The 115,343-nt window shown below is 59.1% G+C and carries 65 protein-coding genes and 5 pseudogenes (2 of these 70 running past the window's edge); 41 read left to right on the top strand and 29 right to left on the bottom strand.

Annotated features, from left to right (window positions below; genetic code table 11):
* From C4S68_RS05825 to C4S68_RS05785, 9 genes are all read left to right on the top strand, one after another.
* Window positions 1–502: the final stretch of an MFS transporter gene (locus tag C4S68_RS05825; protein ID WP_103932224.1), read on the top strand. 815 nt of this gene lie to the left of the window's left edge; only the last 502 of its 1,317 coding nucleotides appear in the window; its start codon lies beyond the left edge, outside the window; it ends in the stop codon at window positions 500–502.
* 200 nt (window positions 503–702) lie between these two features.
* Window positions 703–3,711 carry a sensor histidine kinase gene (locus C4S68_RS05820; protein ID WP_235011387.1) on the top strand — a complete coding sequence of 1,003 codons (3,009 nt, stop codon included), beginning with the start codon at window positions 703–705 and terminating at the stop codon, window positions 3,709–3,711.
* Window positions 3,708–4,331: a response regulator gene (locus C4S68_RS05815; RefSeq protein WP_103931981.1), complete on the top strand. Its 624-nt coding sequence runs from the start codon at window positions 3,708–3,710 to the stop codon at window positions 4,329–4,331. Before C4S68_RS05820 ends, C4S68_RS05815 begins: the two co-directional genes overlap by 4 nt.
* Before the next feature lie 309 nt (window positions 4,332–4,640).
* A complete protein-coding gene (locus C4S68_RS05810) occupies window positions 4,641–8,123 on the top strand; it encodes a TonB-dependent receptor (protein ID WP_103931980.1) in 3,483 nt (1,160 codons plus the stop codon).
* 152 nt (window positions 8,124–8,275) lie between these two features.
* Window positions 8,276–9,040 (top strand): RraA family protein, encoded by a 765-nt coding sequence (locus C4S68_RS05805; protein ID WP_235011386.1) that lies wholly within the window; start codon window positions 8,276–8,278, stop codon window positions 9,038–9,040.
* A 73-nt stretch (window positions 9,041–9,113) separates the two neighbouring features.
* The gene (locus C4S68_RS05800) at window positions 9,114–10,424 is read left to right on the top strand and encodes a selenocysteine synthase (RefSeq protein WP_103931979.1); all 1,311 of its coding nucleotides are present in this window, start codon (window positions 9,114–9,116) and stop codon (window positions 10,422–10,424) included.
* Between the two features lie 53 nt (window positions 10,425–10,477).
* Window positions 10,478–10,960, top strand: a complete 483-nt coding sequence (locus C4S68_RS05795; protein WP_103931978.1) for a RidA family protein — start codon at window positions 10,478–10,480, stop codon at window positions 10,958–10,960.
* Between the two features lie 90 nt (window positions 10,961–11,050).
* Window positions 11,051–12,667 (top strand): PLP-dependent transferase, encoded by a 1,617-nt coding sequence (locus tag C4S68_RS05790; protein WP_103931977.1) that lies wholly within the window; start codon window positions 11,051–11,053, stop codon window positions 12,665–12,667.
* A 124-nt stretch (window positions 12,668–12,791) separates the two neighbouring features.
* A complete protein-coding gene (locus C4S68_RS05785) occupies window positions 12,792–14,168 on the top strand; it encodes an amidohydrolase/deacetylase family metallohydrolase (RefSeq protein WP_235011385.1) in 1,377 nt (458 codons plus the stop codon).
* A gap of 83 nt (window positions 14,169–14,251) precedes the next feature.
* Here the strand turns inward: C4S68_RS05785 and C4S68_RS05780 are convergent, their stop codons facing one another.
* Complete coding sequence (locus C4S68_RS05780; RefSeq protein ID WP_235011413.1) at window positions 14,252–15,319, bottom strand: lactonase family protein; 1,068 nt, start codon at window positions 15,317–15,319, stop codon at window positions 14,252–14,254.
* Between the two features lie 119 nt (window positions 15,320–15,438).
* Complete coding sequence (locus C4S68_RS05775; protein WP_103931974.1) at window positions 15,439–16,989, bottom strand: FAD-binding protein; 1,551 nt, start codon at window positions 16,987–16,989, stop codon at window positions 15,439–15,441.
* A 305-nt stretch (window positions 16,990–17,294) separates the two neighbouring features.
* Between C4S68_RS05775 and C4S68_RS05770 the strand changes: the two genes are divergently transcribed.
* Window positions 17,295–18,407 (top strand): oxidoreductase, encoded by a 1,113-nt coding sequence (locus C4S68_RS05770; RefSeq protein WP_103931973.1) that lies wholly within the window; start codon window positions 17,295–17,297, stop codon window positions 18,405–18,407.
* A 476-nt stretch (window positions 18,408–18,883) separates the two neighbouring features.
* On the opposite strand, the gene C4S68_RS05765 is transcribed toward C4S68_RS05770, so the two are convergent.
* Both C4S68_RS05765 and C4S68_RS05760 read right to left on the bottom strand, forming a co-directional pair.
* Window positions 18,884–19,090, bottom strand: coding sequence for a carboxypeptidase regulatory-like domain-containing protein (locus tag C4S68_RS05765; protein WP_103931972.1), 207 nt, complete (start codon window positions 19,088–19,090; stop codon window positions 18,884–18,886).
* A gap of 183 nt (window positions 19,091–19,273) precedes the next feature.
* Window positions 19,274–23,011 carry a beta strand repeat-containing protein gene (locus C4S68_RS05760; RefSeq protein WP_103931971.1) on the bottom strand — a complete coding sequence of 1,246 codons (3,738 nt, stop codon included), beginning with the start codon at window positions 23,009–23,011 and terminating at the stop codon, window positions 19,274–19,276.
* Window positions 23,012–23,208: 197 nt separating this feature from the next.
* Here C4S68_RS05760 and C4S68_RS05755 point away from each other — a divergent pair, with 197 nt between their 5' ends.
* Both C4S68_RS05755 and C4S68_RS05750 read left to right on the top strand, forming a co-directional pair.
* Complete coding sequence (locus C4S68_RS05755; protein ID WP_146072031.1) at window positions 23,209–26,319, top strand: protein kinase domain-containing protein; 3,111 nt, start codon at window positions 23,209–23,211, stop codon at window positions 26,317–26,319.
* 123 nt (window positions 26,320–26,442) lie between these two features.
* Window positions 26,443–27,021: a sigma-70 family RNA polymerase sigma factor gene (locus C4S68_RS05750; RefSeq protein WP_103931969.1), complete on the top strand. Its 579-nt coding sequence runs from the start codon at window positions 26,443–26,445 to the stop codon at window positions 27,019–27,021.
* A 189-nt stretch (window positions 27,022–27,210) separates the two neighbouring features.
* Here C4S68_RS05750 and C4S68_RS05745 read toward each other — a convergent pair.
* Both C4S68_RS05745 and C4S68_RS05740 read right to left on the bottom strand, forming a co-directional pair.
* Window positions 27,211–27,441: pseudogene (locus tag C4S68_RS05745) on the bottom strand (transposase); the annotation flags it as partial.
* 309 nt (window positions 27,442–27,750) lie between these two features.
* Window positions 27,751–28,656 (bottom strand): hypothetical protein, encoded by a 906-nt coding sequence (locus C4S68_RS05740; RefSeq protein WP_146072030.1) that lies wholly within the window; start codon window positions 28,654–28,656, stop codon window positions 27,751–27,753.
* A 965-nt stretch (window positions 28,657–29,621) separates the two neighbouring features.
* Between C4S68_RS05740 and C4S68_RS05735 the strand changes: the two genes are divergently transcribed.
* The 5 genes and pseudogenes from C4S68_RS05735 (at window position 29,622) to C4S68_RS23850 (ending at window position 37,143) form a co-directional block, all read left to right on the top strand.
* Complete coding sequence (locus C4S68_RS05735) at window positions 29,622–33,038, top strand: carboxypeptidase-like regulatory domain-containing protein (protein WP_160115016.1); 3,417 nt, start codon at window positions 29,622–29,624, stop codon at window positions 33,036–33,038.
* Between the two features lie 84 nt (window positions 33,039–33,122).
* Entirely contained in the window at window positions 33,123–34,481 is a 1,359-nt protein-coding gene (locus tag C4S68_RS05730; RefSeq protein WP_235011384.1) for a glycoside hydrolase family 27 protein, read from the top strand.
* 27 nt (window positions 34,482–34,508) lie between these two features.
* Complete coding sequence (locus tag C4S68_RS05725) at window positions 34,509–35,924, top strand: glycoside hydrolase family 28 protein (protein WP_103931966.1); 1,416 nt, start codon at window positions 34,509–34,511, stop codon at window positions 35,922–35,924.
* A 172-nt stretch (window positions 35,925–36,096) separates the two neighbouring features.
* Window positions 36,097–36,855 (top strand): annotated as a pseudogene (locus C4S68_RS23855) (glycoside hydrolase family 27 protein); the annotation flags it as partial.
* A complete protein-coding gene (locus tag C4S68_RS23850; protein WP_327333379.1) occupies window positions 36,829–37,143 on the top strand; it encodes a hypothetical protein in 315 nt (104 codons plus the stop codon). The pseudogene C4S68_RS23855 and the gene C4S68_RS23850, both read left to right, overlap by 27 nt.
* 505 nt (window positions 37,144–37,648) lie before the next feature.
* On the opposite strand, the pseudogene C4S68_RS23555 reads toward C4S68_RS23850, so the two are convergent.
* From C4S68_RS23555 to C4S68_RS05695, 4 genes and pseudogenes are all read right to left on the bottom strand, one after another.
* Window positions 37,649–38,695, bottom strand: a pseudogene (locus tag C4S68_RS23555) (outer membrane beta-barrel protein); the annotation flags it as partial.
* Window positions 38,696–38,789: 94 nt separating this feature from the next.
* A pseudogene (locus C4S68_RS23915) lies at window positions 38,790–39,611 on the bottom strand (TonB-dependent receptor domain-containing protein); the annotation flags it as partial.
* Window positions 39,612–39,673: 62 nt separating this feature from the next.
* Entirely contained in the window at window positions 39,674–40,219 is a 546-nt protein-coding gene (locus C4S68_RS05700; protein ID WP_103931963.1) for a hypothetical protein, read from the bottom strand.
* Between the two features lie 66 nt (window positions 40,220–40,285).
* Window positions 40,286–41,349: pseudogene (locus C4S68_RS05695) on the bottom strand (IS3 family transposase).
* 127 nt (window positions 41,350–41,476) lie between these two features.
* Between C4S68_RS05695 and C4S68_RS05690 the strand changes: the two are divergent.
* The 6 genes from C4S68_RS05690 to C4S68_RS23355 all read left to right on the top strand — a co-directional run bounded on the left by C4S68_RS05690 (window position 41,477) and on the right by C4S68_RS23355 (window position 48,693).
* On the top strand, window positions 41,477–42,166 hold the full coding sequence (locus C4S68_RS05690; protein ID WP_103931962.1) for a response regulator transcription factor: 690 nt from the start codon (window positions 41,477–41,479) through the stop codon (window positions 42,164–42,166).
* Between the two features lie 36 nt (window positions 42,167–42,202).
* Window positions 42,203–44,023, top strand: coding sequence for a sensor histidine kinase (locus C4S68_RS05685; protein ID WP_103931961.1), 1,821 nt, complete (start codon window positions 42,203–42,205; stop codon window positions 44,021–44,023).
* Between the two features lie 83 nt (window positions 44,024–44,106).
* Window positions 44,107–45,579, top strand: coding sequence for a hypothetical protein (locus tag C4S68_RS05680; RefSeq protein WP_146072028.1), 1,473 nt, complete (start codon window positions 44,107–44,109; stop codon window positions 45,577–45,579).
* A gap of 123 nt (window positions 45,580–45,702) precedes the next feature.
* Entirely contained in the window at window positions 45,703–46,353 is a 651-nt protein-coding gene (locus C4S68_RS23360; protein ID WP_200821478.1) for a cupredoxin domain-containing protein, read from the top strand.
* A 123-nt stretch (window positions 46,354–46,476) separates the two neighbouring features.
* Entirely contained in the window at window positions 46,477–48,153 is a 1,677-nt protein-coding gene (locus C4S68_RS05670; protein ID WP_103931959.1) for a TIGR03118 family protein, read from the top strand.
* Window positions 48,154–48,276: 123 nt separating this feature from the next.
* Entirely contained in the window at window positions 48,277–48,693 is a 417-nt protein-coding gene (locus C4S68_RS23355) for a hypothetical protein (RefSeq protein WP_200821477.1), read from the top strand.
* A gap of 330 nt (window positions 48,694–49,023) precedes the next feature.
* Here the strand turns inward: C4S68_RS23355 and C4S68_RS05660 are convergent, their stop codons facing one another.
* The 3 genes from C4S68_RS05660 to C4S68_RS05650 form a co-directional block, all read right to left on the bottom strand.
* On the bottom strand, window positions 49,024–52,239 hold the full coding sequence (locus C4S68_RS05660) for an arabinofuranosidase catalytic domain-containing protein (protein ID WP_103932219.1): 3,216 nt from the start codon (window positions 52,237–52,239) through the stop codon (window positions 49,024–49,026).
* A gap of 267 nt (window positions 52,240–52,506) precedes the next feature.
* Window positions 52,507–54,531 (bottom strand): beta-L-arabinofuranosidase domain-containing protein, encoded by a 2,025-nt coding sequence (locus C4S68_RS05655; RefSeq protein ID WP_160115013.1) that lies wholly within the window; start codon window positions 54,529–54,531, stop codon window positions 52,507–52,509.
* 418 nt (window positions 54,532–54,949) lie between these two features.
* Complete coding sequence (locus tag C4S68_RS05650) at window positions 54,950–56,287, bottom strand: hypothetical protein (protein WP_146072027.1); 1,338 nt, start codon at window positions 56,285–56,287, stop codon at window positions 54,950–54,952.
* A 548-nt stretch (window positions 56,288–56,835) separates the two neighbouring features.
* Between C4S68_RS05650 and C4S68_RS05645 the strand changes: the two genes are divergently transcribed.
* Window positions 56,836–60,723, top strand: coding sequence for a TonB-dependent receptor (locus C4S68_RS05645; protein WP_103931956.1), 3,888 nt, complete (start codon window positions 56,836–56,838; stop codon window positions 60,721–60,723).
* Between the two features lie 361 nt (window positions 60,724–61,084).
* On the opposite strand, the gene C4S68_RS05640 is transcribed toward C4S68_RS05645, so the two are convergent.
* From C4S68_RS05640 to C4S68_RS05630, 3 genes are all read right to left on the bottom strand, one after another.
* Complete coding sequence (locus tag C4S68_RS05640; RefSeq protein ID WP_103931955.1) at window positions 61,085–61,429, bottom strand: hypothetical protein; 345 nt, start codon at window positions 61,427–61,429, stop codon at window positions 61,085–61,087.
* Window positions 61,430–61,662: 233 nt separating this feature from the next.
* A complete protein-coding gene (locus C4S68_RS05635) occupies window positions 61,663–63,027 on the bottom strand; it encodes an alpha-L-fucosidase (RefSeq protein WP_103931954.1) in 1,365 nt (454 codons plus the stop codon).
* Window positions 63,028–63,056: 29 nt separating this feature from the next.
* Complete coding sequence (locus C4S68_RS05630; protein ID WP_103931953.1) at window positions 63,057–65,153, bottom strand: beta-N-acetylhexosaminidase; 2,097 nt, start codon at window positions 65,151–65,153, stop codon at window positions 63,057–63,059.
* A gap of 198 nt (window positions 65,154–65,351) precedes the next feature.
* Here C4S68_RS05630 and C4S68_RS05625 point away from each other — a divergent pair, with 198 nt between their 5' ends.
* The gene (locus tag C4S68_RS05625) at window positions 65,352–66,305 is read left to right on the top strand and encodes a dihydrodipicolinate synthase family protein (protein WP_103931952.1); all 954 of its coding nucleotides are present in this window, start codon (window positions 65,352–65,354) and stop codon (window positions 66,303–66,305) included.
* 42 nt (window positions 66,306–66,347) lie between these two features.
* Here the strand turns inward: C4S68_RS05625 and C4S68_RS23545 are convergent, their stop codons facing one another.
* Entirely contained in the window at window positions 66,348–66,602 is a 255-nt protein-coding gene (locus C4S68_RS23545) for a hypothetical protein (RefSeq protein ID WP_235011381.1), read from the bottom strand.
* A 357-nt stretch (window positions 66,603–66,959) separates the two neighbouring features.
* On the opposite strand from C4S68_RS23545, the gene C4S68_RS23540 reads away from it, so the two are divergent.
* The 3 genes from C4S68_RS23540 (at window position 66,960) to C4S68_RS05610 (ending at window position 70,067) form a co-directional block, all read left to right on the top strand.
* On the top strand, window positions 66,960–67,925 hold the full coding sequence (locus tag C4S68_RS23540; protein ID WP_235011380.1) for a hypothetical protein: 966 nt from the start codon (window positions 66,960–66,962) through the stop codon (window positions 67,923–67,925).
* A 93-nt stretch (window positions 67,926–68,018) separates the two neighbouring features.
* Window positions 68,019–68,804: a GntR family transcriptional regulator gene (locus C4S68_RS05615; RefSeq protein WP_103932218.1), complete on the top strand. Its 786-nt coding sequence runs from the start codon at window positions 68,019–68,021 to the stop codon at window positions 68,802–68,804.
* 15 nt (window positions 68,805–68,819) lie between these two features.
* Window positions 68,820–70,067: an MFS transporter gene (locus C4S68_RS05610; RefSeq protein ID WP_103931950.1), complete on the top strand. Its 1,248-nt coding sequence runs from the start codon at window positions 68,820–68,822 to the stop codon at window positions 70,065–70,067.
* Here C4S68_RS05610 and C4S68_RS05605 read toward each other — a convergent pair.
* On the bottom strand, window positions 70,031–72,094 hold the full coding sequence (locus C4S68_RS05605) for a hypothetical protein (protein WP_146072026.1): 2,064 nt from the start codon (window positions 72,092–72,094) through the stop codon (window positions 70,031–70,033). The two genes, C4S68_RS05610 and C4S68_RS05605, sit on opposite strands and share 37 nt — an antisense overlap.
* An 812-nt stretch (window positions 72,095–72,906) precedes the next feature.
* Between C4S68_RS05605 and C4S68_RS05600 the strand changes: the two genes are divergently transcribed.
* From C4S68_RS05600 to C4S68_RS05580, 5 genes are all read left to right on the top strand, one after another.
* The gene (locus C4S68_RS05600) at window positions 72,907–76,455 is read left to right on the top strand and encodes a TonB-dependent receptor (RefSeq protein ID WP_160115011.1); all 3,549 of its coding nucleotides are present in this window, start codon (window positions 72,907–72,909) and stop codon (window positions 76,453–76,455) included.
* 93 nt (window positions 76,456–76,548) lie between these two features.
* Window positions 76,549–79,194 carry a beta-mannosidase gene (locus tag C4S68_RS05595; protein ID WP_103931947.1) on the top strand — a complete coding sequence of 882 codons (2,646 nt, stop codon included), beginning with the start codon at window positions 76,549–76,551 and terminating at the stop codon, window positions 79,192–79,194.
* Window positions 79,191–81,800: a glycoside hydrolase family 3 C-terminal domain-containing protein gene (locus C4S68_RS05590; RefSeq protein WP_200821476.1), complete on the top strand. Its 2,610-nt coding sequence runs from the start codon at window positions 79,191–79,193 to the stop codon at window positions 81,798–81,800. Before C4S68_RS05595 ends, C4S68_RS05590 begins: the two co-directional genes overlap by 4 nt.
* 762 nt (window positions 81,801–82,562) lie before the next feature.
* A complete protein-coding gene (locus tag C4S68_RS05585) occupies window positions 82,563–86,111 on the top strand; it encodes an MBG domain-containing protein (RefSeq protein ID WP_103931946.1) in 3,549 nt (1,182 codons plus the stop codon).
* A gap of 125 nt (window positions 86,112–86,236) precedes the next feature.
* A complete protein-coding gene (locus C4S68_RS05580; protein ID WP_200821475.1) occupies window positions 86,237–86,488 on the top strand; it encodes a DNA-3-methyladenine glycosylase in 252 nt (83 codons plus the stop codon).
* Between the two features lie 291 nt (window positions 86,489–86,779).
* Here C4S68_RS05580 and C4S68_RS05575 read toward each other — a convergent pair whose 3' ends face one another.
* Window positions 86,780–87,844 (bottom strand): LacI family DNA-binding transcriptional regulator, encoded by a 1,065-nt coding sequence (locus tag C4S68_RS05575; protein ID WP_235011379.1) that lies wholly within the window; start codon window positions 87,842–87,844, stop codon window positions 86,780–86,782.
* Between the two features lie 309 nt (window positions 87,845–88,153).
* Between C4S68_RS05575 and C4S68_RS05570 the strand changes: the two genes are divergently transcribed.
* From C4S68_RS05570 to C4S68_RS05550, 5 genes are all read left to right on the top strand, one after another.
* Window positions 88,154–91,546, top strand: a complete 3,393-nt coding sequence (locus C4S68_RS05570) for a TonB-dependent receptor (RefSeq protein WP_103931944.1) — start codon at window positions 88,154–88,156, stop codon at window positions 91,544–91,546.
* A 217-nt stretch (window positions 91,547–91,763) separates the two neighbouring features.
* Window positions 91,764–92,756 carry a GRP family sugar transporter gene (locus C4S68_RS05565; RefSeq protein ID WP_103931943.1) on the top strand — a complete coding sequence of 331 codons (993 nt, stop codon included), beginning with the start codon at window positions 91,764–91,766 and terminating at the stop codon, window positions 92,754–92,756.
* A 32-nt stretch (window positions 92,757–92,788) separates the two neighbouring features.
* Complete coding sequence (gene rbsK / locus C4S68_RS05560) at window positions 92,789–93,754, top strand: ribokinase (protein ID WP_235011378.1); 966 nt, start codon at window positions 92,789–92,791, stop codon at window positions 93,752–93,754.
* Window positions 93,755–94,016: 262 nt separating this feature from the next.
* Window positions 94,017–96,080: a formylglycine-generating enzyme family protein gene (locus C4S68_RS05555; protein WP_235011377.1), complete on the top strand. Its 2,064-nt coding sequence runs from the start codon at window positions 94,017–94,019 to the stop codon at window positions 96,078–96,080.
* Between the two features lie 69 nt (window positions 96,081–96,149).
* Window positions 96,150–96,581: an RbsD/FucU family protein gene (locus tag C4S68_RS05550; protein WP_103931940.1), complete on the top strand. Its 432-nt coding sequence runs from the start codon at window positions 96,150–96,152 to the stop codon at window positions 96,579–96,581.
* A 232-nt stretch (window positions 96,582–96,813) separates the two neighbouring features.
* Here C4S68_RS05550 and C4S68_RS05545 read toward each other — a convergent pair whose 3' ends face one another.
* The 3 genes from C4S68_RS05545 to C4S68_RS05535 form a co-directional block, all read right to left on the bottom strand.
* Window positions 96,814–98,220, bottom strand: coding sequence for a glycoside hydrolase family 71 protein (locus C4S68_RS05545; protein ID WP_160115009.1), 1,407 nt, complete (start codon window positions 98,218–98,220; stop codon window positions 96,814–96,816).
* A 78-nt stretch (window positions 98,221–98,298) separates the two neighbouring features.
* Entirely contained in the window at window positions 98,299–100,830 is a 2,532-nt protein-coding gene (locus tag C4S68_RS05540) for a glycoside hydrolase family 31 protein (protein WP_160115008.1), read from the bottom strand.
* A 97-nt stretch (window positions 100,831–100,927) separates the two neighbouring features.
* Entirely contained in the window at window positions 100,928–104,626 is a 3,699-nt protein-coding gene (locus tag C4S68_RS05535) for a carboxypeptidase-like regulatory domain-containing protein (RefSeq protein ID WP_160115007.1), read from the bottom strand.
* A 273-nt stretch (window positions 104,627–104,899) separates the two neighbouring features.
* Between C4S68_RS05535 and C4S68_RS05530 the strand changes: the two genes are divergently transcribed.
* Window positions 104,900–106,171: a hypothetical protein gene (locus C4S68_RS05530; RefSeq protein WP_103931936.1), complete on the top strand. Its 1,272-nt coding sequence runs from the start codon at window positions 104,900–104,902 to the stop codon at window positions 106,169–106,171.
* Between the two features lie 189 nt (window positions 106,172–106,360).
* On the opposite strand, the gene C4S68_RS05525 is transcribed toward C4S68_RS05530, so the two are convergent.
* The 3 genes from C4S68_RS05525 to C4S68_RS05515 form a co-directional block, all read right to left on the bottom strand.
* Window positions 106,361–108,220 (bottom strand): mechanosensitive ion channel family protein, encoded by a 1,860-nt coding sequence (locus C4S68_RS05525; protein ID WP_235011376.1) that lies wholly within the window; start codon window positions 108,218–108,220, stop codon window positions 106,361–106,363.
* 87 nt (window positions 108,221–108,307) lie between these two features.
* Window positions 108,308–109,135 (bottom strand): pyrroline-5-carboxylate reductase, encoded by an 828-nt coding sequence (locus tag C4S68_RS05520; protein ID WP_103931935.1) that lies wholly within the window; start codon window positions 109,133–109,135, stop codon window positions 108,308–108,310.
* A 267-nt stretch (window positions 109,136–109,402) separates the two neighbouring features.
* Complete coding sequence (locus C4S68_RS05515; RefSeq protein ID WP_235011375.1) at window positions 109,403–110,161, bottom strand: sensor histidine kinase; 759 nt, start codon at window positions 110,159–110,161, stop codon at window positions 109,403–109,405.
* Between the two features lie 171 nt (window positions 110,162–110,332).
* On the opposite strand from C4S68_RS05515, the gene C4S68_RS23535 reads away from it, so the two are divergent.
* Window positions 110,333–110,527 carry a hypothetical protein gene (locus tag C4S68_RS23535; RefSeq protein ID WP_235011374.1) on the top strand — a complete coding sequence of 65 codons (195 nt, stop codon included), beginning with the start codon at window positions 110,333–110,335 and terminating at the stop codon, window positions 110,525–110,527.
* A gap of 10 nt (window positions 110,528–110,537) precedes the next feature.
* Here C4S68_RS23535 and C4S68_RS05510 read toward each other — a convergent pair whose 3' ends face one another.
* Together C4S68_RS05510 and C4S68_RS05505 are read right to left on the bottom strand one after the other, a co-directional pair.
* The gene (locus C4S68_RS05510) at window positions 110,538–112,097 is read right to left on the bottom strand and encodes an ATPase domain-containing protein (RefSeq protein WP_103931933.1); all 1,560 of its coding nucleotides are present in this window, start codon (window positions 112,095–112,097) and stop codon (window positions 110,538–110,540) included.
* Between the two features lie 154 nt (window positions 112,098–112,251).
* Window positions 112,252–112,629 (bottom strand): helix-turn-helix domain-containing protein, encoded by a 378-nt coding sequence (locus tag C4S68_RS05505; RefSeq protein ID WP_200821474.1) that lies wholly within the window; start codon window positions 112,627–112,629, stop codon window positions 112,252–112,254.
* A gap of 284 nt (window positions 112,630–112,913) precedes the next feature.
* Here C4S68_RS05505 and C4S68_RS05500 point away from each other — a divergent pair, with 284 nt between their 5' ends.
* Window positions 112,914–114,506, top strand: a complete 1,593-nt coding sequence (locus C4S68_RS05500; protein ID WP_160115006.1) for a sensor domain-containing phosphodiesterase — start codon at window positions 112,914–112,916, stop codon at window positions 114,504–114,506.
* 236 nt (window positions 114,507–114,742) lie between these two features.
* Here C4S68_RS05500 and C4S68_RS05495 read toward each other — a convergent pair whose 3' ends face one another.
* Together C4S68_RS05495 and C4S68_RS05490 are read right to left on the bottom strand one after the other, a co-directional pair.
* Window positions 114,743–115,042: a hypothetical protein gene (locus C4S68_RS05495; RefSeq protein ID WP_146072025.1), complete on the bottom strand. Its 300-nt coding sequence runs from the start codon at window positions 115,040–115,042 to the stop codon at window positions 114,743–114,745.
* A 253-nt stretch (window positions 115,043–115,295) separates the two neighbouring features.
* Window positions 115,296–115,343 carry the end of a hypothetical protein gene (locus C4S68_RS05490; protein ID WP_103931929.1) on the bottom strand. Its footprint extends 174 nt past the window's final position, so 48 of the gene's 222 nt are visible here — the last part of the coding sequence; the start codon falls outside the window, past its right edge — the gene reads right to left on this strand; it ends in the stop codon at window positions 115,296–115,298.

Genomic DNA, 115,343 nt, shown 5'->3' with positions numbered 1-115,343 from the left:
CCTTTACATGGCCCAGGTGCGTGGCTTCAATCTCAAAGCGAGCGCCTACTATTCCATGCTGCCATTCCTATCGATGACGATCTGCTGCCTTGCAGGTGGAACGCTGAGTGATCGCCTGACCAGAAAGTATGGGTTGCGCACAGGCCGCTGCGGCCTGGCATCTGTGGCGATGCTCTTGACGGCCATCTTCCTCCTCATGGGTTCCAAGGTGCAGAGCCCTCAGCTTGCCGGCGTAATCCTCGCCGTCGGTGCGGGAGCGCTGTATCTTTCGCAGAGCTCGTTCTGGTCCGTATCGGTCGACATCGCAGGCAACAGCTCCGGAGTGTTCTCGAGCATGGTGAACATGGGAGGGCAGATTGGAGGAGCGGTGACCGCCTCCCTGACGCCATGGATCGCGCAACGCTTTCACTGGAGCACATCGTTTGCGGTCTCGGCCGCCCTCGCCGTGTTTGGGGCAATCTGCTGGATGACGGTGCATCCGGAACGTCCGCTCGACGCTTGATGTGCCGAGTTGGGGACAAGGTCCTCTTGCCGTACGGTGAAATCTGTGTTTGGCTTGAAGAACTCACAACATTGGGAAAGCATCCCCATTCCGCCGCACGTTTGCAGCTGCCTTCAGGCGGCCCAGCGCAGGCCTGCCTGCATCGATGTGGGCGGCGATTGGGGTGCGTCGTCCTCCGTTTAAGCGGGGCAGCTTTCGCTTTGCTACTCGCCGTGGGTGCGGTCGCTGACGCTGCGTCCCCCGTACGGATTCAGCTCTCCGAGTATCAGAAGCAGGACTGGCAGGTTGAGGACGGGTTGCCTGAAAACGATGTGCGCATGATCGCACAGCGACCGGACGGCGCTCTGCTGTTGGCGACGTCTTCCGGGATTGCGCGCTTTGATGGGCAGCGGTTCCAGAGCCTGCCCATCGAGGTCGCCGGCATCGTGGAGAACGAGGCCGTCAACGCCATTCTCCCAGGAGACAACGGCGAGTTGTGGATCGGTACGGACGGTCGAGGCATCCTGCACCATACGCCCTCCGGAACAGTAAACATCAGCGAGCGCGCGGGCTTCTACAACGAGCGCATCCGCATGTTCTATCGGGACTCGAAGGGGGTGCTCTGGATCGCGACGCAGAATGGCGTGGAGCGCTTCGAGGGCGACCATCTTGAAGCTGTCGCAGGTGCGGGCATGATCTCCGGCGACATCACGACGCCGTTTGCTGAGGATGGGTTCGGCGGCATGTTCTTCGTCACGTCCTCCGGATTGTTTCATTGGCAAGATGGCGTTGTGCAGCGGTACAAGCTGCACCAGCCCGCTTCCGATCTCGCCGTGGCGGTCTATCGGGATCCGCAGCGGCGCATCTGGGTTGGTACGATGAAGCACGTTTTGCAATTGGTTCCCAAACGCGAGGGGAACCGGGAGACGGGCCAGTTCGAAGAGATTATCCGAGCGAATGTGGGAGCTCCGGTTTCGGTCCTTCTCGGAGACAAAGACGGAAATTTGTGGATCGGCACCCGCCGCGATGGCATGTGGCGTTTGTCGCCGGACGGGCTGTCGCGCTGGAACTCGAAGAATGGTCTTCCGGACGATTCGATTCGTGCGCTGTTTCTCGACGATGAGCAGAATCTGTGGATTGGCATGCTCACCGGGGGGTTGAGCCGGTGGCACAAGGGAGCTTTGGCTCCGTATGGCGACGCCGAGGGTTTCCACTCGGTGTACTCCGCGAATGTGCTGGCGGACAGCCGTGGAGATCTATGGTTCGGCACATGGGGCAAGGGTCTCTTTCGGAGCCATCGCGGGACACTTCAATCTTTCGTCATTCCGGGTATGCCGGCGACCACGCCGATTCGTGCACTGGCTGAGGACGGGAAGGGGCAAGTCTGGGTCGGCACGTGGTTCAATGGAGTTTTTCGTTATGATGGCCGCATTTTTCACCATTACCTATTGGGAACGGAATCGCCGGGCAATGCAGTCAGCGCGATCCTCTTCTCGAAGGCCGGAGGCCTCTGGATAGGCACGTACACGGGGCTGTTCTACTTCCCATCGGGGGAGCCCAATGCAAGAGATCGTTCCTACCTGCTTCAGTCGCTGCTGGTCACGTGCCTGATCGAAGACGTCGATGGCTCTGTCCTTGTCGGGACGAGCACGGGGCTGTATCGCATTCGCGATGGCAAGGCGACGGCCATCATGGGACTTCCTCATCCGTACATCCTCTCGTTGACGCGAGACAGCAGCGGCTACATCTGGACGGCAACGAAGGCCGGTGGGCTTGACGCGGTGCGTGGCGACCATGTCGAAGCCGTTCCATCGAACGCAGGCCTGCCGAATCTCTACGTCAACACGGCCATCGAAGACAACGATGGGCATCTCTGGCTCGGAACGTCACGAGGCATCCTGCGAGTTACCCTCTCGGAGCTTCATTCCACCGTCGATGGTCATCGCACGCATCTCTCTGTGGTCACGCTCGGGAAAGCCGATGGAATGCGTTCCAGTGAGTGCGGCGGCCCATCCAAACCAACCTCGGCGCGTCTCCCTGACGGAACGCTGTGGTTTGCGACCACAAAAGGATTCGTTCATACGACGGATATCGCCGAGCAGATCGGCAGCGTCGATTCCACTGCCACTATCGTTGGCTGGTCGCCATCGACTGATGCCGACAACTCCAGCATCATCCCCCTTGGGCCGAACTCGCAAGCTGTCGTTGATGCCAGCCAGCGTGACATTCTCCTCTTCTTCAACGCCAAGCTGTTGTCCAACCCGTCGCAGATCGAATTTCGTTATCGGCTCTCCGGCTACGACGCCGAGTGGACCTACACTCACGCGCGGGTCGCGCGCTATCGACATTTGCCACCGGGCAGCTACCACTTTGAAGTGCAGGCACGGCGCAGCGGGCAGGAGTGGTCATCCCCGATCGCATCGCTCGTGCTCAAGCAGCGGCCATACTTCTATCAAACCTGGTACTTCTACCTGTCGCTGGCCGTGGTTGCGCTGGGCGTCATCGTGCATCTGTTCCGCCGTCGCGTGCAGTTGATCAAGGGCCGCATCGGCATCGTACTTGAAGAGCGCAGCCGCATCGCGCGAGAGTGTCATGACACGCTGATGGCCGGTTTCGCGGCTATTTCGTGGCAGTTGGAAGCTACATCGAAGCTGTTCCTTGACAGCCACTCGGAGTCGACGCCAGCTGCCGAGTCCTGCGAACTGGCGCGCAGCATGGTGGCTCATTGTCAGGCAGAGGCAAGACGTATCATCTGGGACCTGCGTGATTCGGACGAGGTGACGAACGTCCTTTCTCAGGCGCTTGCGAGAACGCTCTCCGCAAATATTGCCGGACCCGGCATCGAGACGACCTTCGATGTGGAGGGCGAGGAGCTACCCCTCGCCCCTGGATGCGTACATCACCTGGTCTGCATCGGGCAGGAGGCCGTGTCGAACGCGATCCGTCATGCTCGCGCATCACGAATCATGATCCACCTCAAGTACGACGAGGATGCGCTCTGCCTTTCCATCTGCGACAACGGTTGTGGCTTTCATCATCTCGAACGTGCTGCCTCCGTTCGAGGGCACTTCGGCATACCCGTGATGAAAGAGCGAGCGCGTAAGATCGGGGGCACACTTCGGCTTCAGACGTCCGCGGGAGCAGGGACTGAGGTGACGGTCAAAGTCTCCTTCAATGCATTGCCGCAACCCATTAGCCAACAGAACGTCATACGGTGGATAGGCATTTGAAACAGATCCGGGTGCTCTTGATCGAAGATCATTTTCTGGCTCGCATGGCGCTGCATTCGGTGTTGTCCGGCCACGCACAGATCTCCATTGTCGGCGAGGCCAGCGATGGCGAGGCAGGCATTGCCATGTATCGCAGCCTGAGGCCGGATGTGGCTGTGCTCGACCTTCGTTTGCCGCGGGTCAGCGGTTTCGAGGTTCTCGCGCAGGTGCGCAAGGAGTTTCCCGGAGCCCGCATCGTCATTCTCTCGAATTACCAGGGGAGCGAGGACATCTACCGCGCTGTGCGTAGCGGCGCGATGGCATATCTCACCAAAGATGCCAGCGGCGAAGAACTGCTGGGCGCGATTCAAAATGTCCATCGTGGTCTGCGCTATCTGCCCCAGGCTGCGCTGGGCCGGCTCGCTGAGCGCATGCCCGCAGTCGACTTGACGCCACGCGAAGCGGAAGTTCTCACGTGCATCACCAAAGGCTGCAGCAATCGCGAGATTGCGGACGAACTCGGCATCGCCGAGAAGACGGTCCGAATTCACGTTAGCTCCGTGTTGGACAAGATGGGCGCGCGCGATCGTACGCAGGCGACGATCTACGCATTGCAGCGCGGTTTGGTCCACCTCGACTAGCTCCAGGAAGAGCTGCGATCAACAACGCCACGGTTGTCGGCGTTATGCCTTCTCGCGTCTGCGAGGCGTCGCGGAAGCGTGACCCCAGCACCATGACTGATGGGTCGTTAGGTCAATTGTCCTAGAAACTGCACCGGCAACAGACCGATGACAGCTTTTCCATTCCGTAATCAGATCGTGACACACACGAAACAGAACTATCTCCAGTCGCCGCACCTCTAGCACAGAGCCATCCGGATCCGGGAAGCACTGCTGCTTCGAGACCAGCTCCACGACTTGGCTTGCCACTATTTGATGAGGAGACCCACCGTGAAGAAGTTGCTTCTATGCTCACTCGCACTCCTGCTGGGCCCACTGGTCGTTCGCGCGCAGGTCGCCAATAACACCGCACTAGTCGGCACCGTCCTGGATCCAGCAGGGAACTACATCGCCGGTGCCCAGGTTGTGGCGGTGGAAGAGACGACAAAGGTCACATACACGGCGACCACGAACAACGAAGGATACTACGCGATCAAGTTCATCGCGCCGGGAACCTATGATCTGACAGTTGACCGTCAGGGATTCAAGAAGGCGAGCACGGTAGGTGTTCCCGTATCGGTCGATCTGTCGGTGCGCACCAACTTCCCGATGACGGTTGGATCGGAGGGCGACACCGTGACCGTATCCGCATCTACTCCCCCGATGTCGACTGATGATGCCAACCTGGGCGAGACCTTTGAGGCCAAGCAGGTGGAAGACCTGCCAGTGCAGGGGCACAATGCGTTGGAAGTCGCGGCCCTGGCGTCGAACGTCATCGTCGGCTCCAAGACGTCGTACTCCGGTAACCCTCCGGGTGTCGACTTCATCGGTGCAGGGCAGCGCGAAACCCAGAACGAGTTGACGCTGGACGGTGTGTCCATCATGAACAACCTGGGCAACGTGACGCCTACCCGACCCAGCACGGACATGATCTCAGAAGTCCAAATGCAGAGCGGCAACTACCCCGCACAGTACGGCTCCTACCTTGGCCTTCACATCAACCTGGTGAGCAAGGCCGGATCGAATCAGTATCACGGGGTGGTCTACGACTACATCAAGAATACTGCGCTCGATGCGCATAACTTCTTCGACACCACAACAACCAAGAAGGCGCCGCTGAACTACAACCAGTGGGGTTTTGCGTTGGGCGGTCCGGTGACGATCCCGAAGCTGTATAACGGCCGCAATAAGACATTCTTCTTTGGAGCTTACGAAAAACTGAATCAGAAGGGGCGGTCGGCTGGCACCTCGACGGTGATGACATCCGCGATGGAGAGCGGTGACTTTTCTGCGCTCGGGACCTACAACCCTGCCACGAACACCTGTACCGGAATCTGCCTCAAAGACCCGGCGACTGGCACCTACTACGCCATTCCCACGAGTGGAGCGAACGCAGGCAAGAGCAACCAGATTCCCGCAAGCGAGCTGAGTACAGGCGCCGCCCTGATTGCGCAAAAGTATGAAGCGTATGTGCCACTGCCGAACGTCTCGGGAATCACCAACAACTTCAGCAACGTGTACTTCCCAAACAATCTCTTCATCGCCCAGACGCTGGAACGCGTGGACGAGAATATCGGCGAGCATATCAAGCTCTTCGGGCGGTTCCACTGGCAGGACCTTACGTATGTGAACGGTAATCAGGTCCCAGTCGCAAACGGATATGGCATTGGCAATAGTCGCAACTACGCCTTCGGCTATACGCAGATCCTCACGGCCTCTTTGGTGAATGACCTCCATGTAGGCCTCAATGAATTCACAACAGACTCGCTGAATTACTGGTACGTCAACGGGTTGAAAGACGCTGGGACGAAGCTCGGCATTCCCGGCTTCAACTATGACACGACAGACAACATGCCGGGCGTTCCCAATGTTCAGCTCAGTTCCGCCTCGGGCATGAACATCGGCAACAACGGGACCAATTGGTTCCAGGACGACCGCTCGATTGACGCTTACGACCAGATCAGCTTTACCCGCGGCAAACATAACATCATGGCGGGCGTGGAGTTCCGCAAGCTGGATACAGGACGAATCGCCACGAATGAGTCTCTCGGCGAGTTCGTCTTCAATGGCTCAGTTACTGGCGATAGCCGCGCGGACTTCGCTCTCGGGCTGCCCGCAAGCGATCTAACACCGGTGACCAGCATCAAGGGGTCTGTTGCTGAGTGGCGCGATGGCTTCTTCGTCCTTGACAACTGGCAGGCAACGTCGAAGCTGACTTTGAATTACGGCCTTCGTTACGAGTTACCCACCGTGCCGTACAGCCTCAACGGCTATACGCGCATCATGAACGCGTCGCAGACGGCGCTGTTGCCGGTGTCGTCGGCGAACTCGCCGGCTACGTGGACTCCCGTCCCTGGACTCAAGCTCGGCAGCCCGACACATGACAACTGGGCGCCTCGGCTGGGCTTCGCGTATCGCGCTCTGCCGAAGACGGTGCTTCGCGGCGGCGTTGGGTTCTATTACAACGCAAATCAGCTGAACAGCTTTACACTCCTGACGAGCAACAACTACCCCTTTGGCGCGAACTTCCAGTACTTCGCGGCAGCCGGCACATCCTCAAACCCCTTCTCCTTCACCAACCCAACGCCGGGGCAGGCGACGGCATCGCCGGTGACTGGAACATGTACGCCCAGCTGTACGTATGGAAGCGCTGTCACCTACGATCCCGCCAACAAGACACAGCGTAGCTATCAGTGGAACCTTTCACTCGGACAGGAGTTGTGGAAGGGGGCGGCGGCTGAGGCGCAGTATGTCGGATCGCACTCACTGGACCTGGACACCAGTTGGTATGACAATTTGCCATCGCAGTTGACGGCAGGGAGTGTCTTCTCTCAACCAACGAAGGTGAATCTCAACTCGGCACAGGGAAGCTGCGGGCAGGCCAACTGTCTTGTTCGTCCCAACCAGCTCTTTGGTTCGATCCGCAATCTGAGGAACTTTGCGTGGGCTCACTACGACGGGCTTAGTCTGATCCTCCGGCAGCGCTCCTTCCATGGTCTTTCGGGGCAGGCAAGTTACACATGGTCACACACGCTGGACATCTCCTCCGATTCCAATGGGGGCGGCAATCTCTCGCAGCAATTCAACGTCGCCGCGGACTATGGCAATGCGAACTGGGACATCCGTCACCGCTTCGTCGGTGTACTTACGTACGATCTCCCATCGTTCCGTGGGGCAAACCTTCTGGTGCGAGAGACCCTCGGTGGCTGGCAGCTCAACGACATCGTCAATCTGCAAACCGGCATGCCATTCAATGTCTCGCTGGGTTACAACAGCGCAGGCTTCGATCAGGGAACAGAACGGCCGAGCTGGGTGCACAAACCGAGTGCGAACTGCAGCCTGAAGAACCTCATTCAGGGAGTGAACGGGACGGCCGCTTCGGGATCGTGCATCGACCTCAGCGCCTATGCGCTGCCGGTTGCTCCCACAACCGTGAACTCATCCAATGTCGTAACTTCGTACAACTATGCCTACGGCAACACGTCGAGGAACACTCTGCATGGTCCGGGGTTCAGCTATGACAATCTCTCGATCTTCAAGAACTTTCCCATCGGCGAAGTGATGAAGTTCCAGTTCCGCGCAGAGGCGTCCAACGTCTTCAACCATCCCAGTGCGGCTAACCCCAACTCCTCAAATGCAAGTCTGAGCGCGGCGTCGCAAACTGGCACCGCGATCAGCGGCGGCAGCGCGGGCACCATCACCAGCGTGCAGACGATTCCGGGCGAGTTTACCGGCGCCCGAACGCTACAGCTGGTGGGCAAGATCATCTTCTAGTCTTGCCGTCCAACGGGAAGCCGCCGGGAATGCCCCGGCGGCTATCTTTCCAAATCTTACGCAAGCCCTCCGCTCTCGTCTGCCGCAGGTTGATCGCAGCGAGCGCGGAGCATGGGGGAAGCTCCCCGAGGCCCTTGAAGATGAAGACGCTCGTGCCACTTCGTCAAGCTCGCAACGTTGTATTGATCGCCGTGATGGGCCTGCCGCTTGCGGTCGCAACACACATTGTCCTGGCTGATACGCCGAGAACTGCAGTGGAGTACAAAGAACATCCATCCGAGATGCTGGAGGCGTACCGCCATGTGGAGGCTGCGTCGGTATCGGATGCGATGGAGCAATTGCTCCACGAAAAGCACTATATGTCGCACCGCATGGAAGCCATCTTCCCCACGAAGTTCGCTGGAGTGGCACTTACAGTCAAGCTCATCAAGCAGGAGAACCAGGATCCCGATGCTCTCGGCGGAATGCTTCAGGCCATTGATAGTGGCGGGCCTGGGGCGGTCTATGTCATGCAGGTGGAGGACGGCGTCGACATCGCGGGCATGGGTGGCTTGATGGGAACAGCGATGTCGGCGCGTGGTTTTGCGGGGGCCGTGGTCGATGGCGGAGTTCGCGATGTCGCACAACTCAAGCGCATTGGATTTCCCGTGTACTCGACGGGCGCTGTGCCTTCGACTTCGGTGGGGCACTATCGCTTCGCCGGCGTCAATGTCCCGGTCGATTGCGGAAGCGTTCAGGTGAACGCCAACGATATCGTCGTGGCCGATCAGGACGGTGTTGTTGTCGTACCGCGCGAGCACGCCGCTGAAGTGTTGATCCGTGCGCAGCAACTCGATTACAGCGAGCACGCCATGTACCCCTTCATCGAAAAAGCCCACTCCATTGTGGACGCAGTAAAGCAGTTCGGAAGGATCTAGATACCGCTCGCTCATCGACCGTAGTGATCGCATTGAGCCAGCACTTCGCAGAGCAGAATTGGAGATGGCAGGGATGTCGAAGTTTGAGCCAACGGGGATATTGACGCGTCGCCGTTTTATCGGATGGTCACAGGCGATGCTTGCGGCTTTCGGACTAAGTCCGCTGTCCGCGCCGACGAAGGCATCGGCGGAGGGCCCCGTGGGCATGGGGAGGGGGCATGCGCCGGCTGCTTCCGGGACAGCAGATGACTACTATGAGAAGCTCGGCGTCGAGAAGATTATCAACGCGGCGGGGACCTACACCTATCTCACCGCGGCCGTTATGCCGCCGCAGGTGCAGCGTGCGGTAGCACAGGCTGCGCTGCATCCTGTGGTGCTGAAGGACTTGCAACGTGCCTCCGGAGAGTACATCGCCAAGCGGCTGCGCTGCGAGGCTGCCTTGGTGACGTCAGGTGCGTCGGCTGCGTTGACGCTGGCGACCGCCGCTTGCATGGCATCCTCTACCGGCGCCGCTCCGGAGCATATTCCATCAGAGGTCTTACCACGGAGCGAGGTCATCGTCCAAAAGTCGCATCGCTATGAGTATGACCACGCGATGCTGCTGTGTGGTGTGCGCATCGTTGAGGTTGTCACGCTTGAAGACTATGAGCGTGCATTCACCCCGAACACGGTCATGACCAATTTCTTCAACTCTGCTGAAGGTGGCCGGATTGATCGAAAGACCTGGCTCGACGTGGCCCACAAGCACAATGTGCCCTGTCACATGGATGCCGCCGCCGACATGCCCCCGATCGAGAACCTGTGGAAGTACACCGGTATGGGATATGACCTTGTGTGCTTCTCCGGAGGGAAGGGAATTCGTGGGCCGCAGAACGCTGGTCTGCTGTTAGGCAAGAAACACCTGATCGGGCTGGCAATGCTTAACGATAGCCCTAACTCTGATGCCGTCGGTCGAGGGATGAAGGTGGCCAAGGAGCAGATAGTTGGGATGGTCGCGGCGGTCGACTGGCTACTGGAGCAGGATGATGCGGCCAATCAGGTCGAATACATGCGCCGCGCCAATGTGATCCTTCAGCTGGTGAAGGACGTGCCGACACTTAGATCGGAGATTTTCATGCCTGAGATCGCTAACCACGTGCCCCACCTGATTCTCTCCTACGATCCCAAGGTAGTTGGCATTACTCCGCTCCAGGTGCAGGAGCGTTTACGCAAAGAACGTCCACAGATTGAGCTCAATCCCGCGACTGGAACCACCGGGCGCCTCGGTACTCACTCCAACGAGAACACCATTGTTATTGGCACTTGGATGCTGCAGCCCGGTGAGGACGAGATCGTCGGTCGTCGGCTACGTGCTGCGTTGACTCAACCTCAACTTCAACTGTGAGCCGGTGGACGGTGCCGGTGGTACTTCAATGATCGTGAAAGGGAGTCTGTCCCATGTCTAAGCAGTCCAGAAGAAGTCTTCTTATGAACGCAGCATCCGCTGCAGTGGCCGTCACTGGTGTGACTGTCGTTGAGCCGGCTGTGGCCCAGACGACAGGGAAGCTTGAGAAGAAATCGTATCCGGTGAAAAAGAACGCTGACAATGCTAGCGCCGCTCCACCGCTGTTTTCCAGTGCCGTTTCTTATGGCAACCTGCTCTTTCTCGCAGGCGTCGGTGCGCACTTCAAGGGAACGATCGAAGAGCACACCAAGCATGTTCTCGACGAGTTGGAGAAGAACCTTATCGGTGCCGGATCCTCTATGGAGAAGGTCCTCAAGGTCAACGTCTACCTGAACGACATTAACGACTGGGAGAAGATGAACACTGTTTACGCGGGACGCTGGGGGAAGGTGCCTCCGGTCCGAACGACGATCGCTCCAGCGGGGGGCATCCCAGGCAACTCACTCGTAGAGATTGATCTGATCGCCTACATCTAGCTTCCGATGTGCCGGTAAGAGTGCCTACCGGTACTGGCCTCATCCGTAAGAACCCATCACCCCATCGCAACGATTGGGAGAGACGAGTTTATGTCTATTTTTCGTAAGGCGCGCTGGTCACGGCGCGAGGTTCTCAAGCAATCGGGGCTCTTGTCCGCCGCCAGCGCCGCTACCGCCATCTCTCCGTTGGCCGCAGGCGCCATGTCGCAGGCTCAGGGCCCGTCTGGCGTAATGCTGCCAGCTCGGAAGGGCACCGAGATGAATAATCTGTTCACGCAGATTGGCGTGCGGCCCATTATCAACGCGCACGGCACGTTCACAATCATCAGTGGGTCGCGATCGTTGCCGCAGGTGAAGCAGGCCATGTACGAGGCGTCCTTCTACTTTGTGCATCTTGACGAGATGATGGACGCGATCGGCAAGGAGCTCGGGCAACTGACCGGGGCGGAGTGGGGAATCGCGACGACCGGTTGCGAAGCTGCGATTGCGCTGGCCACCGTGGCATGCACCGTTGGCACGGACCCCGAGAGGTCGCAGGCTCTGCCATACCGCAGAGAGCGTGACCAGGTCATCATTCCGAAGCACTCACGCAATCCTTATGATTTTGGTGTGCGCATGACCGGTGCGGAGGTCGTGGAGGTAGCTTCTGCCGAGGAGTTGAAGAACAAGATCTCGACGCGTACGGCAATGATCTACATCCTCTCCAGTCCCGCGGCGGAGACGGGGCCGTTGAGCATTCCCAACATCTGTGCGATCGCACGAGAGCACCAGATTCCCGTCTTTGTGGACGCGGCTGCAGAGGAGCCGCTGGTTCCGAACATCCATCTCCGACATGGTGCCACGCTGGTGGGTTACTCCGGCGGCAAGTGCATGCGCGGACCGCAGTCCTCCGGAATGCTGATTGGGCAGAAGGATCTTTGTCGTGCAGCGTACTTCCAGGCCGCGCCGCACCACAACTATGGCCGGGCCTTCAAGTGCAGCAAGGAAGAGGCGATGGGGCTGCTCGCTGCAGTGCGCCAGTGGTACAAACGCGACCACGATGCTGAACAGCGCATGTGGCTTTCATGGCTGCAGTACATCGCAGATCGCGTGAAGGGGCTGCCGTCTGTCACCGCAGAGTACCTGCAGCCTGAGGACCTCTCAAATCGGTCACCTCGTCTTCGCCTGCATTGGGATGCCTCGCAGCTAAAGATTACAGGCACGGAGTTAGTTGCCCGTCTCGATGCAGGAACGCCGCGCATCCTTGTTGACGGAGGCAGTGGGACCAGACCAGATCACATGGCAAGCTCGCTCACCATCATGCCGTACATGATGGATGCCGGTGAAGAGCACATCATCGCGGACGCAATCTTTGAGGCGCTGACGAACCCCGGCCACTATGAAGACCCTGCCATTCCAACCGGAGCACCGGAGCGTGTGCAAGGGAAGTGGGCGGTCTCCATTCAGTACACGCGCGGTGTGGGCGAGCAGCATTTCGCGATAGAGCAGAACGGCAACGAACTCCACGGGACACAATCGGGAGAGATGTACACGGCCGCACTCAAGGGCGCTATTCACGCCGATGAGATCGAACTGAGAAGTCAGATGGCTGTCCCCGGCAACGAGATCAACTGGACCTTCAAAGGGAAGGTAACAGGGAACTCGATGTCTGGTGCGGTCGACCTCGGTGAGTACGGGAAGGCCACCTGGAAGGCTACGAGAGCTTAGGGAAGTAGTTCACCGTCGCGCTGTCTGTGAAGGGCGCGGTCGGTGAGTGATTGCAACGAGGGCGCCGCCGCTTCTGATGGCGAGCGCTCGATGCATACCTGCGCCTCGGCGCACGGATTGGGGGATGATGATGGGACTCTTTCGCAAAGAGTTATGTGTAGCTGGTTTTGCAGCTTGCGCAATGGTTCTAGGTACGTTACCAGGCACAAATGGAATCGCCCAGACACGAGCGGTACCGCAACCGGTCTATGACTTGTTATTGCGAGGAGGGCATGTGCTCGATGATAAAAACCATATCGACTCCTTGATGGATGTTGCGGTCAAGGATGGCAAGATCGCAAGAGTTGCACCGCACATTTCCCCCGCCGATGCACTCAAGACGATCGATGTGAAGGGACTCTATGTGACTCCGGGACTGATCGATATCCATGTCCATGTATATGCGGGGACGGGAGAACGAAACTCCTATGCAGGCGATAACAGTGTGCCTCCAGATGGATTCACCTTCCGAGTCGGCGTGACGACGGTTGTCGATGCGGGATGCTCCGGATGGCGCAATTTTGAGGATTTCAAACAGCGCATTATCGACCGTTCGAAGACACGTGTCTTTGCGATGCTGAATATCGTGGGTTCCGGTATGCGCGGCGATGCCTACGAGCAGAACATGGCTGATATGGATGGAGAGGCGACCGCGACCATGGCGCTGAAGTATCCACAGATAATCGTTGGGATCAAGACGGCGCATTTCGCCGGTCCGCAATGGACTCCCGTGGAGCAGGCCGTTATCGCAGGCACCCACGCAAACATTCCGGTGATGGTGGACTTTGGCGTCGATTGGCCTAGCCGACCCATCTACGATCTAATGACCGAAAAGTTGCGGCCTGGTGATATCTACACGCATATGTATTCGGGATTGAGGCACGAACAAGACCTGACGACGCTCGGTCCGAGCCGTGGAATGATCGCAGGCCGCAAGCGGGGCATCTACTTTGACGTGGGCCATGGTGGCGGGAGCTTCCGTTGGGCGCTTGCGGAGCCGATGATCAAGGACGGCTTCATCCCGGACTCGATCTCGACCGATATTCATGTGACGAGCATGAACGCTGCGATGAAGGACGAGTTGAATGTAGCAGACAAGATCCTTGCATTGGGTGTGCCGCTCAAAGAAGTCGTTGCGGAGATGACTTCGCATCCGGCCCGAGAGATCAAACATGAGGAGCTCGGCAATCTCTCGGAGGGCTCCATTGCCGACATCGCAGTATTGCGTATGGAGAACGGGAAGTTCGGGTTCACTGACATGGACAACAAACGGCTCAATGGCACGAAGAGGCTGGTTTGTGAACTTACGTTGAAGGACGGCAAGATTGTCTATAACCTGAACGGTCTGGGTACCTCGTTATGGAATCAGCCGGCTGGACCGCATGATAGTGTGGCGTCACGCTGGACGACATTCGCGCCACATGCAGCGCCGACAGGGAAGGCGGGCTCCACAGAACACTAGCTTAGGATCGGGCAGACAATAGCGGTTCGAGTTGCCCGGCTTCTACGTTTGTGGCGAGTGTAACCAGCGGGTGGCCACCAGAGTCAGCGATGCTGCATGCTTGGAAGCTGAGGTGCTCCGATCGTATCCAAAGGCTTCATCGTGAAGCAACGCGTGGCCGCCATGGGTGTAATGCTGACAAGATTGCCGAGAGCGCCTGTCGTACTGTCGACGCGGATCCGCGCCACGCCGCAGGAGGTTACGGCAATCAGTGCTTGTCCTTCCGCAGACGCAATCAATTCATGCACCACCGTCGCTGCCATTCTCGTCCTCTGCTTCACGGAAAGCATGCCTGTCGCTGGGGCGATCCTCCACGCGGCGATCTCATCTCCCCTTGACGAGTAAAGAGTGTCGCTGCTGGGATGAATCGCCAATGTCTCGCCGTAGCCTTCGCAGGATTGCACGAATTGATCCCGAATCACACCAGCGTGGGCGTCGTAGTGCAACCCAATGATCGAACTGCTAAGTACGTTGGCGACATAGAGCCGGCGCGAGGAGGGATGCAACGCGAGATGCCGAGGCCCGCTGCCAGCTGGAAGAAGATGCCTGGACAGCGTTCGTAGCCCGGCATCGTATCCAAAGACCGTCAGACGATCGCTACCCATGTCTGCGGTAATCACGTGTCCATTCCGGTCAAATAGAACTGTTTGAGGGCGGGCACTTCCCTGATGTTGCGCGTCCGGCCCGCACCCGGTCTCCTTCACAATGCTGCGTACTGTACCTAGTTGACCGTCAACGCCGATGGGAAGGAGGTTGTAGGCTCCCCCTCCTTGCACGGCAACCACAAGGGCCGTTCCATCGGGAGAGACTGCGAGGTGTCGCGGCATGATGGCCGAGAGCGATAGCCCTTGACATCCCAAAGACCTCAGTTTGCCCGTCGAAGTCTCGACTTGGAAGGTTTCAACAGCACCACGAGGCAGCCCTTCCCACTCGCTCAACTCCTGGAGGACGTAGAGCATGCGTCCATCGGGGTGTAGGGCAAGCGAAACGGGTGCTTTGGTTGCGATTGCCTGTTGCAAAATCCATCGTTGGCCATCCGCGCGATATACATGAATGCCCGGGGATTCTCCCGTAGTACCGAGGAACGCAACGTGTGGAAGGACTGCTGTCATGTCTTGTGAGAGAAGGGCCCCATGTAAGAGGCGCGTGTACCTGCTTGCCGGCAGAGTGAGAGATGCTTGCAAAAACCTTCGGCGGTTCCACGGCTCATGCTCGAACATATCCGCCTCGCCTAGTTTCGTATCGACATCGCATGGTGAAAGATGTTGTTGGGGTCGTACTTCCGCTTGACAGCCTGCAGGAATGGATAGAGTCCTTCGACGCCGTAGTAAAGCTGCGGCCAGTAGGGATAGGCCAACATCTCCTTGTCCGGGTAGTTGATGTAACAGCCTTCGTAGCGTGGTCCTGGAAAGGGCGTCCCAGGATGCAGGGGGTCGGAGTCCGGTCCTGAGTAGAGTTCGGTGTAGAAGTCATTGAGCCATGTGCTGTGGGCCGCATCGTCCTCGGCATCGCTCCAGAAAGTCATAGGTTGCATCTTAATGACCGACGAACGTTGCGCCATTGCCGTGGTGTTTGCGAAGCCTGGGCGATTGATCGCGCCACCATAGGAATCGATCTCCACCATAGAAGCTTTCAGATCGATGCTGCCTGCCGTTCGATGCATGTGCTTGTAGATGCATCGTGCCTCGGCTTCGGTGAACCCGCGCTTCATGTAGACCGATTTGTACTTACCCCGCAACCTTCCTGGTCCTCCGGCTTCGGTTGCCGTTGCATAGAGCCAGCTGGTCCGTCTGACGGTATGCACGCCGAGGCAGACGGCTTCTGTGGGGTCCCGCGGTGTCGCTGCTTTGCCGCCTGAGGGCTGGCCATGTGTTGTCTTCGGTGCGGTGGTCGTCGTCACACCGCCGCATTGCGCGAAGAGATCAAGATAGTCATTCAAGACGGTCAGATCATTGCATGTGCCGTCTGGATTACAGAACTGCACCGACATGCCGAAGCCCGGGTTCGAGTGATGGGCAACGGTGAGTACAGCAAACATACCCCAGGTATCGGGGGCCTGCCCTCGGGTCTCCCAGTAGTCACCAAAGGTCTTCATGATTCGCACGAATCGCTCGACCGTCGTGTCGCTCCAGATGAAGCGGACATGCGCCTCGATCACCTCAGCAGGAGCCTGCGGCAGCTCATCGAAGACATAACTTGTGATTACTCCAAAGTTGCCACCACCACCGCCACGGCAGGCGCGAAACAGGTCGGCATCGCGGTGTGCGCTGGCTGTTCGTGGAACTACCGTGCCTTTCGCGTCGACGGTGAGAATGTCGACCGCTGAGAGCCAGTCGCAGGACAAGCCATGCAGCCGCGACAGCAGACCATAGCCGCCGCCTGTGATGTGGCCGCCAGCTCCTACAGTGCCGCAGGTGCCTGCGGGCAACGTTGCCCCATAGCGCTTGTAGAGTTCGGAGTAAGCGTTCCAAAGCTGCGCCCCGGGACCGATCCTATAGACAGACTCGCCGCTGCGTTTTCCCACCGTCGACATGAGGCTCAGGTCAAGTATGGCACCGGCAGGGTTATTTACAACGAAGTCCTCGTAGCAATGTCCTCCGCTGCGCACAGTAGGGCGTACGCCCTCGCTTACTATGGCCTGCAGTGCGTCCGCAGCGTCGGCAGCGTTTTCACACAAGACAATACGTGCAGCTGCGTTGGCCTCGACTGAGGGCCAGCGGAGGTTCTGGCCTTGTTTGAGCGTCTGATACCGGGAGTCGTGCCTGGAAACTACGATCGCCATCGGGTCCTATCCCATAGAGTCTTCGCCAGTGAGCGGACGAGGAGAGACACGCTACCACGCGGAAGGAGTTATCGATTGAGGCTTCTGTCATCAAGAAAGTCAAACCTTCAGCCGCCGGCATCTCCTGCTGAGGGAGCCTGATCTCATTGGATAGAACGCGGGCCTTTGATGTCATGGGGCCATTGCCCGACGGCCCACTAGGTCATTTGACTTAGTCTGGTCGACATTGAATTTCACCTTGCGGCGTAGCCTCGTAGGGCAGGGTACAGTCGAAACAGAAACGATACCGCTGGATTGAGGGTAGGATGAGCGCAACAGAACGAATAGTCCGAGTCGCGTTGATTGGTTATGGCTTTGCCGGAAAGGTGTATCACGCTCCCCTGATCCGGTCGGTTCCCGGGCTAGCGCTCGCGGTAGTGGGGTCAAGCCGCAGCGAGGCTGTGCATGCCGACATCCCGGACACGCTCGTTTGTACGGCGGAAGACGCAGCGACGCATCCCTCGGTCGATCTGGTTGTAATTGCTACACCCAATGAGAGTCATTTTGCGCTGGCGGCCACGGCGCTCCGCGCGGACAAAGATGTCGTCGTCGATAAACCTTTCACCATCACTCTCGCGGAAGCGCGCTCCCTTGCGGAGATTGCCAGGCAGCATGGCCGCATTCTTTCGGTGTTTCATAATCGCCGATGGGAAAGTGAGGTGCTCGCCGCCAAGGCCATGCTGGAATCAGGGGCGCTTGGGGAGGTCTCACACTACGAGTGCCACATGGACCGCTATCGCCCCGTCGTTCGCGAGCGCTGGCGGGAATCGGCGGGGCCTGGTGCGGGGTTATGGTTCGATCTCGGACCACACTTGATCGACCAGGCGTTGCACCTGTTTGGCCTTCCGCAGTCCGTGAATGCGGGCATCGCGACACTTCGTTCAGCCGGGCAGACGGACGACTGGGCACATGTGCAGTTGAATTACACACGTAACGGCAAAGATCACCTGCGCGTTGTCCTGCATTGCACGTTGCTTGCGGCTGGTGGCGGGCCGCGTTCGATGCTTCATGGCACGCGAGCCAGCTGGATGAAGTATGGCGCCGATGTGCAGGAGCAGCAGTTGAAGGAGGGGATGCTGCCTGACGATCCTCGATTTGGTGTGGATCCCGATGCCGGGATTCTCGTCGATGGCGCTACGGGAACTAGAACCACGATTCCTGTGCCCCGCGGCGAACAGCGCAGGTATTACATTCAAATTCGCGATGCGATCTTGAAGGGACAAGTGCCGCCCATTTCGGTGGGGAATGCAATCGCTGTGATGGCGATCCTCGAGGCGTCATTTGAGTCAGCCGCGCGCGGGCAGGTTCTTCCGCTCCCTCTCACGGCTGCCGAGCTCGCTGAATGGCACGAGGGTGAGCACCGTGATAGGTCCTCTTAGGCAAGAGTTCGTGGTTGGAGTTCTATATAGGTATTCGGCACTGATCGCTTCTCACAATGCAGCAGTTTCACAGTCGAGGAGGGAACCTTGTTTCCTGGCGCATCAATGCGAAGTGGTTCCTGGCGTTTAGGATTGCATCGCGAAAGGTGAAGTTGGCTTCGCTATGAAACTCCAATGAGCTGGGCTTCGTGATCATGTCGATCCTTCCGCGTCCGGGCCGCGAGAACTCAGAGGAGTATGGGGCGTTATTAGTTCGGACCTCTTGAGTGGCCGATGCCGAGACTGCGACACCTTCATCTTTATGCCGTCGACAATATGCGTGACGCCTCCTGATGCACCGGAAGACGCATCGAGGAATGGCGTGAGAGGCGCGATGATGTCTTGATCGAATACGGACAGTTAGCGCAGTTCGTCACTACGAACCGTAACCGCATCGCGGTTGGAGGGGGGATCCGTCGATAGAGTCTCTTCTGTGCCTACAGTCCGTTCTGGCTCACCGTGTCGTTGGCCAGAACGATGTTCAGGCCAACGGTGTCGCCGTTCAGCTTCACTGACACGGTCCTGGTGGCGAAGCCAAGATACGCAAGGATGGTCAGGTCGTAGGTGCCTGTCGAAACTTTCTCGAATGCGAAATTACCCCTCGCATCGGATTGCGTCTGGGCTATGGGCGGGTTGCCTCCCATCGATAGCTGCAGTGAACTCCGGTCACCGCAGCTCCGCTGGAGTCGGCGATATGTTCGCTGAGGGCCGCGCCGTGCTGTGCGAGAGCGTTCTCGGCCGCACGAGCGGTGGGGTCCGGAGTTGACGGTGCCGAATCACCATCGAGCCCGGGTACCCGTCCTCCCTTCCCGCCTCGGAGATTTTCGCTACTGCTGCACTACGCTCACCGAAGGCGAAGCCCCGCTCGCCCCGGGGCCGTCCATGTGAATCAGCTTCGTTGCTGAGATCACGTAGCCCGTTCCACCATCGCTAAACGTGAGCAGTCCGGTCGCGTCCACCGTATACGTGCCTGCGGCCGACTGGTTCCACTGCAGCGTGCCGCCCGAGTCGCTGTTCGCCGTCGTCAGGCCGAACGTCCCTGATCCGATCGTGCCTGCACCTAACGATCCGCCACCCTCCGGGACCACGTTAAGGTTCCCGAAGACATAAGTCCCGCTTCCCGGGGTCGTCGCCGTCTGTGGCTCTACGTAAAGTACCCCCGGCTCCTGTCCAGTCTCTACTGCATACGCCGTGTTCGTGCCGGAGAGATAGAAGATCGGAGGATTGCTACCGACACCCGTGAACGTCATGCGCCCGTTCGAGGCCACGCTATATGTTCCCGAGCCCGTCTGCGAAGAGACCGTCCCCTGCTGGTTCTGGTAGAAGACCACGCTGAGCGTGGTGCCGGAGGTCGTTGCCACCGTCCGTCCCACGATCGCGTTCGACCCCGACACCGCCGCTGACGTTCCCCAAGCTGCAATGTAGTTGTCCGAAGGTGCCGCTCCCCAGAACACCGCGCTGCCGCTGAAGTTGGACGTCGTGAACGAGCTCGTCGTCTGCTGCGCCGCCTTGCCCGCAAGCAGGGAGTAGTTCGCGTGCGAATCTACCGAGACCACATAGAACTTCGTCGCGTTCACCATGTAGATCACGAAGTCATGCGGCCAGATGTTCGCATCCGAGCTCGGCAGCGTGCTGCCTGCACTCAGCGTCAGCGTGGCGCGTCCGTTGGAGGCGTCCGGCGTCCCATAGGTCCCGCTGAACGAGGCCAGCGTATACACGTTCGTCCCGCTGGCGATGTCCTGCTGTCCGCTCGAAACGAGCCCCGCACCGGAGAGCGACATCACGCCCGCCGTCGCCAGTGGTCCGTGGTCCGTTGCACTGTTGCACGCAGAGACTCCCAGCGGGCAGCTCTCGCCCGTCAGCCCGAAGACATAACCTCCGGCCAGCTTCGCGGTCGTGAAGTCCGTGAGCGTCTGCTGCGCGAACTCGCCCGAGAACCGCGAGCCTCCCGTTATGCCGATGCCCGACGTATCGTCGAAGCGAATCAGGTCGCCCGCTGTCGCCACGCCGGAGTTGATGTTGCCTGCGTTGAACGCGATCACCACCGTCTTGCCGGTGCTAAGCGAAAGCGTCATTTGCCCAAGGTTCGTCGAGGGCAGGGCATAGGTTCCGGTCAGGCTCACACTCTCCGCCAGCCCGCCCGAAGCGTCGTTGTAGTCCAGCGTGCCGGAGGTGATGTTGCCCGCGCCGTCTGCGACAAAGCTCCCCGCCAGCGCTGACTTGTACGTATTCCCGTCATTCGTTCCGTCCACCCAGCCCGTCGCGTAGAACGCATAGTGCCCGGAGAGGTAGGAGTCATTCGTTCCCAAGATCGCATACACCGTCAGCGTGTAGTTCTGCGTCGCCGTGTGCGAAGCCGAGTCCTCGACCATCACCGTGAACGTCGTGGAGCCCGTATTCGTGCTCCCCGGCGTGCCCGTGATCTTGCCTGTCGAGGTATTCAGGGTCGCCCATGAGGGCAGCGAACCCGAAGAGATGCTGAAGACGTCCGATCCCGTTCCGCCTGAGGCGCCGATCGACTGCGAGTACGCCGTCCCCACGGTGGCAGCCGAGAGCGACGTCGTCGAAATCGCCAGCGTGCCGTTCACCGTCAGTGTGAATTGTGCCGCGTTCGTGTCCGAGCCGGAGTCCGTCACTGTCAGAGTGAACGTGTACGTGCCGGCTGTTGTCGGTGTGCCGGAGAGCGCGCCCCCGCTCGTTAGGGTCGCCCAGGAGGGCAGTGACGAACCGCTCGCCACCGACCAGCTGTAGCCCGCACCGGTCCCGCCGCTCGCCGCCAGTGTTTGCGAGTATGCCGTGCCCACGTAGCCGCTCGCCAGCGTCGTCGAAGTCGCAATTCCTAACGAAGGATTAATCGTGATCGACAGCGTGCCCGTCGCCGTGTGCGAGGTCGTGTCCGTCGCCTGCACCTGGAACGTTGTCGCTGCGCCGCCCGAAGCCACCGTCGGCGTGCCGCTGAGCACCCCCGCCGTGCTCAACGATAGCCCCGCCGGTGCGCTGCTCCCGCTCGCAATCGCCCAGGTGTATGAACCCGACCCGCCTGTGGCCGTCAGGGTCGTCGAATACGCCGATCCCACCACCGCGCTCGGCAGCGTCGCGGAGGTTACGCTCAGGCTCGCATTTACCGTCAGCGTGTAGCTCTGCGACGCCGTATTCGATGCCGAGTCCTTCACCTGCGCCGTGAAGCTTGCCGAGCCGGAACTTGTAGGCGTTCCAGAGATGACCCCGCCCGACAAGCTGAGCCCCACCGCTGTCAGGCTCGTCGCTCCCGTTGTTACGGACCACGTATACCCTGTGCCCGATCCGCCCGAGGCCGTCAGCGTCTGCGAGTATGCCGAGTTCACCACCGCGCTCGGCAGGGTCGCCGGTGAGATCGTTAGCGCCGCGTAGCTGATCGTCAGCGTGTAGCCTACCGACGCCGTGTTCGAGGCCGAATCCAGTACTTGCATGGTGAAGGGAATCGTCGCCGCAGAGGTCGGCGTGCCCGAGAGCGTGCTGCCGGAGAAGCTCAGTCCGGCGGCCGTCAGCGCCGACGCTCCGGATGTGATGGAGAAGGTGAAGCCCGTGCCCGCCCCGCCCGAGGCCGTGAAGCTCTGGCTGTAGGACTTGCCCACCGTTGCCGCCAGCGCCGTCGTCGACGGGTTAAGCGTCAGCGCCGGGTACACCACCGTCACCGTGAAGCTCTGTGTCGCCGAATCGCCATAGGCGTCCGCCGCTTTCACCGAGAAGCTGAAGCTCCCACCCGCCGTCGGGGTGCCCGTCAGTGCGCCGCCGGTCGAAAGACTCAAGCCCGTCGGCAGCGATCCTGAAGCCAGCGAGTAGGTCAGCGTCCCCGCGCCGCCCGCCGTGGCAATCGTTGCGCTATAGGCCGTGTTGTAGGTCGCATTTGCCAGCGTCGTCGTGGTGAACGTAATCGCTGCGGCCGGCGCGATCGTCAGGCTCAGCGTCTTGGTCGCCGTCAGCGCCGTCGCCGTGCCCGAATCCGTCATCTTGAACGAGAGGCTCGCTGTCCCCGCGCCCGTGGCCGTCGGCGTTCCGGTAATCGTGCCGGTCGATGCCGTGAAGCTCAGCCCTGACGGCAGCGTGCCCGATGTCAGCGCCCACGTGTACGGCGAGAGGCCACCCGAGCCCGCCAGCGCTGCCGAGTACGCCGATCCCACCGTGCCCGAGGCTAGCGTGCTCGTTGTGATCGAAGGCGCCGCCGGAACGGTCAGCGTAACCGTCGCCGACTTCGTCGTGTCGGTCATGGAGGTTGCCGTCACGGTGACAGTCTGCGCTGAGCTCGTCGCCGCCGGAGCCGTGAGCGTTGCCGAGCTGGTCGTCGTCCCCGAGAGCGTGCCTGCGCTCGTCGTCCACGTCACGCCCGCGCTGTTCTTGTCGTTTGTCACTGTCGCCGAGATCGTGATCGCATCGCCGCCATCCACGGTCGTCGCCGATGCCGTGGCGCTGACGCTTACCGTCGCCACAGCTCCGCCTCCGCTGCACCCGGAGAGTGCGATGCTGAGCGCCACAATGAACGAAGTCAGGACAGACCACACCGCTTGACGAATTGATCCACGACGCATGGGACATGCCTCCGGAACACCGGGGCTGTGTCATGCCTCCCATCAGCACACCGGGTTCTGTCTCTTTACGCGAGATCCCGCCGCCAAACCCGCCATCCTTCGCAAGATTTTTCCAGATGCACGTTGACCGGACCCACGGCTGGAAGGAAATTGACACTGCGTCCGCATTGGGTTGAAGTGGAGGCACCCTTCTAGCGGTGACGGAAATTCCCATGGAGTTCAAGGCGGAGGAGTGGAACCGGGTTAAGGAGTTGTTCCTGGCGGCTCTCGTGCATGAGCAGCCGGGCGACCGCATCGCGTGGCTCAGGCGCGAAGAGCCCAGCCCCAGCGTTCGCGAAGCCGTGGAGCGCCTCCTCGACGCCCACGAGGAGGCTGACATCCTCTTCCGGCTCGATGGCGCGCTCGATCACCCTTCGGCTGCCGAACTGGGCCATCTTGCCGCGGGAACCATCCTCGCCGAACGCTTCCGGGTCGTCCGCTTCCTGGCCCGCGGCGGCATGGGCGAGGTCTATGAGGCTCTCGACCTCGAGTTCAATGCCGCCGTTGCCATCAAGACGATTCGTCCTGAGATCGCCGATAACCCCGAGGCCCTGGCCCGCTTCAAGCGAGAGGTCCACCTCGCCCGTCGCGTCACCCATCCGAATGTTTGCCGCATCTTCGATCTCTTCCGGCACCGCAACATCAGCGGGGGTGGCGACGTCCTCTTCGTCAGCATGGAGCTTGTGCATGGCAACACCCTCGCCGCCTATCTCAAGGAGCGTGGGCTGCTGGAGCCCGCCGAAGCCCTTCCGCTCCTGCGCCAGATCCTGGCGGGAGTCGACGCCGCGCACCAGGTCGGCGTCCTGCACCGCGACCTGAAGCCGGCCAACATCCTCCTCGAGCTCGCCCGAGACGGCTCCCTCCGAGCCGCCATTTCGGACTTCGGCCTCGCCTGGAACCTGAACTCCAGCGGCGACTCCCTGGCCTCCGGTACAGGTCCGATGGTGATCGGCACACCCGAGTTCATGTCGCCCGAGCAGATAGAAGGCCGCACCCTCACCCCCGCCTCCGATCTCTACTCCCTCGGCCTTGTCATCCATCGCATGATCACCGGCGTTAACGTCTTCGCCGGGGACACCCCTCTGCTCGCCGCGCTGCGCCGGCTGCATGAGGTCCCACCGCCGCCCAGCCTCCTCGTCCCGGAACTCGGCCATTCATGGGACGACCTCGTCCTGCGTTGCCTCGATCCCGACCCCGCGCGGCGCTTCTCGAACGCTCTTGCGGTTCTGTCCGCGCTACCAGCCCCGTCCCCGGCCGCAACGCCGCAACCCACCGCCGTCGCTCTCGTTCCAGCCGTTGAGACCGTGATCCTCGTACCCGCGCACCGCTGGAGCGCCTGGTTCGGCTGGAAGAGCCTCACCGCCACTGCTGCGCTCCTGTTGCTCGTCGGCTGGGGCGCCATTGTCCTCTACCGCCACCATCTGCGCGCCCATCCCGTTACGGGCCTTACCGCCGTCCTTGCGGATTTCGTCAACACCACCGGCGAGCCCGTCTTCGACCGCACCATGAACATCGCGCTCTCGGAGAAGCTCCAGCAGACGCCGTTCCTCAACCTCATGTCCGACGCTCGCATCCGCCTCGGCCTCCGCTACATGGGCATGCCCGACACGGAGCGCCTTACCCAGTCCGTCGCAGGCCAGGTCTGCCGCCGCATGGGAGCGCAGGCCGTGCTGCAGGGCTCCATCGCCAGCACTGCATCCGGGTACACCGTCATCCTCCGAGCGTTGCCGTGCGCTGCCGGAGACGCCTTCGCCGTTCGCCAGGCCCAAGTCACCCAGCGCAGCCAGGTCGTGCAAGCCCTAAACCAGGTCGCCGACGCCATCCGTCCCGCGCTAGGTGAGTCCGCCGCCTCCATCCACAAGTACGATGTCCCCGCCTGGGAGGCCACTACCCCCTCGCTCGACGCCCTCATGGCCTTCAGCGACGGCCATCGCGCCTGGAACACCTCCGGCGAGGCTGCTGCGCTGCCATACTTCGAGCACGCCATCGCCCTCGATCCCAACTTTGCCATGGCGTATGCCCGTCTCGGCACCGTCTACGGCAACATGGGCGAGACGCAGCGATCGCACGACGCCATCCGCAAGGCCTACGACCTCCGCGACCGCGTCACCGAGCGCGAACGGTTCTATATCGTCTCCCACTTCTACGCGTTCGTCACCGGCGAGATCGACAGGGAGATGGCCACCTACGAGGAGTGGGCCAGGGCCTATCCCGTCGACATGGCCTGGACGATCAACCTCAGCGTCGACTACGCCATGACCGGACAATTCGACAAGGCCATCGAGCTTCAGCAGAAGGCCATCCGCGACGCTCCCGGCAACGCGCCCAGCTACGGCGATCTCGCTCAGCTCTACCTCGCCGTTGATCGCCCCGACGAAGCCCTCGCCGTCCTCGACGAGGCCAAACAGCTGCACCTGCAGGACGCCAACACGCGCCTCATACAGTACAGTCTCCTCTTCTATCGCGGCGACGCGCCAGCCATGCGCCAGCTCGTCGCAAGCGCGGAGCAGGAGGCTGGCATCGGCGACATGCTGCTGGCCCAGCAGGCCGCCACCGAGGACCGCATGGGCGACCTCAACGCTGGACGCGACTTCGCCCTCCGCGCTGCCGCGCTCGCGCAGCAGCAGGGAAACCCCGAGGTCAGCGCCAACTGGATCGCTGGCGAAGCCCTCCGCCAAGCGGAACTCGGCAATACCCATGTGGCCCGAGAGCTCGCCGCTCGGGCCCTCGCCACGCCCAAGGCCGCGGCCGGTTCGGACGTCCAGGTTCTCGTGGCCTTCACCGATGCCCAGACTGGCGAAACGCATCAGGCCGAGGCGCTGCTCGCCTCACTCGCCCACGATCATCCCCTCGACTCCTTGGTCCAGTCCTACTGGATCCCTGTGATCCGTGCCCGGCTCGCGCTTACCGAAGGCCATCCTGAGCAGACCCTCCAGCTCCTCGAGCCCGCCCGCCACTATGACATGGGCATCTTCTCCCCCGGCCAGTGCATGGACGCCGCCTACCTCCGCGCGCTCGCGCTCCTCGACCAGCATCGCGGCAACGCAGCCGCCGCCGAGTTCGGAAACATCCTCGCCCACCGGGGCTTCGTCCTCAACTGCCCCACCAGCGCGCTAGCCACGCTCGGTCTCGCCCGCGCCCTCTCCCAGTCCGGAGATATGTCCAGCAGCCGCGCGGCGTATCAGGATCTCTTCGCCCTCTGGAAGGACGCCGACCCCCGGGCCCCACTTGCCGCGTCGGCCCAGGCGGAATATCGTGCCCTGCGATGAGCCGCGCGCGTCTCATCGCACCCGGTCCCGAAACTTCGTGCTCTCCGCCTTGAGATCCCTGCCAGACAATCACGAACCGCATGCCCTAAGATCAAGGGCATCCTCTTGGAGACCTCAACGGGTGTGAACCCCACTGGTTCGGAAGTTACGGCCCTCTTAGATCGTCTCTCGCACGGTGACAGGACTGTCATCGAGCGCCTCATGCCTCTCGTCTACGACGAGCTGCGGCGTCGCGCGGTGCGCTCCATGCGCGAGGAGCGCACCGGCCATACCCTCCAGCCCACCGCCCTTGTCCACGAGGCATATCTCAAGCTCGTCGAGCAGCGTGAACCCCACTTCGCCAATCGCGCCCACTTCTTTGCCATCGCCAGCGAGCTCATGCGCCGAATCCTCGTCGATCACGCCCGCGCCCGGCTCGCCTCCAAGCGTGGCGGCGAATACGACCTCGTCCCCCTCGACGAGGTCTTCGTCTTCCACCCCGAGCGCCCTGCTACTCTCACCGCTGTCGACGACGCTCTCGAGAAACTCCGCACCCTCGACCCTCGCCAGGAACAGATTGTCACCATGCGCTTCTTCGGCGGACTCACCGTCGAGGAGACCGCCCAGGTCCTCGGTGTCTCCCCCCGAACCGTTGAGCGCGAGTGGACCATGGCCCGCGCCTGGCTTTTTCTTCAACTCCGCGAGCACGCGCAACCTCGTTAGCGGATGCTGCCTGCCCCACCCAAACTTCCCTTCAGCAGTTACCGCATCAGGAGAGGGAAGTAATTGGTCTAATAGTGCAGATTGTTGATACATATAGACAATATTTGACTGGTCTCGTCCAATCTCTCACGCCTCAATTCGCTTCAATCAGCCGATAAAAGTGACGGTGTCGGGACCAGATGGTAGCGGACGGTCCAGGCTCAGATCGGCCACCAGCCTCTTGAGCTTCGCGTTCTCGTCGCGCAGCTGCCGAAGCTCATGCAACTCGCTCAAACCCGGCCCTGCATACTTCTTCTTCCAGAGATAGAACGTCTGTTGGCTGATCCCGAGCTTCCGGCAGATCTCCACCACCGTGTCGCCAGACTCCGCCTCCCGCGATACCCGCAGAATATCCTCTTCGCGGTGCCCCTTCTTGCCCATATCCCAGCTCTCCTCTCCTGCTTCCAGAGAACCACAACACACCAAATCCTCAACTTCAACTTCGATTAGTTTTCGGGTTTTGGGTCACGGCACGTTGGGTTTATACCCGCTAACAGGAAGCCGTCGAACTGAGTGGTGGGTCTTTTACCGAACCCATTGGAGTGGAGAGCTTTCTGCGCAGCAACGAGTGCCTGCGGGAGTCCGATCGCCATAGTTTGGTTCCTCAACGCCGCTATCGGCGTGCCGGTGACGCCCTAAGGTCATTGCACTTCATCCCACGGACGCGTCCGAATTGAATTTGTTGTCCCACTAACCCTTCACAATTCGATAGGAGATGATCTCGGATCCGAGCGGAGTTCCGTTGAAACTTGAAATTCGCAGCAGCAACTGGAAATGTGGGAAGGTCTTCTGACGGAAGATCGCCTGCAGCTTTTCTAGGTTGTCTTCACTTGTCAGGAAGTCTCCGCCGGCTTCGGTTGCCTGTGAATCGCTTCCTGCCAGAATGAGCGCGTTGCCGGTATTTGTCGGGTTTGGGACGAACACGATGATGCAGTATGCCGTCCTTGCACCAGGAATTGACGAAAGTTCGTATTGGGGTTGCTCATTGCCATGCGGGTTATCCACGATCACGAGGGAGGGCGAGGAGTCCTGGGCTTCTTTGAAGTGGTACGCCAGCCGATCCTCATAGAGCTCCACCCAGGGATTGGACCGGCTACTGCCGACGAAGATCGTATTGTTCCAGCGCAGCCGGTGACCAGCGTATTCACGGGCAAACAGAAGGCGGGTGCCTTCATCGCCAGTCTCGAGTTCGGTGATCCTCCGCGCAACGCGAAAGTCTCCAACGCTGCCGGAGCTGTGCTTGAAGATCGCGGTGAGATCCTTTTGCTGCTGGCTGCGCGCGTCAATGGACAGGGGGTCTGGAGACTGGGCCGACCGGTAGCTGTAGTCGAGGTACTCGGCCAATGACAGCTTGCGATGGAGTATGTCCTGAGCAAACAGGAAGGAGTTGTCCGCAATGACGATTTCGGGGGCGAGCCCCCTTCCGAAGAAGTTTCCCCAGAAGGCGCGAAGGGCTGGCTGACTCTGCCATTTGTGGAGTGATGCCTGGGCCTGGTGATTGCGCCGCTCGCCGATGCCGGCCCAAATTGCGAGGCAAACGCTGAGGATCAGGAGAGACAGTGTCAGCGGGTGCCGAAGTACCTGAAGCCGCGGCACGACTGTCACCGGAACAGCGGCTGGCGGTTCCAGGGTAGATGGCCTCGAATCCGGCAGGAACTCCTCGGAGGGCGCTGTCTGGTCTACGGAAGGTTCGGGTGGATTTGCTTGGCGTATCCGAAATACGGGGATGTAGCTACCGCGGGGAATTTCGAAGACGAGTGGCTCCTCAACGCCTTCGCTTGTGAAGTACAGATCGATCCGTTTCCGTAGCTCCATCGCGTTGACGCGAACAATGTTGTCCTGCGAGGTGTCGTACGAGGGCGGACGCCCGAAGACGGCGATGCCGATCTGCTGTTCGGGCAGGTCCTCGGCTCCATGGAGGACGACCTCGTTTCCGACATAGATGAGGAACTCGCGGAGACGCATGGAGCGTCGAAACGGCGTGCTGTCAACCACCCTGTGCAACAGCCTCTCCCACTCAGATCTGGAGGGGCGGAAGGAGGTCTCGGGCGGATTGATGGGGCTGGTCAGCATCCGGATTCAGGCACAAAAAGCATAGCACTCGCGAAGTTGGCCTTGAAGTGCCAGCCCTTTCACCGTGAGAACTTGCTCCTCACTGGCTCGAATTCCCAGCTTTCTAAGCCTTCGTCGTTGATGGGCGGAGGAGGCGTTCGCTCGCGTCGCTGGAGGTCAAGGGACGGAGAATTGCTGGCTGGAAGAGGCGCTAGACCCCCTGCGCGTCTCGCTTTGCTTCGTGAGAGACAGCCGGCGATGCCCGAAGGACAGCGTGTGGTGAGTGAATCGGCCGCCGCCTCACCGTAAATTCACTTGCTACCTGTGTCGTCCAGGCAGGACGCTGCGTGGGCTGGAAAAACAACGATTCTCTCGTCGGCGAGTCTCCGCGAGCGCAGGGGGAGGGGCGGAAACAAGCGATGGGAATCAGGTTGGGTAATCAGCTGATTGGAACGGGTTCCTCCGCTCAACGGGAAAACGTTTCCACAGGCAAAAATTTGGAGGCACTCATGACCACGAAACATCGGCATTCTCGAAGGCGCCCCGCGCCAACTCTCTGGAAGGCGAGCATCGCAATCCTGTACGCGTTAGTCCTCATGCCAATGCGGCAGATCGTCGCGCAGGCCGTTTCCTCGGCAAAAATGCATGGCACGATCACAGACAATACCGGTGCGGTGGTTAGCGGAGCATCGGTTACCGCCACCCAGACCGCCTCAGGCGCGACCGTCACTGCGGTGACGGGTGACGACGGGAGCTACGTCCTGTCCAATCTGCCGGTTGGGGCCTACACCGTCAAGGTGGTGGCTGCCGGATTTCAGGTGTACAGCCGGACCGGCCTCGTCCTCGAGGTATCCAACGACGCAGAGGTGGATGCTCCTCTCACGGTAGGCTCCACGCAGATTACTGTCACAGTCGACGCGACGGCAGCCCAGGTGCAGACCGAGGACACGTCGATCTCCACCGTGGTCGATCAGAACCGTGTTGTCGACCTTCCACTGAACGGGCGGAATGCGGCAAACCTGGTGCTGCTTTCGGGCGCCTCCGCACCAACGGTCAATGGCAATATGACCAGCACGAAGAGCTACGGCAGCACCGGGACCAGCGCGATCGGAGGTTCTCTCAATATCGCGGTAGCAGGTGGGCAGGGCAACCAGATCAACTACCTTCTGGATGGTGGTGATCACAACGACTCCTTCTCGAACGTGAACATGCCGTTCCCGTTTCCCGACGCCCTCCAGGAGTTCAGCGTCCAGACGACGGGTATGTCCGCCCAATATGGTGTGCACCCCAGCGCGGCGGTGAACATCGTGACCAAGTCCGGCAGCAACCAGTGGCACGGCGGGGCGTTTGAGTTTCTCCGCAACAGCTATGCAAATGCCAACAACCGTATCAACGGTTACACGGATCTGAAGCGGAACCAGTTCGGCGGATACTTTGGCGGGCCAATCCTCCGCGACAAGCTCTTCTTTTTCGGTGGATACCAGCACACCGCTTTGCGCATCGCTCCTGCCACGACATCGTCCTTCGTTCCGACCGCGGCAATGCTCGCCGGAAACTTCACTCCCTATCTGCAGTATCAGCAGAGTCTGAGCGCGACGAACACCTGCCCCGCCCTACTTGCTTCCGCCGGATTTACCTACAACGCCACAACCTGCACCGCCACGATAAGCACAACCCTCTTCAGCCCTGCGGCTGTCGCATTGATGAAGTACCTGCCTACGGCGTCCACGCAGAATGCTGCAGGTCTGGTGTCTTACTCCGTCCCCGCTCCTCAGGATGAGAACCAGTGGATCGGGCGTCTCGACTACAACCTGAACTCGCGTCATAGCGTGTTTGCTCGCTACTTCATGACGAACTACTACCAGAAGGCGATCTTCAACGGGAACCTGCTGAATGCCGTCAATCCAGGCCTCAAGGACCGGGGTAAGTACCTTACGCTGGGCGATACATACGTCATCAGCCCGCGCATGACGAACGCACTCCGCGCTGCTGTGACCCGGCTGGCCATCGCTCGCGGCGCCCCTGGTGATCTGATCTCGCCCGCAACGCTGGGCACGAATGTCTTCTCGTCGGTGCCGAACTATATCTATCTGAACGTGAGTGGGGCCTTTACTGCATCCTGCGGAAGCTGCGCTCCAACGCACTACGTTACCAACCACTACCAGGCAGCAGACGACCTCTCCATTCAGAAGGGAAGCCACTTTATCCAGTTGGGCTTCGACTATATCCATGAAGAGCTCAACCTTGCGGGCCTGAATACCGAGAATGGTCAGTTCACGTTCAACGGATCCTACTCAGGACTTGGATTGGCTGACCTGCTTCTCGGCGCGCCCAACACGTTCTCGCAAGGCTATGGCCCGGGAGCTGCCGCGCACCTGCGCTACAACTACTTCGGCTACTACGTTCTGGACACCTGGCATGCTTCGAAGAAGCTGACCATCAATGCAGGTCTGCGCTGGGAGCCTTGGTTCCCGGAGTATGAGAAGAACAATATCGGCGGAGAGTTTAGCCCCGCGGCATTCGCCTCCAATACCGTCTCGTCGGTCTACACGAACGCTCCTGCAGGCATCGTCTTCTACGGTGACAAGGGTGTGAAGCCGGGCTTTATTAACTCTCGCTTCACCAACTTCTCGCCAAGGGCAGGATTTGCCTTCGATCCGAAGGGGAATGGGATGTCGAGTATCCGCGGTTCGTACACGCTGACGTTCGAGGCGCCCGAGCTCTATTACGATTCGGGATTCCCGGGCAATTCTCCGAATGCTTCGGCCCAGTCCTTCACGGTGGACAACTCAACAAATGAGACAGATTCCGTGAAGTCCTTCGACAATCCGTGGAAGAAGATTACGGGTGGCAATCCTTATCCCACGCAGTATCCCGCACCCAGCACCGCTGCATTTCCTGCCACGAACGTATCCACCGGCTACTACCCCAGCAACCTTCGCCGCACGTATATGCACCAGTACAACTTCAGCTACCAGAATCAGGTCTCGACGAACTGGCTGGCATCGTTGAGCTACATCGGTACCAGCACGATCCATCTCTGGGGCTTTCAGCCGTACAACTACGCAACGCCCGCGGCGACGCCCACCGGAGCTGCTGCGACGACGAACAACACCTCCCAGCGCTACATCCTGTATCGTGCCGCAATCGCGAACGGCACGACGGCCGGAACTCGCTATGGCGCATTCAGTGGAACAGCGGACTATGGCATGGCGAACTTCAACGGGGTCGTCGCTACGATCAACCGGCGATTCACACATAACTACTCGGTGCTGCTGAACTACACCTGGTCGCATTGCCTTTCGAATATGAACTACACCGGAGACAACACGCCTCCGGCGCAGGATCCGACCAATCACGCTGCAGAGTATGGCAGCTGCAACTTTGACACGACTCATAACCTGACCATCTCCGGAGTTGCGTCCACGCCAAAGCTTCACGCACATCTACTGAACACTGCACTTGGCGCATGGCAGCTAAGCCCACTGGTCACCTATCGCACAGGAATGCCCTACACCGTGACGGATGGTACAGATCGTTCGCTAACGGCTATTGGCCAGGATCGGCCAAACCTTGTTGCTGGGCAGAGTTTGTATGCGAAGAACTTGTTCCCGGCAGCGGGCGTGAAGCCGCTGTGGATCAATGCTTCTGCGTACTCACTGCAGACACTGGGAACGTTTGGCAATGAGCGGCCACTGCAGGCGCGTGGGCCGGGCTTCGCCAACGTGGATCTTGCGATCAGCAAGCGCTTTCCGATTCTGGAGCGCGCGCAGCTTGAGCTTCGCGGCGAAGCATTCAACGTTCTCAACCATCCGAACTACGCGAACCCAAATACGGCTATCAGTTCGAGCTCAACCTTCGGCCGCATTACCGCGACCGCGAACGATGCTCGCTTACTGCAGATTGCAGCAAAGGTCACGTTCTAGCATCTCTCCGATCCCAGCGCGTGAGGCTCGCGCGCTGGGAACTTTTTCCGATTGATGCTGCTTATAAGACTTCCGGAGGTCCGGTTGCGGTTCTGGTATGTCGCTGTCTTCATGATGTTCTTTGGGGGGACCGGCATCTCGCCGGCACAGGCTCCATCCGTCCTGGCGCCGCGCCCCCCGATGGGCTGGAATAGCTGGGATGCGTACGGACTCACCATCACCGAGGCGCAATTTCGCGAGAACGTCAACGTGCTCGCAGCGAAGCTGAAACCCTTCGGCTGGCAGTACGCGGTTATCGATGAAGGTTGGTTCCTGAAGAATCCTCACGATCTCAAACCGCCTGGCAAAGCGATCTATGAGATCGACGCGAACGGCCGCTATAACCCGGTGCCTGAGCGCTTTCCTTCGGCCGTTGTCGATGGAAAGAATCAGGGCTTTCGCGCATTGGGGGACTATGTGCATGCGCAGGGACTGAAGTTTGGCATCCACATTGTCCGCGGGATCCCAAGAGAGGCTGTGCGGCAGGACCTTCCCGTGGCAGGCAGTCGATTCCACGCGAGGGATGTTGCGGATACAACCGACGCCTGCCCCTGGGACCCGACCAACTGGGGAGTTCGCGATACACCGGCGGGCCAGGCTTGGTACGACGCGCTCCTTGCACAGTATGCCGATTGGGGCGTCGATTTTCTCAAGGTCGACTGCATCTCCGATCACCCTTACAAGCCTGCCGAGATTCACATGATTCACAATGCGATCGTGAAGACTGGCCGTCCGATCATTCTTAGTCTGTCGCCTGGGCCGACCTCTCCGGGAATCGTGAACGAGCTGATTCCGTACGCGCAGATGTGGCGGATCTCAGATGATGTGTGGGACTTCTGGAAGAATCTGCGCCATGCACCACGCAGCGTCCACGATCAGTTCGAGCTTGCGGCGGCGTGGGCGCCCTATGCTCATGCAGGAGCATGGCCTGATGCGGACATGCTTCCAGTGGGCTATCTCGGTCCTGAGCCGGGCGATGGTGAGGCTCGACCTACGCGTCTGACACCGGGCGAGCAGAGATCGATGGTCACACTATGGGCCATGATGCGTTCTCCCCTCATCATCGGCGCGAACCTGACCAGGCTGGATGAATGGACGACAGGCCTCCTGACAAATGCAGACGTCATTGCGGTCGATCAGTACGCCCACGATCAACGCCAGGTAGCGCGGGAAGGGGACACGGTCGCATGGACTGCACTTGGCAGGAATGGCGTTCGGTACCTCGCGTTGTTCAACCTGAATGACGGGAACAAGACGATCGCCCGGAGTTACGGATTTTATAATCTTCCCCCGGGAAGCTACAGTAGCCGCGAGCTATGGTCCAATGAAGCTCGCGTGCGAAGTGACTCCATCAACGTGACATTGCCAGCACACGGCTGCATCCTTCTCGAGCTGAAGCGTTAGCCGTTTGAAGGGAATCTCAGGAGGCCTATGGCCACACGTAGATCGTTTCTGTTCAGCTCACTGTCCCTCGGCGCGGTAGCTGGTATGCCTTCGTTCGCGCAGTCCATGTTGAGTCACGAGGTGAATGTGCTCTCGTTTGGTGCCGTGGGGGACGGCGTTATGCTCGATACCGCCGCCATCCAGCGCGCGATCGATACGACAGCTGCGTCAGGTGGTGGTCGGGTCGTTGTGCCTGGCGGCAAGCAGTTCCTCACCGGCGCACTGATGTTGAAGAGCAACGTGGACCTTCATCTTGCAGACGACGGGGCGCTGCTCGCTAGTCCGGACGCGGCTCACTATCCATATAAGAGGAATTCCGGCGTCATCAATGCGGATGGGGCCAGCAACGTGCACATCAGCGGCACAGGGCACGTGGATGGCCAGGGCATGAAGTTCATGGGCAAGTACTCGCCCTTCGATGAGAGATGGGAGCCGCTTCCATTCCGTCCGAGGATGTTTCATCTCCGTGGATGCACCGGCCTTGAGATCTCGGGCATCTCTTTCGGACACTCGCCAGAGTGGGGACTCCACACGCTGGGGTGTGAGCACGTGTTGGTCGACGGCATCCGGATCCGTAATTATCTCGATGTCCCGAACTGCGATGGCATCGATCCCGATCGTTGCCGCGATATGGAGATCAAAAACTGCGACTTGGTCTGTGCCGATGATGGCATCGTCATCAAGACGAGTGAGCAGAAGGACGAAGACTACGGCCCGGCGCACAACATCACGGTGCGGGACTGCTCGGTCACCTGCCGGGACAGCGGTATCAAGATCGGGACGGAGACCTTCGGAGATATCTCGAAGATTCTCTTTGAGCGTTGCCGCATCGTCTCCGGCGGCCGCGGGCCAACGATCACGCATCGCCAGCCCGGCAATATTCAGGACGTCGAGTTCCGCGACATCGACTTCCTCGCACAGCATCACGCGGCCCGCTGGTGGGGCTGGGGTGAAGCTGCATCGGTGACGGTGTGGCCACGCACGCTGAATGGCAAGACAGGATCGTTGAGCAACATCCGATTCAAGAACGTGCGCGGCGTTGCAGAGAACAGCTTCCGAATCGATGCCCATCCGGAGATGCCCGTCAGGAACGTGCTGCTTGAGAACTGCTCGGTCAAGATCGACCGATGGACGCAGTATCCGGGCGGGAGATTCGACAATCGTCCCACGCGACCGGATGACCCGATGCGTGAGCCTGGCGGCCTCGAGAAGCACGATACGCCATCGTATTTTCTGCGCAACGTGCAGGGGGCCGTCGTGCGAAACTGCATCGCCGAATGGGGACTTCATCAGAGCGACGCTTTCAGTTATGCCCTGGAGGCACAGAACGTATCCGGTCTGAAGCTTGAAAACTTCAAGGGCAAGTCGGCGCGTCCTGGCATGCCGGCTACGTCCATTCACTAGAAAGGTATCAATGCGAAACGGTCTCACTGTACTTCTCGCTCTCGTCCTGCTCCCCACATCTGCACGACCGCAGAGCCACGGCGAGGTTTCGCTTGCTGCTACGCCTCCCATGGGCTAGAACTCGTGGAACTGGTTCGCGGAGAAGGTTACCGACAAGGATGTTCGTCGGGCTGCGGACCTGCTTGTGTCCTCTGGCATGCGCGACGCGGGGTATGTCTACGTCAATATCGACGACACGTGGGAGGGCACTCGCGACAAGGACGGCGTGCTGCACAGCAACGATAAATTTCCGGACATGAAGGCGCTGGCGGACTACGTCCACAGCAAGGGACTGAAGCTGGGCATCTACAGCTCACCCGGCCCGAATACCTGTGCGCGCTTCGACGGAAGCATGGGGCATGAAACTCAGGACGCGGAGCTCTATGCTTCCTGGGGCATCGATTATCTGAAGTATGACCTGTGCAGTTATCACAACGGTGTTATGCGCAAGACTTATCCGGGCGATGATGCTGAGTCGCAACGCAAGCAGTTCGCAATGATGCGCGACGCCTACGAGAGAATGCACCAGGCTCTCCTCAAGACCGGCAGGCCGATCGTTTATAGCCTTTGCCAGTATGGTTTTGATTCGGTGTGGCAGTGGGGCCCAGAGGTCGGCGCGAACTTATGGCGTACTACCGGAGACATCTCTCCCAACTTCGATCGCATCTCGCTGATCGGCCGCGAGCAAGCCGGGCTAGCGCGATACGCAGGACCCGGCCACTGGAACGATCCGGACATGCTTGAGGTGGGCAACGGTAAATTGACGCTGGATGAGAACCGCACTCACATGGGCATGTGGGCGATGCTCGCTGCGCCATTGCTCGCTGGAAACAACCTCTCGCAGCTCACTCCGGAATTGACATCGATCCTAACCAATCGCGAAGTTGTCGCGATCGATCAAGACTCGCTCGGGAAGCAGGCCGATCGGATCTACGCGGAAGGGCCCGTCGAAATCTGGGCTCGCCCGCTGGCTGATGGAAGCAAGGCTCTTGCGATCTTCAACTTCGGCGAACAACGTTCGTATCTTCGAGGAATCTCGCTGCATCTCGAAGAGGCTGGCGCTGCGGCTAGCTGGCATGCACGAGATATTTGGATGGCGAAGGACTTGGGACAGATCTCCGACTCGAACGCCTTCACGATCCCACGGCACGGCTCGATCCTCTTGCGCTTGTCGAAGTAGTTCTGCGATGGCAAGGTCGCGGCCGTATGAGAGCGCATCGAAACGCGAGCGATTACCAGCGATGACGCACTGGACGCCGCAGACGCGCGCCGGAGAGATGAAATGCTTCGTTCCGCACTACTTCTCGGATACCAGTATTCAGGGCTTTCGCGGCTCTCACTTTCTCAGCGGCAGCTGTGTGCCTGATTACGGCAGCGTTACATTGATGACGTCCGTGGGAGCGATGAAGACTTCGGCCGTCGACCGAGCTTCGTTTCGATCGCACCACCGAGCGTGCAACACCATATTCCTACGAGGTTGATTTGGAGGATGCCGTCTATGGGGCGTTACTCTCGACACTGCATGCGCCATGCTCCTTCTCATTTCCCCATGTGACGCGCCAGTCCCGGCCTGTGGCAGAGTCTGAACGTTTTCCTCATACGCAAGCCCATGGGCTTCAATGAAGGTACCCGGTCCGTGGGGAAGGGGCTGCACTCGCCTTGTCCAGTAACTGGATCCGCACATGTCAGAAAGAGAATGCCGCCTGAATATAGACACGGCGAGCCGCTGAGCCAGTGCTGTAAGCGCCTCCGATGAGCGAGGTAGGGCGGTCGAAGTAGGGTGAACCGAGGACACCGATGGGGACGCCGTAGTTGATGTTGTTGAAGAGGTTGAGCGCCTGGACGCTGAAACGCAGGCCATATTTTCCACCCGGCTCTTTAGCCCCGGAGGAGGTAGAGGGTACGTTGCCGGCCAAGCTTCCTCCACCGGGCCCGCGATCTCCTCGGGTGGTTGTGCTCGTTGGAGCGGTCGTCACGGAGGCATCATCGGCGGCTCCGTTTGACGCGGTCTTGCCCCCAAACGTGAACCCCCGGCTCATGCGCAGATTTACGGCGAACGATGAGGGGCTGGTTCCGAGGTTCACTGGGATGAGTTGTTCGCCGGGCAGTGCGGCGCTATCAAGGAGACCGAATGGAGTGGCGACCTGATTGGCTGCGGGCGTGGCTGCGGTCGCGTAGGTGGGCCGCTGATTGAAGAGGTTATTGAGCGGGTCGGCGGCGAGAGTGATGTTAAAGGGGCGTCCTGACTGGGCAATGACGAAGGGGTTGAAGGAGAGCCCCCATGGGCCATCGTAGGTTCCGGTGAGGAAGGCTACGTGCTTGAAGACGAAGCCGGCGGGGCCGAGATCCTGGTCGAGGTTGTAGGCGTTGGAGACGAAGTTGCTGCCAGAGGCTCCTGCGCCGTTGCTGGTGGCTTTGGAGTAGGTGTAGAAGCCGCTGAGTGCAAGCTTTTGGCTCAGGCGGGTTTTGACGCTGGTAATGATCTGATTCTGTTTGAACATGGCCTCCGGAAAATACTCGTAGAGATAGCCTGGCGAAGTTGTTTGTGCCGGGCCTCCGATGGCCTGATCGGCGTTGCGAATGACATGTTGGTGGACTCCGAAGGAATGGAGATAGGTGACGGTGACGCTGGTTTCCGCGAGCAACTGGCGGTCGATGCCCGCTCCTGACTGCTCGGTGTAGGAGGCATGGTAGTTGGGGTGCGATGCGATAGCGGATGGGCGGTGCGGTGGTGGATGTGCCGCTGGTGCAGGTGGTCATGTCGATCGCTTCGAGCGAAGTTGCGATGGACTTGCACGTCGGATTGGTGAGGACGATCTGACGAACACCGTTGGAGCGGTTGACAGTTAACAGGTTGGTGGTGGGGAGCCGGTCGTAAGAGATCCCGTAGCCCGCGCGAAGTACCGTTTTGATTTTTCGGCCATTGCGTCCGTCGAGAGCGTAAACGATGGCAACGCGTGGAGCCCAGTCGTTGTGGTCGGCGATGTGGTTCTGGGCTTCCCAACGGATGCCTGCTGAGAGGGTGACGCGCTGGTTGACGCGGAGGTCGTCCTGGAGGAAGAGGGCGGCGTCGAAGACGTTGGCGACAGCGGAGGGGTTGCCACTGGTATAGCTTGCGGAGGAGGGAGCGAAGCCCTGCGCGGCGAGGCTATTGAAGGTCTGTCCGCTGGCGAGGCCGTTGGCTACCTGCTCGTAGACCGTACTAGAGGAGTAAGTCATCGCACCGATGGTGCGGGGTGAGAAATCGAAGCGGCCATTGAAGTTGGAGGTGCTCTTATTCGCGTCGCGGTTGTCGCGGAGGCGCGTGCCGACAATGATGGAGTGTCTCTTCATGCTGAGCGTGCTGAAGTCTTGGAACTCGAGCGCAAGGCGGTGGTCCTGGCTGGTCTGGCCTGTGAAGCCTCCTCCGACGAAATCGCCTGCAACCCCGATGGTGCGGGCCGTGGAGTCGGCGTAGTGGTTCTCGTCATGACGTTCGAACTGGAAACGACTTTCGTTGATGAAGTGGTCGTTGACGACGGAAGTGCTTGAGAGCTGTATCGTGTGGTCGGAGTTTGATTCGTGGGTTGAGCCGCTGGAGAGGGTGCCGGGGCCGGAGTCGAGATTGCCCTTTTCGTTCTCATACCAGAAACCGTAGCGAGCGGTCATGGTGGTCTTCTTTGCGAGTTGCCAATCGAAGCGCAGCGAGGCATTGTCGCGAATATGCGGGCTCAGCAGCTTACGGGAGAGTTGACGTTGTCCACGTAAACGCCGGCGCTGTTAGGCAGCACTGCATCGGGAATGACCCAGGTGTTGACGCTTTGCTGCTCGCGAGCATCGACGTTCAAGGCGAAAGACGCGCCTTTCGAGAGGGCACCGCTGAGCGAACCGCTGAATTGGTAGCTGTAATAGTCGGGAATGCTGGTGGTAAAAGGGTCACCTGTGTTGAAGGACTTATCATTGCCTTGCAGAAGAGCCTGTCCGTGGAGCTTTTCGGTCCCGGGCTTGGTGAGGATCTCGATGCGTCCGTAGCCAAGTCGATCGAATTGGGCAGAGAAGGGGTTTTTGTTGACGCGGATGGCCAGGATGGATGACTTGGGAGGAAGTTCGCCTCCGCTGAAGCCGTCGACAAAAACTTCGCCGCTATTGGGGCCAGTGGATGGTCCCGACAATGCGGAAACCTCGTTTGCCAGTTCGTCGGGATCGTCGACCAGCGCGTCTAGATCATCGCCCTTCAACACGATCGCGCTTGCGTTCCCACCCGCCTCGGTATTCACCTGGGGTCATCGTCAGTCACCATCACACTGACTTGGCATGCCCGATCTTTTGTGCCGTTGGAAGAGTTAGTGTAGCGCAGCTATTTCTGAGTTCAGATAGCCGCCGTCGGGGGTGTGGAGACATGGGAAGCGCATAGCGGTTTCTACTTCTCCATGCCCCATGTTCTTTGTCAGCCATGCCTCCGGTGCTGGTGACCTGTAACCCAGCGAGGAGTGCGGTCTGACTGTGTTGTAGTGCACGCGCCAGCGTTCGGCCAGCACGCGCAGTTCTTTGACCGAGTAGAAGATCTCGCCGTTCAGGAACTCGTCTCTGATCTTGGAGTTGAAGCTCTCGCAGTAGCCGTTCTCCCACGGCGATCCTGGCTCGCTGGACCAGCGGCGTTCTGCACGCACCAGCAGGCTCTTGCGCGTGTGCTCGTCGATCAGGTTGAGAAGCCGTACTCTGCGGCCATCATGCGTCCGTGCGCTGACGAAGTCGTAACTCCACACATGGTTCCGCCGCTCCGGCCTTAGTCGCACGTACGAACCATCGTTGAGCCACAGACGTCCTCGTGGCTTCTGCTTCTGTGGAACCTTCAGCCCTTCGCGACGCCAGATACGCTCTACACGGTCCTTGCCCACTCGCCAACCAGCTCGCTGCAGCAACGCCGTGATCCGGGGATAGCCATAACGGCCGTACTGGCTGGCAAGCTGGATGATCGCCTGCGTGAGTGCATCTTCGTCTTCACGCCGGATCGCACGATAGCGCTGTGTGCCGCGAGGCTGGTTGGCCAACCGGCACGCCCTGCGCTCCGTCATCCCATGCTGCTGCTGCGCATGATCTGCTGCGATCCGTCGTCGCTCAGGGCTCAGAAGTTTCCCGAGGCGAAGTCCTTCAACACAAGGTTGTCCAGGCTCAGGTTCGCCACCAGACGCTTCAGCTTCGAGTTCTCCTGCTCAAGCTCCTTCAGCCGCTTCGCCTGGTCCACCTGCAGCCCGCCGTACTCCTTACGCCAACGGAAGTACGTCTGCTCCACGATCCCGGCTTCCTTCGATGCCTGCGCAGTCGTCTTCCCATTCGCCACGGCCACTTCGATCTGCCGCAACAAATTTACCACCTGCTCTGGCTGATACTTCTTGCCCCGTCCCATACGCTCTCCTTGTCCAGGGTCTCTCTTCTCCACTGGCACAGTTCACGCCGGGCACGCCAACTCATTGTCAGCTCTTCAAGAATGGCCGGTGTTGATTCTTTCCCGATCTGCCTGATAATGGTTGCCTATGGGCATCATTGTGTTGATTGAAGATGACACCCGCATTCAAAGGGCGTTGCGCCGTCTGTTTGAAGGGGAGAACTATGAAGTCCAAGTCCTCAATGACGGTGTGAATGCGAAAGAGGCAACGAGCGCCGTCGGGGTGGAGGCTGTTGTGCTTGACCTGATGCTGCCGAAGATCTCAGGGCGTGAGGTGTGCCGAAGCATCAAAGACCGGCAGCCGAATCTGCCGGTTGTCATTCTGAGCGCGGTGAGCGAGGTCGCGGACAAAGTCCTGCTATTGGAACTGGGCGCAGACGACTACATGACGAAGCCGTTCAGCCCGCGGGAGCTGCTGGCAAGGGTGCAGGCCGCGATACGGCGATGCAATCGAATGGGTGTGAAGCCTTCGGCCCCCAAGGGATTTGGAGATGTCATCGTCGATTTGGAGCAGATGGAAGTCGTGCGGGCGGGACGGCTGGTAAGCCTGACAGCCCAGGAGTTTAAGCTGCTGCGATATTTCTTCGAGAACCCCACGCGGGTTATCTCCCGCCAGCAGCTCCTGACCGAAGTGTGGGGATACGAGTCCTACCCGACGACAAGAACTGTGGATAATCAAATCCTGAAGTTGCGGCAAAAGCTCGAACCGAATCCCACGGAACCTCGATATCTGAGAACGATACACGGCGCTGGCTACAAGTTCGTTCCGGAAGGCTGAGCCCCGGGGCCTCTGGCGACCGCAGACAGGAGCAAGATGAGTCGAGGACGACTGGGTATCCGGCAAAGTCTGTTCTTCGTGCTGCTGGCTATCGTTGTTGCGATGACTTCGTTGTTTCTGGTGTTGGCTGGCTTCACGGTAAACCGGCAGGTGGCGCGCACCTCTTTGGCCGAGATGGCCCATTCACGAGACACCTTTCAGGCAATCGAACAGCAAAGGCAGGACCTGCTCCTTCGCCAGACAGCCCTGTTGTCCGAGATGCCTAGCCTGAAGGCCTTGATGACCACCCACGATCAGCCCACGATCGTCGATGCGGGCAAGACGTTCTGGGAGACGAGCGGCAGCGACATCTTTGCGCTGATGCGTCCGGATGGGACACTCCTGGCAGTCTACTCCCATGGTCATTCCATCGCGCTTGACGATTGCGCGGCGGCTTTGGGCCGCTCCCGCGATATTCCTTACCAGACTACGCTCATCTTCAGCTCGGGGCATCTGTTTGAGGTCGCCACCGAACCTATCTCCTTTGCTGCGGGAGAAGAGCGCCGTGTGCTGGGGTATGTCAGCAGTGGGTATGAGTTGAACGATCATCTGGCACGGATGATCGAGCGATCGCCGGCTGGACAGGTTGTTTTCGCAACTTCGGAGAGGGTGATCGCGTCGACGCTGGATGAGGCCGAGGCGCGAAGGCTTTCCCGCGCCGTTATGGCAGGCCTGACGCGGGGTGAGCGTACGAATCCCGTGAAGCTCGGGAACGACAGTTACATGACCTCTTCGCTTCTACTTCAGGGCGCGACGGACACGACGCCGTCGATCTATCTTGTCTTATTGCAATCGGACAAAGAGCAGACCGCCCTGCTGCGGCAACTCAACGTCGGCATTCTAGCCATCGGTTTGTCGCTTCTGCTGGTTGGCGGTGGCATGGCGCTCGCGCTCGCGGGGACTGTTACACGACCGCTGGACGCATTGCTGCAAAGTACGCGGCAGATGGGGCGCGGAGAAACGATCGCTCCGGTGCCGGCAACTGGACCCCAGGAGTTGCGTGAGCTTCGCGAGTCGTTTGAGAAGATGCACGCCGCGGTGCTGTCCAGCCAAGCCAAACTGATCGAGGGCGAGCGGCAGGCCACGATTGGTCGCCTGGCGAGCTCCATTTCGCATGATCTGCGTCACTATCTCTCGCCCATCTACGCGAATGCCGAGTTTCTTTCCTCGAGCACGCTGTCTCTCGAGGAGCGCACAGAGTTGCTTGGCGAGATTACAGAATCGGCGCGAGGCATGACGGAGCTGCTCGATGCCATCCTCACCTTCGGCCGGACGGGCATCGCGGTGCAGCTTGCACCAGATTCGATCACGGCGGCGGTACAGCGGGCCCTGGCAATGATTCAACCGCACCCCGATGCGCGCGGCGTTGCCGTTGAAGCCGGCGAGTTTTGCGAGTTGACAGGGGTAATCGATGGCAAAGAGCTGCAGCGGGCGGTCTATAACTTGCTCCTGAATGCGTGCCAGGCTGCACGGCGCTCCTCATTCCCGCCGGCGATAGGCGTCGTGCTCCAGCAGGAAGTCGACGAGAACGGTAACGCGGTCGCTGCCATCCGAATACGCGATAACGGCGAAGGTGTTCGCGAGGAGATAGCTCTTCGTCTGTTCGAGCCGTTTGTCAGCGCAGGCAAAGAGAGCGGCATTGGCCTCGGTCTGGCCATCGTCAAGCGCATCGTTGAAGCGCATGGGGGAGCAGCCGGAATGCGGCGTATCGAAGACGGTGCTTCAGGCTGGCAAACGGAGTTTTTCCTGCTCATTCCATCTGACCCCTCCCTGGCCGCTGTCGTTGAACGTGAAGCCTCCTTGGGAGTAACGCCATGAGTCGCATCCCAATGAAGATCTGCCGCCATCAGTTGTCATCGCTTGTCGTGGCTTGGGTACTCTGCACTATGGCGGCGCTCCCTGTGAAAGCACAAACGGAGAGCCATCCGGATGGGTCGGTATCGCAGCAGTTAGAAAAGCTGGCTGCTGCACTGCGCGCAACGCAGCAGCGGGTAGAGCAGTCGCAGCAACAGATTCAGCAGATGCAAGCAGAGATTGATCGTCTACGTGAGCTCCTGGCGGCCAAAGAGACGCCGCCGCAACAGGGCACCGTGGCTGTGACGCCGGTAGTCCCCGCGGCTGCGGCGGGAGGCGTTGAGGACAGCGCTGCGAAGTCGGCAGACGCAGAAGACATCGACATTCTCAAGTCCGCATCGGCCCAGCAGCAACAGACCAAAGTCGAAAGCTCGTCAAGGTTCCCGGTGCGTCTCACAGGTTTGGTGCTGTTCAACTCCTTCGTCAACCAAGGCACGGTCGACCAGATCGATTTGCCCAGCAGCGCGCTGCTCCCCAGCACGACCAGCAGCAATACCAGCACGGGGGCAAGCCTGCGGCAGACGATCCTCGGCCTGGAAGGGACGGGCCCGGTGCTGGGCGGCGCACAGACCAGCGCGCGGGTCAGCATGGACTTCTTCGGGGGCGTTACGGGATCGGCAACCAGCGGACCAGCGGGAACAGTCCGTCTGCGCACGGCAGCCATTACTGCTTCATGGGCGCGTGACACGCTGGAAGCCAACTATGATACGCCGCTGATCTCGCCTCTTTCCCCAGACTCCTTTGCTACGGTGGCGCAGCCTTCGTTGGCATGGTCCGGCAACCTCTGGACATGGGCTCCTCAGTTCATGTGGAAGCACTCCTTTGGTTTAGAAAACACGAACCGCGCACTCTCGTTCCAGCTAGGCCTGCTTGATACGCAAACCCTGAATGCAGCCAGCAACGTTACCTTACGAGCCACGGGCGCGGGGGAAGCCTCCGGCCAGCCAAGCTATGAAACAAGGTTGGCTTACAGTTCCAGCAAGAATGAGCATCATTTTGAACTGGGCATCGGCGGTCTGTACGGCAGGCAGAACTATAAGGGGAATCAGCGGGTCGATACCTGGGCCACGACGGCGGATTGGCGCGTTCCCTTTGGCCACCGGCTTCACCTTTCGGGAGAACTATACCGTGGCCGTGGCCTGGGCGATCTTGGTGGTGGGGCCTATCGGAATACCGTGACGTACAACTTTCCGAACAGCACGGCGACCTATCTCCGTGCGCTGAACGCAGAGGGAGGCTGGCTGGAGTGGAGCTACAAGCTCTCTTCCACGCTCAACGCGAATGCTTCCATTGGCCAGGATTCGGCCTCGGGCAACGAGCTGCGTAACTCGGTACCGTTGTCCGGCGCCAGCCCCATCTTTTTCTACACCCGCAATCGAAGCATCGTTGGCAACCTGATCTTCCGTCCGTGGTCGTCCATCATCCTTTCGCCCGAGTACCGTCGCCTGCAGAGCTGGCCCATCCTCGGCGGCGTCAACACGGCCAACATCTATACGCTTACGTTTGGCTACCAGTTCTAGTCCTGGAGTAGACCGTTCATGTCACCCCGTTGCAGGACAGTAAAGATCTCTCGTCGCAGCCTACAGGTTCTGTTCACCGGTCTTCTTATGGGCAACTCTCTTGTGCGCTCCGCGTCCGCTCAAATGAACGCCGATGTCACCATCCACCTGACGGTGCGCGCGGCTGACGGCAAGTCGCGCATCCCTTCAGCGAACGCTCCGGTTGTAGTCTGGCTCTCTCCCCTCGGTGCGGACGGAGAGACCGATCTGACCGTCAAGCCGGGAACGGGCAGGAGCTTCCAGATGGTGCAGAAGGACAAGATGTTCCAACCACATCTGCTCGTAGTCCCAACGGGCAGCCTGGTGGGCTTCCCCAACCGCGACCCGTTCTTCCACAACGTCTTTTCTCTCTTCAACGGGCGCCGGTTCGATCTCGGCCTCTACGAAACAGGCGCGACACACTCTGTCCCTTTCAACCGTGAGGGCGTCTCGTACATCTTCTGCAATATTCACCCCGAGATGGGGGCCGTCATCTTATCGGTAGCGACACCCTACTTCGCGGTAGCAGCACAAGCCTCCGCACAATTGCACCACGTTCCGCCGGGGACGTATCTGCTCAAGGTGTGGGCTGAAGACGCCGCGGAAGCGAGTCTTGAGAAAGCATCGCGCCGTATCAAAGTGGGTCAAGGGAACACCGATGCTGGCGCGGTGGACATCGCGCTGCAGCCGCCACAGCAACACACCGATAAGTTCGGCAAGCCTTATGCGCGGCACCCGGAAGGTTCGCCTTACTGAAGCGAAACAAATGACAACCTGGAGACATCTTCCTGACAACTCCGGGTAGTGGCAGTTTTACGTTGAGAGTCGAGCCAAAGTCAGCAGCAACCAGGCTGGCACGTTGCTCGCGGAGGACTCTCAATGACCACCCAATCCAGCGTGCCTGCGAAATCCCGCCACGTTGCCGCTTTGCTTCTGAAAGGTGCAGCGGCTCTTACTCTGACTCTGGCCACGGCCGCAAGCGTGGCCCAGACAGCCGGCAGCTACAGCATCACCAACATCATCTCCGACGGCTACGTTCCCGCAACGGTGACCGACCCCGGTTTCGTCGACCCGTGGGGCATCTCCGGCCCCAGTGACTTCTGGATCGACACCGCCGTTACCGGCTACTCCTATGTGAACTTCGCAAACGGAGCCATCCAGTTCAAGACGACCATTCCCGCAGCCAGCGGCACTGGCACCGGTCAGCCCACTGGCACGGTCTTCAACAGCACGACCGGCTTCATGCTCTCCAATGGATCGAAAGCCAGCTTCCTGTTTGCCTCCCTCGACGGATCGATCTGGGGATGGAATGGCAAGCTCGGGACCAACGGCAGCATCTCGCTGAAGGCGATTGATAACTCCGCAACGAAGGCCGTCTACACGGACATCGCACTTGACCCGAGCGCCGGGGGCACCGTGCTGCTGGCCGCAAACTTCGGCGCTGGTGCGAAAGTGGAGGTTTACAGCCAGAGCTTTGCGTCCACCACTCTGACCGGTTCGTTCACCGATCCGAACGTCCCTGCCGGATATGCTCCTTACGCCATCCACGTCATCTCCAACCAGGTCTACGTTACCTACATGCTGCGCTCCACCAGCACGTATAGCGAGACGCTTGGCCCCAACACGGGCTTCGTCAGTGTGTTCGATGTGAATGGCAACTTCCTCAAACGCGCCATCACGGGAGGCAACCTGAATGCGCCCTGGGGCATGGCCCTCGCTCCTACTGGCTTCGGCATCTACGGCGGCGACCTACTTGTCGGCAATCTCGGCGATGGAGTCATTAACGTCTACGATCCCAGCAGCTATGCCTATCTCGGACAGGTCACCGATGCTACCGGCGCGCCTATCCTCTCCAAGTATCCGGGTGCAGGCGTATCCAGCAGCTACGTAGGTCTTTGGGAGATTGTCTTTGGCAACGGCGTCGTCAATGGCACACCCTCCACGACGAACGCTGGCGACCCCAACACGTTGTACTTCGCAGCCGGCCTCGATGCAGAGACGCACGGTGTCTTCGGCGCGATCAGCCAGAATGCAGCTACGGGAGGCACCACCAACTTTGGCTTCAGTACTTCAAGTCCTGTTGCCACGGTTGCGAATGATGCCAGCGTCTCGCTTACTCTCGCGGTTGCCCCCATCAATGGTTTCAGCGGTCCCGTCACCTTCATCTGCAGCGGACTACCCGCGAATTCGGCCTGCACCTTCAGCTCGCCAACTCTGACCGTTACGCCCAGCGCTAGCGCCACAGAGACTCTTACTATCTCCACCGGTGGTTATAAGGCCAGCAATGAAGCTACCCCATTCCGTCACTTCGGTAGCGGCGGCTACACGGTCCTGGCTTTTATGCCCTTTGCTTCTCTCTCGCTCTTCGCCGGCCGCAGGAAATTTAGGATCCGCCCAAAGCTGATGCTTGTCCTGATCGGCGCGGTCGGAGCGGCAACGCTTACGGGTTGTTCCTACACCAATCCCACAACTCCAGCGGGGACCACAGCTATCACCATCACTGCAACCTCTGGAGCTGTGAGCCACACATCGACGGTGAACCTGACTGTTCAGTAGGGCTCTGCTCTGAGGCTGCCTGCCCCACTGCTCAAGCTGAGTAGCGGCTTTGCTGCATCGCTCGCGTGAGTGCAGTAGTTCAGGCATTTCTCGTGGCGAGTTGAGGAACTCGGCGGGACAGCTATGCCGCGTGATTGGCACGGTCTCTCGTTGTGCAACGCCGAACAACTCACCGAGTCGATTCTGGACTTCAGCAGCGGTAGAAGCCAGCATTTTGGTCTCCTTGGCCAGGGTAGCCACAATGGCGATCCTGGCCAATATTTTGATGGATGCCAATCTCACCGCTGCGCCTTGCTGCTGGCCAGTCGTCATATCTATTCCATGCTCGCCAAGAAGACTGTCAAAAACCAGATCACTCTCCCCAAGACGGTCGTGTCGCGCTTCGGCAATGTCGAGTACTTCGACGTGAGCACGGATGGAGAGACGATCTTGCTACGGCCGTTGCGCGAGAGTCGCACCGATGAAGTGCGAGAGCGTCTCGCGAAACTCGGCGTCACCGAAGGCGACGTCGCTGCTGCCGTCCGACGGGCGCGAGAGTAGGCGTGGGGCGCGCGTCGTATTCGAAACGATGACGGTCGAGTCGGCTCTGCTTTTTGGGAAGGGTCGCCTTGCGTGGCTGCGCGAGCACTGGAGGCACGCGCATTATGTTCCGCTTCTATCCGCATTTGCGGTGGCAGAGTTGACGCGGGTCTTGGCCTACACGAGCAAAGACCATGCACATCGGGCGTGGCACCCCGTAGTAGAACGGCTAGTACGAGATCGTCAAGTTGGTTCGGGGCGTTTCCCAGAGTGCGCGTGAAAGCCGGGGAATGTATCCTGTGCGCTCTTCAACGACAAGAAGTTACCGTGGTCCACGAGTCTCATGCATTTTTATCTCTGGCCCCTGTCGTAATGATTACGCGCACCTGGCGTGGAACTGTTGCCAGAAACCTGCGCGGCCGGAGCATGTGCCTGTTTCAAGGCGGCACCGAGTGTGATGCCGCTGCCAGCGGAACCTGCCGTGCCAATGGCGGCGATGACGATGGTTTCCAGGTGGGCGTTCGTATCGATGGAAATGACTTGGCCGGCGGCAAAGCCTGCAACACTCAAGACCTTGATCGTCTTCGCGCCTGCATCGGCTGCCACGGCAAGGGACGTGGCGGGCTCGACGATGAAGTCGGTGCAGTTGCTGTCTGTGTCGGCGCCGTCGGGGAATCGACCGGCGCTGACACCGATACCGCTGCCCGCGGCGCTGGGTGCATTCACGCGGCAGCCATTTCGCCTCGCCCCAGAGTTGGCTTGGTAACCCTCGGCAGCCCACGGGTCGACGACCAAACCGTAGTTGAGGCTGTCGACAACCAGGCCATCAGCATCGCGCAGCACCATAGTTCCGGCAGTCGTGGAGAGAGCCGGTCCGCCGAACCGCTGGTCGGGTGCCGGCGTTCCCTGATAGCCGGCAGTTGTGACTGCCGCGTCCAGGACGACCGCGTCGATCGCATGGTCCTTCGTGAGTGGACCATCGAGCATGATGCCGGTGCCGAGTGGCTGGACCGGCTCGCCGCTCAAGTGCGCAAAGGCCGTTACCGGCTCAAAGCTGATCCCGGTTCCACGATCATTGAAGGGAAGGTTGGCTGCGTGGTTGAACTTCAGGGGGGCGGCTAGGTCTATCCCCGTCCCCGGACTGATGATGTCCTCGTCTTTGACGTGGGCGTTAGCCAGGGCCGGCGTGAAGTCGATGCCGGTTCCTGATGGCCCCGGAGCGCCGACGGTGGCGATCGTAGCCGTTGCCAGATTTGCGGGAGTGCCAAGAACGATTTTGTCGCCAACAGCGAAGCCTTTCACACTTCGGACTTTGATGTTGGTCGCTCCTGCGCCTGCAGTGGCTGCAAGAACTGTGCGGGTTGCTTCTGTGCCGATGTGTGCCACGGTGACGGACTCGATCCCATGGCCCATGCTGTCGATGTCCAGCCTGATCTTGTCGCCGACGGAGAGCTTGGCTACTGAAGTCACCTTGATATTCGTAGAGCCCGCGGGAGCATCGGTTGCTATGTAGGCTTCCGCAGTACCCGGCTTGCCGATCGCGGTGACCGTCGCGATCTCGTCATGCTCGATGGTATTTGCGGCGTACGGGAAGGACGCGCCATAGCCGAGGGCGATTTTCTCGCCGACCACAAAGCCAGTAACGTTGGCGACGGGCACATTGTTCGAACCAGCGGGAACGCTGATTATCGGACCGTCAGGCATTGGCTGCCAAAGCGTTGTGGCTGCGCCGGCTGCCTTTCCGAGGCTTACGATTCTGCGGGTCTCCACGCTGGAACCAGTGTCGATTCCGATCGTGTCGCCGACCTGCATCCCTGCCGTGCTCCTGACGTAGATGGAAGTGTCGCCATTGTGCGCGGGAACCGCCAAGCCGGAGTTAGAGAGTCCCAGGAGGTAGAAGCTGTGCGGCGCAAGCTTGCGACCGGACGGTATCATGACGGTCGAGAAGATGGCCCGCTGTGCAGCATGCTCGGTGAGGGTCCAGTTGGACAGATCGACTTGACTCGCGCCAGCGTTGTATAGCTCGATAAACGAATTTGTCGGATTGATGGGAGACCCGGTACCGACCCGAAACTCGTTAATCTTGATTGGGCTGACGTTGCGCACCTTCTCGAAGGTCGATGTCTCGAGTTTTCTACCTCGGCTCGTTGAAGCTTTCCACTGGGCTCGGCCTACGAGGTCGCCGTTGAAGGCCTTCGTCCCTGAAGTAATTTTGAAGGTCGCGCTGATGCTTGCACCCGGCGCGACTGGGCCGCGCGGCGTCGCGGAGGTCGAGTGGGTTTCCGGAACGACGGAGGTCCACCGCTCGTCGGGCACAGAGATGCTCAACCGAACATCGATCGCTGGCGTGTCTGACGTATTCGTGAATGTGATGGTGGTGTCTTGCGCGGAGCCGGGTGAGAAGGTCTGGAGTCCCGGTGCATTGGAAGTTGAGGACGACGGCGTCAGACTCAGCTGCTGCACGTCGTACTTGGCAGCCACCACGTTTGCCTGAACGAGCCTGTCGGTGGCGTCGGCCGGGAAGGTGCCGGCGGCAGTCATTGCACCTTCGTAGAACGTGCCCTGGGAGCCATTGCTGTTGTCGCCGCCGTTTCCGAGCAGGATGGCGCCTTGCTTGCGCATCGGGTCATAGCTTGGATTGATGCGCGGTCCATCGAACATGACTGAAAGACCGCCCTTCTGCGCGTCGCCGCCCAGGCTGGTCCAATGGTGCGGTTCGCCCTTGGCCATGGCAGTCACGAATCGCCACGGGATGTTCGGCAGTTCACCGCAGAGCTTCGATCCATCCGGGTTAGCGCAACCGACCAGATTGTTTTCCTGGTCAGTCATCACCCACGGTCCTGGAGGTGGCCCGTGGTACCAACCCGTACCGTCGCCGAAGTAGGTGGTTTCCATCGTGCCGTTTCCATCGTCGGCACTGTCAATCTCGGCATTGCCGAAGTCGAAGCAGCATCCGCTATTGAAGTGGCGGCCATTGATGACCCAGTATTGTCCTTCCGCCTGGTCGTCGACTGCGGTGCCCTTCGCGTCGTTGAGGCGGAGACCCATGCCTGGCGTGATGAAGACGCCGTACGCTTTGTGCCCCATGACGGTGATCGGGGCCGCGTCTGCGATCGGCAGGTTGTTGTTGCCTCCCATGGCTGGTCCGCTGAAATGGCCGCGGGGTGCCTGGACGAGGTCGTTGTGCTTCGGCGACTGATCGAAGAGGGTGGTGATCCAACAATAGGTGTTGGCGCAGAAAGCGTCCTGTGCGGGCGCGTTAGCGTAACCGCCCGCATCCGGCCAAGGCGCCGCGACAGGCTCGACGACGCCGATGTCGAGCGTCTTGCCGTCTGACTGACGCAGGATCTGGTAGAGCGGGCCGTTGTAGGAAGCGAACAGCGCGCGGGTGGTGCTATAGGCGGCTACGCAAGGATCTGCGGCGGCCGCGTAGATATCACAAGGCCCTTGCGGTCGTCCTGGGGGAACACTGTGTGCCGTCCCTGTTTGCGCCAACGAGGTCAACGTAGCGGCAAGGAGCGCGAGCGGCAGGGCGAGCTTCAAGGCGATCTGGGTTCTCGTTGTCATGTTCATCCGATTACGAATCTGTGGTACGTGCCGGGGCCAATTCATCGGCGTTCGCCGCACCAGATTCCGGTGGCGTCATAGCGCTCGGGCGTCACCGGAGCTCAAGCAGGAAGGAGTGCTGCGCGCATATGGAGCTTATCGCTCGGCGAAATCTTACAAGACGGCGAGGCTCCGGGCGAGGATGGTCGAGCATGGCGACGGGGTATGTTTCGACTCTTCGTTGATCACCACACCGAGAGGGATCCGGCCGACGGAGATTGGACTGGGTTAGGTGACGGTCCAATATACGGCGAACCGGCCCCAGCTTCTATTCAAAGGGATCAAGCTGATGGGCTCAGACTGATCCCTCGCTTGAAAAGCTAAAGTGTGGCCAGGGATGGGTTCGAGTAACGTCTCAGCCGGCCTTCCTCGCGCCGATAAGGTTGGCACTCTTATGGGAGGCGCCTCCTGAATCTCCGGTCCCTGATGGTGTCGCAGATCGAAGTCGCTGGGGGCTTCGCCCAATTGTCCTGCGAGCACCAGCGGACCATACAGAAATGCGAGTTGGCTCGGGTCATCGTGCAGCGGTTCAACGGTGAGGCGCATTGGCATGGTCAACTCGACGCGGTCGCCAGGATGCCAGATTCGGGTGATGGTGAAGTAGCTGCCTGGGGCTCCGGAAACCTCAAACTTGCGGTCGTTTAAGGTCACTACGTTTTCGTTCGTTGTCCACGAGGGGATGCGGAGCTTCAAACTCCATGGCTTGGAGGTGGTCGCACGCACTGTCAGCTTGGTGCGATCGGAATCAGGGAATTGGGTCTCCTGCTCAAGGGCGATGTCGCGCTCTTGCCAGTGAAGCCGCGATGCCGCATAGAGGTTGACGTAGATGGCTTCCTCATCGTGGAAGTAGATTGAGTCATTCAGCTTCGAATACTCTTCGAGCGCCGTGCCAGTGCAGCACCAGAATGTCTGATCTTCGGTGCAGGTTGTCTTCCACGCTCCAGGGGACATGGAGAGAAAATAGGTTGTCAGGCCCGTTCCAGGGGCGATGGCTCCGAGGCGATGGTTGAGGAGGTTTCGCTCGTAGTAGTCGATGAGCCGCGTGTCACCAGACCATTGATAGAGGTGTCGCGCCAGCTTCATCATGTTGTACGCACAGCAGCATTCTTGATGATGCGAACTCGGGGTCATCTCGAGCGCCAGGCGATTGGCGTTGGTGAGCCAACCTTCGGTATTGCCGGAGCCTCCGGCCGCATAGGTGCGTGCCCCCGCGACTGTTTCGAAGAAGAACTCGCTCACATCCGCGAAGCGATGATCTGAGGACAGCTCATACCGCCTGGCGGCGCCGACCACCTGCGGCATGTGGGTATTGCAGTGCAGACCTTTGAGTTCATCCTGGCGCTTGGCCAAGGGCGTGAAAAAGGCCTTCTTGACGAAGCGGTCGCCAGCGGTGGCCCAACGGGGGTCGCCAGTCAGGCCACTTAGGCTGTAGAGGACCTCACTCATCCCGCCGTACTCCGTCTCCAGGATGTCCTGCATATGTTCTTCTGTGCGAAGGGCGGTCCACGCATCGACCCACGCGGCGAGTTGCAAAAGGATAACGAGCGCCTGCTCGTTATCGCCAAACTGCTTCATGTCCAGCAAGCCGGCCATGATCTTATGCAGGGTGTAGAAGGGCGCCCAGACCTTCTCGCGCTTATCGAGCCGGACAAAGAGCTCTGCGGGGAATGCGCTGACATAGCCATTGGCGTTGAGCGCCGTCTGACACTCAGCGATCCCAGCAACCAGGCCGTCAGCTCTTATTTTGATCTCCGAGTCCTTTGTGGTGGCGTACAGCAACGCGCAGGCTGAGAGATAATGGCCGACGAAGTGGCCACGGAGTTCAGCGCTTGGGGCCTCCCAGCCTCCCAACGGTTCAGCCTTCGACGGGAGACCGGCGGTCAATCGAAAGTTGTGAAGCAAACGGTCATTGGAGAGACGAAGCATGTATCCGCGGTTCCAGTCGCGGGCGTGCTGCAGCGGACCCGCAGCGAGGGTGATCTCGTTCAATGCGAAGGGACGGAGTCGAGGGGTGGCGCGCCGAAAGTTGAAGGTGAGCGGTTCGGCGAATGGATCAGCCTCGCGGATAGGCGGATGGCGGTTGTACTCGGCCGCGGTCTTGGGGACTCTCCTCAGCGGTTGCGCCGTTGTCAGTTGTTCGTGAGCTGCAGGCGCGTGAGACTCTGAAAATGCGGTCGAACTCGAAGCCAGGCCGAGTGGTGTGAGGGCGAGTCCCTTGGTGAAGGCTCTGCGAGTGAAAGGGATTGGCTTCATCTGCCTTCTTTCCGATGGTGGGTCATGCGGCATGGTTCCGATTCCACTTGAGGCCAGTTGACTCGACTCGAATCTCTCGGATATGGCGTTCGTCACCGTAAGTGTGGGTGGACAAACGCATTCTTGAATGTCTCAAGCGCTACCCCTTTGGATCGGCTGCTTCCACGATCGCGCAGCCGCACCTGGCAGCGCTGGAAGCCGATGCCAAGTGTCTTCACTTTCAATGCGTCTGTCGCCGTTCCGAGGGGTTCGGGAGGGTTTGATCTGTTATGTGATTGATTGAAAGAGGCTTCGTTGGGAGGTTACGGCGAGGTTAAGGCAGGCATAATCCCACGAAGGCGAATCGCCGTCCGCCGTCGAGGTCGCAAGTACGACTTTGTTCCACGGCTTCCTCCCGGACGGATAGCATTTCCATGGACTACTGCTTTTCGGGGTAGGTGCGATACGCCACGATATTCGAGGCGATCGGGGTGCCTTTGATCCAAGAAGTCTTAAGTAGAAGCTCGAAGTATGGCAGTTTCGATACGCCAAGCGATTGTTGAAACGCAGCAAGCTTCGCTTCCGATAGCAGGAAGTCCACACCCGCTTCGGTAGGCTCGCCGCTTGTCCCTTGGATCAGAAGAGCGCTCCCGCTGTGGTCGGGGGTGGGCAGATAGGCAATGATGCAGAAGCCGAAAGAGCCCGAGACATCGAAGGCATACGTGGCAGACTCGCCAGCTTTGGGTGAACGATTCAAGATTCGAGCGGGATCCTTCGGATCAAACGTGAAGTTCATCCGGCTCTCGAACAGCTCAGACCATGGATTGCCGTAGGGACTGCCCATCAGGATGACATTGTCCCGACGAATGAGGTCAGGCTGATACTTGCGCGCCAGGAAGAAGTGGAGCTTCTGTCGAGTCGGGTCCAGCGCCAGCATGCGCTGAGCCACTTCAAATTCCCCAGAGCTTCCTAGCCCCCAATTTGAAATTCTGCTCAGTGCCGCAGCCATCTCTGGGTCGTGATCCTGGAAATGGCCCATATAGGAGTGGCCGAGATAGTCATTCAAGTTGAATGACTTGTTCGTCAGAGCTTCAACCAGCGAGAAGGAAGAGTCGGTCAGTACCAGATCTGTGTCTCTCTGATCGCCGAGAAACGTCCCCCACAGACCAGCGACCGCGGGCGAATTTCGCCATGGATAGAGCGACTGACGTGTTACGCGAAGTTCCTGCCACAGAGTAAAGCAGGAAACCGCAAACGCAAGAATCAAGAGACCGGCGACGATGGAACCGGCTGCGACAGCTCGACGCGAGATTCCCACGTGCGCGCTCTTCACGAGGGCGCTCGAAGCCGCCTCGTTGATGAAGCCAGGAACGGAGTTGTCGCCCCCGCGAGAATATCCTTCCGACGGCTCTTGCACCCCAGACGCGGGAGGATCTACGTCGCGGTCGTTGGAGAGGTGGAGGGCACTTCCATTAGGAGCGTTCGTCAGTGAGCTCGACGACCCCGATGCCAGCGAAGACGCTTCGTTCTGTTGTGAATCCTCCTGTTGCGGCCAGTGAAATTCAGGGATGTAGCTCCCAGAACAAAGGTTGATGACCACCGCGGGGCTGGAGCGCTGGTCTGCATAGTATTCCGTGAGTCTGCGGCGAACGTCGTTGGCGCGCACCCGAACGATCGAGTCGGATTTGGTGTCGTAATCAATGCGCCGGCCAAACAGCTCCGCACCAAGAAACCGCTCACTCAGACTGTTGAGTTCGCCATCGAGGGTGTTGATCACGATGTACTTGAGGAAGTCGTGGCATCGCTTGCTCGCCTGAAACAGCGGACTTGCCAGGACGCGCTGCAGTTCCAGACGCACGGTCTCTGTTTCGTCCGCGCTGAGCGCGATCCGTCCGGTGGAGTGTTCTATCGTCATGGAGCCCTCTCCAGCGCTTGAATTGTAGCAACTGCCTTAACCCCCTCGTAACGTGGTCTGCAACCCATTGAAACGAAATGCCGCCGATCGTTCCGAACCCTCCGGAACCCCACTGAACGGCGACAATCCCGATACCGCCGCCGACACTTGTGGCCGATTTCAGCCATGGGAACAAGTGGTGTCGAACGATGACCACTCGATGGAATGAAACTGCAGTAAGGAATTGGGAAACGTTCCATGCAGCGAGTTGATCCAGGCAAAGGGTCCACGTAGGAAAACGTTTTCACATATTGGCCTCAAGTTCTAGCGTGGAGCGAGATCTGCATTGCCGTGGTAGTTGCCGAGCGGCCTTGGTCGAAAACGAACTGCTCGCGGACTGATGAAGAAAGTGTATTCGGAGGGTTGAAGTGATGCGCAGGATCGTCCAAAGCGTCCTAAGGATGTCAAGAATAACGAAACTGTCCCTGCTGCTGTTTGTGGCGATGCTGGGATACACCATCTTTGCTTCTGCGCAGACTTCGCAGGGATTTACCGGTCAGGTGGCGGATCCAACAAACGCTGTCATTCCTTCAGCGAAAGTGACGATCCACAATGAAGGCACAGGCGTTGAGAAGAGGGCAACGACGACGAGCTCAGGAAACTATGCCGTCCCGTTTCTTGACCCAGGCGTGTATGACATCAAGGTGGAGGCTCCTGGTTTTAAAAGCCTCACCAAGACAAAGATTACGCTGACGACTGACCAAACCGTGGCCGTCAACTTCTCACTGCAGGTTGGCGACATATCGCAATCGATCACGGTCGATGCGTCGGGAGACGTACTCGACTACGTTAAAGCAGACCGCGGCGACGTAGTGGAACAGCAGCGAATCTCGCAGTTGCCTGTTCTCGCGGGCGATGCCTTCAACCTCGCCGGCCTGAGTGCCGGTGTGGTAAACACCATTGGTCCAGCCAACTACAACTCCTACAACCAGACCGCGCAGTCGATCAGCATTCATGGCGCCGGCATTGAGCTGAACGTAGATGGGGCGAGCGACCTGAGTATGACAGGCGCGCAGAACTACGCCTACGATCCTCCAAACGATGCGGTCAAGGAGTTCAAGATCACGACGAACGCCTATGATGCGGTCGCGGGGCGTTCTCCTGGGGGCGCGATAGATCTCACTCTCAAGTCCGGTGGACAACAGATCCATGGGGACGCCTACGAGACGATGAGGCGCGGATTTTTAGACGCCAACTCCTCCGTCAACAATGCCAGCCGTGCACTCAATGGACCACTTCCGCAGTACAACAAGCCGCAACACACCCAGGACTATTTCGGCTTCGAGGCAGATGGGCCGGTGGTACTTCCGAAAATCTGGGCAAAGCAGCGGCAGACCTTCTTCATGATCGCCTACCGAGAGATCAAGAACCTCGCCGGAACCCCTGGCAGTAGCTCGGTTCCGACACAGGCGATGATTGGCAACGGTACCCAATATCCTGGACAGGGTGATTTCAGCGCATTGCTGACCGCAAACGGCGCGGCCTTTAACCAACCCATCTACGACCCCTCTTCGGAGACCGCCTGCACTGCCAACAACACGGATAATGGATCGTACGCAACTAAGAATCCTCACGTTTGCCGCTACCAGTTTGGCTATGGACCGGGATCAACACCGGGACCGCAGGGCAATCCTGTTCTCATTGGATCGCCCAATGTTATTCCGGCCAACCGAATGAACCCGGCTGCTATGGCCGTCCTCTCTTGGTACGCCTACCCTAACCAGCCTGCGACGCCAACTACGGCTAATGATCTCAATAACAATTTTTTTCATAACAACGTATCGACAAACCTGGAACGCAACTACATTGTGAAGTTCGATCAGAACATCGATGAGAACGACACGATCTATGTGGCAGGGCGTCTGTGGACGGAATTCGGAACGAATGAGCAGGGAACACCACGAACGAATGTCAATGCTGCACATCCGGGGGATAACTGGTCTGGATACGGCGCCCACTATACGAGTCGATATCGAGATCCCAGTTTACTTGTGGGGTGGACGCATACCTTCAACGCCAACCTCGTGAATTCGTTCAAGGGTTCGATCCTGGTGACGGATCAAACCGACTTCACTGGCCCAGCGAATGGGTTCAATCCATCTAACCTCGGTCTGCCAGCATCCTTAGCAGCAGCGAATCCGACCTACTTCGATCGCTTTCCCTTGTTCAACATCAACAGCTTCCAGACTCTTGGATCGCTGACCGGTCTCGAACGTGGCGACAATGAACTCTCCATCCTGGATGTGCTTAGTTTTACCCACAAGAACCACAGTCTGCGCGCCGGTTTCGATCTTCGCCCGTCTCAGTACTCGCAGCGGTCCGGGGGTGGGTACGGCGCACAGTTCACCGTCGGGAAAGGATGGACGCAGCAATGGGACACGGTGGTGACGGGCGGTGCGACGGGTATTTCGACACCTTCTGGCTACAGTGGAAATGCAGCCGCTTCGTTGCTGCTCGGCACGTCAGACTCGGGCTCTGCGGTCAGCCAACCGGCCAACTATTATTCGATTCACTACTACGCAGGCTTTCTCCAGGATGACTGGAAAGTGAACCCGAAGCTAACCATGAATCTTGGCGTGCGCTGGGATCAGATGGGGGGCTACGTCGATCGCCAGAATCGACAGATTTCGGGGTTTGATACGAGCGACGTCAACCCAATCAGTTCCCTCATCAATGCGTCGACTCTGCCTATCAATGGCCAGTTGCTTGGTGGCATCACCTTCGCCGGAGTCAATGGAAACCTGCGTGCACCCTTCCGTTCCGTCTTTTGGCAGTTTGGTCCGAGAGCTGGATTTGCTTATGTACTGAACACGAAGACTGTCGTCCGCGGAGGTATGGGTCTCTATTACATCGACGATGCCAACGGAGGATCAGGCGGTTCTTTCGCATCACCGCAGACAGGCTATGCCTCCACCACTACTTATAGTGGCACCAATGACAATGGACAGACGCCCCTCGTGAACTTCAGCAATCCGTTCCCGGTCTTGCAAACGCCGCTCGGCAACTGCGGAGGCAACGAGACCCAGTGCCTCACCACGAATGCCGGCCAGACGTTGACGTTCATTAACCCGAAATTCTACCCGCCACCATTTACTCAGTTTTCTCTGGGTGTCGAGCGCCAATTCACCGCCAATGACACTCTCGAGGTTTCATATACGGGTTCACGAGGCTACGACACCCAGTACTCGGATGACATCAACCACATCAGCTCATCAGCTCAGGCCGCTTGCGATCCTGAGCGTGGCGGCATGCAGACAAACTGCACCAGCGGAGCAAGCACTGGAACTGGAGGCTATGTCACAAACCCCTTCAAAGGGCTCGCACCGTTTGCGGCGTCAGGCAGCTACTACACGGCCGCCACAATCCAACGCATCAACTTCACTCGCCCCTTCCCGATTTTCACCGCCATCACCGAGAGCAGCCTGAACGGCGGCAAGTATTGGTACAACGGCCTGGAAGCTTCATTCAATCACCGAGTGTCTAGAGGCTTAACGCTTCACGCTACCTATACCTACTCGAAGGCCATGCAGTCCGGCGGATATGCAGACACGGTCAACCGCGTGCCACTGCGAACGATCTCCTCGAGCGACAACCCGCATCGCATTACCGTATCGGATATCTACAAGCTGCCGTTTGGCCGTGGATATGGATTTTTCCCGGCGATGAATCGACTCGCAGATCTGCTGGTTGGTGGCTGGCAGGTGGCTTCCATCTTTACCTATCAATCCGGCTTCCCGGCCACGATCAGCGGCTATGAGATCAATCCCACCGCAAACGGTGGCTACATTCTGCCGCGCAAGCGGTTCTATCCGGGGCAGACAGACCCATACCATGCGGGCAAATACGCGCCAACGAACTCTTATATTCAGGCATTCAAGCCGTGCGTAGGAACTCGCGATCCGAACACTGGAGTCGTAACCCTGACTGCGTATGCAGTGGCTGCGGGGTGCGGGAGCGCCAACTTCATTCCCGTGATCAGCGGCTACGGTGTCACACCGAACGTCATCTATACCGGAATTCGTCTTCAACGCATCGTCACGCTGGACGCGAACATCAGTAAGAACTTCAAAATTTATGACCGACTGGGCTTTCAACTGCGTATGGATGCCTTCAACGCTCTGAATCACGTCATCCAGAGCACCACAGGTTTCGATACCTCCTCGGGAGACTCCAATTTCGGCACCTACCAGATGGGCACAGCCGGTGGAGGCAATTACTTGAACCGACAGGTGCAGCTGACGGGTCGCTTGATCTGGTAGCGAAGGGCGCGAATCTCCATCCCATGAGGAGTGATCCTGATGCACTGTGGAGATGCCACTAACGCGCTTTGTTAACCATACCGGGGCACTCCAGCTAAGTGTCCCGGTGATTCGTGGCCGCTGTTTCGCTAGAACAAGTTGGGGCGTCGGTTTGACCGCCGCGTTACTTCTTGGCGTACCCGTTTGCCGGGACGGCTGCCGGACTCGATGCCTGATGTCCGCTTGTCGGTTCAATCGGCGATCACCTTCTCGTCATCGACGTTGAGAATGCACCCGGCCGGAAGCTCGACCGTTGTTGCACTTGGGAAAGAGGGCTGCATTAGTACCAGATCGTACGGGGCTCACGAGCCACGCCGCGACCTCATGTGAGGGGCAAACATGAGCAGCTTTGCATCAAGAATACGTTCAGCTCTGCACGAGTCAATCCGGTCTTTCGATCATCGCTTTCCGTTCCGGAATTGATTGCGGTCGGAATGAGTTCAAGCTCCGACGCGCCCGCGCTGCCGACGACGCTGATGAAGTCCAGAGCCGCAGTGGCGCGGGCCACCTCGGGGCGATAGCCAATTAGCTGATCGCCTGTGACCGCTTCGACCGGTGAGGTCTTCCCGCTCCCGTATAGCCCAGGGCCGGCAAAGAAGTGTGGAAGTTCCATACCGTCCCGCGCTTCTTTGAAGAGGTAAGCCTGCTGATGTCCGTAGAGTTCCACCCAAGGGTTGGACCTGCTGCTGCCTATGAATATCGTATTGTTCCAACACCGCTTCGCGGGGCCGGGTCGGCTGCAGTGACGAGCCATCCTATGATCGTGAGTGTGCGATCGACCATGGCACGCTCCAGGCTCGGATGCCTACATCGCTCAAGCTTTCCACGGCATGGAAGGCCCGAGCGAACGCGGTCATTGCCGAGGAGGACTTTCGGCGCAGAGGATGCCTACGAGGATGACTATGATTTTTCCCGTTCCTCGAAGATCTGGAACTCGCGGATGCGAGCTACACCTGTGCTGGTGAGGATGTGTAGGCGGAAGCGGCTCGAGGTGACCGGGGTGAAGATGTCGATCTTCTTGTGGCCGATAGCCTGCGCCTCGGTGAGGGTCTTCCAACGGCCATCGATCATAGCTTCGATACGGTAGCGCTGGACGTTCTGGCCTTCGGCGAGCCACTCCATGGTGAGAGCGCGATCCACTGTAGCAGGTCTTGGCAGCCGCAGTTCCAGGGTGGCGGCGTGCGAGCCTTCGGGAGCGCTCCAGAACGTAGCGCCGTCATTGTCGAAGGCTCGCATTGCATTGGAGTCCGCATTCACAGCGTGTGCTGCGAGGTTTCCCTGGGCTCCGTAACGCGCGCTGATCGCAGCGCCGAGTTCTTGCAGCCGCCGAACGTCGGAGTCCGGCAGCAGGCCGCGGTTGTCCGGAGCCACGCCTATCATCCACTGTCCTCCATGGCCCACAGAGTGCTCATAGCTGTCCATGAGTTCGGGGATGCTCTTGAGTGAGGACTCATCGTGCGGATGCCAAAACCAGTGGAGTTTGCGAAGAGGTGTATCCACCTCGATAGGCCGCCAGCGAAGCTGTCCATGACGGTCGATGACATTCCAGTTTTCGTAGTCGATCTTGCCGGACTCGTCGCCGCCCCAGCGTGCGTCGCCAAACTCGAAGAGACCTGTGTCCGCGAAGACGATGGTATTGGGCTGGTAGGTGCGAAGAGTCTCAAGGTACTTCGAGAAGTCGTAGGTGTGTCCCGCGCTTCCCGCGCCGTCGAGCCACCATTCGGTGAGTTCGCCATAGCGCGAAGCCAGCTCCGTAATCTGCGCGCGGTAGTACGTGTCATACGCGGCCTGGTCCTTGTATCGCGGTTCGTGCCTGTCCCACGGCGAGACGTAGATGCCGAAGCCAAGCCCTGCGCGGCGAGCTGCGCGCGCGACATCGCCGACGACATCGCCCTTGCCATTCCGCCACGGGCTGGCCTTCACGCTGTAGTCGCTCTCTGCCGTGGGCCACAGGGCAAAGCCGTCATGGTGCTTGGCGACGAAGACGACATACGTTGCTCCCGAAGCCTTGATGGCCTGCATCCACTGATCGGGGTTGAACTCGGTCGGGTTGAAGACCTTTGGGTCAGCAGTTCCATCGCCCCACTCTCGATCGAGGAAGGTGTTGGTACCGAAGTGCAGGATGACGCCAAACTCGCGATCCTGCCACGCACTCTGTTGCGGCGTCGGCTTCAGGTCTACGAAGTTCTGTGCGGGCGTCGAGCACGCACTCATCAGACACAGGCATAAAGCGAGAGCCTGGGCGGTCTTTGTTGCATATTGCATTCTCGGGCCTCCTTCGGCGCTGGCATAGCTTAATTCACTGAGACAGGGACTTCGTCACTCGAGTTCGCCGGCAGACCAAGGTCCGCTGGAGCCGGCAGCTGATGCGTCTTCTGCCACTTGTTGATGACTGCATCGATGCGTTCACCGCGCTGCTGCCAAAGCTGGATGCGGAGATCGTAACGCACGGTCACGTTCTCCAGCCAGTAAGGCCGGTTCTCCGCCAGCCAGCTCTGCGTGTACAGCGTCTTCAGCAGGGAGTAGCCATCGCGCAGATCCTGGCATCGCCCGTTCATGCTCGAGATGGAGTACAGAGCCTCACGCGCCTCGGTGGCATGTTCCTTATCGTTGCGAAGGGCATAGGCCCTTGCATACGCCGCTGCGATGTCGTCGCTCCATTCAAACTTCTGCGCGAGGAAGTCGATGCGACGTGCCCCCAGTTCCATGGCCTGCAAGGCGTCCGGCTCGCGCAGGGCTGGAGTATCCTGTGCGACCTCCAGTAGCAGTTCTAAGGCCCTCTCGGCATGCACACGCGCGGACTGCAGCTTCGTCCGGTTCCTGGCAAGGAAGGCCTCACCTTCTTCGCTCCACGGATCCATCCAAAAGACCGCGTCGGAGGTATCGATGAGTTTTTGTGCAGCCATCAGTTCGAGCTGGGCCTGGTTGATGCGTCCCGAAGCATCGTTGTAAAACCGCAGGCCAAAGGCGCGTTGATAGGGCTCTGGCTGGATGCGCGCAGGTTGCCAAGAGGCAGCGGCGCCAAAGAGGACGCCAAACCAGTCCTCATTGAAGAGTCCTTCGCCGTCGTCATTCCACACAGTCATCAGCTCGCCGGTGGAACCCAGACGCTGACCAGCTTCTACAAAGCCACTCACGTTATCGAGCACGGTTGCGCCGATAGGATAGACGACGTTCCAATTCGCGTCGCCAGGAGCGACCCACGTCTCGATTCCTGCATCGCGGAACGGAGTAATGTTGCTGTCGTAGTTGTCCTGGTGCCAGTAGATCCAGGGGACCGCGATCATGTCCTTGGGCAGGCTGCCGATTGCCTTCGTGTCGCTCCAGGCAAGGTCGCCCCAGAAGAGCAGCCGCCGGTTAAGCGGGGCGAGTTCGGCATGAATCTGCGTGAGGAAGTCTGCGTACACGGGGCCCAGCCCGCGCTTTGTCACGGCGTCCTTCGTGCGGCCGATCCCGAGGTCGAAGGTCTCGTCGGCGCCGATGTGCAGGAAGGGTCCCGGGAACTCGGCGGCAGCCTGGCTGAACCAGTCTTTGATCAAAGGGAGCGTCCCCGGTTGTCCTGGTGCGAGCACGTGCCCGTGTGGGCTCTCTGCCAGCTCAGCGTAGCGGTCGAACTGCAGCACATGATGCAGGTGCCCGAAGGCCTCCTGCTCGGGAACGATGAGAATGTGCCGCTCCGCTGCATAAGAGACGAGTTCTGCAGCGTCAGCAGGCGTCAGCGCGCTGCCCGGAGGAGGCACCATCAAGTGGCCCTTGTATGCCAGCGTGCTCTCCAGATACGGCGAATAGATGTTCACCTTGTAGGAGGCCAGGAGATCCAGTTGGCGCTTCTGAAAGGCGATCGTCGGTACTGGGCCACGTGAGAGATCGTCATCGACACCACGCCAACGCATCGCCGGCCAGTCACGCACGACGCCTAATGCCAGCTGATGAGAAGGCAGCACCATCTGCGCGAGTGTCTGCACACCATAAAAGATGCCGTTGGCAGTGTGCGCGACGATTGCCGCGCCCGTCCCGTCTGCGACGATGACATAGCCCTCATCCTTCATCGCGGAATCGAAGGTCGTCCCGGCTCGGCGCAGAGCAGCGGTCGCTTCAGGAGTGCCTTCTCGAAGAAGAGTGATGGTGTAGCCGCGGCCTTCAGATACGCGGACTTCATCTCTGAGGAAAGCCGCTCGGAGCTCGCTGGCGGCGAATTCGTCCTCGGGGTTGTGCCCTGGGACAGTGATCCTCGCCTCGGGCAGAGCAAGGGTGCCGTTTGCATGCCACTCGCGGGGCGCAGGCAGGAACTGCGGCGCATCCGCGGGCTGGGCATCGATTCGTGGGCCGCAGACCAACGAGGCGGCGATCACGAGCCAGAGGCAACGGGGAGTACGCGATGGCTTCTTCATCTATCGGGACCTCATGACGCCGCCGACCCATGCGGCGTGACTCTACTTTGGAGAGGCGGAGATGCGAGATTTTCCGCCGGGCGGAAAATCTGGGTGTAGAGCTGGGAGCGGGAGGAGAATTGCCGGGCAATCATGTTGTCGACATAATGGCGACAATTGTATATTGATGGTGATCTCGCGCTCAAGGATTCATAACAGATGGCAAGTGAAGCAGTTTCGCGAACATCGCTGCAGCAGGCGCTCCCGATCTCCGGTGTTGCTTCCGCATTATTGATTCCGCGCAGTGGAACGGGGGATCTCCACCCCGTGGTCTATGAGCGGCAGCTCCACTTTTTGTTGAGCCGAGGCATTCAATGCTTCGCCGTCAATGGGGCAACAGGTGAATACACCCTGACGACAGCGGAAGAATTTCGATGCCTCCTGCGGACCACAAGGCGGGAAATCGGCCTCGGCAGGAGGCTCATTGCGGGCGTCGGAGGTGCAAGCGTGGAGCAGACTCGTGCTCTCTGCGAGATCGCACTCGACGAAGGTGCTGACGGTTGCCTCCTGCCGATGCCGTATTTCTTTCCTTATGGGCAGGACGACCTGATGGAATACGTTGCGGCTGCGACACGAGGACTCGGCGTCCCTGTTTACCTCTACAACCTTCCATCGTTTACAACGCCGCTTGAGCCGGCGACCTCGTTGGAATTGGTGGAGCGTTTACCGGCTGTCGTCGGAATCAAAGACTCGAGTGGATCGCTCGAGACCGTAACGCTTCTCAGGAACCGTGTTCCCGGCGCAGCTTGCATTCTCGGAAACGATGGCTCCCTTTATGAGGCGCTGGCACAGGGGGTCTGTGATGGTGTGGTCTCGGGGGTCTCCTGTGTCCTTCCGGAATTGATGCTAAGGCTCTACGAAGAGGCCTCGGCTCGCCCCAATAGCGTCACCGCCCTTGCTCTGAAGGCCACGTTGGACGAGTTCATCTCCTGGCTGAACAAGTTTCCCGTCCCCTGGGGATTGAAGATCATTGCCGAAGCCCGCGGTTTGGGGGAGGCTTATTTCCCGTTGCCCTTGTCTCACGAGAAGCAAGCGGTGCGGGCAGAGTTCGTGACCTGGTTTGAGGTCAACCGTGCTGCGCTGCATGCGGTCGATGACAACGTTTCGGTATAAGGAGAGGCCGTGAAGACTGCATATCTCATTACCAGCGGCGATCTACGTGAAGAAGCCAATCGTCTTTGCTGGCCTGCACAACGTGAGCTGGAAGAGCGCCTGACGGCTTGCTTTGCCCACAGCGGCGTCCTCCTGGTCCGTGCGGCGGAGGTGGATCCCATCCGTGGGCATGGGTTCGTGGCAGGGCAGCGCGAAGGGATGAACGTATTCCGCCACATCCCGAAGGAAGCTCCGGTAGTGTTTGCGACTGCCGCATGGCAATACTCGCACCATGTGCTTCCAGGCTTGCGAAGCCATGCAGGTCCTATCCTTACGGTTGCGAACTGGTCCGGTCAGTGGCCAGGACTTGTCGGCCTGCTCAATCTCAATGGATCTCTTGTAAAGGCCTCGGTCAAGTTTTCGACCCTTTGGAGCGAGAGCTTTGACGATGACTTTTTCCTTCGAGGGATCGATCAGTGGATCCGTGAGGGACGCATACAGCATGATCTTTCTCACGTGCGAGGATTCGATCCCCACGCCATCCCGGCAGCGACTGCCGTAGCTGCTCAGGCGCTTGCAAGCGACCTGCAGGACAGGAAGGCAATCCTTGGGATCTTCGATGAGGGATGCATGGGAATGTATAACGCCATCCTTGATGACGAACTATTGAATCCCATGGGCATCTACAAGGAGCGCATGAGCCAGTCAGCTCTTGTCGCAGAGATGAGGACCGTGACTGATGCCGAGGCACAGGCGGTGCGCTCGTGGCTGGACTCCGAAGGCGTTACTTTCAATATCGGTGTCGATAGCAAGGTTGATCTTCTCGATTCGCAGGTCATTGATCAATGCCGAATGTACATCGCCGCGTTGCGGATCGCGGACGATTTCGGTTGCGATGCGATTGGCATTCAGTATCAGCAGGGGTTGAAGGACATGACTCCTGCCTCGGACCTGGTCGAGGGATTGCTCAACAACCCGGATCGCCCGCCGGCGTACAGCCGTGACGGCCGTGTGCTGTACGAGGGCAAGGCGCTTCCTCATTTCAATGAGGTGGATGAGTGCGCCGGTGTGGATGCGCTGATTACCAATCGCGTTTGGACGTACCTTGGGTGGGATCCTTCCACGACACTGCACGATGTGCGCTGGGGAGAAGCCTACTCGTGGTCGCCCGAATCTGAACCGGAGTTCCTTTGGCTGCTGCAGATCTCTGGTGCCGCTCCCGCGTCGCACTTCGTGGGAGGATATCGGGGCGCCACCAGCGACAGACAGCCCGCCATGTACTTTCCCCTGGGCGGCGGAAGTCTCAAAGGAGTGGGCCGACCGGGCGAAATCGTCTGGAGCAGAGTCTTTCAGGAAGAGGGTACTCTTCATGTCGACATAGGGCTCGGTTCCGTTGTTGAGCTCCCTCCGGAGGAGACAGAGCGCCGTTGGCGTCAGGTCACCTATGAGTGGCCCATCGTGCACGCACGCCTGAGAGGTATGACTCGCGACTCCTTTATGGCGCGGCACCGCGCGAACCATCTCAGCATCGTGTACGCTCCGAACGCCGAAGACGGCCGTCAGGCACTCTTGCTCAAGGCCGCGGTCTTCAATGCCCTTGGGGTAAAGGTCCATCTTTGTGGCGTGCCGGCTGTTTCGTAGATCCGATCCAGCGAAAGTTCCCAGGTGTTGTGACGCAATGTGGCGAAGCGTGCTCCCACAAACGATGTCGACAGGTCATGTATGCTGGAGCGCATGAAGCGACGGTCCCAATCCGGTAAACCGAAGAGCCTTTCGGTGCGAGACAGGGCTTACCAGTACATCCAGCGGGCCATCGCGGATGGAGTACTGGAGGCTGGCAGCGGGGTATCCGAGTTGAGCCTTGCGAAGGAACTCGGCAGTAGCCGCACTCCGATTCGTGAGGCGATGAACCAGCTTGCGGCGGAGGGACTGCTGCGCCCGGGCGCTAACGGCGGCATGGTCGTGGCGCAGATTCAACGCGACGATATCGTTGAACTCTATGAGTTGCGTGAAGCCTTAGAGGTGTACAGCGTCGGCAAGGTTGCGAAGATTCCTCTGCGCCCTGCCGACAAAGACCGCTTGCAGTTCATGATCGATGAGATTGGCAGACTTCGCGAGGAACTTGCGAAGAGCGGTGCCAGGGAACTTGACCGCGAGCAGATGAAGCGGTTCCTCGGCTGCGATCTCGGCTTTCACGCACTGCTTGTAAGCCTAACGGGAAATACGAGAATTCAGAAGATGATTAACGAGACTCGTCTGCTGATCCGTATCTTCGCTATCCAGAGAAGTGGGCACGATGCCAGCCAGTTGGAGAGCATCCAGAAGTATCATCAGCGAATTCTCGATTGCGTCGACAGTCAGGATGCTCCAGGCGCGATGCAGGCCCTTGCCGAACACATTCAAGTAAGTCAGCGCGAGCGCATCAACGACTTCGATCATTGGAACCGCGAGATGGCGATGCGTGAGAATATGCCTGGCATTTTCGATCTGCAGCGCATGGCTTTGGGAGACATTAGCTAAGGTGAACTACCAGCGATGAAGCTCAACAACCGGTGGCTTGTTGTCTTCATGCTGTGGACGGTCTGCTTCCTCAATTACGCGGATCGTCAAGCCATCTTTGTGGTGTTTCCTCTGTTTGAGCGAGAGTTCTCGCTGAATAACTTCTATCTGGGTGTCCTCAGCGCCTCATTCATGGGGACGTACGCCATCACCGGCCCGTTGGCGGGTTGGGCTTGCGATCGCTTGCCGCGGCGAAACCTGGTTATCGGGGCATTGGTCCTCTGGTCTGCGATGACCGCACTGAGCTCCCTGGCACACACCTATACGCAACTCCTGCTCGGCATAGCGATGGCTGGTGTAGGGGAGGCGTTTTACTTTCCGTCCGCGATGTCACTGATCAGCGATTACCACGCGGTCGACACGCGTTCGCGAGCGATGGCCTTTCATCAGTCAGGTGTGTACGCGGGCAGCATTATTGGCGGATGGCTGGCAGGAGTCCTAGGGCAACGCATTGGCTGGAGGATTGGCTTCCGCGGCTTTGGGGGCGCGGGGATTCTCCTAGGCCTCTTACTCTACCTTCTACTCCGCGAGCCTCCACGTGGCCTGTCGGATCCGAACGTCGGGCCCATTCCGCGTGGCGGCGGCTTTTGGCAGTCGCTCTGCGATCTTGCCGCGAATCGGATCGCTCGCCTGTTAGTTGTCGTGTTCATAGGTGCGAACTTCGTCGCGATGGTCTTCACCGTCTGGATGCCCACCTATCTTTTCACCCGATTCCATCTGAGCTTGAGCGTTGCCGGGCTCAGCGGTACGGCCTATATGCAGATCGCTTCGATCCTGGGCGTGATCCTTGGAGGCATCGCTGCGGATTCGGGTGTCCGGCATGGCAGCGGACCAGGGGCCACTCGGATGCGAGTGCAGGCGATGGGGCTGCTTTGCGCAGTTCCGGCACTGTGTCTCAGCGGCTGGGCAACACGCGTGGCCTATGTGCTTGCGGCCATGGTTGGCTTCGGTCTATGCAAGGGTGTCTACGAGGCAAGTCTTTGGGCGTCTCTCCATGACGTCGTGCCGATCGAGCAACGTGGCTCTTCCGTGGGGCTGATGAACTCACTGGGCTGGCTTGGGGCCGCGGGGGCACAGCTGCTGGTGGGATATGCCTCGGAGCGCTTCAGCATGGGCGCCTGCCTCAGCGCGACCGCGATCATTTACTTCTGCATCGCGGTCACGCTGCTCTACAGCGCACGCTTGACTCAGCGCGAGGGAATCAGCCAGACCTCAGCTACCTGACGTCCTCGCCCGCCTCCGCCTACTCCGTCGGGCCGATCCCAGCGCAGATCGAGTGTTCCGTTGAGCGTCGCGGCGGAAGGCAGCTCAAACTCAACTGTCTCGGGATTGGATTTGCGCAGCCGCGCTGGATGAACTACGAGGGTGCCGTTGGCGACCAGCTTCAAGGGCAACGTGTAATCTTCGCCTGCGTAGGTAATTCGCAGACGGTATCGCTTGTGCGGGTTAAGACCTGTGTATCGCATCTCCAGCGGATACTCATAGAGCGTCTCGGCGTAGTCGAGTTCCGAAAGCCGCCATCCATCTTCGGTCGTGCGATCCGCTATGCCATCAATGGCGGTCTCGTACATCTCGGGATCCGCGTCGAAGCCTTGGCCGCGCACGAGGTGCGGCTCCTTGCCTGGCATGCCGAGGTCGTCATAGATCGCACCGTTGGCAGGGTGCTCCCAGTTCACGATCTCTGCGATTGCCTCAAGCCGCTGCTTCTCGCCAGACAGCCTGCGGATCTCTGCGAAGCGGCGTTCCAGCCACACGCGATCGTTCAACGGAATGTCGGCATGATCGAGGTTTGCTCCCCTCTCGACGCCGGAGGCTCCAAACTTGGACACACTCAGCTGCAGACGCGCATGGGCAAAGAGCCGGTTGGCGAGGTCCTCAAGCTGTCCGCGAAGTTCACTGTCGGCGGGAGGAGACTGAAGGGCCGCTGAAGCTGCGTCCATTGCGGCAGTGCTGCCTGTCTCGGCGGCACTAGAGAGCATTGCGATAGCGCTGCGCTCCTGCTGGCTCTCGACAAGCAGTCGTTGCTGGAGCAGGGCATCGTAGGTCGCCCGGTACAAGGCGGACTCGAAACGCCAGTTGTTGCGCTGCTTCGGACTTGCCTCCGATTCCAATTGCTGGAGTAAAGAGAGCGTACGAGGAATTTGTCGGTTCGTCGCCAGCGGTCCTCGCCAGCCCTGCTCGAGTGTAAACACCGCATCCGCGAACCGTGTCGAGGGATCCCGGCCGATGCGTGGTCCGAGGAAGTAGCGGCTATAATCCTCAAGTGTCTCGTGTGGATCGGTGTGTCCTGACCAACCGAGGCGTGTCCATAGAAACTTGTTCACGTCGTCGTTCACACCTTCCGAGTACGTGACGAAACCCGTGTGCAGATGCGCGAAGTGACGGTAGATCTTCGTCTCGTCGACAGGCCGGGGATCGATCGGCTCGCGGCCTTCGGTGAGCGCGAAGACGGGGTCCCACTCCGGTACAGGGAACTGCGCGTGCATCGTGTGCCCGATGTCCGGGTAGAAGAGCATGCGATAACGGGCTGGGATCTTCGCTCGTTGCGTTTCGAAGCTGTCACGCGATTGCGGTCCGAAGAACACACCCGTCAACCATGAAGGCTGGCCTTCCTTCAGAAGCGCATAGAACTCCTCGAAGGAACTGCGATCGAACCCTTGTGCTGAGATCCAGATGGTCGCCTTTGGATGGTATCGGTGCAGCACTTCGCTCTCTCGTTCGACAAGATTCAGCAAGGGGCCAGGAGCTGTGTGGCCCGGATCACCACCTGGAACATAGAGTGCATCGATGCGCGGCATCGCCTTGACCAGGGACTCGAAGTCCTTGAGCTCCGCTTCGACCAGCGCGGGGTCTGTGTAGTCCTTTCGCATCTCCGGGTAATACAGTTCGCAATCGAGGCCGTATTTGTCGAGCAGCCGGGAGATGCCCACAACGGTCTCGAGCGCGGGAGCCGGATAGAGCGGGCTCGTCGCGCGATCATCCGAGACAGGCGCGATCACTTGCAACCCGCTGATGCCAAAGACCGCGAGATCGCGAATGTGTTGCTCAAACATAGGCAACGTCCAGGCGTCGTACGTGTTGTTCTTGTAGCGATATCCAATCTGGTGGCTGCGTATGGGGTATTCGGGTGCACTGGTCAGCGAAAGCGGTTGAGCGAGCACCGTACGCCCCTCCGAAAGCTCCATATGCCGCAATAGATATCCCACGCCGTACAGCACGCCGCGTGAATCATTTCCGGCTACGATCAACACGACCCTGCCGCCGTCTCGAAACGTGCGAACGGTGAAACCCTCGGTCCGGGTCCGGAAGGCAGGGGAGGGTGACTCGCGGGCCCACGCATCCCGTAGTGTCACTGGAAGCAACTGATCAACCTGAGACACCTCTGCGATGACGAGAAGGAGCCGATCTTCCGAGGCCCCGGAGAGACTGGCGATCCCACCCCGGTGCAGCGTCCACGATTGACCCGTCCGCGCCTTCTCTTCTTCTAGCAGAAGGTCGACCGCAGCGCGCTCAGGGGCATTTGCGTCAGATCTGACTACGACCAAGGTTTGCTTGGAGCGAAATGGTCGTCGGAGCGTCGACAGCGCTCCGGATGGCATGGGAAGCCCGGTTAGGCAGATAGCGATCCAGCTACACTTCTTGAGAAAAGTTGGCATAAGGTGAACCAGATAAACCATTCTATTTCATGATGATAGAAATATTTACGGGCTTTGAAATCCGCTTGGCGGAAAGGGGCTTTGGTCTAATCAGGGGTGGGCTGTTGAGGTGGCACATGTCGACAGTATGTACTCATCGTAATCAAAATAATTGCATTTTGATGAACGAATCTCTTGTCAGCGGCCTCTGTTTGCGTATACCTTTCTTGAAAATCGCACAACCGAAACCATGGCGACGGGCCGGCAGTGGTACTCCGATCGCCCCTGGTACCGGAAAACGCGCACAAATACAGCTAGGCCGCCGGGAAGATTTCTTGCCGCCGGGGACGTTCTTAGGAGACACGATGCGCAGTCGCTCACTTGTATACATATTGTGGACATGTGTTCTTGTCCTCTTCACCAGTGCATTGCACGCCCAGACTGTAACCGCTGACATTACCGGCACGGTGACCGACTCGGCAGGAGCTGTCATCGTCGGCGCCACGGTGACAGCGACCAACGAAGGCAACGGTATTTCGACAACGGTATCAACGAATGGCGCTGGCCTCTACAGCCTGCGATTCTTGCAGGTTGGGTCTTATAGAGTGACGATAGACGCACCTCGCTTTGGCAAGCAGGTTGTTGAGCCCGTATTGCTCGAAGTGGCGCAGGTAGCGAAGATCAACGCGATCCTGAAGCCTGGCAGCGAAGAGACTGTGGTCGATGTTTCGGCGGGCAGCGCTCAGTTGCTGAACACCGAGAACGGCATGATCAGCAGCACGATCTCTGAAACGCTTATCAACGACCTTCCGATCAACGGCCACAACTTTCAGGAGCTCACGCAACTCATGCCTGGCTCTACCGTGGCCGACGGGAATCAGTGGAATGGCGCCGGCCAGAGCAGCCCGAACAACTCCGGCGAGCGCACGCAGAGCTTTGCCACGCTTCCCAACATCAATGGAAATCGCGCCTACACGACCAACTACACGCTCGACGGGATAAGTATTGTTGATAGCGGAGCGAACCTGAGCAATGGATTTGGCGCGCCAACGTATAGCATCGCTCCAGAGGCCGTGCAGGAGGTGACCCTGATCTCCAATGTTCCTCCGGCAGAGTACGGTGACGGCGCCGCCCAGATGGCGCTTGTGACCAAGAGCGGAACGAACAAGTATCACGGTGGACTCAGCGCTTATCTGCAGAACTACCTGATGGACGCCAACCTCTTTCAGAACAAGCGCGTGCTCCCTGGCACGGCGTTTGTGCAGCGGACGCACTACACCCAGTCAATTTACAACGCTGCGCTCGGTGGCCCCGTGCCGTTACTGAAGGACAAGCTGTTCTTCTTTGCGGATATGGAGGTATATGTGAAACCGTCCGCGGGCCAGAGCACGTTGAACGTCCCATTGAACGCGTGGCGCGGAAACACCACGGCATGTTCTTCCTGCGGAACCGCAGACAGCACCGTCTCGCCTCTGGCTGGTTATGCGTACTTCGGCTCCGCGGTGTCTCAGCTCTATGACTCTCAGAACGGCTTCGCTCCGTTCAACCAGACGGTAGGGAGCACCACGTACCAGAACCTGGTGCCGATTCGCAATCCAGTGGCGAAGTACCTGTTCGCCAACTCGGGCTTACTGCCGCTTCCGAATCGAACGGCGAGTACGGCTCCGATCACGAGCAACTATCTGGGCTATACCAAGGGGCTGACCCGCAACAACCAGGGCGACATTCGTACAGACTGGACTCCCACGTCGAAGGATCGTCTCTCCGCACGCTGGTCTCAGGGAGAGGCGTACGACTTCACGTCGCAATTGATCGACCCGATATCCTTCCCAACCAACAGTGACTTCCCCTTCAAGCAGCTTGCGATCAACTACGTTCGCACGATCAACTCGAACCTTGTCAACGAGGCACGCATCGGCTTCACGCGTCTGCACTACAACCAGTACGCGGAAACCACCGCGGCCTCTTCTGCCTTCCAGAATGGTGAGGCGCTGGTCGGAATTCCGTGGAACAACGTGGTGGCGGGCTTCAGCGCGCAGTCATTCACGCAGAGCACCAACAGCACCGGAACCAGCACGTTGGGAACCTCGGGCTCCTACAACCTTGCATTGGACAACCACTTCACCTATGGCGACGATCTGACGTGGCAGCACGGCCTGCACGTCAGCAAGTTTGGTGTGCAGTTATACCGCGTGCAGAACAACCTTTATCTGAACGGCTCCGGTGGCCTGCTGGGCAACTTCAACTACAACGGCTCATTTACGGGCAATCCGGGCGGAGGACAGAGCGTTGGCTATGACTTCGCTGACTTCCTGCTCGACTACTCGCAGAGCTACAGCGTTACCTCGACGAACGGCGACTATGGGCTCCGCCAGTATCGCTTCGCTGCCTTCGCGCAGGACTCCTTCCGGATCAGGCCCGATCTAACCCTCAACTATGGCGTTCGCTGGGAGTATGACCAGCCCATGTACGAGGTCCACAACAAAATGTCGAACATTAGTCCGACAAGTGGTGCGTTGCTGCTTGCCGGGCAGAATGGCAATTCGCGCGCTCTGTACAACCCTACGTACTCTGAGTTCAGCCCGCGCGTCAGCTTCGCATGGAATCCGAGCTACTGGCAGCAGAAGTTCGTCCTTCGCGGAGGCTTCGGTATCACCAACTACATGGACTACAACCTGATTGGTCGGAACCACCTGCTGAACGTTCCGTACCACCTCAGCATCGCAGCCACGGCCACCACGCCGACTGCGACCTCTGGTGGCTCACCGTTCCTGGTAACCAACGGCTTTGGAACCTCGAATGCGTCGGCCACGGGATATTCGTTCGTCTCCTGGGACAAGACCCTCAAGCCAATGTTTGAGCCGCAGTACAGCCTTGTTGCGGAGTATGCCATCACGCCGAAGTCCAAGGTGACCGTAGCGTATGTCGGCAACGTGGCGAACCATCTCGCTGATCAGCGCAACATCAACCAGGAGACACTCGTCAACACCGCTGCCAGTGCTCCCTTCAACTCGGTCACGATCAATACCGGCACCAACACGGTTGCGATCGGAACCAGCGCCGTTATCAAGTACGAGTCGGAAGCGGTTTCGAACTTCAATGCCGGTGAGGTGACCTATCGCCTGATACCGACGAGGGGCCTCGAATTTCAGCTCAACTACACGTACTCGCACGCCATGGGTGATACCTCCGGCATCGTCGCGATCAACGATAACAATATCTCCGGCGGCTATCCTCAGAACAGCTACTGCCTTTCCTGCGAGTACGGTCCCAACGGCTCCGACAGTCGCCACATGCTGAGCAGCAGCTGGGATTACGCTCTGCCGTTCGGCCATGGGAAGCAATTCGCCACCAATGTCCCAGTTTGGCTGGACGAGGTCATTGGCGGGTGGAAGGTGTCTGGTAGCGCCGTGCTCTTTAGTGGGCAGCCCAACACGATCACCGCGACGAGTTCTGCTGGTATCGGTTCAGCGGGTTCGCTCCGGGCAAACCACTATCGCCATATGAAGGTCGTGAACCCCAAGTATGGTCTCTATGTGACGAGTGCTGGTGTGGACGCGAGCATCGCTTCGCCGAACACCTTCGTGATTGCAGGCGCATGGGGAACTGATCCTTCGGCTACGAACTCGGGTAACCAGGGAACGGGCACCTGCGGTCAGGCTGGTCATGATGACGGCATCTGCGCCTACGGTCAACCCGCGGCAGGTGTTACGGGCCAGGCTCCTATCTTCGGCACGGCTTCGGTCGGCTCCGAGCGTGCTCCCGGCTTCCGTCAGGTGGATGCTTCGGTGCAAAAGGAGTGGAAGCTTTATCACGAGCACATCCTGCAGTTCCTCGCCGAGGCTTACAACGTAGGCAACATCGTCAGCTACAACAACCAGGGACGCACCGTGAACGGTGGCAGCACCTGGGGCTATGTGCAAAGCACTCGCTCAGAGCCACGCCAGTTGGAGTTGGAACTGAAGTACAAGTTCTAAAAATCGTGGTGTGGCTCTAATGGCCGTGGCTCAGAGTGTCGTTAGCTCTGTGGCACGGCCATCCTTTCTTAGATTCCAATCGTTGAGACCCGCATGATTCGATCGTTCCGCACGTGTTGGCTGTGTCCTGCTGTCGCTATCGCTGGCTTCTTGATAAGGACACAATGTGCTTCTGCTGCTTCGCAACAGCATCTTGATGGGGGCTGGAGTTTTCGTGCCGTCTCAGCGAACTGGCATCCCGAAGCTGATGCCTGGCACAGCGCTGTCGTTCCGGGTGCGGTGCAGACAGATCTTCTTCGAGCGGGCTTGATCCCCGATCCTTTCTTCGGTGACAACGAGAAGAAGGTGCAGTGGGTCGGCACCACGGACTGGGAGTACGTTACAAGCTTTCATGTTGATGCCGCGGCCATGGAGGATCGTCACGCCGAGCTGCTGTTTCAAGGGCTCGATACCTTCGCGGATGTCTTCCTCAACGGGCAACCTGTCCTGCACGCCGACAATATGTTCCGCTCCTGGCCGGTCGATGTCAGCGGCCATCTGAGGCCGGACAACGAGCTGAGGATTGTCTTCCACTCGCCGATCACTACTGTCGCGGCGACGGCCTCGGGACTTCCGTACATCATTCCCGGCACCGGATACGAGCCACTGGATCGCAACAAAGGCATCTACCCCACAAGTCAGTTTGTCAGGAAAGCCGGATACAGCTTCGGTTGGGACTGGGGCCCCCGGTTAGTTACAGAAGGCATCTGGCGTCCCATCACGCTCATGACGTGGAGCGGCGTCCGGGTGGTAGCGCTGCATCTCCAGCAGCTTTCGGTCAATCCCGACCGGGCAATCGTGGAAGGCACTTTCGATGTTGACAGCGATGTGAACTGTTCAGCAACCCTGGCCTTCGCCCTTTTGGATCCGCGAGGACACCAGCTTCCGCCACAGCGTGTTCGTGTGCATCTTGATCGAGGGGGCAATCACTTCGTTCGGCAGATGCGCGTCGAGCGGCCGCAGCTTTGGTGGCCCAATGGTTATGGCCCGCAGAGTCTTTACACACTGCGCGCAACTCTTGGGCTCGACGGAAAGGTGCTGGCCACGCAGACGCTGCAGACGGGGCTCCGCTCGCTCGAGTTGCGTCGCGAGGCGGATAGCGTCGGGAAGAGCTTTACGTTCGTCGTGAACGGCGTGCCGGTGTTTGCAAAGGGGGCTGACTTTGTTCCACTCGATAGCTTTCCCGCGAATGTAACTCCTGTGCGCAGGCTCAACATCCTCACTGCTGCTCGTGATGCCAACATGAACATGCTTCGTGTATGGGGCGGAGGCTACTACGAGCCTGATGACTTCTATGAAGACGCCGACCGGCTCGGCCTGATGATCTGGCACGATTTCATGTTCGGCGGCTCCATGATCCCCGACGATCCGCACTACGCGGACAACGTCCGGGCTGAGGCCGTCGAGCAGGTGACGCGGCTCAGCGATCACCCCAGCATGGCCCTGTGGTGCGGCAACAACGAGGTGGAGACGGCATGGGAGAGCTGGGGTGACCGGATCGCCTTCAAGAAGACGCTCAGCGCCGATCAGCAGCAGCAAGTGTGGCAGAACTACCTGTTGATCTTCCACGATGTACTCAAGAGCGCCGTCGCTCAATATGGCAATGGAGTGCCATACTGGCCCAGCTCTCCCAGTGCTGACTTCGAAGCCAAAGCCGGCGACGTACGGAACGGCGATGTGCACTCCTGGAACGTCTGGAGTGGAGGAGCGCCCTACCGCAGTTATGGCGATACGACGCCGAGGTTTCTGTCGGAGTTCGGCTTTCAGTCTCTCCCAGAGCGCAGTACACTGCGGTCCGTGTTGGGTGATGATGAGTCGCTCACCTCGCCGCTCATGCTCAATCACGAGCGCTTCTTGCACGGCTTTGACCGCATGCAGCAATATCTTGAAGACGCCTTCCGTCCGGCGAAAGACTTCGACAGCATGATCTATCTCAGCCAGCTTGAGCAGGCTGAAGCTATCCGCTATGCCGTCGAGACGATGCGTTCCCGTCGCCCCCGGAACATGGGAACTCTCTTCTGGCAGCTCGATGACTGCTGGCCGGTGGCATCGTGGTCGTCGCTGGACTACTTCGGTCACCCCAAGGCGCTGCAGTTCTTCGCTCGCCGCTTCTATGCACCGCTCCTCATCGTGGCTTCGCAGCCTGATCCATCGAGAGCAGCGCTGGAATGGTTCGTGGTCTCGGATCAGCAGGCGAAGGTCAATGGCGCGCACCTCACCATTCGCGTGATCAATTTCCAGGGAGAGGTGCTTCATCGGCAAACGATTCCGCTCGACGTCACTCCATTGACCAGTACGCTCGCCGGTCGGCTTGATCTCGAGAACCTTACAGGTTTCGACCCGAAACAGGTTGTTCTCAGCCTTGTGCTCTCTGACGCAGGCGGTGCGACGCTAGCCACGCAGACTGCCTATCTCGCAACGGCGAAGCAATTGTCGCTGCCAGATTCGGGCCTCGAAGCGACGCTCGCCCTTGCTCCTGGCGGCAGCGGTTATGTCATTCATCTCAGGACAAGGAACCTTGCTCGAGCAGTCGCAATCAGCTTCGACAGCCTCGACGCATCGGCCGATGTAACGCTCAGCGACAACTTCATCGACATACTTCCGGGGGAGCCGGCCACAGTCGCCGTTCGATCTTCGTTACCCCTTTCGAAGCTGAAGGCTGCCATGCATGTGAGATCGCTGGAGGACAGCACGCGATGAAACAGCTTCTCGGCATCGCAGCTTGCTGCGCCTTGCTCGGCGTTGGAACACCAGGACCGGCACAGTCGGTCACGGCGCTGTCTCAATGCGCAGGCACGATGACGCCCGCGGCGGTCGACGCAGCCATCGATCACCTCATCGGCGAGATGACTCCAGGCGAGCGCATCTCCCAGATGGGCGACCGCGCGCCCGGTATCGACCGCCTCCACATTCCGGCCTATAACTGGTGGAATGAGGGGCTACATGGGATCGCGCGCAACGGCCATGCCACCGTGTTTCCGCAGGCAATCGGTCTTGCCGCATCGTGGGATCCGGGTCTGCTGCGAGCCGTGGGTGAGACCGTATCCACTGAAGCTCGAGCGCGATTCAACCCGCACATCGGGCAAGCGACACCGCGCTACGGCGGGTTGACGCTCTGGTCCCCCAACATCAACATCTTCCGAGATCCACGCTGGGGACGTGGGCAGGAGACTTACGGCGAGGACCCATTCCTGACCGCTTCTCTCGGGGTCGCCTTCGTACACGGCGTCCAGGGCGACGATCCGTATTACCTTCGCGCAGATGCAACGCCAAAGCACTTCGCGGTGCACTCGGGGCCGGAGGAAGGGCGTGACAGCTTCAACTCAAAGGTCACGGCGCACGATCTCGAAGAGACCTATCTCCCGGCCTTCCACGCTCTTCTCACGGAGGGCGGGGCGGCCGCGATGATGTGCTCCTATAACGCGATCAATGGCGTTCCATCCTGCGCGAATACGTCCCTGCTGCGTTCACGTGTTCGAGGGGATTGGGGCTTCAAAGGGTACATCGTCTCCGATTGCGACGCGGTCGGGAACCTGAGCAGCTATCAGCATTACTCGACCAACAAGGCTCAAGCCGCTGCAGCTGCGCTGCATGCCGGTGTCGACCTTGACTGCGGCAACTCGTACAACGCGCTCGCCGAGGCCACCGCCCAGGGGCTGGTCACGCAGTCGGAGGTCGATGCGTCACTTCATCGCCTTCTTGCCGCACGCTTGCGGCTCGGCATGCTGCAGCCTGCAGAGTGCACTGCTTACAATCGCATCCCCGAGACAGCGGTTGCGACCCCGGAGCACCGCGCACTGGCGCTCCGCGCGGAGGAGGAGTCCATCGTGCTGTTGCACAATCAGGGTGTGCTGCCGCTGCGACCTCACACGAGGCTGGCAGTCGTTGGCCCCAATGCGGACTCCCTGCAAGTCCTCGAAGCCAACTATCACGGAACGGCCGTTGACCCAGTCACACCGCTTGCCGGTCTACGGCGGCTCTTCCCGGATCTTCGCTATGCGCAAGGCTCGGTCCTTGCCGAAGGCGTCACTATTCCTGTTCCTGAAACAGCGCTCCGGCATGGTGCCGCCATGCGCGGATTGCACGTTGCTTGGTACTCCAACGGAACGCTCGCTGGGGCGGCGGTCGCTGAGGCCGACGTCCGGACCGTTGATCTCGACATCAATCGTGCCTCACCTGCTGCCGCACTTCACGGTGGGCCGTACTCCGCGCGTTGGACGGGGTACTTTGTCCCTCCGGCTCCCGGAGATTACACGTTACACGTCGCCATTGAGCGCTGCTGGGACTGTAAACCTGACGAGCATGATGGCTTCAGGCTCATGGTCGGCAACCAGTCTCTGAGCAGCAGTGGACCGCACGAGCCTGATCGCATCGTGCTGCATGCTGCAGATACAACCCCTCTACCCCTCATGCTTGAGTTCGAGCACGTCGGTCTCGACGAGGGCCTCTCGCTCGAGTGGGATCCGCCGGCTGCAGTACTGCTCGAGGAGGCCGCCGCTATCGTCCGGGACGCAGATGCCATCGTCGCCTTCGTCGGCCTCTCGCCGAATCTCGAAGGCGAGGCGCTTTCGATCAGTGTTCCGGGTTTCCGAGGCGGCGACCGCACATCGCTCGCCTTGCCGCGACCCCAGATTGCTTTGCTTCGCGAGATGCAGCATTCAGGAAAGCCCGTCATTGTCGTGCTCCTGTCCGGTTCCGCGGTAGCGTTACCTCCAGATGGTTTCGGAGCTGTGCTGGAAGTCTGGTATCCGGGAGAAGAAGGTGGGAATGCCATCGCGAATGTGCTCTCGGGAAAGGTCAGCCCTTCGGGCCGTCTCCCCATCACTTTCTATCGCACCGCAGATCAGCTCCCTCCATTTGTTGACTACTCAATGAAGGGCCGCACCTATCGCTACTTCACAGGCGATGCACTGTATCCCTTCGGCGCGGGACTCAGCTATACAACGTTTCGGTTTGGCCATCCCAGGCTCGGCAGCCATCGTCTCTCACCGGGAAGAGACCTCCGCGTGACCTTTACCGCGAGCAACAACGGAGCGCGCGCGGCTTCAGTGGTTGCCCAGGTCTATCTGTCGCCCGTTGGGGAATCTCATGAGCCGCTACGCACTCTGCTTGCTTTCCGAAGGGTGCTGCTGAAGTCGGGCGAGACCCGGACCATCGCCCTGACGATCCCCGCATCACGCATGAAGACAATTGGTGCGAACGGAGAGGCTCTCATCCGCGCTGGGACCTACCGTCTTTTCGTCGGAGACGGACAGCCCGGCGCGGATTCAAAGGGAGCATCGGTGCTACTCCAGATAACCGGCTAGGAAGAATGCGATTCGTCATTGCCCGAGGGCTAGAGTGACCGTTTCTTTCAGATCGGTGGCTCGTTCGGTGGCCGGTTTGGATTCCGCATATCTACAACGGTCACAACAAGACGCTCCTCTTCGTCAATTGCGATCGCACCCTCACCAATGTACCGACAGTACTTAGCCTGACGGTTCTGACAGCGGTCCAGCGCACAGGCGCTTTTCGAACGCTCTCGCCACACGGAGGCCAACGGCAAGCCGCGTATGGCGCAAAAAATCTACCAGCCGACCGGCGTCTCATCTCTTGCTCTTACTAAAGATCAGGTCGGCCCCTCGATCCAGCGGCTGCCAAAATTCTCGCTTGCAGGCCGGATCTGATGCCGCAGTCTAGACTCTCGTGACCATTGGGAGCATCGCGGCTTTTCCTTGCAAGCCAGGTGGAGCTATGCGGGATGGCCCAGGCAAGAGCTTTCAATGCCAGCGGTGAGGCACGCGAAGCGCCTGGCCCGAATGGGCGATGCAGCGGAGGAACTTCCACTCTTAGCGGGTTTGATATATGGAAGGAATATTTCATATGGGGAATTCGGCTTCGTCGCGGCCCTTGTGAGGCGATCGAGGAGAGAGCGGAGGGGATGCCGTGCCTCTGCGACGGATAGCAAAATATCGCTGGTGAAAACAATTTTTCATTGACAAGATATTCCACCGTCTGCAATTGTCGGAGCCGATCTCGACCCAGTGCCAGATCAGCGGCACACACGGATCGAATGTCTGGAGTGTCCGATGGGAAGCTTTTCGTTGTCCTTCAAGAGGCCCGCACTGGTTGCCGCGATGTTGCTTGTGATCTCGATCCCGCTTGTGCGGGCGCACGCCCAAACCGCTACGAATCTGGTTGTGGATGGTGTTTCCGGCGATGTCGATCAAAATGAGGTCGATACCTTCATCAGCTTCATGACGAATGCCGGGGGCATTAACCCTAACGCGGCTTTCCCCACCAATGCGTTGGGAGACAACCTTGCCTATGGAACTCCAGGGCTCAATCTGGAAGCGATCAACTACATGTACCGCATCACCGGCGATCTGATGGTCTCGAATCCCAGCATGGCCACCGAGCACATGCAACTCATGAATCTTGCCATTGCATGGTCGGAGAGCTTCATGCTCCTGCGCAACGACCAGGCCAACGGCAATCAGATCGTGATGTGGACAGGAAATGTCGATCATGTCTGGCAGACCTACGCGACCGGCACAGCGCAGGCAGGGTATGCGGGGTCCGAGAACGGCGATACCGCGGGCCACATCCTCTATACCGCGCTCAATATTCTGCAGACACCCTCGATATGGAACCTCACGGTTCCCGACGGCAATCCTCATAACTTTGGGGTCACCTATCTGCAACGCGCGCAGACCTACATCAACATGATGGAGGACACGACGCAGAACTACTTCACGAAGTACTTTGTCAATCCGACGACCTACCAGATTGTTCCACCCACTTCGCCCGCCTGGACTGTCCTTGGGGAGAACATGGATGCCTGGAACAGGCAGTTCCTGTTGACCAACGATTACCTCCGCCTCGCCCAATGCCACGCGATCCTTGGGGACAATCCGACGCTGCAGGCGTTCTACACCAACATCGTGAAGACTTCCGCCAACGCCTATGTGGCGAACGCCATCCCTGCTACCGCGACGCAGACCGTGAGCTCCGCGTATCCCAACGGAGAGGCCGTCTACGACTCGGGCTATGGTAACGAAGGGGACATCGAAGGGCAGATCACGGGCAACAGCTCCAGCCATACATCGTACGAGTTTCAAGGTCTGGCACGAGCGTTTGAGGCTGGTCCGGCGTATACCTCCGCCTCGCTCATGAACATGGAACGTTACGCAAACACGGTGGAGTACGCGATGTTCAACTACACCGGATATCCGACGCCATCCTCATATCCTCCCTTCAATGTGCCGCTTGCTACGCCATACGTCACGGCGTACTACAAGACCATCGATGCTGGTCTCGTGCTTCCCACCAAGAACGCGACCTCCGATTATCTGTACGGTCAGTTCTATTTCATGACGCCCTACAACACGCTCTTCTGGCAGCCGGCTGCCAATGGCGCAGCGCCGATGAACCACAATAACTACCACAATAATCCGTACTACACGACCGGGATCCTGTATGCCAAGCATTGGGTCGCAACGCATCCACAGACGATGATCAGTGTTGCTTCGAACACTGCCACCGCACCCTCTGCGGGCGTCGCGACCTATGCCATCACCACCAACTCCACCGCCGCGGTGACTCTCAGCATTCCGGACCTGCCTGCCGGAACGACGGCCAGCTTCTCTCCCGCTACGGTCCCCGCTGGCTCGGGGTCCGCGACACTGACAGTGCAGACTTCGTCGAGTACTCCGAACGGGAGTTCGCTCTTCAGTCTTACCGGGACAAGCGGAGGCTCGGTGCAGACGCTGGGACTCACGCTCATCGCGGCTTCGCCGGACTTCACTGTGTCGGTCTCGGGCACGAGTACCGTGGCTGCAGGCGCGAATGGCACCTTCACCGTTACTGTCAAGGCGCTCAATGGATTTGGAGGCGACGTCACGTTGAGTGCCGATCCGGTTTTTGCTCTGCCAGGAGTGACGGTTTCCTTCAATCCAAGCGTGATCAGCGGCGGATCCGGTACGTCCGTGGTGACTGCAACCACCAGCTCCACGGTGCCGACCACAGGTGGTGTGTGGACAGAGGGCTTCATCGGCACAAGCGGCAGCATTGAGCATGAGAGCTATTCGGGACTGACCGTCAAGAACGTTCCACAGACGATCAGCTTTCCCTCTATCGCGAACCAGACATATGGCGCGGGGCCGATTCCCCTACCGCTGGCAACGAGTCAGAACAATGTCATCACTTACAAGGCGACTGGTCCTGAGACAATCACCGGGGGCGAGACGCTGGCAGGGCAGTCGCTGAACATCACGGGCGTAGGAATGATTTCGGTGACGGCGTCATCGCCCGCTACAAGCTACGCCACGGCCGCTACACCCGTGGTGCAGAGCTTCACGGTGTCACCGGCAATGCTGAGCGTGACGGCGCAGAACCAGACGATGGTTTACAGCACCGCTCTTCCAGTGCTCACTTCCACGACATCGGGGTTCGTAAATGGGGATAGCGCCGCCGTTGTTACTGGTGCCCCGGTACTTGCCACGACTGCTGTGTCGACGTCGCCGGCGGGGACCTATCCCATCTCGGTGAGCGCTGGAACTTTGGCTGCGGCGAACTACGCTTTCAGCTTCATCAACGGTACGCTGACGATTTCGCCCGCGAGTGCCGCGATCTCTCTGGGCGGTCTGGCTCAGACCTATACCGGTGCGCCCCTGACGGTGACAGCCACAACCATACCGGCTGGACTGCCCGTTTCAATCACTTACAACGGCAGTTCCGTGGTGCCGACTGCGGCAGGCAGCTATGCCGTGGTGGCAACGATCAGCAACCCCAACTATGCAGGCACCACCAGCGCTACGCTCGTCATCTCGAAGGCAACTGCAGCGGTGACGGTCAGTGCCACCCCGACAAGCACCACGGCAGGCCAGAGCGTGACAATCACCGGGACAGTTGCATCTTCTGCCGCGGGTCAACCGACCGGCAGCCTCACGTTCTTGAACGGCTCAACGGTGCTTGGCACGGTGCCGGTGACTGCTGGAGTGGCGGTGTTCACCTCAAGCTCATTGCCCGGAGGCATGTATGCGCTCAATGCGGTTTATAGCGGAGACAGCAATTTTGTGGGGGCCAAGGCGAGCTCAGCGTTGACCATCTCCGACTACACTCTTGCTGCGAGTCCATCGACGTTGACGATCCTGGATGGCCAGAGCGCCACGACCACCCTCACGATTACGCCTATCGCCAACTACAAAGGCGCCGTCGCAATGAGCTGCGGAACTTTGCCATCGAATGTAATCTGCAAGTTCTCCACTACGACTCCGCCGCTCGATGGAACGGGCACGCCGGAAAATGTAATTCTCAGCATATCGACAAATGGTGCGTCAGGTGCACTGGCATCTGTCGATAGACACGCGGATTCAAGGGTTGCCCTCGCATCGGTCCTGAGTCTTCCGGCTCTGCTGGGAGGGTTCCTTCTCCTATTGGCGGGCGGGCATAGTGGGCGTCGGAAACTGCAGGGATTGCTGCTCGTGGTTGTGTCCATCGCATTCACAGGGCTTACCGCCTGCGGGTCTGCCACCACCGCAAATCTTGCGACGAAGGGAACAGATGCGGTGGTGGTGACCGGGAGCGGCGCGGTGCCGCTGAGCCACAACTTGAATCTGACCGTGACGATTCAGTGAAGCGCCGGCGAGTGACTCCAGGACAGGGGATGGCAGAATGGCTCCTGCGATCGTACTGGACTGGGCGGCTTGAAATGTGACAGAGGAGAAGAGAGGCACTGCACAAGGAGAGCATATGGGACGAGGTGAGCGGCCGCATTGTAGAGACGGAAGCGTACGCTCCGGGCGACTCGAGTGGCCACGCGTATCCGGTGCGGACAGCCAGGAACGAGACGCTCTTTCTCGGCAGGGGATTTGCCTATGTGTATTTCATCTATGGAACGTCGTACATGCTCAATGTGACGTCCGACGAAAAGGGAACTGGAGCAGGTGTGCTCGTGCGCGCCATTGAGCCGATGGGCGCGAACCTTGAATTTGCCCCCTCTTTGGGGAAATAGGCACACCAAGACTCGCCCCATTCAATCAACAGATGCAATCTGTCCCGGCCTTCCGCATTAAGAGTGAAAGATATCTGAGCTAGTCCCGTCACGAGCCAGCTCCCGTCCCTAAGAAGTTTGTGTCAAAGTTTGTGCCAAAGGCCGCCGGTTTTGCCGGCTACGCCGTCTTGTAACCGCTTTGCCATCAGCAGGCTAAATTTTCGACAGCCCCATAGCATAGAACCCTTCACCGGTTCATCCTCGATCAGGAATGATCGATCAGTTTACGACCCACTCCTTCGGGGATCACAGCTACCTGCGCCCCTGCTTCTTCCCAATCAAATTCATCGACGAACCGACAGTTGCCACATCTGGCGGAGGCGAAACCGAGTTTCTCAGATGCAACAACGTCTCTAGAACGATGTGTTTCGCGGGACTAGTGTCGCCTTCTCTGCGGTCAAGCAGGAGGCGGGCGGCCGTCGTCCCTAGTTGATAGCCTGGCTGGGACACAGACGAGAGGGAAGGATTCGTCGTTTCGGCAAGGTCCAGATCATCGAAGCCCATGAGAGAGATCTCTTCAGGGCAGCGAAGACCCGCTTCGCGGATGGCTAGCAAGGCTCCCAGGGCGATCATGTCATTACCAGCAAAAATCGCGGTGGGGCGCGGAATCAGGCGCAGCAAGACAAGAGTCTTGGCATGTCCGCCCTGCTTGTCAAAGCTGGTCTCCTGAACGTACTCCGGAGACAGGTGAAGCTTCGCCTCCTTCATGGCGCGCTTGAAGCCTTCAAGACGCTCAGCTGCGTTGGTAAGGTGCAGAGGGCCTGTGATCGTCGCAAGCCTGGTGTGTCCCAATTGAATCAGGTGACGAGTTGCGTTGTAGGCTCCGGCTTCGTTGTCCGAAGTCACACTGTCGCCGCTCCAGTTCTTCGGGAGCCGGTCAATGCACACGACGCCAGCCCCGGCGCGCCGGTAATACTCTGCCTGAGTCGTGAGGTCGCTGAAATTTGATGGAATAACGATGAGGCCTGCTGGCAAGTAAGTTCGAAGCTCATTCAGATGGATGATCTCTTTGGAATGGTCGTTATCGGTGTTACATAGAATCAAACGATATCCATTGGAGAAAGCCACATCTTCCGCGCCCCGGACGACTGCAGGGAAAAATGGATTAGTTATATCCGGAATAATCATCCCGATCATGTTGGTCTTGTCGCGCCGCAGACCGCGGGCCAACTGGCTGGGCTGATATCCAACCAACTGCACGGCCTCGAGCACACGCTTTCGCGTTGACTCTCGAACCTTCGCGCTGTTGTTGAGCACATGTGAGACTGTGCCAAGGGAGACCCCCGCCATCCTGGCGATCTCCTGCATATTGGCCATGGCGCACTCCCTGTGAAAGTTCTATGAATGTGGTCGCGATGGATCGTAACCAATAGACACAGGATATGTTCAATTTTGAAATATTTCAATTGCGGACAGTCGCCCTTCGTACGACCACCCCTCGACGACCCGATCATGATTCGCGCTTAGGCGAGGAGCATTCGTGCGGCTCTAGACAAAATGCTTGACAACATTCCAAAACAGCCGTTACTTTCATCGGCGTTCATTTTGAAAGCTTTCAACTGAGCGCGAACCCCACGAAACTGCGCAGGTCGGGACCTCGATGAAATCGAAACTGGAGGCTGAACCATGGAAATCAAAACGAAGGGTGGCTGGCTGCATCTGCAATCCCGGCTGCTATTATGGCTGTTCTTGCTCACCTTCACAGCGGGTGGGGCTAGCGTCGCACATGCCCAGGCGACGAATGCCCAGATGTCCGGTAAGGTCGTTGACTCCACCGGCGCTGCCATCCCCAACGCGAAGATCGAAGTTAGCAATACGGGCACTGGATTGAACCGTGTCATCACCAGCTCAGACGCTGGCGAATATGTCATACCTTCCCTGCCGGTGGGAACGTATAGCGTGAAGGCCGTAGTGGCCGGGTTCAAGACGTACACTCAGTCCGGCATTGTTCTTGAGGGCGGACAAACTGCCCGCGTGGATGTCGTTCTGCAAGTCGGAAGCGTGTCCGAGATTGTTGAGGTCGCTGCGGCGGCTGTGCAGGTCGATACCACCTCTGCAGCTCTCCGTACAGAGGTCGACACCACGCAGATCCAGGAGTTGCCACTCAATACTCGCAATTCGCTCCAACTCGTGACCCTGGTGCCCGGCGTTGGAACTGCCTCGGCATCCGGTGCAGGCACCAGCAGTCTGCCCGCCGTGGTGATCAACCAGCGCAGCGGCCCGCTGCTCACCGTAAATGGAAGCCGCGCAAATGGCAGTCAGATTTCGCTCGATGGCGCGATCCTTGTAACCGGGCTCTATAACCGCCCAGCGAATCTTCCGAATCCTGACTCAATTGGAGAGTTCTCGCTCTTGACGAATAGCTTCGGCGCCGAGTACGGTCACGCGTCCGGAGGAGCTTTCGTCGCAGTCAGCAAATCGGGAACAAACTCTTTCCACGGCTCGGCATGGGAATTTCTTCGCAATGACGCCCTCAACGCCAGAAACTGGTTTGTCAATGCGCCAGCGCCGAATCCGATCTATAAGCAACATCAATTCGGCGTCGCTGGGGGCGGGCCCATCCTCAAGGACAAGGCGTTCTTCTACGCCACCTACGAGGGACTGCGCCTTCACCAGGTGACGCTGGAGAGCCTCGCCACAATTACGCCGGCTCAGCGCACGGGCGACTTTAGCGGAGTTTCCGCGCAACTCGTCGACCCCAAGAATGCAACCTGCGGTACAAATGGCAATGGTCCGGGTACAGGCACTACTCCCTGTAATTACTCCGTAGCCAACGGATATGCAGGGAAAAACCAAATACCGCAAAGCGAATGGGATCCGGTCTCGGTCGCTTTCATGGGAACCTATATACCTATTCCGAATGCGACCACAGGGCTGAACACGGATCAAGTGCCAAGTCCGACTACCGGTAACCAATACACGATCAGAGGTGATTACCGCACAACAAAGCGGGATCAGACATATGTTCGCTTCTTCCATATGGTTGACGCGGCCGTAACCGGTCCACCATACTCCTCCCTTCTTTCATCAAAGTACGGCGATAACTTTGCGCAGGCCAACTGGGGCACTACCGTCAGAGACACACACACCTTCTCACCCAACGTCATAGGCGACTTCGGGTTCTCGGACACGAATATCACGACTACCGGAACGCCCTTCGGGACCATCGTGACAGCGGAGCAAATGGGCGCTCAGTATGCCACCTCCGGAGCCAACGTATCCCCGCAGGTCTCGGTATCTGGCGTCACGACCTTTGGTTCCGGAAATCCGTGGTATGAGAATACGGCCTTGAAACAAGCCGATGCAAAGCTGACGTGGGTCAAGGGAAGACACCTATGGGTGTTCGGCGCCACCGCCCTTCGCGAAGCCGAGAAAATCCTATGGACCAGCACGAACTCCTCCGGAAATCCAACATTTAGCGGTGCGGAAACTGGAAACAATTGGGCGGATTATCTCGTTGGGAAGCCGATTACCTTCGGAGAGTACACCCCGTATTTCGGTAATGAGCATTCAGTACAAGTGGGCCTCTTTGCTCAGGATACTTATAAGGTATTATCGCGGTTGACGCTGAATCTAGGCGTACGATGGGATCTTATTCAACCCTGGGTTGAGTTCAATCATGACTCTCCCGTCGTAAATTTCAATCCCGCTTATCAGTCCACTCGCTTCCCAACGGCCCCTCCTGGTCTCGCGTTCCCGGGAGATCCGGGCATTCCGCCTGGAACCATATTCTGGGATAAGGGTAGCGTGGCGCCACGACTTGGATTTGCCTACGATGTCTTCGGCGACGGAAAGACAGCGGTTCGCGGGGGATATGGAATCTTCTATAACCCGCCCGGAGCCATCACGATGGCCAACGCCATTGAGGCCCCACCCTTTGAGACGCAACTGATTTTCACTCCTAACACCTTCACCAATCCCTACCAGGGAACTGGAATCACGAATCCCTTTCCATATCCATACACGAGTCCAGGAAAGAATCCGCTCTGGCCATTTCCGGCGCAGTTTTACTCGCCGGACCCAAACCTCAAGAATTCGTTCACTCAGCAATACAATCTCAATGTGCAGCATGAATTTCCGAAAGACTTCATGGTCCAGGCCGGCTATGTGGGCAGCCATGGAAACCGGCTGTGGAACGGGAACCAGGCAAACGCCGGTGTGTTCAACCCAACGACCGAAACGACTGCGGCGCTAGCCTCGAAATTCTCCCAGGCGAACCGCCCTTTCCTACCCACCTATTACGCCGGCATCACACGAATCGCCAATATTGGTTTCTCCAACTACAACTCGTTGCAGGTTGCCGCACGTAAGCGCCTTTCAGCAGGTTTCACCATGCAATTGGCGTACACCTTCGCGAAGTCCCTCGACCCTGGCTCGACCGCCGATGCGGACGGAGCCAGCGAACAAAATCCTGTGAGTCCGATCGTCGGCGAATATGCTCTGTCCGACTTCAACCAGAAGCACCTCCTCCGTATTAATGGGGTGTGGGAGTTGCCGCAGTTCAATAAACTGGGCTTTGCGCACTATGCCCTGGGCGGATGGGAGCTTTCGGGGATCGTTGCCTACAGCTCCGGTACACCCTTCTCGGTGACCACCGGTTCTTCCGCACCATGGCTCGGAGGGGGCAGGGATATGGGGAATCTGCGCCTGAATAAGACGGGCACGGCTCCTTGTGCCGGCTGCGGCAGCCGGCTGTCATGGACGTCGCATGGGGCAACAGGATATTTCAACCAGGCAGGCTACGCGACACCACTTACAACATTGGGGACATATGGCGATAGTGGGCGCAATAGCCTTATTGGGCCCTCGTTTTTCAATTCCGACGTGAGCTTCGTGAAGAACTTTCCTTTCCTGCCGCGAGAAAACTCCAAGATCCAATTTCGCGCAGATGTCTTCAATCTCTTCAATAGGGCACCCTTCAACAATCCAACAACCTCATTGTCGTCGTCGCTCTTTGGCAAGATCACTTCCGCCGGACCGGCCAGACAAATCCAGCTCGCCTTACGGCTGAGTTTCTAGACAAGGAACGGATTTCGTGCGGGCAGCCAAGGTCGATGCAAGCCTTGGCTGCCACGAGAATGGATCCCAAGGATAGCGCCATAGAAATGAGAATCGCTGTTTGGATATTTCGATTGGACTGCACCTTCGCTCAAGCGGTCGCCGATCGATTCGCGCAGCAGGTTAAATTCTTCATGTGAGGTCGTTCGGTCAGCATTGCGAAGGACAAAGGAGATCCGTGTATCAACCTGAAACGTATGGCTTGGCACTCTTGTTCATGATCCTCAGCATGCTGTGTTGGGGATCGTGGGCGAACTCGATGAAGCTTTGTCCCGGATATAGGTTCCAACTCTTTTACTGGGACTATGTCATCGGTCTGATTGCTGGGGCAATTCTATGGGGCTCAACTTTAGGAAGTCTGGGCACGGTTGGGAGGTCTTTCTATGCTGATGTCGCGCACACCGGCACGAGCGCGATTCTCCTCGCCTTGGCTGGCGGCGCCATCTTCAATATAGCCAATCTGCTGCTGGTCGCCGCGATCGACATAGCGGGACTTGCAGTCGCCTTTCCTATAGGCATTGGCTTGGCGCTCGTAGTTGGCGCCATCAGCAGTTACGTTATCTCGCCCAAAGGGAATCCATTTTTGTTGTTCGGGGGCATCGCGCTGGTGGTGGCAGCCATCGTGTTCGACGCCGTCGCCTACAGGTTGCGTGAAACAGAGCGTACCGCCATGAGCCGCCGCGGTATTGTGATTAGTTTGATCGCTGGCCTTCTCATGGGCACCTTCTACCCCTTTGTCTCGAAGGCAATGACGGGACAAGGCGGGCCGGGTCCTTACTCCGTCTTGTTCTTCTTTGCGCTCGGTGTTGCGATATGCGCTGTACCGGTGAACTACATCTTCATGCGCTTTCCTCTGGATGGCGATAAGCCTGCCTCGATGCGAGTGTATTGGGAGGCACCGGGCAGGTGGCACGTATGGGGTGTCGTTGGAGGAGCGATCTGGGGTACTGGCGCGATGGCGAACTTCGTAGCATCGCAGGCGCACATCGTAGGACCCGCCGTTTCTTATTCAATCGGGCAAGGTGCAACCATGATTTCGGCGTGCTGGGGTGTGTTCGTCTGGCACGAATTCAGCGCCGCTCCAGCCCGCTCCAAGGCTAGCCTGAAATGGATGTTTCTCTTCTTTCTCGGGGGTTTGACTGCGATCGCTTGCGCCCCGATCTTTTCATAGCAAACCTTCGTCGATATCTGAGGAGAAATGAATTGCCTGCGCAAAAGCCAATTGTCGTTGTCGGAAGCATCAACACAGACCTGGTAGCTGTCACTAAAAGAATCCCTGTGGTCGGTGAGACCGTCATTGGATCGGACTTCCAGATTCATCCAGGCGGCAAAGGTGCGAATCAAGCCGTGGCTATTGCTCGGCTGGGCTATCCCGTGCGCCTCATCGGGCGTCTTGGAAACGATACATTCAGTGGTGAACTTCGAACCTCTCTCGTGGAGGCGGGCGTCGATATCAGTGGTGTTTCCATAAGCGATGGCGCTTCCGGTGTCGCTGTGATTGTGGTGTCGGAGCGCGGAGAAAATAGCATCGTTCTCGCGCCCGGCGCCAATGCTAAGGTCACTCCCGCAGATATTGATGCAAACATTGCAATATTGCGAAGCGCCGGGATCGTTCTGGCTCAACTTGAGATACCACTGGAAACCGTTGAGCACCTGGCTCAGCTCTGCGCGCTGGAAGGTGTTCCCCTGATTCTTGACCCCGCGCCCGCGATGGAACTGCCGCCGGGCATCTTCAAGAACATCGCGTGGTTCACCCCGAACGAAACGGAAGCGGCTTTCTATCTCGGAGATCGACCTGCTCAATCGAATCCGCCGGCTCCTGCGGAGATGGCAGGAACGTTCCTATCCAAGGGCTGCAGCGGAGTGGTCTTGAAGATGGGTGCCCATGGGACATATCTGGTATCGCAGGGGGGCAAAGGTAGTCTTGTTCCCGCATTCGCGGTTGATGCAATTGATACAACAGCTGCTGGCGACGCCTTCAATGCAGGCTTCGCTACGGGGCTGATGCTTGGAAAGTCCCCGATAGAAAGCGCTGCGTTTGCCGCGGCGGTCGCCGCTATCTCAGTGACACGTTCGGGGGCGCAGCCGTCGATGCCGAGCATGACCGAAGTCGAGCAATTCTTGGAAGACGAATCTCTCCAAGTTGCCCGGGAAGTCACACCAAGTTAGGTCCAGCGTGGTTACCCCGGATTTGCCAGCGCTCGGCTTGCGTTGGTGGTGAATGAATGCAAACGATTTGCACGAAAGGATCCAGGAAGTGAAAACTGAATTCCAAACGATTTGGTGCACAGCGGGCCTCTCTCTTCTCGCTGTCATCTTCGCAGCACAGGCAAGCGCTCAGGTCGGCGGCGGGTTCGGCGGAAATCCTCAAGGCCAGCTGATAGCTCCGCCGCCATGCCTGGCGTCAGGCCCTATTACGCGGCCCGGTGCCGTGGCTTGTACGCCTGCCACCCACCGCGACTGGCTGGCCGAAATCACGCATTGGCGCACGGAGCGCCTCATTCGAACGGGCTACGACGGATCTCGGTACAACCTGCCGCAACTTCAGTGGGCGGAACACAGCTTTATTCAGCCTCAGATGATGGTGCATGACCGTTACTTATACGATCCCATCGCAGGGAAATACACCGTCGACCGGTATCTCGATGATCTTGACAATCGGTACGGCGGCATCGATGCGGTACTGGTTTGGCCGGTGTATCCAAACGTAGGCATCGACGACCGGAACCAGCATGACATCACCCGGTCGATGCCCGGTGGCGTCGATGGATTGAAACAGATGGTCGCGGACTTTCACAAGCGCGGCGTGAAGGTCTTGTTTCCCATGATGATGTGGGACGAAGGAACGAGGGACCCGGGGAGCGACTGGCCCACGGCCATTGCCGAGTTTATGAAGCAGATTGACGCTGACGGAATCAATGGTGACACACAGGATGGCGTGCCGCTTGCGTTCTCTCTCGCGGCGGAGAAGGTTGGCCATCCGCTCGCGTTCGAACCTGAGAATGGCCCCAGCGATGAGGCTCTCGCCTGGAATGTCCAAACATGGGGCCAGTACCAGTATACCTTCGCTCCAGGTGTCGACAGATATCGCTGGCTCGACCCGCGTCACCAGGTCAATATTCAGGGCCGTTGGGATCGCGATAAGACCAACGCCCTGCAATACGCTTTCTTCAATGGTGAAGGCTGGGAGAGCTGGGAGAACGTCTGGGGCATTTGGAACGGAGTCACTCCACGTGACGCGGAGGCAACTCGCCGTGTGGCAACCATCGAGCGCGCCGTGGCTCCGTTTTTTGCGAGCCAAAGCTGGGAGCCACTCTACCCGATGCGGAGGTATGGTGTCTTCTCAAGCCGGTGGCCGTTAGGCGACCAGACGGTGTGGACGATCGTGAATCGCAATGAGTACGACGTTGATGGAACTCAGATGGCGGTCCCGTATAAGCAGGGAACGCGGTACTTCGATCTCTATCGGGGAGCCGAACTCAAGCCCGAGATACATGGTGAGGAGGCGGTGCTCTCGTTTTCGACCGAGAGCCACGGCTACGGCGCGATCTTCGCTACTTCCGGCGAACTCGATCCAAAGCTAAGGGCGTTGATGGAGAAGATGAAGGGGATGACGGCAAAGCCTTTGTCCTCTTACTCGGCGGAGTGGCACGCTCTGCCACAGCATATGGTCGAGATTCCGGCTTCGCCCCGTACCGCATCCGCGCCTGAAGGAATGATTCGCATCGAGGGCGGCGATTATCTCTTCCGCGTGCAAGGTGTGGAGATCGAGGGCTCCAACGACATCGGCGTCGATGTTCAATACTCCTGGGAAGATAGCGCTCGACGCTTTCATGAACACCCCATGGAGATTAAGCCTTTCTTCATGGATAAGTATCCGGTGACCAACGCTCAGTTCAAGAAGTTTCTCGATGCTACGCACTATAGCCCTAAAGATAGCCTCAACTTCCTCAAGGACTGGAAGGACGGTTCCTATCCTAATGGATGGGCCAACAAACCGGTCACCTGGGTAGCGATCGAGGATGCCCGTGAATATGCGAAGTGGGCGGGGAAGAGGCTTCCCCACGAGTGGGAGTGGCAGTACGCTGCACAAGGAAAAGACGAGCGCAGCTTTCCCTGGGGGAACTGCGATTGGCTCTCCTCACGAGGCGGTGGAGCTGTTGGCTGCGCTACGGGGAATGATGCTGCGGCACCGACTCCGGACAAGGGGCGGACGATGCTTCCCGCGAGCGATGTGGATGCACATCCCAACGGAGCGAGCCCATTCGGCGTCATGGACATGGTCGGAAATGTCTGGCAGTGGACCGATGAGTACGTCGATGAACATACTCGCGCCGCCATTGTGCGTGGAGGAAGCCATTATCAGCCGCAAGGCTCAATCTGGTACTTCCCACAAGCGTACAAGAACGAGCAACATGGCAAACTGCTGCTTATGGCTCCCAGTTACGACCGTTCGGGAGCTCTGGGATTCCGCTGCGTCAAAGACGCACAGTAGTCAGGTGAAGGAAACTAAGGGCGGACATATAGAGTAGCCAAGTCCGCTCGATAGAAAAGGAGCCTGAGCATGTTGAAAACCTTACATGTGTTGCACACGCCGGATCTGCTTCACGTTCTTGCATCGATGGGGCACGGGGATGAGATTGCACTCGTAGATTGCAACTTCCCCGCTGCTTCCATGGCGCAACGGCTGGTGCGGCTCGATGGAGCGCCGCTGACGACTGCATTGGAGGCTTGTATGCAACTCCTCCCTCTGGATACCTTCGTCGACGATCCCGCCCATCGAATGATGCAGGTCCATGCTCCCGAAGATATCCCTGAAGTTCAGAAGGAATGTCAAAGGATCATCGACAAGTCCGAGGGAAGGCACGTAGAGCTTCAGGGCCTGACACGCGAGCAGTTCTATGATCGTGCGCGCAAAGCGTATGCCATCGTCTCCACGAGCGAACCTCGCGGGTACGGATGCCTCCTCCTTAAGAAGGGAGTGATCTTCTCTTGAGGGGGAGAAAGGGGGAACTCCTCGCCCACCGGTGTGCGGTGCACCCAATGGCCGGATTTTCTCGGTCTCGATAGTTTTGAATCATTATGGTTGTTAGTCTTCTGCCAATATCTGACCTTGAGAAGATGGGGGCTTTGGATGAAGAAGTAGCGTTTTCTGCGGAGCAGGATTCATCAGGATGTTGCCCATAGCCAAAGCCATTTCAAAGGAATGCGATGGGTAACGAAGTGGGCTATGGGGTCGTACAACTTGCAGTCGAGACGTAGAGGTTATTGAAGGCTGCGGCACCTACGACTGAGCTTCCACCACGGACCTTGCAAACCTGTACGTTGCCGCGCTCCAACTCGACCACTGGTGGCGGCCCGGGCAGGAGTGGAACGCGGTAGTCGTGGCTACCGGCTGGGACCGCAAATGATCGGCGTGTTCCTCGCATCGTGACAATGAGTTCCGCGGGCCCCGTCGAATTGACGGTGATGTAAAGCGTCGCGCTCACGCCTCCGTAACGATGTGCCACAGATGGTGTCGCTGAGTCGGCTGCGAGCGTGGAGCGATAAGCGATGGCGACGATGTCCCGAGTAACGGGTGGCTCTGTGCCAGTCTTGTACCAACGGATAAACCAAGGCAGAAGCGCCGTCATTCCGGAGTGGGTTGGAAAGTAGTCTTGCGTGCCCACGGGGATGCCGCTCGCATTGAGGAAGCTCGCGTTGGGGTAGCGGTTTGGATCGTCAATCGGGCTGACGTACGTGCCTTCGATGAAGTCGTTCCAGGTGATGATCTCGACCCAATCGGGCTTCGTCACTTCAGCGGCGCTCTTCCACATCGAGCGCATGCCTTCGTAGCCGTTGTACTCGTAGTAGCGATTGGCGTTCGATCCCCAGAAGGCCGGAGCGACGGGAGCCATGTAGAGCTTGCCGGTGCTGTGTAGCGCGTGCGCATAGGCGTCGTTACTGAGGAGTTGATCCATCTCGCCTCCCGAGCCGGGCAGTCCAGCGATACCCCAGTAGAAGGCGCCGTCGATCACCTGACTCCACGTATTCAAGTTTTTCCCAATATCGTCTTCGTGCGGGAGTTCTCCACCCCAGAAGAATGCGGGCACGAAGAAGATGGGCAAGCGCGGCGCCCCGGGAGGGCCGGCAACCTCTTTTAGCGCTGTGGGCTCGAGGCTGGTGGATGGATTCGTGCCGTTCGCGAGATCGTTGCGCACCTGTTGCCAGAACGAGGGGCCGAGCTTCTCGCCGCTGAAGGTGGTGAGAACGAATGCGCCGCGATAGCGGAAGTAGACCTCGGCGTAACGTGGATTCCCGGCAAAGCGGCGCATCATATCTTCGATGTCAGCCGCGGCGTTGCCGCAGCACATGTCGGCGGAGAACATCAGATGGAAGCTGCTATGCAGGCGTGCTGCCGCTTCGAACATCTGAGCCGCATAGCGAATGTAATAGCTCTCATGCAGCCAGCCGCCTGCGTTGAGGGCGAAGCCATCGATGCCAGCGGCCTGCGCTTCCTTTATCTCGCGCTCGTAGGATGAGATCTTGAGCTCCTGCGCCGCGGCCGTGCCATCATCTCCCTGGTAGTCCTGGTTCGTGAGCATGTAATGCGCAAAGACGAGCCGCTGCGCCTTCGCCGGCAGGTTCAAGCTCATTCCTGCTGTGGCGAATACCAGAATAGGGAAAAGCATTCCCGCGATGCCGTTCTGTAGCCTCATGGTCGCTTCTCAACCTTAGCGGAGTGTGATGCGGCTGCCCTCTTTGCGTTCGGGGATGGTGAACACTAAGGCGTTCACCGCCTGCTGGATGCTGGCAGAACTCTGCTTGCCGTTGATGGTAAGCAGGCCAGCCGCTGGCTTCCATCCATACACCTCCACGCGAACCTGCGTCCACCACGGTGCATAGCTGCCTTCGCGCGGTGACACGTCCAAGGTCATACCGTCGGGCCTTACTTCGCAGCGGAACGTCAGCCGCAGAAACTCTTCGCGGCGATACCCGAAGCTCTTCCCATCGTCCGTGTAGAGTGAGCCGTGGCATTCGTCCCCAGCGTAAACACGCAACGTGAGGGGGCCCGCTGGAGTTTCGTCTGTGCTTTGGGTCAGGGGAGCGATCGGCAGGATCGACCCTGCGCGAACGAATACGGGCAGGGTCGCAAGTTCCGGCTTCACGTTGGCATAAAGCGGAATGCGGTCCATGGCTGCAGCGGGAGCGTTCGGCGTCCTCACCGGCGGAGGTGGCTGAGGAACCACTTCTCCGGTCCAATAATTGAACCAGTGCGGTGACGGGAACTCGACGGTGTACGCATCGGGAGCCTCAGGATACGGCGGCGGAGCGATGAGCAGATCATGCCCGAGCAGGAACTCGCTCTCCACGCCCGCGTCGATGTCGATGGGATGCCCGTCGGTGGTTGCCTGCGGATCGTCGAGGAACAAGGGCCGGAGCATCGGCATGCCTGTGCGAGACGTCTCTTCGGCAAGCGTGTAGAGATACGGCATCAGGCGATAGCGCTCCTCGATGAAGCGGCGGCGAATGTCCTCCTGTGCCGTTCCGCCGACCCATGGCTCCTGGTCGCCGGTACCTTTCTCAGAGTGGTCGCGGTCGATGGGATGAAAGGCTGCAACCTCGATCCACTTTGTGAGTAAGTCAGCCGTCGCGGTACCAGCGAAACCTCCGACATCGGCGCCGCTGAAGCTGAAGCCCCCCAGGCCGAGGCTCTTCAACATGGGTGCGGTCATGCGGAGATGATTCCACGTGCTGCTGTTGTCGCCCGTCCACGTGGCAGCGTAGCGCTGTCCACCGGCGTAGCTGGCGCGCGTGAGTACGAAGGGGCGCTGATCGGGCTGTAGCTTCAACAGGCCTTCGTAGGTGGCGCGCGAATTCTCCATGCCATAGACGTTGTGGATCTCAGCGTGGGTTGCCGTACGCGTGCGGAAGCCAGGTTCCTCAATACGGTGCAGCGTGTCGAGCGGCATCGTGCCGGTTGGTGAGTCGAAGATGGAAGGTTCGTTCATGTCATTCCAGAAACCCTCGAAGCCCATCGCAGCGAACGGGGCATAGAGCGGTCCCCACCATGCGCGCGTCGCGGCCTGCGTGAAGTCCGGAAACACGGCGGGGCCCGGCCACACCGAGCCCACGTAGAGAGAGCCATTCGGCTGACGCAGGAACCGGTCACCTGCGATGCCACTGTCGTAGGGAGCGTAAGACTGGCCAGGAGCGGATGCGATATGAAGATCGGTGATGGCAACCGTATGGAAGTGCATCGCGCTCAACTTCGCCAAGGTGCTTTTCAGATCCGGGAAGGTGGTTGTGTCGACAGTGAAGGGGCGATTGCGGTCCTGGAAGTCAATGTCGAGGTACAGGGCATCGGTGGGAATGCGATCGGTGCGAAGTCTCTCCGCTACTTCCATCAGACGACTGGCAGGGGTGTAGGTATAGCGCGACTGCTGGAAGCCAAGCATCCAGCGAGGAGGCAAGGGAGCGGCGCCGGTGAGCCATGCATAGGATTCGACGACGGCTCGTGGCGTTGGGCCGGCGAGGATGTAGTAGTCGACGTTGTCGCCTTCCGCACCGAAGGTGTATGCAGCCGGAGCGCGCACGCCGAAGTCGAAGCTTGATCGCCACGTTGAGTCCAGCAGTACACCGGCTGCTTGGCCCTTGCGAAACATCAGGAAGAAGGGAATTGTTTTGTAAAGCGGATCCGTGGATTCCTGAAAGCGATAGGCGTCGGTGTTCCACATTGTGAAGGCATGGCCGCGACGATCCAGTGGGCCGGTCTTATCGCCGAGGCCAAAGTAGTGTTCGTCGACGGGCATGGTCTCGGTGAGCTGAAAGCCTCCGCTGGTAAACGCGAGAGGAAGGGATTCGTGCAAGACGATGGTGTCGTCGGCACGTCGCACGGTGAGTTCGCCGGACTGCAGGCTCACGGCGACTCGTATCGAGCGTGTGCTGAACCCCGCATCTCCTTCGGTCTTCAGAGGCGTTACAAGAATCGAAGCGGCGCGCTTCTCCGGTAGCACGGCCCAGGATGCATCTTCGCCCAATGTGCCGTTGTGGCCGGCGCGAACGCGGATGATGTCATTCCGCAGAGCGATGATACGAAGGAGCGTAGGCCCTGAGGTAAGTTCGACGCCGTTGGGCAGATTCTGAACCTTTGTAATTGCATTGCCCTGTACCGCAGGGGTAGGGCTGGAAGAGCCCTGGGCATAGGCGGTCAGCGCCGTAAAGCAGGCGATCAACGTCCCGGCGGCGAGCCGTGGTTTCGGCATGAAGCACTCCAAAAACAAGAGCAGAGAGAAGCGGGCGGAATGGGCCCTTGAAAGAGACACGGAGGCCATGGCCGCTGCGCCATGGCCTCCGCGGCGTTTAGAACTCGTACTTGAGCGAGATCTCTGACAGCCTGCGGCCGAGCTTCAGCGGAGAGTAGCCGAAGCTTGTTCCTGCGGGAGGTGTCGCGGTCTGCGGCGTTCCTCCGGCGCTGGTGTCGCTCAGCTGCAGCGTGGTCTGCGCAGCGTAGCTTGAGATGAAGCTGTGTACGGGGTGGTTGATGAAGTTGAACGCCGCGTAACGGAACCGCAGCCTCCGCACACCGCCAAGGCCGAAGCCCTTCTCCAGCGACAGATCACTGTTGAAGTATGCGGGCCCATGCGAGTAAGGGAAGATGTATTGTCCCTGGGTACCTGTTGCTGGAAGACCGAAGCATGAGGCGTTCACGTGCTGGTTGGCCGTGAGGCCGTGGCGTGGATCGCACTTCAGCACCGGCTGCAGGCTGACGTCCGGAGTTCCCAGTACGCTCGTGTTACTGATCGTGTAAGGATTCCCTCCACCGCCCACCGTGCCCGTGACGTAGAAGTCAGGCGAGGGACTCACGCCCGTCTGCATGTTGCCGCCGCTTTGCAGGTTGGTGATGCCGGAGATCAGCCAGTTGTTGATGAAGCCGCCCAGCAGATGTTCTTGCGTGACCTTGCCTGTCTGGTAGGAGTAGCTGAGGTTCAATACCTGCGTGCGGTCGAAGTTCATCGGCCCATAGTTGTTGTAGATGTTGAACGGATCCATGCCCGCGGTGTAATTGAAGTCTGCCGCAGAGCCAAGGATGCCAAGCGATTTAGAGAACGTGTAGTTCACGTTGAAGTTCAGCTTCCCTACCTGCTTGATCGCCTCGAATTGGATACCGTTGTAGTTGGCAAAGGTGTTATGCCGCGGTACGAGGATCTGGTTATAGCGCGGATAAGGACGTGCGTTCTGGATCGACTTATCTCCGGGGTAGTTATAGATCGTATCCAGGGACGCTGCCTGCTGCGGTGTGCAGCCGGTTGCGTTGCAGGCACCCGGAGCAAAGCTGTTGATCGCCTTGGCCGCGGCCGCGGTGAACAACGTCCCGACAGGGATTGCGTTGACATTGTCCAGCACTACTGGCTGCGTGGTGCCGTTGTTCATCAGCGAGTTGCTGTTGTTGCCTACATACGAGACCTGCAGGATGAACTTGCCGGGCATCTGCTGGGCCACGCTCAAGCTGTAGTTATTGGTCACCGGCTCTTCGTTGTCGGTAGGCAAAAGGCCATACACGGTGGATGGAGGGATAGAGGTTTGCGTGCCACCGGCATTCCCGTAGGTGTTGGGGTTCAGGTGGAGCGTGTTGACGCCTTCCAGCGTGTTATCGCCGAAGCCCTGCAGATCGGTGTAGCGCACGTTCTCGGCTTCCGAAAACTCACTGGTTACATCGACGACGGAGTCATGGAAGCGGTACATGCCGGCGCCACCGCGAACCACCGTCTTGCCGTTGTGAAAGAGGTCCACGGAGAAACCACCGCGTGGTTCAAAGAAGATCGGGGGATCCGTGATGCCCGCATTGGGTGTGGTCGGGCTGATGCCGTGCCAGGTGAGGCCCGGAAGCGGATTGGTGGTCGGGTTCTGCGTGCTGTTGATCAGGGCCGGGTTCCAGATTGCTGCACCAAGTCCGTGAGCATCCTTCCAGGCTCCCAGCTTGGCGATGCGCACGCCGAACGTTACCACCGCATTCGACGTGATGCGCCAGGTGTCCTGCCCGTAGCCTTCGATGTTCCAGAAGTAGAGGTTGGTGTATGGATTGAAGTTCTGCTGATGCCAATCCTGAATCTGGCCCTCGAAGAAATTCGCGAGTGCATTGCCGCTGTTGAAGTGTGCATTGCCGTAAGCAGGGGAGCCGTCCGGATACTTGCCGTTATAGTCGGCAAAGTAGCTGCCCGCGCCGCCGAAGTAGTAATTCTGGATCGCGCCGCTGGTGGTGGGATTGGTCGCGGTCTGGTTGTTCACGGTGCGCTGACCGAAGACACCAAACTTGAGCGTGTGTCTTCCAAAGACCTTGGTGAAGTTATCACCGACGTTGGGCTGTACCTTCTTCAGCTGCAGAGGATTGGTGGAGTAATCCGGGAACAGGCCGAGCGGAAGGCCGCCGTACGGAGCGTAGGTTGCCAGCTGTGGATACTGCGTGCTGCCATTGTCGAACGCTCCGTTGTAGGGGTAGCTGATCGCGGACTTCTGCAGCGCGGCGAGATTGCGCGCATCGAAGGACTCGGTAAACGAGGCCACTGTGAGGTAGGCCTCGTTGGTCATCGTCGAGCTCAGCACCGCAACATAATTCAATGCACCGCTGTGCGTGAACGTATCGTTGTTGACGCCATAGCCAGGAGTATTCACCGCACCCATGATGCCCCCAGGTGCGTAGTACGGAACCAGGGGCTGGCCTTGCTTGCCCTTCTCGAAGCTGTAGCGGGCGAAGACGAGATTGCGCGGACTGATCGCATAGTCCATGCGGCCCGCGTACTGGCTCACGTTATTGTTCACCAGGTCGATCGTGCGGTAGTTATAGCCATCAAGACCGGTAGCCGGAAGGTTCGGTAGAGGGATTGTTCCGTTCACGAGAGCCATTGCGCCGGGATTGAGGTAGGCAGCGATGTTGCCGTTAGCCAGACCCGAACCGTCGTCACCGACGGTGGGCGCAACATTGAAGGTCCCGTAGGTGCCGTTCGTCGCGAGGGGGCCGAGCATGGTGTTGATCTCTTGCTGGCTGAAGTTGCCCTTGCGCATGTTTGCAGTCGGCACGAGCGCCTGAACGATCGCGCTGCCCGCGCTGCCGTAAGCGTAGACGTTTCGCTGCGCGTCGTACTCCGCGCCGGCGAAGAATGTGAGCTTCTTTAGCCACGGCACCGGACCGCTGATCGTGCCGCCGGGATAGACGAACCGGTCATTGGGACGCGCGAAGCTGTTGTTGTTCGAGAGCCAGTCGTTGGAGTTCAACTGCGCGGTGCGGGCAAAGGTATAGAGGGAGCCGTGGTACTTCGACGTGCCCTGCTTGGTGATGCCCTGAATGATAACTGGGCCATTTGATTGGTCGGCGCCGAAGTTTGACGTCTGTACCTGGACTTCGCTGACAAACGAGTCGTTGATGTTCTGGAGGTTGGCTCCAAAGTTGCCGGCGTCGGTCAGGTTGGCACCATCAAGCTTCAACGTGATCCCGGCCACGGGAGCGCCGTTGGAAGCGTAGGGCGTCGGCTGACCCACCTGCACCTGCGAGAAATCCGGTCCCTGGTTCTCAGGGCCGAGATTGCGGATCGCGAAACCTGGAAGGGTCCGCTGCAGTTCGGTCGCGTCCCGCCCGACGACCGAGAGCCGGTCGAGATCCGTCGCTGAGATCGTCGAGCTAAGCTGGCCGCTGTCGAGCGGGATGGCCGAAGCCGTGGAGTCGACCGTCACCGATTGCGACACGTCACCCGGGGCCAGCACCACCTTGCTTAGCGACTTGTTGTCGCCGGCATCGAGGTGGACTGCCTGCTGAGTGAGCGTCGAGAATCCCGTCTGGGTGACGACGATGTCGTAGTCTCCGGAGGGAATGGCCGAGAAAGTGAATGACCCCGATCCGTTCGAATGCAGCTGGCGGTCCGTGCCGGTGCTCCGGTTATGGAGCGTTACGGTGGCTTTGGGAATGACAGCTCCGGTTGAGTCTTGCACTACGCCACTGAGGGTGGCTGCACCCACCTGGGCACGCAGCATGGGAGCGGAGAAGAGCGGAGTGGCCAGAAGGGCCATGCCTATCCGCATCTGAATCGTTGTGAGCCTCATATAGCCTCCAGAATTTGTAGCTTGCCTGTCCGCTCTTTGAGTATCTGAGCGTGCGGTCGAATAGGCCGTTGGAAAGCCCGCCCGTTATAGGGGCCTGAACGGAGCCATGTGCAGCGCCTTGCGGCAAAGAGCCCCATTCTTATCTGTAAAGAGTCTTGTTTTGATGGGGTTGCAGGGGGCGATTCATGGAACGACACTTCCTCGCCATCGGTTCTATAATCCCGCTGGAGGCTTTCGCGCTTGCTCACCGACACTCTACGTTCCGGCAGCCCATACACGGACGAGGAGAAAGTCGCGGTTGAGGAGCAGCTGGAGCGCCTGCTCGCGAACCCCTACTTCAGCCACAGCCGACGGTTCCCGTCGTTCCTCCGCTACGTCACCGAGCACACGCTGGCGGGCGAGGCCGACCAGCTGAAGGAGCGGACGCTCGGAATCGAGATCTTCGGGAAGCCGCCAACCTACGACACTGCGACCGATCCCATCGTCCGCGTCACGGCGGCCGAAATTCGTAAGCGCATCGCGCAGTATTACCAGGATCCGGGGCATTCGCACGAGCTGAGAGTCTCGCTGCCGCCTGGCAGTTATGTCCCGGTCTTCACTCCCGCTCATCCGGAGGTTGAGGCGGTCGCCTCTTTGTCCGCTGACGTGGAGGAAGCACCATCGACCTCTCCCGGATCTGAGATTGACGGTCTTCCCGAAGCCAGGCGCGTCACGGCAAGCATGCGCTCCCGATCGATTCTGCTTGGCGGCTTGATACTGGCTGCCGGGCTGCTGGCGCTCGCCGGCTCTGGACTTTGGCGTATGTGGGTGGGCAGCAGCGCCACCGCTGAGGCGGAGTTCTGGCGTCCGGTCCTCAACTCCGCGGATCCGGTACTCATCTGTATTGCCGACCAGACGCAGTATTCCGCGATCACGCTGCGTGACGCGCAGGATCCCTCTAGGCAGGTCACGCTGAAAGACAACCTCACGGCTGTGGTCATCGACGACGTGAGCCCCATCGCCAAGATCGCCGGCGTCCTCGAAGCCAGTCACAAACACTACAGCCTGCTGGGCGAGGGCGTGACAACACTGTCGCAACTTCGCAGCGGGCCTTCCGTGATGGTCGGAGCCTTCGACAACACGTGGACTTTGCGGTTGCTGGCACCCTTGCGCTTTCATTTCGCGAATGATCCCGCGATGAACACATTCAGCATTGTGGATACGCAGTCGCCAACGCAGCAGAGGTGGGTGGTCCACCGGTCGCAGCAACTGGCCACGAATAACTATCGCGACTATGCGATCGTGGCGCGCTTTACGGACGTGACGACCGGGAAGCCGACCGTGGTCGCAGCCGGGATCGGCCGTGGTGGCACCATCAGCGCGGGCGAGTTTGTGACCAATGAGGAGCTGCTGCGAACCGCGCTGGCGCGCATTCCGAATCGCAGAAACAGCAACCTAGAAGTTGTGCTCAGCGCGGATATCATCGACGGCGAACCAGGCACCCCCAAGGTCGAGGCTGTTTATTTCTGGTAGCGGGAATAAGGTCAAGGCTTTGATGGAGTACCCCGCAGATCTTGACCAGCGTAGTTGGGCCAGGCGGTATCAAGCCCAGTGTTTCTAGGTGACTCGAATCTCTCTCGCTGGGCGCCTGCAGGGTAGTCTCCCTTGACCTCGGTCCATCCCGTTCCCGGCCCATCGTCGAGTTGACCCGCAGAGTGGTCCCTATTTACCGGAAGGCCCAGGTTGGCGTAGTACATCGAGGACTCTTTGGAAGAGCCTGTTGCGCATCTCCGCACGCTCGGAGGCCCGCGTGACGTACCGCACCAGTACATCCACGCCGGAACCTGAGGGGCGCACGTTGACGGTGGCTTCTGCGGTGAATTGGCCGAGTCCGTCCGACCGGGAGCCGCGTTTCCACTCCTGTTCGGCGATCACTGCATCCTTTTCGGTTGCCTCGATCACCGTCTTATGGATGTCTTCAATCATGGAGTAAGTGTCTTCACCTGCAGGCACACTCACCGAGAGCTCATCCCACATCCACTGGCCGGAGGTGGAGAAGTTGAAGAACTGGCCACGGATCGCGAAGCTGTTGATGAAGGTCACGCGGCGTCCTGTGGGGTGCCCGGTATCGGTCCAGTTGCCAGTCTCGAGCAGCGTGGTGCGGAACAGGCCGATCTCCGTCACCTCGCCGCCGACGCCGTTGATCTCTACCCAGTCGCCAACGTGGATGCCATGTTTGCCCATGAGCACAAACCAGCCGAAGAAGGCGAGGATGAAGTCCTGCAGGACGACGGTAAGGCCAGCGGTGGCAAGGCCGAGGATCGTGGGCATCTGCTGTGGGGAGCCGAAGACGACCAACGCCACCAGAAGCACCCCGAGGATCTGCAGCGAGAGCCGGGACACCGCGCGAAGCGTCAGCATCTGGCGGCGGTCGAGGTTTGGCCACGCCATCAACCGGACGAGCAGAGCATCGCACAGCAGCATCACGATAACAATGATCGCGATCCAGCTCAGCGAGCCCAGGATCAGGTGCATCACGATACGGTGCTGCAGGAGGACCTGGCTGGCCCACTTGCCGTAGACCGTTGCCAGTTGCTGCTCGGTCTGGATGCGGTCGTCGTAGATGCTGAGGAGCTGACGTTGCGCGCCACGTTCCTTGATGGACGCGAGTCGCGTGGCGTGGTCTGCGCTATCCGGTGCGAGGCCGGGTTGCGAGACCGCGTTGGCTTTGGTCTGCAAGGCGTTATGCGCGGCGGTCAGCGTGGCCACATCGGCTTGCGCCTGCTGCTGTGCCTGCTGGATGAGTCCGTACCGCGAACGCTGACTGTTCCACGCTCCGACCAGCGCGGAAAGTGTCGCATAGCTCTTGGCCGAGAGCACGGCGACCTGTTTTCCGGCAGTCTGCCCGCTGTCGTAGCTCTTCATCGCGGCTTCGTGCTCTTGCAGTTCACTTTGGATCTGCGCACGATCGTCGCCTGAGGCCCGTGCGAGATCCTCTTGAGCATCATTCAACTGGTCGGTGTCGAGTCCGAGTTGCGCTTTGGCGATGTCCAGGTCGTCCTGCGTATCCTGCACCAAAGAGCCGTCGTTCGATTTGTTCGGGTTGGCTGTCGAGGGTGAGAAGAGGTTCACCTGGTCCTTGTCGCTTTTCACCAAGGCCTGCAACTGTGAGACTCGTTGTGACAGCGCGAGCGCATTGCCCGTCAGAACGCTGTGCTGCACGCGTACGGTCGCCTCCCGAAGAGCTGAAGCGAAAGCCTGATCCACTTCATGATCGGCCAGTCGCTCGGCGTCCTGCGCGAACTCGGCCTCTTCGTTTGAGACCGCCAGGGGAGCGAGAGCAGACGCCGTCTGCCAGGGACGAAGATCGACCAACGAGTTCTGGCTAGAGGCAAGCCTGCCGGATGCCGTATTGCGGAGAAAGGGAAGGTGCTCCATGGCATCGCGCGTTGTCCAGGAGAAGACCAGACACGCGATCAAGGTCCCCAGCATTACGAGGAGAACGGTGGTGCGTACGCGGCCAAGCATCGGGGGATGGAGGGTGCCGGATGGTGCGGGGGGCGTTGAAGACGGGACAGCCATGTCTCATTGTCCCAAATTGGAAAGCAGCCGACTCGGGGAATGCGGCGAGCCATCATTACGAGTGAGCCTGCCTTGAACTAAGGCTAGTCATGAACCGGCTTCACGTCTCCGGGGAAGCTGGGTGTCCAAGGTTGCGTGACCGTGGATGCGGTCCAGGATCAGATCGAGCGCGGCTTGGATCTGGTTGCCCCATCCTGCAGCTCGCAACTCGCGCCATGCTTGCTCATTGAGACCTCCGGGAGTCGAGTAGTCCCTGCTGAGGCTAGTGAAAGACTCTTCGGGATGCGTCTTCGAGGCTCTTGCGAGATTCGAGAACAGCTCCGCCACGAAGGCTCGGGATGCTTTGGGCTGGAAACCACCGTCGATCAGCCAGTCGTCCACCGCACTCATCATGCCGAAGTACGTACCCATCAGTGAGGTGACAGCGCTGATCAGGTCGAGATGGGCCTCGTTTTCAAGCCGGATCAGGACACCCAAACCGTCGAGCAACTGTGCGATCGCCTCCGACCGGGTGTAAAGCGCCAGCGGACCTTGACGTTCGGCAATGGGGGGAAGCGGAACGGCTCGGGAAATCTCCGTGGCAGGCGCTACCAGCGGCGACAACTGCTCGACGGAGAAGGTGGCGATCAGGCTCAGGATGTGCTGGTTCTTCCGGAAACGAAGCTCTCGAAGAACCAGTTCGGTGACCTGCGGTCGAACCGCAAGGACAACGATCTCGCTGCCATCTATGACAGCCTGGTTGTCAGTAGCGACGCTGACGTTGGGATAGCGTAACGCGAGCCGGTTCGCGATCACGTGGTTTCTTGGAGAAAGCAGAATCTGGGCGCGACGGTCGTCGAATGCGCAGAGGCCGTCGGTCAGGGCCTCGGCAATGCTGCCCACCCCGAGAATGCCGATCTTTGGCAACGTCGTCATCGCGAGAAAACCAGCAGGCGCGCGCCGCTCTCGAGAGGGCGCCACACCGCAAAGTACGTTGGCTCGCGCGATTCTTTCTTGCTATTGGGACGCCCGACGGACGCTTCTGACTGCTGAACGAATCTTGCCATCCTCGCTACAGCATAGCTGGCTTCTCCGGAAGATCCAGAACGGAATCGCTTTTGTGATGCCATCCGAGGAGACGGAACCGAACTCGTCTGAGGGATGGACGGTCGCAACCGCACGTATCAGTTCGGACCTGCAGACCTACGTCGGCATCAAGATGGAGAAGACTGTGCCGGAGCGGCTCATCCGAGTGCAGCTGTAAACCTGCATGGACCACCCGTTTTTCTTCGCGATCTCATCGCTGACCCATAGCCCGAGGCCTGTGCCGGTCTCCCCCTTCGTAGTGATGAATGGCTCAAAGATCGTTGAAAGAATCTCCGGCGGTATGCCATGGCCCGTGTCCGCGATGGAGAGACGCGCTTTCGGATTACCGTTTCTCGTCGTCACGGAGAGGCGAAGACGGAGTATACCTCCATGGCGCATCGCGTCGAGTGCGTTGCCGACGATGTTAGCGATTACCTGGCGCAGCTCTCCGGGGCTCGCGAGGATGGAGAGGGAACTCACGCGCACTTCTTTTTCGACAACGATCTTCGCGGCAACCAGCCGAGAGTGATAAAGCGCGAGCACTGAGTCCACCACCTCGACGAGATCCACTTGAGTGGGCTGATTCGGCTCACGGTAGAAGCGCAACGTGTGCTTTGTGATCTCGGCGACGCGAGCCAGTTCCTGCTCAGCTTCCATCAGGTATCGCTGAGCTTCTTCAGAATGTGTCTCAGTCCGGACGAGGTAGAGCAGGTTGGTCAGGGCCTCCAGCGGATTGTTGATCTCATGCGCAATGCTGGCGGCGAGCCGACCGGTGACAGCGAGTTTTTCTGAGCGGCGAAGCGCCTCCTGTGCGCGCTCGAACTGTTGCATCTGGTCGCGGATCTGATACTGACGAGCACGTCCTCTGAGTGCCATGTCAAGCGTGCTAACGAGTATCTCCGGCCGCAGAGGACGTTCAAGAAGCAAGACGTTGCCCAAAGGCTGACGTAGCGTCCGGAGTCGTTCGCTCTCCGCAGTCACCCGCCCCCCCGCGACAAGAATCAGTAGAGGGAAGTCGGACCAGGAGGGCTGGCGCGAGAGAACGGGTTGCAGCAGGTCGATCGAGTTTCCACGAAAGGCTTCTTCCGTCACAATGGCGGCGCCCGCGCCTGCGGCAATCTCATGGCAGAGTTCAGCTATGGAACCAACCACGTGGCATGGCTTCTCGAGCTTATCCAGGAAGCTCGCCATCAATTGAGCATCTCTGCCAACTGGGGCGAGAATGATGGTACGAGTTTCTAGCACCGACTTGTCACTTGCCGGAATCAGAGGGTGTCTCTTTTCCACTCTTGCCGATGTAGGTGGGATTCCCGGTGAGAACGCCTTCGAACTCGTCAAGGGGCGGTCCCACCTTGATCGTGCCCTCGCCGAGCACAAGTTCGCGAATCGTACGTTCGTGGGGGCCGCTGCGCTTCTTCAACACGGAGATGGCATTCCGGATGGCGCCGGCCCGCTCGAAGTAGCGAAAAAGAAGCACAGTATCGGCAAGGTAGCTGACATCAATGGGGGAGCTGGTCGTGCCGATAAATCCATGCTGCGCCAGGGTGAGCAGCGTGGCGATGCCTTGCTGACCAAGGTAGGCAAGCAGCTCGTGCAACTGCATGGCTAGGAATTGCTCATGCGGCATCGCATTGAGGAAGCCGTTCATGCTGTCGATCACCACCATTCGCAGTCCATCGTCGTCGACCATCCTCCGAATGCGCGAAACGAATTCGCCAGGAGAAAGTTCGGCAGGATCTATCTGATGCATCTCCAGCTTGCCAGTACAGATCAGCTCCGTAGGGTCCATGCCAAGATGTTTCCCGCGGTCGATCAGCGTGCTCAGAGACTCGTCGAACGTGAAGATGACAGCCTTCTCTCCTCGCTGTGCAGAGGTGTAGGCGTAGCGCAGCGCGATAGTAGACTTACCGCAGCCAGCGGGACCAATGAGCAGCGAGCTGGTTCCAGAGTCAAGGCCACCCTGCAGAAGATCGTCGAGCTCGGGTAGTCCGCTGAGTATCGGATTGCGCTTGAAGCCTGGCATGTGCTCGGACGCGATGAGGCGAGGGTAGGTAGCAAGGCCGCCCGTTCGAATTGTGTAGTCGTGATAGCCCTCTCGGAAGTGCGAGCCGCGCAGCTTATGGACCTCGAGTCGGCGACGCTTGATGCCGAAGTCACGTTCCAGGCTCTGCATCTTGATCACACCATGTGCGATGCTTTGCAGCTGGAGATCGTTGGAGTCGCCCTCTGCGGTGCGGTCGTCGAGCAGCAGCACGGTGCAGTTGCGACCTGCGAAGTAACGCTTGAGCGCAAGGATCTGGCGACGGTACTTTAGGGGATCCCGCGCGAGCATACGGAACTCAGAGAGGGAATCGAAGACGACCCGCCGCGGATCAACGAACTCAATCTGCTTCAGGATCGCGGTGATCGTGTCCGCGAGCTCGACCTCAGACGGGTGGAAGACGGTGTACTGCGCCTCAGGGCTGAGATCCTCATCCGAAGGGATCATCTCGTAGATGGTGATGGGCGTAATGTCCCAGCCATGAGAACGTGCAACCTGTTCGAGTTCGATCTTCGACTCGGAGAGCGTGACGTAAATCCCCTTTTCTCCGGCCCGCGCACCTTCGAGCAGGAACTGGAGCGCCAGGGTCGTCTTGCCGGTACCTGGGTCCCCTTCGATAAGATATAAATGGCCCCTGGGAATTCCACCATTCAGGATGTCATCGAGACCCTCGATGCCTGTCAGGAGACGTACTTCGGAGTTGTCCGGTTCGAGAGTACTGGCGGCTGTAATGTTGTCGGTCCTGTCGTTTTCGCTGAACGTTTGGAACATGAAAAGTGCTCCGTGCAAATCACTATTCCAGATGGCGCGAATTATTTTGATTGTCCCAAAGATGCAGGGGTTGCTCGCGCGGAACTCCTTAGGCGGGTCAGTACGGGATCGCGCACGCAGGATGTCTTGCGAACTTACCGGCGCCGCACGAAGGCTACGGGTGTGAGCCCATGCCCGAAGCGGATCGACGACGCAGAGCGGGCTCCTTCCCAGAGGTGCGAGGTCGCAGCTTACGATGATAGGGACCGTAGAAACGGTTCTTGTCCATGCCGCTGGGTCTCTCCGCCCAAAGTCGTGCCAATCGAGGCATCACCTGCGCCAGTTCATCGAGCAGTTCGCTGCCTCGCGGCGTCAGCTCATAGTTGAGGCCCACGCGCACCAGCAGTTCGTCTCCGAGTTCCGAACGCAGGCGTTCCAGCGTCCGGCTCATCTCGGATCGGCTGAGATGGATGCGCTCCGCTGCCCGAGTCACATTGCGCTCACGATCGATGAAGTTGTCGAGCCGGGCACAGCTGAGATCCGTTGGGCGCACTCTATGCGCCACGGCATTGAATCAGGCGATCCTCCGGCGCTGTCCGGAGAGGGATGTAGTCTGATCGAAATGTTGCTACGCAGATCCTTGATATATGCAGGATCGACGAAGCGCGTTTCATGAGCATTTAATCTGAGAACATCATGACCTGCTCTGCCAATAGGGGCCCCTGCTCGAATTGCTTCCGAGAAGCCGGCTGTTCATCACGGAACCAGGTTTCGACAAGAAGGCTGCGACAGGCAGATACTGTACCCGACGGGGGCAGACGAGGTTCTCCGATGAACATGAGTGGTGAACAGGTACGCGCGGGGCTAAGCGCCGATGAGTTCGTTCCTTTCTTTCAGCCCGTAGTGAAGCTTCATACAGGCGATGTTTCGGGGGTCGAGGTCCTCGCCCGATGGAAGCACGCGACTCTTGGTATCGTGCCTCCCGGAGCATTCATTGCGACCGCGGAACAGGAAGGCCTGATTGGCGAGCTGACCGCTGTATTGATGAGGAAAGCCTTCACTGCCGGCAGAGCGCTGCCCGATCCGCAATGGCTGGCCATCAATATCTCACCGCACCTGTTGCATGACCTGGCGCTTCCAAAATGCATACGCGAGGCAGCCGAAGCGGCTGCCTTCCCACTAAATCGAGTCGTGATCGAGATTACGGAGAGTGCCTTGGTGGAGAACCTTGAGCATGCGCAAACGATCTCGAGGGAGCTCAAAGCGCAAGGATGCCGCCTGGCGCTTGATGATTTCGGTACCGGCTACTCCAGCCTGCTTCATCTGCAGTCCCTACCCTTTGACGAGCTGAAAGTCGACCGTAGCTTCGTCGGCTCGATGATGGAACGGCGGGAGAGCCGAAAGATCGTATCAGCCGTCGTAGGTCTCGGGCAGAGCCTGGGTTTGGGGACCATTGCCGAGGGTGTCGAGACCGAGGAGCAGGCGGAGATGCTGCTACTGCTCGGCTGCGAAATGGGGCAGGGATGGCTCTTCGGCAGACCCGTTCCCGCAGAACAACTGAGCGAAGCAACTAGCGCGCGGACGCCTGTCAGGTTGCGCCTCAGCTCCAGCTTCTGGCGGGATATATCCCACAACTCTCCTCCCGGCCAAAGGCTCTCCCATCTGCAGGCACTCTATGATGGTGCTCCCGTCGGCCTTGCCTTCTTGAGCCCCGACTTGCGGTACGTCAGCATCAACCAGCAACTTGCGGAGATGAACGCTGCGCCCATTCACGAGCACCTGGGCCACCTCGTCAGCGAGATGATTCCGGATGTGTACGCACAGCTTGAACCGCACCTGCTGCGCGCTCGGGCTGGTGATCCCGTTACTGCGGTGGAGATCGCGGCGCCGGTACGCGATACAGGGCACAACCAGACATTTCTGGTGTCCTATCTCCCCGCGTTCGATGAAGCTGGAGAAGTGGTGGGGATCTCCGTCGCAGTCGTGGATATCACATTCCGTAAGCGAGCGGAAGCGGCGCTGCGGGAGAGCGAAGATCACTACAGGCACATGGTGGAGTTGAACCCGCAGATCCCGTGGGTGCTCGACGATAAGGGAATGGCCACCATGATCAGTCCGCGCTGGAAGCAGATCACAGGCATGAACGAAGAGGAGTATCGCGGGCGTGGATTCATCAACGCGCTTCACCCTGCCGATCAGACGCGCGTCGTGGAAGCGATCGAACATTCCTTACACACCGGGGATCCGATCAATGTGGAATGCCGCGTCCGGACATCCGGCGGAGACTGGCGCTGGATCCATTCGCGTGGCGCTCCGCGGCGGGACGAGACGGGAAAGATCATCCGGTGGTACGGCAGTGCGGACGACATCGACTCCCAGAAGCGGCTTGAAGAAGAACTGCGGAGGCGAGTCGGCGAAGGAAACCTCTGACCATCAGACGTTTCCTGACCGTACACATCTCTGGTGGCTCGAATGCCGGTGATTCAGCGTATCGAGGAGTAGCGACAAACGCCGATTGGATGGATAGATTCGCTTCTCGTTCCCCGGGCTCAATGGTTGCATCGGCTTGTTTTCGACAGTTGAGAACGCCCTGCATATCTTTCCAGGAAGCTAACTTCTCGTTACCTGAAGCAACACAAGTTACATCCATTGGCAGCTGCCGTAAGTCACGCGCGTCCGATTCCGATCTTCACTCTTGATGTTGCCCAGGGCATATAGGGCTTGTCGTCAAGGAGTGCATTGATTGCATCGTCCATCGCGCAGGCATACCCCTGTTTCTGGTTGGTGAGAATGATAAGGGTGCGGTCTTTGGGCGAGGCTTTTATACGCAGCGCTTGATGGTGATGGTCCAAGACTCTTCGACGCAGGAGCGTGTCGTTATTGTTGTAGGCGTTGTGGGTACCTGCCGGAAAACTGAGGTGTTCCAGCGCACGAAGGTTCATCCAGGTATCGCCGTCGTTCTTCACCGTCTTCCCATCCACACCTGGTAGCCGCTCGTTTCGTGGAGCAGGTCGTCAACCAGGATGTTGCGTACAAGATTCTCTCCAGCGCGGGGAGGCCGTGAGCCGAGTGGCGCACTCAGAGATGGAGCTCTTCAGAGGCGGCCCTAAGGCTTGATCGTGAAAAACGTCACTGAAACCTTAGCGTGAGTTCGGTCAGAACCTCTGCCCCGATTCGAACCGGCCTTCGGGAGGCCTATGTCTTGCCGCGCCCGATGCGCTACCTGATGACATCTCGATTGACAAGCAGTTCCAGAGTCTCGAGGCC

Source organism: Bryocella elongata, assembly GCF_900108185.1.
GTDB lineage: Bacteria > Acidobacteriota > Terriglobia > Terriglobales > Acidobacteriaceae > Granulicella > Granulicella elongata.
This window is presented reverse-complemented; position numbering and strand designations above follow the sequence as displayed.

Excerpts from the sequence above, each read along its gene's own strand:
- C4S68_RS05800 (WP_103931979.1), top strand. The coding sequence starts at position 9,114 with ATGTCGAAGTTTGAGCCAACGGGGATATTGACGCGTCGCCGTTTTATC.
- C4S68_RS05795 (WP_103931978.1), top strand. The coding sequence starts at position 10,478 with ATGTCTAAGCAGTCCAGAAGAAGTCTTCTTATGAACGCAGCATCCGCT.
- C4S68_RS05790 (WP_103931977.1), top strand. The coding sequence starts at position 11,051 with ATGTCTATTTTTCGTAAGGCGCGCTGGTCACGGCGCGAGGTTCTCAAG.
- C4S68_RS05785 (WP_235011385.1), top strand. The coding sequence starts at position 12,792 with ATGATGATGGGACTCTTTCGCAAAGAGTTATGTGTAGCTGGTTTTGCA.
- C4S68_RS05780 (WP_235011413.1), bottom strand. The coding sequence starts at position 15,319 with ATGACAGCAGTCCTTCCACACGTTGCGTTCCTCGGTACTACGGGAGAA.
- C4S68_RS05775 (WP_103931974.1), bottom strand. The coding sequence starts at position 16,989 with ATGGCGATCGTAGTTTCCAGGCACGACTCCCGGTATCAGACGCTCAAA.
- C4S68_RS05770 (WP_103931973.1), top strand. The coding sequence starts at position 17,295 with ATGAGCGCAACAGAACGAATAGTCCGAGTCGCGTTGATTGGTTATGGC.
- C4S68_RS05765 (WP_103931972.1), bottom strand. The coding sequence starts at position 19,090 with ATGGGAGGCAACCCGCCCATAGCCCAGACGCAATCCGATGCGAGGGGT.
- C4S68_RS05760 (WP_103931971.1), bottom strand. The coding sequence starts at position 23,011 with ATGCGTCGTGGATCAATTCGTCAAGCGGTGTGGTCTGTCCTGACTTCG.
- C4S68_RS05735 (WP_160115016.1), top strand. The coding sequence starts at position 29,622 with ATGACCACGAAACATCGGCATTCTCGAAGGCGCCCCGCGCCAACTCTC.
- C4S68_RS05725 (WP_103931966.1), top strand. The coding sequence starts at position 34,509 with ATGGCCACACGTAGATCGTTTCTGTTCAGCTCACTGTCCCTCGGCGCG.
- C4S68_RS05690 (WP_103931962.1), top strand. The coding sequence starts at position 41,477 with ATGGGCATCATTGTGTTGATTGAAGATGACACCCGCATTCAAAGGGCG.
- C4S68_RS05685 (WP_103931961.1), top strand. The coding sequence starts at position 42,203 with ATGAGTCGAGGACGACTGGGTATCCGGCAAAGTCTGTTCTTCGTGCTG.
- C4S68_RS23360 (WP_200821478.1), top strand. The coding sequence starts at position 45,703 with ATGAACGCCGATGTCACCATCCACCTGACGGTGCGCGCGGCTGACGGC.
- C4S68_RS05670 (WP_103931959.1), top strand. The coding sequence starts at position 46,477 with ATGACCACCCAATCCAGCGTGCCTGCGAAATCCCGCCACGTTGCCGCT.
- C4S68_RS23355 (WP_200821477.1), top strand. The coding sequence starts at position 48,277 with ATGCCGCGTGATTGGCACGGTCTCTCGTTGTGCAACGCCGAACAACTC.
- C4S68_RS05660 (WP_103932219.1), bottom strand. The coding sequence starts at position 52,239 with ATGACAACGAGAACCCAGATCGCCTTGAAGCTCGCCCTGCCGCTCGCG.
- C4S68_RS05655 (WP_160115013.1), bottom strand. The coding sequence starts at position 54,531 with ATGAAGCCAATCCCTTTCACTCGCAGAGCCTTCACCAAGGGACTCGCC.
- C4S68_RS05645 (WP_103931956.1), top strand. The coding sequence starts at position 56,836 with ATGCGCAGGATCGTCCAAAGCGTCCTAAGGATGTCAAGAATAACGAAA.
- C4S68_RS05635 (WP_103931954.1), bottom strand. The coding sequence starts at position 63,027 with ATGCAATATGCAACAAAGACCGCCCAGGCTCTCGCTTTATGCCTGTGT.
- C4S68_RS05630 (WP_103931953.1), bottom strand. The coding sequence starts at position 65,153 with ATGAAGAAGCCATCGCGTACTCCCCGTTGCCTCTGGCTCGTGATCGCC.
- C4S68_RS05625 (WP_103931952.1), top strand. The coding sequence starts at position 65,352 with ATGGCAAGTGAAGCAGTTTCGCGAACATCGCTGCAGCAGGCGCTCCCG.
- C4S68_RS23545 (WP_235011381.1), bottom strand. The coding sequence starts at position 66,602 with ATGGCTTCGCAAGCCTGGAAGCACATGGTGCGAGTATTGCCATGCGGC.
- C4S68_RS23540 (WP_235011380.1), top strand. The coding sequence starts at position 66,960 with ATGGGCATCTACAAGGAGCGCATGAGCCAGTCAGCTCTTGTCGCAGAG.
- C4S68_RS05615 (WP_103932218.1), top strand. The coding sequence starts at position 68,019 with ATGAAGCGACGGTCCCAATCCGGTAAACCGAAGAGCCTTTCGGTGCGA.
- C4S68_RS05610 (WP_103931950.1), top strand. The coding sequence starts at position 68,820 with ATGAAGCTCAACAACCGGTGGCTTGTTGTCTTCATGCTGTGGACGGTC.
- C4S68_RS05595 (WP_103931947.1), top strand. The coding sequence starts at position 76,549 with ATGATTCGATCGTTCCGCACGTGTTGGCTGTGTCCTGCTGTCGCTATC.
- C4S68_RS05590 (WP_200821476.1), top strand. The coding sequence starts at position 79,191 with ATGAAACAGCTTCTCGGCATCGCAGCTTGCTGCGCCTTGCTCGGCGTT.
- C4S68_RS05585 (WP_103931946.1), top strand. The coding sequence starts at position 82,563 with ATGGGAAGCTTTTCGTTGTCCTTCAAGAGGCCCGCACTGGTTGCCGCG.
- C4S68_RS05575 (WP_235011379.1), bottom strand. The coding sequence starts at position 87,844 with ATGGCCAATATGCAGGAGATCGCCAGGATGGCGGGGGTCTCCCTTGGC.
- C4S68_RS05570 (WP_103931944.1), top strand. The coding sequence starts at position 88,154 with ATGGAAATCAAAACGAAGGGTGGCTGGCTGCATCTGCAATCCCGGCTG.
- C4S68_RS05550 (WP_103931940.1), top strand. The coding sequence starts at position 96,150 with ATGTTGAAAACCTTACATGTGTTGCACACGCCGGATCTGCTTCACGTT.
- C4S68_RS05545 (WP_160115009.1), bottom strand. The coding sequence starts at position 98,220 with ATGAGCTTGAACCTGCCGGCGAAGGCGCAGCGGCTCGTCTTTGCGCAT.
- C4S68_RS05540 (WP_160115008.1), bottom strand. The coding sequence starts at position 100,830 with ATGCCGAAACCACGGCTCGCCGCCGGGACGTTGATCGCCTGCTTTACG.
- C4S68_RS05535 (WP_160115007.1), bottom strand. The coding sequence starts at position 104,626 with ATGGCCCTTCTGGCCACTCCGCTCTTCTCCGCTCCCATGCTGCGTGCC.
- C4S68_RS05525 (WP_235011376.1), bottom strand. The coding sequence starts at position 108,220 with ATGGCTGTCCCGTCTTCAACGCCCCCCGCACCATCCGGCACCCTCCAT.
- C4S68_RS05520 (WP_103931935.1), bottom strand. The coding sequence starts at position 109,135 with ATGACGACGTTGCCAAAGATCGGCATTCTCGGGGTGGGCAGCATTGCC.
- C4S68_RS05515 (WP_235011375.1), bottom strand. The coding sequence starts at position 110,161 with ATGGCACTCAGAGGACGTGCTCGTCAGTATCAGATCCGCGACCAGATG.
- C4S68_RS05510 (WP_103931933.1), bottom strand. The coding sequence starts at position 112,097 with ATGTTCCAAACGTTCAGCGAAAACGACAGGACCGACAACATTACAGCC.
- C4S68_RS05500 (WP_160115006.1), top strand. The coding sequence starts at position 112,914 with ATGAGTGGTGAACAGGTACGCGCGGGGCTAAGCGCCGATGAGTTCGTT.